Annotated in this window: 104 protein-coding genes and 3 pseudogenes (2 of these 107 running past the window's edge); 55 read left to right on the forward strand and 52 right to left on the reverse strand. The window is 67.4% G+C overall.

Annotation, left to right across the window (positions count from 1 at the left end; all coding sequences use genetic code 11):
- Positions 1–247 carry the 3' portion of a tetracycline resistance transcriptional repressor TetR gene (tetR, locus tag AC0IYU_RS05210; protein ID WP_472113875.1) on the forward strand. The gene continues 467 nt to the left of window position 1, outside the view, so only the last 247 of its 714 coding nucleotides appear in the window; its start codon lies off the left edge, out of view; the stop codon is at positions 245–247.
- Positions 248–254: 7 nt separating this feature from the next.
- Here the strand turns inward: tetR and AC0IYU_RS05215 are convergent, their stop codons facing one another.
- Together AC0IYU_RS05215 and AC0IYU_RS05220 are read right to left on the reverse strand one after the other, a co-directional pair.
- Positions 255–1,892, reverse strand: a complete 1,638-nt coding sequence (locus tag AC0IYU_RS05215; RefSeq protein ID WP_472113877.1) for a GMC family oxidoreductase — start codon at positions 1,890–1,892, stop codon at positions 255–257.
- A 157-nt stretch (positions 1,893–2,049) separates the two neighbouring features.
- Positions 2,050–3,558, reverse strand: a complete 1,509-nt coding sequence (locus AC0IYU_RS05220) for a CoA-acylating methylmalonate-semialdehyde dehydrogenase (RefSeq protein ID WP_472113880.1) — start codon at positions 3,556–3,558, stop codon at positions 2,050–2,052.
- Positions 3,559–3,666: 108 nt separating this feature from the next.
- Here AC0IYU_RS05220 and AC0IYU_RS05225 point away from each other — a divergent pair, with 108 nt between their 5' ends.
- From AC0IYU_RS05225 to AC0IYU_RS05250, 6 genes are all read left to right on the forward strand, one after another.
- Complete coding sequence (locus AC0IYU_RS05225; RefSeq protein WP_472113882.1) at positions 3,667–4,614, forward strand: LysR family transcriptional regulator; 948 nt, start codon at positions 3,667–3,669, stop codon at positions 4,612–4,614.
- A 156-nt stretch (positions 4,615–4,770) separates the two neighbouring features.
- The gene (locus AC0IYU_RS05230) at positions 4,771–5,937 is read left to right on the forward strand and encodes an MlaE family ABC transporter permease (RefSeq protein WP_472113885.1); all 1,167 of its coding nucleotides are present in this window, start codon (positions 4,771–4,773) and stop codon (positions 5,935–5,937) included.
- A gap of 4 nt (positions 5,938–5,941) precedes the next feature.
- Entirely contained in the window at positions 5,942–6,784 is an 843-nt protein-coding gene (locus AC0IYU_RS05235) for an ABC transporter ATP-binding protein (RefSeq protein ID WP_472113888.1), read from the forward strand.
- Positions 6,785–6,800: 16 nt separating this feature from the next.
- Positions 6,801–7,760 (forward strand): MlaD family protein, encoded by a 960-nt coding sequence (locus AC0IYU_RS05240; protein WP_472113891.1) that lies wholly within the window; start codon positions 6,801–6,803, stop codon positions 7,758–7,760.
- A 53-nt stretch (positions 7,761–7,813) separates the two neighbouring features.
- On the forward strand, positions 7,814–8,476 hold the full coding sequence (locus AC0IYU_RS05245) for an ABC-type transport auxiliary lipoprotein family protein (protein ID WP_472113893.1): 663 nt from the start codon (positions 7,814–7,816) through the stop codon (positions 8,474–8,476).
- A gap of 36 nt (positions 8,477–8,512) precedes the next feature.
- Entirely contained in the window at positions 8,513–8,734 is a 222-nt protein-coding gene (locus AC0IYU_RS05250) for a hypothetical protein (RefSeq protein WP_435487216.1), read from the forward strand.
- A gap of 4 nt (positions 8,735–8,738) precedes the next feature.
- Here the strand turns inward: AC0IYU_RS05250 and AC0IYU_RS05255 are convergent, their stop codons facing one another.
- Positions 8,739–9,479: an SIR2 family NAD-dependent protein deacylase gene (locus tag AC0IYU_RS05255; RefSeq protein WP_472113896.1), complete on the reverse strand. Its 741-nt coding sequence runs from the start codon at positions 9,477–9,479 to the stop codon at positions 8,739–8,741.
- Entirely contained in the window at positions 9,476–10,339 is an 864-nt protein-coding gene (locus tag AC0IYU_RS05260; protein WP_472113899.1) for an IclR family transcriptional regulator, read from the reverse strand. Before AC0IYU_RS05260 ends, AC0IYU_RS05255 begins: the two co-directional genes overlap by 4 nt.
- A 137-nt stretch (positions 10,340–10,476) precedes the next feature.
- Between AC0IYU_RS05260 and AC0IYU_RS05265 the strand changes: the two genes are divergently transcribed.
- From AC0IYU_RS05265 to fahA, 6 genes are all read left to right on the forward strand, one after another.
- The gene (locus tag AC0IYU_RS05265; protein WP_435438827.1) at positions 10,477–11,445 is read left to right on the forward strand and encodes an MBL fold metallo-hydrolase; all 969 of its coding nucleotides are present in this window, start codon (positions 10,477–10,479) and stop codon (positions 11,443–11,445) included.
- Between the two features lie 145 nt (positions 11,446–11,590).
- A complete protein-coding gene (locus AC0IYU_RS05270) occupies positions 11,591–13,234 on the forward strand; it encodes an FAD-dependent oxidoreductase (RefSeq protein ID WP_472113902.1) in 1,644 nt (547 codons plus the stop codon).
- 5 nt (positions 13,235–13,239) lie between these two features.
- Positions 13,240–13,428, forward strand: coding sequence for a DUF2783 domain-containing protein (locus tag AC0IYU_RS05275; RefSeq protein ID WP_435438825.1), 189 nt, complete (start codon positions 13,240–13,242; stop codon positions 13,426–13,428).
- Between the two features lie 58 nt (positions 13,429–13,486).
- Positions 13,487–14,797 (forward strand): homogentisate 1,2-dioxygenase, encoded by a 1,311-nt coding sequence (gene hmgA / locus AC0IYU_RS05280; RefSeq protein ID WP_472113905.1) that lies wholly within the window; start codon positions 13,487–13,489, stop codon positions 14,795–14,797.
- Positions 14,794–15,774: a Bug family tripartite tricarboxylate transporter substrate binding protein gene (locus AC0IYU_RS05285; protein ID WP_472113907.1), complete on the forward strand. Its 981-nt coding sequence runs from the start codon at positions 14,794–14,796 to the stop codon at positions 15,772–15,774. The genes hmgA and AC0IYU_RS05285 overlap by 4 nt, the downstream gene beginning before the upstream one ends.
- 22 nt (positions 15,775–15,796) lie before the next feature.
- A complete protein-coding gene (gene fahA, locus AC0IYU_RS05290; RefSeq protein ID WP_472113909.1) occupies positions 15,797–17,062 on the forward strand; it encodes a fumarylacetoacetase in 1,266 nt (421 codons plus the stop codon).
- A gap of 216 nt (positions 17,063–17,278) precedes the next feature.
- Here the strand turns inward: fahA and mrdA are convergent, their stop codons facing one another.
- The 4 genes from mrdA to AC0IYU_RS05310 form a co-directional block, all read right to left on the reverse strand.
- Positions 17,279–19,249 (reverse strand): penicillin-binding protein 2, encoded by a 1,971-nt coding sequence (gene mrdA, locus AC0IYU_RS05295; RefSeq protein WP_472113912.1) that lies wholly within the window; start codon positions 19,247–19,249, stop codon positions 17,279–17,281.
- A gap of 149 nt (positions 19,250–19,398) precedes the next feature.
- Entirely contained in the window at positions 19,399–19,920 is a 522-nt protein-coding gene (gene mreD, locus AC0IYU_RS05300; RefSeq protein WP_435487224.1) for a rod shape-determining protein MreD, read from the reverse strand.
- Positions 19,917–20,876 carry a rod shape-determining protein MreC gene (gene mreC / locus AC0IYU_RS05305; protein WP_472113915.1) on the reverse strand — a complete coding sequence of 320 codons (960 nt, stop codon included), beginning with the start codon at positions 20,874–20,876 and terminating at the stop codon, positions 19,917–19,919. The genes mreD and mreC overlap by 4 nt, the downstream gene beginning before the upstream one ends.
- Before the next feature lie 90 nt (positions 20,877–20,966).
- Positions 20,967–22,010 (reverse strand): rod shape-determining protein, encoded by a 1,044-nt coding sequence (locus AC0IYU_RS05310; RefSeq protein WP_013538761.1) that lies wholly within the window; start codon positions 22,008–22,010, stop codon positions 20,967–20,969.
- Between the two features lie 213 nt (positions 22,011–22,223).
- On the opposite strand from AC0IYU_RS05310, the gene gatC reads away from it, so the two are divergent.
- The 3 genes from gatC to gatB are packed head-to-tail and all read left to right on the forward strand — an operon-like array spanning position 22,224 to position 25,505.
- Positions 22,224–22,523 carry an Asp-tRNA(Asn)/Glu-tRNA(Gln) amidotransferase subunit GatC gene (gatC, locus tag AC0IYU_RS05315; protein WP_337296593.1) on the forward strand — a complete coding sequence of 100 codons (300 nt, stop codon included), beginning with the start codon at positions 22,224–22,226 and terminating at the stop codon, positions 22,521–22,523.
- The gene (gene gatA, locus AC0IYU_RS05320) at positions 22,523–24,013 is read left to right on the forward strand and encodes an Asp-tRNA(Asn)/Glu-tRNA(Gln) amidotransferase subunit GatA (RefSeq protein WP_472113918.1); all 1,491 of its coding nucleotides are present in this window, start codon (positions 22,523–22,525) and stop codon (positions 24,011–24,013) included. The genes gatC and gatA overlap by 1 nt, the downstream gene beginning before the upstream one ends.
- Position 24,014: 1 nt before the next feature.
- Positions 24,015–25,505, forward strand: coding sequence for an Asp-tRNA(Asn)/Glu-tRNA(Gln) amidotransferase subunit GatB (gene gatB / locus AC0IYU_RS05325; protein WP_472113921.1), 1,491 nt, complete (start codon positions 24,015–24,017; stop codon positions 25,503–25,505).
- Between the two features lie 108 nt (positions 25,506–25,613).
- Here gatB and AC0IYU_RS05330 read toward each other — a convergent pair whose 3' ends face one another.
- Together AC0IYU_RS05330 and pyrE are read right to left on the reverse strand one after the other, a co-directional pair.
- Entirely contained in the window at positions 25,614–26,303 is a 690-nt protein-coding gene (locus AC0IYU_RS05330; protein ID WP_472113924.1) for a DUF4124 domain-containing protein, read from the reverse strand.
- Positions 26,304–26,315: 12 nt separating this feature from the next.
- A complete protein-coding gene (gene pyrE / locus AC0IYU_RS05335) occupies positions 26,316–26,999 on the reverse strand; it encodes an orotate phosphoribosyltransferase (protein ID WP_472113926.1) in 684 nt (227 codons plus the stop codon).
- Positions 27,000–27,011: 12 nt separating this feature from the next.
- Between pyrE and AC0IYU_RS05340 the strand changes: the two genes are divergently transcribed.
- Positions 27,012–27,815 (forward strand): exodeoxyribonuclease III, encoded by an 804-nt coding sequence (locus AC0IYU_RS05340; RefSeq protein ID WP_472113929.1) that lies wholly within the window; start codon positions 27,012–27,014, stop codon positions 27,813–27,815.
- Positions 27,816–27,827: 12 nt separating this feature from the next.
- Here the strand turns inward: AC0IYU_RS05340 and AC0IYU_RS05345 are convergent, their stop codons facing one another.
- The gene (locus tag AC0IYU_RS05345) at positions 27,828–28,733 is read right to left on the reverse strand and encodes a LysR family transcriptional regulator (RefSeq protein WP_472113932.1); all 906 of its coding nucleotides are present in this window, start codon (positions 28,731–28,733) and stop codon (positions 27,828–27,830) included.
- 111 nt (positions 28,734–28,844) lie between these two features.
- Here AC0IYU_RS05345 and AC0IYU_RS05350 point away from each other — a divergent pair, with 111 nt between their 5' ends.
- Both AC0IYU_RS05350 and AC0IYU_RS05355 read left to right on the forward strand, forming a co-directional pair.
- Positions 28,845–30,083 carry a flavin-dependent oxidoreductase gene (locus AC0IYU_RS05350; protein ID WP_472113935.1) on the forward strand — a complete coding sequence of 413 codons (1,239 nt, stop codon included), beginning with the start codon at positions 28,845–28,847 and terminating at the stop codon, positions 30,081–30,083.
- A gap of 51 nt (positions 30,084–30,134) precedes the next feature.
- A complete protein-coding gene (locus AC0IYU_RS05355; RefSeq protein ID WP_472113938.1) occupies positions 30,135–31,100 on the forward strand; it encodes a Bug family tripartite tricarboxylate transporter substrate binding protein in 966 nt (321 codons plus the stop codon).
- 138 nt (positions 31,101–31,238) lie between these two features.
- Here AC0IYU_RS05355 and AC0IYU_RS05360 read toward each other — a convergent pair whose 3' ends face one another.
- The 16 genes from AC0IYU_RS05360 to AC0IYU_RS05435 all read right to left on the reverse strand — a co-directional run bounded on the left by AC0IYU_RS05360 (position 31,239) and on the right by AC0IYU_RS05435 (position 47,389).
- Entirely contained in the window at positions 31,239–31,985 is a 747-nt protein-coding gene (locus AC0IYU_RS05360) for a GntR family transcriptional regulator (RefSeq protein WP_472113941.1), read from the reverse strand.
- Positions 31,986–32,014: 29 nt separating this feature from the next.
- Positions 32,015–32,686 carry a cysteine hydrolase family protein gene (locus AC0IYU_RS05365; protein WP_472113944.1) on the reverse strand — a complete coding sequence of 224 codons (672 nt, stop codon included), beginning with the start codon at positions 32,684–32,686 and terminating at the stop codon, positions 32,015–32,017.
- A gap of 58 nt (positions 32,687–32,744) precedes the next feature.
- Positions 32,745–34,331 (reverse strand): ABC transporter ATP-binding protein, encoded by a 1,587-nt coding sequence (locus tag AC0IYU_RS05370; RefSeq protein ID WP_472113947.1) that lies wholly within the window; start codon positions 34,329–34,331, stop codon positions 32,745–32,747.
- Positions 34,332–34,724: 393 nt separating this feature from the next.
- Positions 34,725–35,435, reverse strand: coding sequence for a biuret amidohydrolase (gene biuH / locus AC0IYU_RS05375; RefSeq protein ID WP_472113950.1), 711 nt, complete (start codon positions 35,433–35,435; stop codon positions 34,725–34,727).
- 7 nt (positions 35,436–35,442) lie between these two features.
- Positions 35,443–36,435 carry a formamidase gene (locus tag AC0IYU_RS05380; RefSeq protein WP_472113952.1) on the reverse strand — a complete coding sequence of 331 codons (993 nt, stop codon included), beginning with the start codon at positions 36,433–36,435 and terminating at the stop codon, positions 35,443–35,445.
- A 5-nt stretch (positions 36,436–36,440) separates the two neighbouring features.
- Positions 36,441–37,364, reverse strand: a complete 924-nt coding sequence (locus tag AC0IYU_RS05385; RefSeq protein WP_093127795.1) for an ABC transporter permease — start codon at positions 37,362–37,364, stop codon at positions 36,441–36,443.
- Positions 37,365–37,425: 61 nt separating this feature from the next.
- Positions 37,426–38,499, reverse strand: coding sequence for an ABC transporter permease (locus AC0IYU_RS05390; protein ID WP_472113955.1), 1,074 nt, complete (start codon positions 38,497–38,499; stop codon positions 37,426–37,428).
- 18 nt (positions 38,500–38,517) lie between these two features.
- Positions 38,518–39,636 (reverse strand): BMP family ABC transporter substrate-binding protein, encoded by a 1,119-nt coding sequence (locus AC0IYU_RS05395; protein ID WP_472113958.1) that lies wholly within the window; start codon positions 39,634–39,636, stop codon positions 38,518–38,520.
- A gap of 66 nt (positions 39,637–39,702) precedes the next feature.
- Positions 39,703–40,086, reverse strand: coding sequence for an oxalurate catabolism protein HpxZ (gene hpxZ / locus AC0IYU_RS05400; protein WP_435438803.1), 384 nt, complete (start codon positions 40,084–40,086; stop codon positions 39,703–39,705).
- Positions 40,083–41,540 (reverse strand): AtzE family amidohydrolase, encoded by a 1,458-nt coding sequence (locus AC0IYU_RS05405; RefSeq protein ID WP_472113961.1) that lies wholly within the window; start codon positions 41,538–41,540, stop codon positions 40,083–40,085. Before AC0IYU_RS05405 ends, hpxZ begins: the two co-directional genes overlap by 4 nt.
- The gene (locus tag AC0IYU_RS05410; RefSeq protein ID WP_472113964.1) at positions 41,537–41,743 is read right to left on the reverse strand and encodes an AtzG-like protein; all 207 of its coding nucleotides are present in this window, start codon (positions 41,741–41,743) and stop codon (positions 41,537–41,539) included. Before AC0IYU_RS05410 ends, AC0IYU_RS05405 begins: the two co-directional genes overlap by 4 nt.
- Before the next feature lie 13 nt (positions 41,744–41,756).
- Positions 41,757–42,590, reverse strand: coding sequence for an ABC transporter ATP-binding protein (locus tag AC0IYU_RS05415; RefSeq protein ID WP_472113967.1), 834 nt, complete (start codon positions 42,588–42,590; stop codon positions 41,757–41,759).
- A complete protein-coding gene (locus AC0IYU_RS05420) occupies positions 42,587–43,414 on the reverse strand; it encodes an ABC transporter permease (protein ID WP_472113970.1) in 828 nt (275 codons plus the stop codon). The genes AC0IYU_RS05415 and AC0IYU_RS05420 overlap by 4 nt, the downstream gene beginning before the upstream one ends.
- Positions 43,415–43,416: 2 nt before the next feature.
- The gene (locus AC0IYU_RS05425) at positions 43,417–44,421 is read right to left on the reverse strand and encodes an ABC transporter substrate-binding protein (RefSeq protein ID WP_472113973.1); all 1,005 of its coding nucleotides are present in this window, start codon (positions 44,419–44,421) and stop codon (positions 43,417–43,419) included.
- A gap of 19 nt (positions 44,422–44,440) precedes the next feature.
- Positions 44,441–46,177 (reverse strand): allophanate hydrolase, encoded by a 1,737-nt coding sequence (gene atzF, locus AC0IYU_RS05430; protein WP_472113975.1) that lies wholly within the window; start codon positions 46,175–46,177, stop codon positions 44,441–44,443.
- Positions 46,178–46,531: 354 nt separating this feature from the next.
- Positions 46,532–47,389, reverse strand: a complete 858-nt coding sequence (locus AC0IYU_RS05435; RefSeq protein ID WP_472113978.1) for a M48 family metallopeptidase — start codon at positions 47,387–47,389, stop codon at positions 46,532–46,534.
- A 60-nt stretch (positions 47,390–47,449) separates the two neighbouring features.
- Here AC0IYU_RS05435 and AC0IYU_RS05440 point away from each other — a divergent pair, with 60 nt between their 5' ends.
- The 8 genes from AC0IYU_RS05440 to AC0IYU_RS05475 all read left to right on the forward strand — a co-directional run bounded on the left by AC0IYU_RS05440 (position 47,450) and on the right by AC0IYU_RS05475 (position 57,244).
- A complete protein-coding gene (locus AC0IYU_RS05440) occupies positions 47,450–48,835 on the forward strand; it encodes an AmpG family muropeptide MFS transporter (RefSeq protein ID WP_472113981.1) in 1,386 nt (461 codons plus the stop codon).
- A gap of 205 nt (positions 48,836–49,040) precedes the next feature.
- The gene (locus tag AC0IYU_RS05445; RefSeq protein WP_472113985.1) at positions 49,041–50,246 is read left to right on the forward strand and encodes a beta-ketoacyl-[acyl-carrier-protein] synthase family protein; all 1,206 of its coding nucleotides are present in this window, start codon (positions 49,041–49,043) and stop codon (positions 50,244–50,246) included.
- Positions 50,243–51,091 (forward strand): beta-ketoacyl synthase chain length factor, encoded by an 849-nt coding sequence (locus tag AC0IYU_RS05450; protein ID WP_472113988.1) that lies wholly within the window; start codon positions 50,243–50,245, stop codon positions 51,089–51,091. The genes AC0IYU_RS05445 and AC0IYU_RS05450 overlap by 4 nt, the downstream gene beginning before the upstream one ends.
- A 42-nt stretch (positions 51,092–51,133) precedes the next feature.
- The gene (locus AC0IYU_RS05455) at positions 51,134–52,786 is read left to right on the forward strand and encodes an NAD(P)/FAD-dependent oxidoreductase (protein ID WP_472113991.1); all 1,653 of its coding nucleotides are present in this window, start codon (positions 51,134–51,136) and stop codon (positions 52,784–52,786) included.
- A 53-nt stretch (positions 52,787–52,839) separates the two neighbouring features.
- Positions 52,840–53,562 (forward strand): response regulator, encoded by a 723-nt coding sequence (locus AC0IYU_RS05460; RefSeq protein ID WP_435438791.1) that lies wholly within the window; start codon positions 52,840–52,842, stop codon positions 53,560–53,562.
- 113 nt (positions 53,563–53,675) lie between these two features.
- Positions 53,676–54,875, forward strand: a complete 1,200-nt coding sequence (locus AC0IYU_RS05465) for an ATP-binding protein (protein WP_472113994.1) — start codon at positions 53,676–53,678, stop codon at positions 54,873–54,875.
- 69 nt (positions 54,876–54,944) lie between these two features.
- Complete coding sequence (locus AC0IYU_RS05470) at positions 54,945–56,189, forward strand: O-antigen ligase family protein (protein WP_472113997.1); 1,245 nt, start codon at positions 54,945–54,947, stop codon at positions 56,187–56,189.
- Positions 56,186–57,244, forward strand: a complete 1,059-nt coding sequence (locus tag AC0IYU_RS05475; RefSeq protein WP_472114000.1) for a hypothetical protein — start codon at positions 56,186–56,188, stop codon at positions 57,242–57,244. The genes AC0IYU_RS05470 and AC0IYU_RS05475 overlap by 4 nt, the downstream gene beginning before the upstream one ends.
- A 60-nt stretch (positions 57,245–57,304) precedes the next feature.
- Here the strand turns inward: AC0IYU_RS05475 and AC0IYU_RS05480 are convergent, their stop codons facing one another.
- Both AC0IYU_RS05480 and AC0IYU_RS05485 read right to left on the reverse strand, forming a co-directional pair.
- The gene (locus AC0IYU_RS05480) at positions 57,305–57,514 is read right to left on the reverse strand and encodes a zinc-finger domain-containing protein (RefSeq protein ID WP_093127844.1); all 210 of its coding nucleotides are present in this window, start codon (positions 57,512–57,514) and stop codon (positions 57,305–57,307) included.
- Positions 57,515–57,519: 5 nt separating this feature from the next.
- Complete coding sequence (locus AC0IYU_RS05485) at positions 57,520–58,470, reverse strand: branched-chain amino acid transaminase (RefSeq protein WP_472114003.1); 951 nt, start codon at positions 58,468–58,470, stop codon at positions 57,520–57,522.
- A 132-nt stretch (positions 58,471–58,602) separates the two neighbouring features.
- Here AC0IYU_RS05485 and AC0IYU_RS05490 point away from each other — a divergent pair, with 132 nt between their 5' ends.
- Positions 58,603–59,610, forward strand: coding sequence for a recombination-associated protein RdgC (locus tag AC0IYU_RS05490; RefSeq protein WP_472114006.1), 1,008 nt, complete (start codon positions 58,603–58,605; stop codon positions 59,608–59,610).
- A gap of 10 nt (positions 59,611–59,620) precedes the next feature.
- On the opposite strand, the gene AC0IYU_RS05495 is transcribed toward AC0IYU_RS05490, so the two are convergent.
- Both AC0IYU_RS05495 and AC0IYU_RS05500 read right to left on the reverse strand, forming a co-directional pair.
- Positions 59,621–60,832, reverse strand: coding sequence for a M20 aminoacylase family protein (locus AC0IYU_RS05495; RefSeq protein WP_472114009.1), 1,212 nt, complete (start codon positions 60,830–60,832; stop codon positions 59,621–59,623).
- A 25-nt stretch (positions 60,833–60,857) separates the two neighbouring features.
- Positions 60,858–62,186: an MFS transporter gene (locus tag AC0IYU_RS05500; RefSeq protein ID WP_472114011.1), complete on the reverse strand. Its 1,329-nt coding sequence runs from the start codon at positions 62,184–62,186 to the stop codon at positions 60,858–60,860.
- Positions 62,187–62,388: 202 nt separating this feature from the next.
- Here AC0IYU_RS05500 and AC0IYU_RS05505 point away from each other — a divergent pair, with 202 nt between their 5' ends.
- Entirely contained in the window at positions 62,389–63,333 is a 945-nt protein-coding gene (locus AC0IYU_RS05505) for a LysR family transcriptional regulator (protein ID WP_435438784.1), read from the forward strand.
- Here AC0IYU_RS05505 and AC0IYU_RS05510 read toward each other — a convergent pair whose 3' ends face one another.
- A complete protein-coding gene (locus AC0IYU_RS05510) occupies positions 63,334–63,768 on the reverse strand; it encodes a glycerate kinase (RefSeq protein ID WP_472114013.1) in 435 nt (144 codons plus the stop codon).
- A gap of 159 nt (positions 63,769–63,927) precedes the next feature.
- Here AC0IYU_RS05510 and AC0IYU_RS05515 point away from each other — a divergent pair, with 159 nt between their 5' ends.
- Positions 63,928–64,383, forward strand: a complete 456-nt coding sequence (locus tag AC0IYU_RS05515; RefSeq protein ID WP_435438782.1) for a hypothetical protein — start codon at positions 63,928–63,930, stop codon at positions 64,381–64,383.
- A gap of 54 nt (positions 64,384–64,437) precedes the next feature.
- Here AC0IYU_RS05515 and radA read toward each other — a convergent pair whose 3' ends face one another.
- Positions 64,438–65,835, reverse strand: coding sequence for a DNA repair protein RadA (gene radA / locus AC0IYU_RS05520; RefSeq protein ID WP_472114015.1), 1,398 nt, complete (start codon positions 65,833–65,835; stop codon positions 64,438–64,440).
- A 111-nt stretch (positions 65,836–65,946) separates the two neighbouring features.
- On the opposite strand from radA, the gene hpaR reads away from it, so the two are divergent.
- The 15 genes from hpaR to AC0IYU_RS05595 all read left to right on the forward strand — a co-directional run bounded on the left by hpaR (position 65,947) and on the right by AC0IYU_RS05595 (position 78,693).
- Positions 65,947–66,381, forward strand: a complete 435-nt coding sequence (hpaR, locus tag AC0IYU_RS05525) for a homoprotocatechuate degradation operon regulator HpaR (RefSeq protein ID WP_435438780.1) — start codon at positions 65,947–65,949, stop codon at positions 66,379–66,381.
- Entirely contained in the window at positions 66,378–67,022 is a 645-nt protein-coding gene (locus tag AC0IYU_RS05530) for a fumarylacetoacetate hydrolase family protein (protein WP_472114017.1), read from the forward strand. Before hpaR ends, AC0IYU_RS05530 begins: the two co-directional genes overlap by 4 nt.
- Positions 67,019–67,801: a fumarylacetoacetate hydrolase family protein gene (locus AC0IYU_RS05535; RefSeq protein ID WP_472114019.1), complete on the forward strand. Its 783-nt coding sequence runs from the start codon at positions 67,019–67,021 to the stop codon at positions 67,799–67,801. The genes AC0IYU_RS05530 and AC0IYU_RS05535 overlap by 4 nt, the downstream gene beginning before the upstream one ends.
- Positions 67,798–69,261: a 5-carboxymethyl-2-hydroxymuconate semialdehyde dehydrogenase gene (hpaE, locus tag AC0IYU_RS05540; protein WP_472114021.1), complete on the forward strand. Its 1,464-nt coding sequence runs from the start codon at positions 67,798–67,800 to the stop codon at positions 69,259–69,261. The genes AC0IYU_RS05535 and hpaE overlap by 4 nt, the downstream gene beginning before the upstream one ends.
- A complete protein-coding gene (locus AC0IYU_RS05545; RefSeq protein ID WP_472114023.1) occupies positions 69,258–70,232 on the forward strand; it encodes a tripartite tricarboxylate transporter substrate binding protein in 975 nt (324 codons plus the stop codon). Before hpaE ends, AC0IYU_RS05545 begins: the two co-directional genes overlap by 4 nt.
- 3 nt (positions 70,233–70,235) lie before the next feature.
- Positions 70,236–70,571 (forward strand): aromatic ring-opening dioxygenase subunit LigA, encoded by a 336-nt coding sequence (locus AC0IYU_RS05550; RefSeq protein ID WP_472114025.1) that lies wholly within the window; start codon positions 70,236–70,238, stop codon positions 70,569–70,571.
- Complete coding sequence (locus AC0IYU_RS05555) at positions 70,568–71,395, forward strand: DODA-type extradiol aromatic ring-opening family dioxygenase (RefSeq protein WP_435487268.1); 828 nt, start codon at positions 70,568–70,570, stop codon at positions 71,393–71,395. The genes AC0IYU_RS05550 and AC0IYU_RS05555 overlap by 4 nt, the downstream gene beginning before the upstream one ends.
- Before the next feature lie 13 nt (positions 71,396–71,408).
- Positions 71,409–71,816, forward strand: a complete 408-nt coding sequence (locus AC0IYU_RS05560; protein WP_435487269.1) for a 5-carboxymethyl-2-hydroxymuconate Delta-isomerase — start codon at positions 71,409–71,411, stop codon at positions 71,814–71,816.
- 12 nt (positions 71,817–71,828) lie between these two features.
- A complete protein-coding gene (gene hpaH / locus AC0IYU_RS05565; protein ID WP_472114027.1) occupies positions 71,829–72,632 on the forward strand; it encodes a 2-oxo-hept-4-ene-1,7-dioate hydratase in 804 nt (267 codons plus the stop codon).
- Positions 72,633–72,767: 135 nt separating this feature from the next.
- Positions 72,768–73,589: a 4-hydroxy-2-oxoheptanedioate aldolase gene (gene hpaI / locus AC0IYU_RS05570; protein ID WP_472114029.1), complete on the forward strand. Its 822-nt coding sequence runs from the start codon at positions 72,768–72,770 to the stop codon at positions 73,587–73,589.
- A 26-nt stretch (positions 73,590–73,615) separates the two neighbouring features.
- The gene (locus tag AC0IYU_RS05575; RefSeq protein WP_472114031.1) at positions 73,616–74,089 is read left to right on the forward strand and encodes a nuclear transport factor 2 family protein; all 474 of its coding nucleotides are present in this window, start codon (positions 73,616–73,618) and stop codon (positions 74,087–74,089) included.
- 42 nt (positions 74,090–74,131) lie between these two features.
- Complete coding sequence (gene ilvD / locus AC0IYU_RS05580) at positions 74,132–75,865, forward strand: dihydroxy-acid dehydratase (protein ID WP_472114033.1); 1,734 nt, start codon at positions 74,132–74,134, stop codon at positions 75,863–75,865.
- A 34-nt stretch (positions 75,866–75,899) separates the two neighbouring features.
- Positions 75,900–76,892: a Bug family tripartite tricarboxylate transporter substrate binding protein gene (locus AC0IYU_RS05585; protein WP_435438768.1), complete on the forward strand. Its 993-nt coding sequence runs from the start codon at positions 75,900–75,902 to the stop codon at positions 76,890–76,892.
- An 18-nt stretch (positions 76,893–76,910) separates the two neighbouring features.
- On the forward strand, positions 76,911–77,702 hold the full coding sequence (locus tag AC0IYU_RS05590; RefSeq protein ID WP_435494443.1) for a class II aldolase/adducin family protein: 792 nt from the start codon (positions 76,911–76,913) through the stop codon (positions 77,700–77,702).
- 13 nt (positions 77,703–77,715) lie between these two features.
- Entirely contained in the window at positions 77,716–78,693 is a 978-nt protein-coding gene (locus AC0IYU_RS05595) for a 2-dehydropantoate 2-reductase (protein ID WP_472114035.1), read from the forward strand.
- 24 nt (positions 78,694–78,717) lie between these two features.
- Here AC0IYU_RS05595 and AC0IYU_RS05600 read toward each other — a convergent pair whose 3' ends face one another.
- The 5 genes from AC0IYU_RS05600 to alr all read right to left on the reverse strand — a co-directional run bounded on the left by AC0IYU_RS05600 (position 78,718) and on the right by alr (position 83,397).
- A complete protein-coding gene (locus AC0IYU_RS05600; protein ID WP_472114037.1) occupies positions 78,718–79,566 on the reverse strand; it encodes a hypothetical protein in 849 nt (282 codons plus the stop codon).
- Positions 79,567–79,671: 105 nt separating this feature from the next.
- Positions 79,672–80,835: a serine hydrolase domain-containing protein gene (locus AC0IYU_RS05605; RefSeq protein ID WP_472114040.1), complete on the reverse strand. Its 1,164-nt coding sequence runs from the start codon at positions 80,833–80,835 to the stop codon at positions 79,672–79,674.
- A 9-nt stretch (positions 80,836–80,844) separates the two neighbouring features.
- Positions 80,845–81,513, reverse strand: a complete 669-nt coding sequence (locus AC0IYU_RS05610) for a hypothetical protein (protein WP_472114043.1) — start codon at positions 81,511–81,513, stop codon at positions 80,845–80,847.
- Between the two features lie 16 nt (positions 81,514–81,529).
- Complete coding sequence (locus AC0IYU_RS05615) at positions 81,530–82,291, reverse strand: hypothetical protein (RefSeq protein WP_472114046.1); 762 nt, start codon at positions 82,289–82,291, stop codon at positions 81,530–81,532.
- Positions 82,288–83,397 (reverse strand): alanine racemase, encoded by a 1,110-nt coding sequence (gene alr / locus AC0IYU_RS05620; protein ID WP_472114048.1) that lies wholly within the window; start codon positions 83,395–83,397, stop codon positions 82,288–82,290. Before alr ends, AC0IYU_RS05615 begins: the two co-directional genes overlap by 4 nt.
- A 180-nt stretch (positions 83,398–83,577) precedes the next feature.
- On the opposite strand from alr, the gene lplT reads away from it, so the two are divergent.
- The 3 genes from lplT to AC0IYU_RS05635 all read left to right on the forward strand — a co-directional run bounded on the left by lplT (position 83,578) and on the right by AC0IYU_RS05635 (position 86,345).
- Positions 83,578–84,882: a lysophospholipid transporter LplT gene (gene lplT / locus AC0IYU_RS05625; protein WP_472114051.1), complete on the forward strand. Its 1,305-nt coding sequence runs from the start codon at positions 83,578–83,580 to the stop codon at positions 84,880–84,882.
- Between the two features lie 62 nt (positions 84,883–84,944).
- On the forward strand, positions 84,945–85,844 hold the full coding sequence (locus AC0IYU_RS05630; RefSeq protein WP_472114054.1) for a DMT family transporter: 900 nt from the start codon (positions 84,945–84,947) through the stop codon (positions 85,842–85,844).
- Between the two features lie 9 nt (positions 85,845–85,853).
- Positions 85,854–86,345: a glutathione peroxidase gene (locus tag AC0IYU_RS05635; protein ID WP_472114057.1), complete on the forward strand. Its 492-nt coding sequence runs from the start codon at positions 85,854–85,856 to the stop codon at positions 86,343–86,345.
- 13 nt (positions 86,346–86,358) lie between these two features.
- On the opposite strand, the gene AC0IYU_RS05640 is transcribed toward AC0IYU_RS05635, so the two are convergent.
- The 9 genes from AC0IYU_RS05640 to AC0IYU_RS05680 all read right to left on the reverse strand — a co-directional run bounded on the left by AC0IYU_RS05640 (position 86,359) and on the right by AC0IYU_RS05680 (position 95,828).
- The gene (locus AC0IYU_RS05640) at positions 86,359–86,796 is read right to left on the reverse strand and encodes a carboxypeptidase regulatory-like domain-containing protein (protein ID WP_472114059.1); all 438 of its coding nucleotides are present in this window, start codon (positions 86,794–86,796) and stop codon (positions 86,359–86,361) included.
- 113 nt (positions 86,797–86,909) lie between these two features.
- Positions 86,910–88,139: a glycolate oxidase subunit GlcF gene (gene glcF / locus AC0IYU_RS05645; protein ID WP_472114061.1), complete on the reverse strand. Its 1,230-nt coding sequence runs from the start codon at positions 88,137–88,139 to the stop codon at positions 86,910–86,912.
- 13 nt (positions 88,140–88,152) lie between these two features.
- Positions 88,153–89,283: a glycolate oxidase subunit GlcE gene (gene glcE / locus AC0IYU_RS05650; RefSeq protein WP_472114063.1), complete on the reverse strand. Its 1,131-nt coding sequence runs from the start codon at positions 89,281–89,283 to the stop codon at positions 88,153–88,155.
- Positions 89,284–89,291: 8 nt separating this feature from the next.
- Positions 89,292–90,794, reverse strand: coding sequence for an FAD-linked oxidase C-terminal domain-containing protein (locus tag AC0IYU_RS05655; protein ID WP_472114066.1), 1,503 nt, complete (start codon positions 90,792–90,794; stop codon positions 89,292–89,294).
- 178 nt (positions 90,795–90,972) lie between these two features.
- A complete protein-coding gene (locus AC0IYU_RS05660) occupies positions 90,973–91,857 on the reverse strand; it encodes a LysR substrate-binding domain-containing protein (RefSeq protein WP_472114069.1) in 885 nt (294 codons plus the stop codon).
- 83 nt (positions 91,858–91,940) lie between these two features.
- Positions 91,941–92,873, reverse strand: coding sequence for an SMP-30/gluconolactonase/LRE family protein (locus AC0IYU_RS05665; RefSeq protein WP_472114071.1), 933 nt, complete (start codon positions 92,871–92,873; stop codon positions 91,941–91,943).
- 213 nt (positions 92,874–93,086) lie between these two features.
- Positions 93,087–94,520, reverse strand: a complete 1,434-nt coding sequence (locus AC0IYU_RS05670) for an ammonium transporter (RefSeq protein ID WP_472114074.1) — start codon at positions 94,518–94,520, stop codon at positions 93,087–93,089.
- A 29-nt stretch (positions 94,521–94,549) separates the two neighbouring features.
- Entirely contained in the window at positions 94,550–94,888 is a 339-nt protein-coding gene (gene glnK / locus AC0IYU_RS05675) for a P-II family nitrogen regulator (RefSeq protein WP_007833403.1), read from the reverse strand.
- A 67-nt stretch (positions 94,889–94,955) separates the two neighbouring features.
- Entirely contained in the window at positions 94,956–95,828 is an 873-nt protein-coding gene (locus AC0IYU_RS05680) for a TorF family putative porin (protein ID WP_472114078.1), read from the reverse strand.
- Positions 95,829–96,042: 214 nt separating this feature from the next.
- Between AC0IYU_RS05680 and AC0IYU_RS05685 the strand changes: the two are divergent.
- The 5 genes and pseudogenes from AC0IYU_RS05685 to AC0IYU_RS05705 all read left to right on the forward strand — a co-directional run.
- Positions 96,043–96,996 (forward strand): annotated as a pseudogene (locus AC0IYU_RS05685) (YifB family Mg chelatase-like AAA ATPase); the annotation flags it as partial.
- Positions 96,997–97,063: 67 nt separating this feature from the next.
- A complete protein-coding gene (locus AC0IYU_RS05690; protein WP_472114081.1) occupies positions 97,064–99,439 on the forward strand; it encodes a hypothetical protein in 2,376 nt (791 codons plus the stop codon).
- Entirely contained in the window at positions 99,429–101,546 is a 2,118-nt protein-coding gene (locus AC0IYU_RS05695; RefSeq protein WP_155742514.1) for a hypothetical protein, read from the forward strand. The genes AC0IYU_RS05690 and AC0IYU_RS05695 overlap by 11 nt, the downstream gene beginning before the upstream one ends.
- Positions 101,530–102,078, forward strand: a complete 549-nt coding sequence (locus tag AC0IYU_RS05700) for a hypothetical protein (protein WP_155742513.1) — start codon at positions 101,530–101,532, stop codon at positions 102,076–102,078. Before AC0IYU_RS05695 ends, AC0IYU_RS05700 begins: the two co-directional genes overlap by 17 nt.
- Positions 102,078–103,475 (forward strand): tyrosine-type recombinase/integrase, encoded by a 1,398-nt coding sequence (locus tag AC0IYU_RS05705; RefSeq protein ID WP_081268196.1) that lies wholly within the window; start codon positions 102,078–102,080, stop codon positions 103,473–103,475. Before AC0IYU_RS05700 ends, AC0IYU_RS05705 begins: the two co-directional genes overlap by 1 nt.
- 565 nt (positions 103,476–104,040) lie before the next feature.
- Here the strand turns inward: AC0IYU_RS05705 and AC0IYU_RS05710 are convergent.
- From AC0IYU_RS05710 to AC0IYU_RS05720, 3 genes and pseudogenes are all read right to left on the reverse strand, one after another.
- The gene (locus AC0IYU_RS05710; protein WP_155742512.1) at positions 104,041–104,457 is read right to left on the reverse strand and encodes a hypothetical protein; all 417 of its coding nucleotides are present in this window, start codon (positions 104,455–104,457) and stop codon (positions 104,041–104,043) included.
- Positions 104,458–104,691: 234 nt separating this feature from the next.
- Positions 104,692–106,226, reverse strand: a pseudogene (locus tag AC0IYU_RS05715) (alkaline phosphatase).
- Positions 106,227–106,258: 32 nt separating this feature from the next.
- Positions 106,259–107,735: pseudogene (locus AC0IYU_RS05720) on the reverse strand (alkaline phosphatase).
- Positions 107,736–108,104: 369 nt separating this feature from the next.
- On the opposite strand from AC0IYU_RS05720, the gene AC0IYU_RS05725 reads away from it, so the two are divergent.
- On the forward strand, positions 108,105–109,346 hold the full coding sequence (locus AC0IYU_RS05725; protein WP_081268194.1) for a porin: 1,242 nt from the start codon (positions 108,105–108,107) through the stop codon (positions 109,344–109,346).
- 132 nt (positions 109,347–109,478) lie between these two features.
- Here AC0IYU_RS05725 and AC0IYU_RS05730 read toward each other — a convergent pair whose 3' ends face one another.
- Together AC0IYU_RS05730 and cadR are read right to left on the reverse strand one after the other, a co-directional pair.
- The gene (locus AC0IYU_RS05730) at positions 109,479–111,053 is read right to left on the reverse strand and encodes a phospholipase D family protein (protein WP_081268218.1); all 1,575 of its coding nucleotides are present in this window, start codon (positions 111,051–111,053) and stop codon (positions 109,479–109,481) included.
- A 13-nt stretch (positions 111,054–111,066) separates the two neighbouring features.
- Entirely contained in the window at positions 111,067–111,507 is a 441-nt protein-coding gene (cadR, locus tag AC0IYU_RS05735) for a Cd(II)/Pb(II)-responsive transcriptional regulator (RefSeq protein ID WP_081268217.1), read from the reverse strand.
- 55 nt (positions 111,508–111,562) lie between these two features.
- Here cadR and AC0IYU_RS05740 point away from each other — a divergent pair, with 55 nt between their 5' ends.
- On the forward strand, positions 111,563–112,056 hold the beginning of the coding sequence (locus AC0IYU_RS05740; RefSeq protein ID WP_253819864.1) for a heavy metal translocating P-type ATPase. It continues 2,089 nt past the right edge of the window; the window shows 494 of its 2,583 coding nt (coding positions 1–494); its start codon is at positions 111,563–111,565; its stop codon lies off the right edge, out of view.

Genomic DNA, 112,056 nt, shown 5'->3' on the forward strand with positions numbered 1-112,056 from the left:
GCAGCAGCAGGCGCTGGACGCCGCCGCGGCTTCGCGCCCGCTGCTGGCCGAGGCCTTCGCGAGCTACAGAAAGGCCGGGCCGGACGCGCTGTTCGAGATCGGCGTGGACCTGATGCTCGAAGGCGCGAAGGCACGCCTGGCCGACAGCGCCCGTGCGGAAGTTGTGAAGGTCCCTGCGCCCAAACCTAGACCCAAAGCCAAACCCAAAGCCAAACCCGTGCGCCGCGCCCCCGCCGGGCGCGGCTGAAGCCGCCTCAGCGCGCGGCGTCTTCCAGGATCCAGCCCGCCGCCTTCTCGGCCATCATCAACGTGGGGCTGTTGGTGTTGCCGCTGGTGATGGTGGGCATCGCGCCCGCGTCGACCACGCGCAGGCCCTGCACGCCGCGCACGCGCAGGCGCGCATCGAGCACGGCCATCGGGTCGCCGTCGGCGCCCATCTTCGTGGTGCCCACCGGGTGGAAGATGGTGGTGGCGATGTCGCCGGCCAGCCGCGCCAGGTCTTCGTCGGTTTGGTACTGCACGCCGGGCTTCCACTCCTGCGGCTTGTACTTGGCCAGCGCGGGCTGCTGGGCGATGCGGCGCGTCACGCGCAGCGACTCGGCCGCCACCTGGCGGTCTTCGTCGGTGCTCAGGTAGTTGGGCGCAATGGCCGGCGCGTCCTCGAAGCGCTTGCTCTTGATGCGCACCGAGCCCCGGCTCGTCGGGTTGAGGTTGCACACGCTCGCGGTGAAGGCCGGAAAGCTGTGCAGCGGATCGCCGAAGGCGTCCAGCGACAGCGGCTGCACGTGGTACTGCAGGTTGGGCCATTCGCGCTCGGGCGAACTGCGCGTGAAGGCGCCGAGCTGCGAGGGCGCCATGCTCATCGGGCCGCTGCGCTTCATCAGGTATTCGAGGCCGATCCTGGCCTTGCCGACCATCGAGGATGCCATCACGTTGAGCGTGGGCGCACCGTCGATCTTGTAGACCGCGCGAATCTGCAGGTGGTCCTGCAGGTTGGCGCCGACGCCGGGCGCGTCGAGCACCACGTCGATGCCGTGCTGGCGCAGCAGGTCGGCCGGGCCGATGCCCGAGAGCTGCAGGATCTGCGGCGAGCCGATGGCGCCCGCGCTCAGCACCACCTCGCGCTCGGCGTACGCGGTGGTCATCTCGGTGCCGTTCCACACCTCGGCGCCGGTGCAGCGGCGCGTGCCGTCGGGCTGCGTCTCGAACAGCAGGCGCGAGACCTGCGCGCCGGTCCACAGCTCGAAGTTGGGCCGGCCGTAGCAGGTGGGGCGCAGGAAGGCCTTGGCGGTGTTCCAGCGCCAGCCGTTCTTCTGGTTGACCTGGAAGTAGCCCACGCCTTCGTTGCTGCCGCGGTTGAAGTCGGTGGAGTGCGGCACGCCGGCCTGCTCGGCGGCGGCCGCGAAGGCGTCCAGGATGTCCCAGCGCAGGCGCTGCTTTTCCACGCGCCATTCGCCGCCCGCGCCGTGCATTTCGTCGGCGCCCAGGTAGTGGTCTTCGTGCTTCTTGAAGGCCGGCAGCACGTTCTGCCAGCGCCAGCCGTCGTCGCCGGTGAGGTCGGCCCAGTGCTCGTAGTCGCGCGACTGGCCGCGCATGTAGATCATGCCGTTGATGCTGGAGCTGCCGCCCAGCGTCTTGCCGCGCGGGTAGCGCAGGACGCGGCCGTTGAGGCCGGCGTCGGGCTCGGTGCTGTAGAGCCAGTCGGTGCGCGGGTTGCCGATGCAGTACAGGTAGCCCACCGGAATGTGGATCCAGTGGTAGTCGTCCTTGCGGCCGGCCTCGATGAGCAGCACGCGCTTGCGCTTGTCGGCGCTCAGCCGGTTGGCCATGAGCGAGCCCGCGGTGCCCGCGCCGATGATGATGTAGTCGAAGGTGTGGTCGTTGTCTCTCATGGTCTTTTTGTTCCGTCTTCTTGCCGGGTGGCGTGCTGCGAGCGCAGGGTTGCGGCCCCTGCGTTCGCGCGCGCCGCTGGACGCATTTAACGCGAGCTTTGCCTTCGATGCCCTCGGTGCCCGGCCGCGCTCCCTCTCGCGGCCGGCCCGGCGCGGCTTACTTGGCCGTGGGCATCACGAACTCGGCGCCCTTGCCGATGCTTTCCGGCCAGCGCTGCATGACCGACTTCTGCTTGGTGTAGAAGCGCACGCCCTCTTCGCCGTAGGCATGCATGTCGCCGAACAGCGAGCGCTTCCAGCCGCCGAAGCCGTGCCAGGCCATGGGCACGGGAATGGGCACGTTGATGCCGACCATGCCCACCTGGATGCGGCGGCTGAATTCGCGCGCCACGTTGCCGTCGCGGGTGAAGCAGCTCACGCCGTTGCCGAATTCGTGCGCGTTGACGAGGTCGACCGCGTCCTTGAAGCTGGCCACGCGCACGCAGCTGAGCACCGGGCCGAAGATCTCTTCCTTGTAGATGCGCATCTCGGGCGTGACGTGGTCGAACAGCGTGCCGCCCATCCAGAAACCGTCGCCGCAACCCTCGCCGGCCTTGCTGCCGTCGAAGCCGCGGCCGTCGACCAGCAGCTTGGCGCCTTCCTTCTCGCCCAGGTCGATGTAGCCGGTGATGCGCTCGTGCGCAGCACGCGTGACGATCGGGCCCATTTCGGCGGCGAGGTTGGTGCCGTTGAGCACCTGCAGGGTCTTGGTGCGCTCGATGAGCTTGGGAATGATCTTGTCGGCCACGTCGCCCACCAGCACCGCCACGCTGATGGCCATGCAGCGTTCGCCGGCCGAGCCGTAGCCCGCGCCGATCAGCGCATCCACCGTCTGGTCGATGTCGGCATCGGGCATGACCACCATGTGGTTCTTGGCGCCGCCCAGCGCTTGCACGCGCTTGCCGTGGTGCGCGCCGGTTTCGTAGATGTAGTTGGCGATGGGCGTGGAGCCCACGAAGCTGATGGCCTTGACGTCGGGGTGCTCGAGCAGCGCGTCGACGGCGACCTTGTCGCCCTGCACCACGTTGAACACGCCGTCGGGCAGGCCGGCTTCCTTCAGCAGCTCGGCCATGCGCAGCGAGGCGCTCGGGTCGGTCGGGCTGGGCTTGAGCACGAAGGTGTTGCCCGCGGCGATGGCCACCGGGAACATCCACATCGGCACCATCACCGGGAAGTTGAAGGGCGTGATGCCCGCGACCACGCCCAGGGGCTGGCGCAGGGTCCAGTTGTCGATGCCGGTGCTCACCTGGTCGGTGAAGTCGCCCTTGAGCAGTTGCGGAATGCCGCAGGCGAACTCGACGATGTCGATGCCGCGGCTGACTTCGCCCTGCGCGTCGGTGAAGACCTTGCCGTGCTCGGCGGTGATGAGATGGGCCAGCTCGTCCTTGTGCTCGTTGAGCAGCTGCAGGAACTTGAACATGACGCGCGCGCGGCGAATGGGCGGGGTGTCGGCCCAGGCCGGAAAGGCGGCCTGCGCGGCGGCCACGGCCGCCGCGACCTGGGCCGTGTCGGCCAGGCCGACCTTGCCGGTGACGGCGCCGGTGGCGGGGTTGGTCACGTCCTGCGTGCGGCCGGAGGTGTTGGCGGCGGGCTTGCCGGCGATGTAGTGGTCGAGGGAGGTGGTCATGGAAAAGGCTTTGCTGTCGGGGAGGATGCGGGCAGTTTAGGCAGCGTCGTGTTCCGCGCCTAGCCATGAGGCTTGAACTTATTGTTCACTCTGCTGAACAATGCAAGCATGAAACCCCAAAATATCGAGGCGCTCTGGACGCACCTGCACTGGCTCACGGTGCTGGCGCAACAGGGCAGCTTCACGGCCGCGGCACTGCGCCTGGGCGTGAGCAAGGCGGCCATGAGCCAGCGCATCGCGGAGCTGGAGCGCGCGGCCGGCGCCCCCCTGGTGCAGCGCACCACGCGCAGCGTGCGGCTCACGGAGGCGGGCCAGCGGCTGGTGGAGGACATGCGCGGGCCTTTCGAGCAGATCGCGCACAGCTTCGCGGGCGTGCGCGACCTGGCCGGCGTGCCGCGCGGGCTGGTGCGCGTGACGGCGCCGGTGGCCTTTGCGCGCCAGCAGCTGGTGCCGCGGCTGGCCGAGTTCCTGCGCGCGCAGCCGGAGGTGCGCATCGAGCTGGACCTGTCGGACCGGCTCAGTTCGCTGGCGATGGAGGGCTTCGACCTGGCCATTCGCCACACGGCCGCGCCGCCCGACACGCACGTGGCCTGGACGCTTTGCGACACCCGCTCGCTGCTGGTGGCCAGCCGCGCCTACCTGCGCCGCCGCGGCACGCCGCGCGAACCACAGGCGCTGGCCGGCCACGACTGCCTGCACTACCCGCGCGCGCAGGACACGCCGACCTGGCATTTCGAGGCCCGAAAGCAGATCAAGGGCAAGGCCGCGGCGCCGCGCATCACGGTGCCGGTCTCGGGGCCGCTGGTCGCGAACAACAGCGAGGCCTTGCGCGACGCGGCGCTGACGGGGCTGGGCATTGCGCTGGTGCCGGACTTCAGCGCGCAGTCGGCGCTGCAGGCGGGCAAGCTGGTGGAGGTGCTGCCGCAGTGGCGCTCGGTGGGGGCCTTCGGCGAGCGGCTGTATGCGATACGGCCGTACGCCACGCATGTGCCGCAGGCGGTGACGGCGTTCGTGGGGTGGCTGCGGGCGGCATTGGCGGAAGGGTTTTCGGCGTGAACACGCGCCGAACGGCGTACCGAACCTGAAGAAAACCTGAACAAACGGCGTCCTGCCCTACGCAAACGAAGGGTCTGTGACATACGGCACACGGATGCACGCGGTTACGATGCGCCCTTTCCCCGCTTTTTGTCTACTTTCCCCCTCATTCGCCCTATGTCACCAGCCACTTCGCCTGCCGACGCTTCAGCCGCCGACAGCGCGTGGCCCCGCGTAGCGCAGCAGGCGCAGGACGGAAGGCAGTGGACGGTGGCCAGCGGCCGCTGGACCGCGCTGGGCATGTCGTCCAAGCCGGCCTGGCTGGGCCTGTCCAGGAGCCTGGAGGCCGCCCCGCCCGCCGACGATCGCGCCTGGGACCTGCGCCCGGTCCAGCAGCTGGACCACATCGGCGCGCAACTGCTGTGGGACCACTGGCGCCACGAATGGCCCGCCACGCTCGAAATGGCGCCGCAGCACAAGGCGGTGCTCGACCAGGTGGCGCAGTACACCGTCGCCACGCCCGAGGAGCCCCCGCCCACGCTGACCGACCGCATCCGCGCGTTCGCGCACAACGGGCCGCGCGCCATGGTCGTGATGCGCGACTTCACCGGGCTGATCGGCCAGCTCGCGATCGACGTGGGGCGCCTGATTCGCGCGCCGCACCGCGGGCCGTGGCGCGACTTCTCGGGGCACCTGTACCAGTTCGGCGCCACGGCGCTGCACATCACGGCGCTGGTCGGGCTGCTGATCGGCGTGGTGCTGGCCTACCTCATTTCTCAGCAGCTGCGCCAGTACGGCGCCGAGAGCTTCGTGGTCAACATCCTCGGGCTGTCGCTGGTGCGCGAGCTGGGGCCGGTGCTGGCGGCGGTGCTCATCGCCGGCCGCTCGGGCTCGGCCATCACGGCGCAGATCGGCGTGATGCGCGTCACGGAAGAACTCGACGCGATGCGCGTGATGGGCATTGCGCACGGCTTCCGGCTGGTGATGCCGCGGGTGCTGGCGCTGGCCATCGCGATGCCGCTGATCAGCCTGTGGACCTCGATGGCGGCGCTGGCCGGCGGCATGCTGGCGGCCGACGCGGCGCTCGACATTTCGCCGGCGTACTTCCTGTCGGCGCTGCCGCGCGCGGTGCCGATTTCGAACCTGTGGCTGGCCATGGCCAAGTCGGCGGTGTTCGGCGTGCTGATTGCGCTGATCGGCTGCTACTTCGGCATGAAGGTCAAGCCCAACACCGAGAGCCTGGGGCGCGGCACCACCTCGTCGGTGGTGACATCCATCACCGCGGTGATTCTGGTGGACGCACTGTTCGCCGTGCTCTTCAAGGGCATCGGGTTCCGGGGATGACGCGATGAGCATGCCCGTGCGCCCCGACACCGACACCGCCGTGGTGGACATCCGCAACCTGTGGACGGTGCTCGAGAACACCGACGGCGACCAGGTGGTGCACCGCGACCTGCAGCTGCACATCGACCGCGGCGAGGTGCTCTCCCTGGTCGGCGGCTCGGGCACCGGCAAGACGGTGCTGCTGCGCCAGATCCTGGGGCTGGAGAAGCCCACGCGCGGCACGGTCGAGGTGCTGGGGCAGGAGCCCGGCGAGCTCAGCGCCTCGGGCGCGGCCAACGTGGGCATGCTGTTCCAGCACGGCGCGCTGTTCTCGGCCTTCAGCGTGCTGGAGAACATCGCCTTTCCGCTGCGCGAGCTGAAGCTGCTGCCCGACGAGCTGATCCGCCACGCGGCGCTGGTGAAGCTGCAGATGGTGGGGCTGGAGCCGCAGCACGCCAACAAGAGCCCGTCGGACCTGTCGGGCGGCATGATCAAGCGCGTGGCGCTGGCGCGCGCGCTCATCATGGACCCGCCGCTGCTGCTGCTGGACGAACCCACGGCCGGCCTGGACCCCGAGGCGTCGGACAGCTTCTGCAACCTGCTGCGCGGCCTGCACCGCGAGCTGGGCCTCACGGTGGTGATGGTCACGCACGACCTGGACACGCTGTTCGACCTGAGCACCCGCATCGCGGTGCTGGCCGACCAGAAGGTGATCGTCACCGGCGCGGCGCGCGACGTCATTGCGTACCCGCATCCCTTCATCCACGAATACTTTCTCGGCGGGCGCGGCCAGCGTGCCCTGGAAGCCCTGCATGACAAACCCGCCGAAGCATCCCCATCGCAGCCCGCCGCGCAGGCGGGCCGCTGAAAGGTAGGTAGCCCCCATGGAAAACAAGGCCCATGCCCTCGCCGCCGGCGCCTTCGTGCTCGGCCTCATTGCCGCGCTCGTCGCGCTGGTGATCTGGTTCACGCGCGACAACACCGTGCGCAACGTCTACGAACTGTCCACGCGCGAGGCCGTCAGCGGGCTGCAGCCGCAGGCCATGGTGCGCTACCGCGGCATCGCGGTGGGCAAGGTGACGTCGATCGACTTCGACCCCAAGGTGAAGGGCAACGTGCGCGTGCGCATCACGGTCGACGAGCGCGTGCCGCTCACCACCTCGAGCTATGCCACGCTGAGCTACCAGGGCGTGACCGGCCTGGCCTTCATTGCGCTGGACGACAAGGTCGGCTCCAACGTGATGCTCAAGCCCAACGACGACGACCCGCCGCGCATTCCGCTCAAGCCGTCGATGCTGGCGCAGCTGCAGGACCGCGGCGAAGCCATCATCAACCAGGTCGAAGAGGTGACCCAGCGCGCCAACAAGCTGCTGAGCGACCCCAACCAGAAACGCGCGGCCGATGCGCTGGAGAACATCGCCGCGGCCTCGGCGAGCGCCAACACGCTGCTCAAGACGCTGGACAACACGGTCAAGACCGGCCTGAACCCGGCCCTCACCAAGCTGCCCGACACCATGGCCTCGGTGAAGAAGGCGGCCGGCGACGTCTCGCGCGTGGCCAACAACTTCAACACCACCGTGAGCCGGCTGAACGCGCCCGACGGTCCGGTCGAACGCCTGAGCGACGGTACCAAGGCGCTGGCGCAGGCGGTCGATTCGTTCAACGCGGCCACGCTGCCGCGCGTGAACCGCGTGGCCGACGACACCTCGCACGCCGTGCGCCGGCTGGGCCGCGCGGCGGACAGCATCAACGACAACCCGCAATCGCTGCTGTTCGGCAACGGCGGCGCGGTCGCGGGCCCGGGCGAGCCGGGCTTCAGCGCGCCGGCCGCGGCGCGGCCCTGATGACACGGGCCGCAAGAACAGGTCGCGCGAACAGGCGCACAGGAGCACCGACCATGAACACCATCCGATCCCTGACCACCCCGCTGGCCCTCGGCCTCGTGCTGCTGGCCGCCGGCTGCGGTGCGCTGCCCGACAAGCCGGCGCGCGCCACGCTCTACGACTTCGGCCCGGGCATGACGGCCCCGGCCGCCGCGCCTGCAGTGGCCAGCCTGCCCACGCTGGCGCTGGCCGAGTTCGAGAGCAACTCGCGGCTCGACGGCACGCAGATCCTGTACCGCCTGGGCTATGCGGACGCCAACGAGCTGCGCCCCTACGGCCAGTCGCGCTGGAGCCAGCCGCCCGCGCAACTGCTGCGCCAGCGCCTGCGCGACGCGCTGGCCGCGCGCCGCATGGTGCTCGGCCCGGAAGAAAGCGCGACCATCGCGCGCGGCAAGGGCGAAGTGCCCGACACGCTGCGCATCTCGCTGGACGAGTTCAGCCACTACTTCGATTCGGCCAGCGCCAGCGTGGGCCTGGTGCGCCTGCGCGCCACGCTGATCCGCGGCACCGCCGGCGGCGACCGCGTGCTGGGCCAGCGCACCTTCACCGTGCGCAGCCCCGCGGCCAGCGCCGACGCGCCCGGCGGCGTGAAGGCGCTGGTCGCGGCCAGCGACAAGGCTTCGGCCGAGCTGGTGCAGTGGGTGGGCGAGCTGCAGCAGCAGACGCCGCGGCAGTAAGCTGGCGCTCCCTGCCGCGCACGAAGGACCGCTCCCATGAACGCGACACGCATCGTCGGCATCCTGTTGATCGTGGCCGGCATCGCGGCCATCGGCCTGGGCAGCTTCAGCTTCACCAAGGAAACCCACCAGGCCAAGCTGGGCCCGCTGGAGTTCTCGGTGAAGGAGCAGCAGACCGTCAACATCCCCGCCTGGGCCGGCGTGGCCGCGATCGTGGTGGGCGGGGCCCTGCTCCTGCTGGGCGGCAGGAAGGGCTGAGCCTTCAGCCCAGGCCGGCCAGCAGCTGCGGCAACAACGCTTCGGCCGGGCCGCGCAGCACCACCGTGGCCGCCTCGTCCAGGTGCGGCAGCGGCTCCAGGTTGAGCGTGACCAGCCGCGCACCGTGCGCCAGCGCGGTCTGCGGCAGCTCGGCGGCCGGGTAGACGATGGTGGTGCTTCCGACCACCATGAACAGATCGCACTCCTGCGCCGCCACCTGGGCGTCGAGCAGCACGCCCGCATTCAGCATCTCGCCGAACATCACGACGTCGGGCCGCGCGTGGGAGCCGCAGCGCAGGCAGCGGTGGAAGGGCCACGGCCCGCTGCGGTTGCCGCAATGGTCGCAGCGCCAGCGGCGCAGCGAGCCGTGCAGTTCGAGCACGTCCTGCCCGCCCGCCAGCGTGAGCAGGCCGTCGACGTTCTGCGTGACCAGGCGCGTGGCCGGGCGCAGCCGCTGCAGTTGCGCCAGCGCGGCATGGCCCGGGTTGGGCTCCGCCGACTCGATCACCGACAGGCGCTGTGCCCAGAACCTGGTGAAGCCGGACGGGTCGCGCGCCAGGTCTTCGGCATGGGAAAACTGCAGCGCGCTCTGGCTCTTCCACAGGCCGTCGGCATCGCGGTAGGTCGGAATGCCCGAGGCGCGGGACAGGCCGGCGCCGGAGAAGACGACGATGCGCCGGGCGTTGGCCAGCAGTTCGGCGGCGGCGTGGACAGACGAAGAGATATCGGGTGCGGCAGGCGTCATCGCTCGGGTCTGGGGGAATTCGCTGCGGGCGGCGCGACGGTGGCGCCCAGGCGTTGCGACACGGTGTCCGCGCAGGCCTTGAGCGCGCGGGCAATCTCGCCGTCCCACGCGGTGTTGAAGATGCCGGCCGGGCCGATGGCGGTCACGGCCAGCACGATGGCGCCGGTGTGGTCGAACACGGGCGCGGCCATGGCGCTCACGCCCTCGATGACCTCGCCGTCGGAGCGGCTGATGCCGTGGTCGCGCACCTCTTGCAGCTGGCGCTCGAAGTCGCTCCACGAGGGCAGCGGCTGCACCTGCGGCATGCCGGCCGGCGGCGGCGGCTCGGCGCCCTTGCGCTGCTTCTGGCGCTGGCGCTCGTCGTCGAGCAGCTGGCGCACCACCCCAGCGTCGAGGTAGGTGGCGAACACGCGGCCCGAGGCGGTGTGGGTCAGCGAGAACACCGTGCCGTGGCGCATGTTCACATGCACCGGAGAAGGCGACTCGGCCGTGCGCACGATGGTCGCGCCGCGCGCGCCCCACACGGCCAGCGCCACGGTGTGGCCGAGCTGCTGGGCCAGCTGGGCGATCAGCGGGGTGGCGATGTGCACCGGGTCGGCCTGCTGCAGGCTGATGAGCCCCAGTTGCAAGGCGAGCGGGCCGAGCAGATAGTGGCCGCTGGCGCGGTCCTGCTCGATCAGGCCCAGCCGCCCGAAGCTGACCATGTACGGATGCGCCTTGGCGGGCGTCATGTCGGCCTCGCGCGCCAGGTCTTTCAGCGCCATCGGCCGGCCGTGGTGCACCAGCGCGCGCAGCAGCTGTCCGCCGACTTCGATGCTCTGGATGCCGCGCTGGGCGCGGTCGGTGTCATTGGCTGCCATGGCCCGCCGATCGTTCGTTCATGAAGAAGGGATTAGACATTAACTGATCCGACGCTTACACTGCCAAAATTCGTTCACCGCAAATTCGTTCGCCTTAGACGAATTTCAAGATCCACCCCACCGACGGAGACAACACGATGAGCCAAGCCAAGAAGTTCGCCAGCCAGGCCGACATGGAAGAGAAGAAGATCACCTTCAGCCAGATCTCGGAGCACGCCTGGGCCTACACCGCCGAGGGCGACCCCAACACCGGCATCGTCATCGGCGACGACTGCGTGCTGGTGGCCGACACCCAGGCCACGCCCGCCATGGCCGCCGACGTGGTGCGCCGCATCCGCGAAGTGACCGACAAGCCCATCAAGTACGTGGTGCTCACGCACTACCACGCGGTGCGCGTGCTGGGCGCGGCCGGCTACTTCGAGAAGGGCGCCGGCCACATCCTGGCCAGCCAGGACACGCGCGACCTGATCGTGGAGCGTGGCGAGGAAGACAAGGCCAGCGAAATCGGCCGCTTCCCGCGCCTGTTCCAGAACGTCGAAACGGTGCCCCCGGGCCTGACCTGGCCGACCATGACCTTCACCGGCAAGATGACGCTGTGGCTGGGCAAGCTCGAGGTGCAGCTCATCCAGCTGGGCCGCGGCCACACCAAGGGTGACACGGTGGTCTGGCTGCCGCAGGAGCGCACGCTGCTGTCGGGCGACCTGGTCGAGTTCGGTGCCACGCCGTACGCCGGCGACGCCTACTTCAAGGACTGGCCGCAGACGCTGGACAACATCGCCGCGCTGAAGCCCGCCGCGCTGGTGCCGGGCCGCGGCGCCGCGCTCACCACGCCCGAAGCCGTGGCCGAGGGCCTGACGGGCACGCGCAACTTCATCTCCGACGTGTATGCCAGCGTGCAAGAGGGCGTGAAGGCCGGGCGCGACCTGAACGCGGTCTACAAGGACACCTACGAGAAACTCAAGCCCAAGTACAGCCAGTGGGTGATCTTCGACCACTGCATGCCCTTCGACGTGAGCCGCGCGTACGACGAGGCCTCGGGCCATGCGGACCCGCGCGTGTGGACGGCGCAGCGCGACATCGACATGTGGAAGGCCCTCGAGGGCTGATCCCGCATGGCTCCCTCCCCCGCTGGGGGAGGGCTGGGGTGGGGGCAGGCAGAGCGCCGGTTTCGAGCGCCGTCGAGCCCCCATCCCGACCTTCCCCCAAACGGGGAAGGAGCAGGACAAAGACAAAGGACACGGAGACAAGTACGTGATCGACTACCAGAGCCTGCGCTTCGACTACAAGCGCCACGCCGACCAGGACGCCCCCGCCTCCACGCCTGCCCGCCACCCCGTCGTGATCGTCGGCGCCGGCCCCGTGGGCCTCACGCTGGCCATCGACCTCGCGCTGCGCCAGGTCCCGGTCGTGCTGCTGGACAACGACAACACGCTGTCCAGCGGCTCGCGCGCCATCTGCTTCGCCAAGCGCACGCTGGAGGTGTTCGACCGCCTCGGCTGCGGCGACCGCATGGTCGACAAGGGCGTGTCGTGGAACGTGGGCAAGGTGTTCTTCCACGACGAACAGGTCTACCGCTTCGACCTGCTGCCCGAGCCCGGCCACGAGCGCCCGGCCTTCATCAACCTGCAGCAGTACTACGTCGAGGGCTATCTCGTGGAACGCGCCGCGGCGCTGCCGCTGATCGACCTGCGCTGGAACCACAAGGTGACGGGCATCGAACAGGACGACGACGGCGCGGTGCTGACCGTGGAGACGCCCGACGGCAGCCACCGGTTGCAGGCCGGCTACGTCGCCGCCTGCGACGGCTCGCGCTCCAACCTGCGCCAGCTGCTGGGCCAGGAAGCCAAGGGCCGCACCTTTCGCGACCGCTTCCTGATCGCCGACATCACCATGGACGCGCAGTTGCCGACCGAGCGCCGCTTCTGGTTCGACCCCTCGTTCCACCCCGGCCAGAGCGTGCTGCTGCACAAGCAGGCCGACGGCATGTGGCGCATCGACTTCCAGCTCGGCTGGGACGCCGACCCGGTGGAAGAGCGCAAGCCCGAGAACATCACGCCGCGCGTGCGCGCGCTGCTCGACAGCATCGGCTTTGCCGACGTGCAGTTCCAGATCGGCTGGGCCAGCGTCTACACCTTCGCCTGCCAGCGCATGGAGCGCTTTCGCCACGGCCGCGTGCTGTTCGCGGGCGACTCGGCGCACGGCGTGTCGCCCTTCGGCGCGCGCGGCGCGAACTCGGGCGTGCAGGACGCGGACAACCTCGCCTGGAAGCTCGCGGCGGTGGTGCAGGGCCAGGCGCCCGACGCCCTGCTCGACAGTTACGCCAGCGAGCGCGAATTCGCGGCCGACGAGAACATCCGCAACTCCACCCGCGCAACCGACTTCATCACGCCCAAGAGCGACGTGAGCCGCCTGTTCCGCGACGCGGTGCTGGAGTTGACCAAGCGCCACGCCTTTGCGCGCACGCTGGTCAACAGCGGGCGGCTGTCGGTGGCCACGGTGCTGCGCGACTCGCCGCTGAACACGGCCGATGCCGACAGCTTCGCGGGTGCGATGGTGCCGGGCGCCGCGGCGGCCGACGCGCCGGTGGTGCGTGCCGACGGCGGCACCGGCTGGCTGCTGCGCGAGTGCCATGTCGAACGCTTCACCGCGCTCGTCTTCGGCCAGGGCGAAGCCGCCGAGCGAAGCCTGCAGGCACTGAAGGCCGCCGACTTGCCGCTGCACGTCGTGCGCGTGGAAGCCGACGGCACCGGCGCGGAACTCGCCACGCAGCGCTACGACGCGCAACCCGGTACCGTCTACCTGCTGCGGCCCGACCAGCACGTGTGCGCGCGCTGGCGTCAACCCGCGGCAGCGGACATCCGCGCGGCGCTGGCCCGCGCACTGGCCAAGGCATGAACACGATGCAATTGATCACCACGCCCCACCTCGACGCGCCCGACGATTTCTACGAGGCGCTCATCGAAGCCCACCAGGGCCTTTCCACCGACGAGAGCCACGCTTTCAACGCGCGCCTCGTGCTGGTGCTGGCCAACCATGTCGGCTCGCTGGCCGTGCTGCGCGAGGCCTTCGACGCGGCACGCGCCGGCTGAGCGCCCCCGCAGATTCTTCAGATCCCAACCTCATCGCGATTTTCGAAAGAGAAAGCACATGACCCAAGCACCCCCCGCCTCCGAGCGGCGCTACCAGAGCGGCTTCGGCAACGAGTACGCCTCGGAGGCCGTGCCCGGCGCCCTGCCCCAGGGCCGCAACAACCCGCAGCGCGGGCCGCTCGACCTGTACACCGAGCTGATCTCGGGCACCGCCTTCACCGCGCCGCGCCACGAGAACCGCCGCACCTGGCTGTACCGCCGCCAGCCCTCGGTGGTGTCGGGCCGCTACCAGCCCTATGCGCAGGCGCACTGGACCACCGGCGCCGACCGCGAGATCGCGCTGCCACCCGAGCCTCTGCGCTGGCACCCGCAGCCGCTGGACGGCGCGGGCGAGGTCGACTTCATCGACGGCATGCACACCATCGCGGCCAACGGCGATGCCGAGTCGCAGGTCGGCATCGGCTCGCTGATGTACCTGGCCGGCCGCTCGATGGAACGCCGCGCCTTCGTGAACGCCGACGGCGAGATGCTGGTGGTGCCGCAGCAGGGCCGCCTGGTCATCACCACCGAGCTCGGCGTGCTCGACGTGAAGCCCGGCGAAATCGCGCTGCTGCCGCGCGGCATGGCCTTCAAGGTGGCATTGCCCGACGGTCTTTCGCGCGGCTACGTCTGCGAGAACTACGGCGCGCATTTCCGCCTGCCCGAGCTGGGCCCGATCGGCTCGAACGGCCTGGCCAATGCGCGCGACTTCCAGGCGCCGGTGGCGGCCTTCGAATCGGAAGAAGGCGCCTACGAGATCGTCAAGAAATTCGGCGGCCGCTTCTGGAAGGCGCCTGCCAAGCAGTCGCCCTTCAACGTGGTCGCCTGGCACGGCAACCTGGCCCCCGTGAAGTACGACACGGCGCACTTCATGGTGATCGGCTCGATCAGCTTCGACCACCCCGACCCGTCGATCTTCACCGTGCTGACCGCGCCCAGCGACACGCCCGGCACCGCCAACTGCGACTTCGTGATCTTCCCGCCGCGCTGGATGGTGATGGAAAACACCTTCCGCCCGCCATGGTTCCACCGCAACCTGATGAGCGAGTTCATGGGCCTGGTGCTGGGCGAGTACGACGCCAAGCCGGGCGGCTTCAAGCCCGGTGGCGCGAGCCTGCACAACTGCATGGTGCCGCACGGGCCGGACGAGGAAGCCTTCGACAAGGCGACGAACGCCGACCTGAAGCCGCACAAGCTGGACAACACGCTGGCCTTCATGTTCGAGAGCCGCTACCGCTTCATTCCCACCAATTTCGCGCTGCAGAGCAGCGCACTCGACACCGACTACGCCGACTGCTGGGCCGGCCTGAAAGACCAATTCAAAGCATGAACAAGACAACCGCCTTCGTCATCACCCGCCGCGCCGCGGCCGTCGCCCTGCTGGCCGCGCCCTTCCTCACGCACGCGGCCGACTTTCCGACCAAGCCCATCCGCTTCGTCGTGCCCTACTCGCCCGGCGGCACCACCGACCTGGTGGCGCGCACGGTGGGCCAGAAGGTGTCGGAGAAGCTGGGCCAGCCGGTGCTGATCGACAACCGCGGCGGCGCGGGCGGCAACATCGGCATGGACGCCGTGGCCAAGGCCGCGCCCGACGGCTACACCATCGGCTTCGGCGCCATCTCGACCAATGCGCTGAACCCGCACATCTACAAGTCGATGGCCTTCGATCCGCGCAAGGACTTCACCGCCATCAGCCTGCTGGGCACCTCGACCATCGTGCTGGAAGTGCCTGCGGTCTCGCCGATCAAGTCGGTGCCCGAGCTGATCGCCGCCGCAAAGAAGAACCCCGGCATGCCCTACGCCACCGCGGGCGCCGGCACCTCGATGAACCTGGCCGGCGTGATGTTCGCGCAGATGACCGGCACCGAGCTCGTGCACGTGGCCTACAAGGGCAGCGGCCCGGCGATCACCGACATGCTGGGCAACAACATCGGCGTGATGTTCGACAACCTGCCGGCGTCCCTGCCGCACATCCAGGCCGGCAAGCTGCGCGCGCTGGCCGTGGCGGGCCCCACGCGCTCGCCCTCGCTGCCCGACGTGCCGACGATGGCCGAGGCCGGCCTGAAGGGCTATGCGCTGGACCCTTGGTTCGGCGTGTACGGCCCGGCGAAGCTGCCGGCGCCGATCGTGAAGGCGCTGAACGAAGCCTTTGTCGAAGCGCTGGCCATGCCGGACGTGAAGGCCAAGCTGCAGCAAGCCGGCTTCTCGCCGCGCGGCTCGACCGCGCAGGAGCTGACCACGCTGACCGACACCGAATACAAGCGCCTGGGCGATGTGGCTCGCAAAGCCGGCATGACCGCAGACTGATCAGACACACAGAAAGACATCCATGACCGCACTCAACGCCACCCATGACCCGAAGCTGCGCAGCTGGGTCGCCTCGGCCAACGAAGCCGGCACCGACTTCCCGGTGCAGAACCTGCCCTTCGGCCGCTTTCGCACCGCGGGCAGCGCAGAGGCCTTCCGCATCGGCGTGGCCATCGGCGACCAGGTGCTCGACTTGAAGGCCGCCGGCCTGGTCGACACCGACGACATGAACGCGCTGATGAGCGCGCCCGTGAAAGACCGCCAGGCCCTGCGCGCCGCGATCTCCGCGGGCCTGGCCGAAGGCAGCGACAAGCAGGCCGCCTGGGCCAAGGCGCTGCTGCCGCAAGCCAAGGCCGAGATGACCGTGCCCTGCCGCATCGGCGACTACACCGACTTCTACACCGGCATCCATCACGCGACGACCATCGGCAAGCTGTTCCGCCCCGACCAGCCGCTGATGCCCAACTACAAGTGGGTGCCCATCGGCTACCACGGCCGTGCCTCGTCCATCGGCGTGAGCGGCCAGGTCTTCAAGCGCCCGCAGGGCCAGACAAAGGCGCCCGACGCGACCGCGCCGAGCTTCGGCCCGTCGAAGCGGCTCGACTACGAGCTGGAGCTGGGCTTTTTGGTGGGCCAGGGCAATGCGCTGGGCGAACCCATTGCCATCGGCGAGGCGGAAGACCATCTGTTCGGCGTGACGCTGCTCAACGACTGGTCGGCGCGCGACCTGCAGGCCTGGGAATACCAGCCGCTCGGCCCGTTCCTGGCGAAGAACTTCGCCAGCACGCTGTCGCCGTGGATCGTGACGATGGAAGCGCTGGCGCCGTTCCGCGCGAAGTTCGAGCGGCCCGCCGAAGATCCGCAGCCGCTGCCCTACCTCGACTCGGCCGCGAACCGCGAGAGCGGCGCGCTCGACATCACGCTCGAAGTGCTGCTGCAGACCGCGAAGATGCGCGACGAAGGCGTTGCGCCCGTGCGCCTCACGCGCGGCAACACGACCGAAGCCGCGTACTGGACGGCCGCGCAGCTCGTCACGCACCACACGGTGAACGGCTGCAACCTGCAGCCGGGCGACCTGCTGGGCTCGGGCACGCTGTCGGGGCCCAAGCCCGACGAGGCGGGTTCGCTGATGGAACTGACGCTGGGCGGCAAGCAGCCGATCACGCTGCCGAACGGCGAGAAGCGCACCTTCCTGGAAGACGGCGACACGCTGGTGATCCGCGGCTACTGCGAGCGCGCGGGTGCGGTGCGTATCGGGTTGGGCGAGGTCAGCGGCACGGTGGTCTGAGGCATCGCGCGGACTTGATTGCCGCGAGCCCCCACCCCAACCCTCCCCCGGAAGGGGAGGGAGAAAGACCTCGGAGCATTCGCAGTCGGTGCGTTGTCTTGCTCCTTCCCCTCCCGGGGGAAGGCTGGGATGGGGGCACGCGGCCTGCGAAAAGCCGTCGGTCTGCGATACGCCGCTTGCCCCCAACCCTCCCCCAGCGGGAGAGGGAGCAAGGCATCAGGGCGCCGTTGCAGGCGTTGCCACGGGCGCTGGCCACGCCACTTCGCTCGCCACGCGCGGCTTGCCCACCGGCGCGGTCGCCTTGCCGATCTTCACGGCGGCCAGGTCGGCCTCGCTCGGGTACTGGTTCGCGAGCCAGTAGTCGAACACGCGGCGCGCAATGGGCGCCGCAGCGCCCGCGCCCCAGCCGGCGTTTTCCACGATCACCGCGATGGCGATCTTCGGGTCGCTCACCGGCGCGAAGCCCATGAACAGGGCGTGGTCGCGCTGGTGCTCCTCGAGCGCGCGGGCGTTGTACTTGGTGTTCTGCGCCTGCGTCACGGCCTGCGCGGTGCCGGTCTTGCCGGCCGCCTGGTAGAGCGCCCCCGCGAACACGCCGCGCGCCGTGCCGCTGGTGACCACGCTGGTCAGGCCTTCGCGAATCACCGAAATCGCCGCCGGCGTGTAGCCGAGGTTTTCCGCCGGCATCTGCGGCAGCGGCACCACCTGCCCGCTCACCGTGTTGCGCGTGGCCAGCACGAGGTGCGGCTTGTGCTTGATGCCGCCGTCGGCCACGATGGACGTGGCCTGCGCCAGCTGCAGCATGGTGAAGGCGTTGTAGCCCTGGCCGATGCCCAGCGAAATGGTCTCGCCCGCGTACCACTTCTTCTGCTCGGGACGCTTGTAGGTGTTGCGCTTCCACTCGGTGCTCGGCAGCACGCCGCGCACCTCGCCGCCCAGGTCGATGCCGGTGATCTGGCCGAAGCCCAGGGGCTTCATGGCGTCGTGGATCATGTCCACGCCCATCTCGTTGGCCAGCGAATAGAAGTAGATGTTGCTCGACAGCTGGATCGCGCGGCGCATGTCCACGCCGCCCAGGTTGCCTTCGGGGCTGCCGAAGCGGTGGCCGCCGAAGTTGAAGTAGCCGGGGTCGTTCACCACCACGCTGGGGCCGCGCTTGCCGGTCTGCAGCGCCGCCAGCGCCATGAAGGGCTTGTAGGTGGAGCCGGGCGGGTAGGTGCCGCGCAGGGCCCGGTTGAGCAAGGGCTTGTCGAGCGACTCGGTCAGCGCCGCCCAGCTTTCGTTGTCGATGCCCTCGACGAACAGGTTGGGGTCGAAGGTGGGCTTGCTCACGAAGGCCAGCACCTCGCCGGTCTTGGGATCGATGGCCACCACTGCGCCGCGGCGCTCGCCGAACATGTCTTCCACCAGCTTCTGCAGCTTGATGTCCAGCGACAGCATCACGGTGTTGCCGGGCGTGGCCGGGTGGCTGGCCAGGCGTCGCACGGCGCGCCCGCCGGCCGAGGTTTCCATCTGCTCGACGCCGGTCTGGCCGTGCAGCGTCTTCTCGTAGCTCTGCTCGATGCCCAGCTTGCCGATGTAGTCGGTGCCCTTGTAGTTGGCCTGGTCTTCCTCGGCCCAGTCTTCCATCGCGACCTTCTCGCGCTGGTTGATGCGCCCGATGTAGCCGAGCACGTGCGCGGCCAGCTCGCCCTGGGGGTAGTTGCGGAACAGGCGCGCCTTGATCTCCACGCCCGGAAAGCGGTAGCGCTGCGCCGCGAAGCGCGCCACCTCTTCGTCGCTCAGGCGGGTGCGGATCGGAATGGAGTCGAAGCTGCGCGAGTCCTCGCGCAGGCGCTTGAAGCGGCGGCGGTCGCGCGGCGAGACCTCGAGCACCTGCGTGAGGCTGTCGATGGTTTCGTCGACGTCGCCCACCTTCGAGGGCGTGATCTCCAGCGTGTAGGCCGAGTAGTTCGAGGCCAGCACGATGCCGTTGCGGTCGAGGATGAGACCCCGGTTGGGCACCACCGGCACCACCGCCGTGCGGTTGCTCTCGGCCTGCTCGGCCAGGTCTTCGTGCCGCGTGACCTGCAGGTAGATCAGCCGCGCGCACAGCAGGCCGAACGCGAACAGCACAGCCATGCCGATGACGATCACACGGCGCTTGAAGCGCGCGAGGTCGACGGCAACGTTGCGGATTTCGGTCATGGCGGTGCGAGCTTAGGCGCGTGCAGCTGCGATGGCAAATGCGGGGGCGCGGGTACGCCGCCGGGCCGCCCCGAGGTGGGCCGCGCCTCCCCCTCGGGGGGTGGAGCTGCACGCAGCGAAGCGAAGTGAAAAGCCGGGGGGCGCCATGACTAGAGCGGGCGGTTCTCGTCCCGGTCGGGGGTGCGGCGCTGGGGCGCGAGCAGCAGGGCCGAGGCCAGCGGCCACAGCGCGGCCTCGATGCCGGGCGAGATCAGCACCGTCCAGCCCGGGAACACGCCGCCGCCGATCAGGCGCGTGACCACCTCGATCAGCTGCGACAGCGCAAACAGCGGCAGCACCTGCAGCGCCTGCGACAGCACCGGGTACCACAGCAGGCGCCGGTGGATGGTGATCGCGAAGAAGCCCAGCGTGGTGTAGGACAGCGCATGCTGGCCCAGCATCGACGACTGGTGCACGTCCATGAACAGCCCGAACACGAAGGCCGCGCCGATGCCCACGCGCATGGGCTGATGCACGCCCCAGAACACGATCACCAGCGCCAGCAGGTCGGGCATCCAGACGGCGCGACCGATCGGGATCATGTTGACCAGCGCCGCCACGATGAGGCTGGTCCACATGAACACCGGGCTGACGGGCAGCAGCAGCTGCTGTTGGCCGGGACGCTTGATCATCGGCGTTCCCCCTGCTTCTTCTCGTTCTTGCCCGCGCCGGGCTTGCCGTCGGGGCGCTTGCGCTGCGTGGCCGCGGGCGCGGCCGCGGGCGGCGCGGACGGCGTGCCGGTGGGCGCCAGCACCAGCACATAGCGCGCGGCCGTCACGTGGGACAGCGGCACGCAGTAGATGCGGGCGAAGGCCGAGTCGGCGCGCCGCTCGATGCGCTCGATCTTCGCCACCGGCAGGCCGGCGGGGTAGATGCCGTCGACACCGCTGGTGGACAGCAGGTCGCCTTCCTGCAGGTCGGCATTGGCGGCCATGAAGCGCAGCTCCAGCCCGCCGCCGTGCGCCGAGGCGTCGCCGAAGGCCACGCTGCGCACGCCGGTGCGGGTGTTCTGCACGGGAATGGCCAGGTCGCGGTCGATCACCAGCGTGACCTCGCTCGTGAAGGGCAGCACCTGCGTGACCTGGCCCAGCACGCCGCGCGAATCGATCACCGGCGAGCCGGGCGCCACGCCCTGGGCCATGCCCTGGTCGATGACGATCTTGCGCGTGTAGGGGTCGGCCGCGTCGTAGAGCACCTCGGCCGCGCGGCCCGGGGTCTGCGTGGTCTGGCGCAGTTCGAGCAGTTCGCGCAGGCGGACGTTGTCCTGCGCCAGCGTGTCGGCCTGGGCGGCGCGCTCGGCCTGCATCATGAGCGCCTTGCGCGCTTCGTCCTCGTTGCGCTGCGCGGTCTGCAGGTCTTCGAGGTAGCGCCCGCCGCCCATCACGGCCTGCACCGGCTTCAGCGCCACCCATTGCACCGGATAGAGCACCGCGCCGATGGCCGCGCGAACCGGCTGCACGATGTGAAAGCGTGCATCGGCCACCATGAGGAACAGGGAGAGTGCGCCGAAGAAGATCAGCTTGCTGAGCGCCGACTGCCCCTGGTTGAACAGGGGGGGCGCTGTGCGATCGAGCGTGCCCAGAGGCATGGGTTCAGACCTGGCGGTAGTGCTGCTGCATCAAATAACAAAAGGCCGGCCTGCGCAAGCAGAGGCCGGCCGATGAGGGCTGGTGCGCCTTCACTCGCTCGTGAAGATGCTTCCGAGCCGGTCCATGCGCTCCAGCGCAATGCCGCAACCGCGCACCACGCAGGTCAGCGGGTCCTCGGCCACCAGCACCGGCAGGCCGGTTTCCTCGGCCAGCAGGCGGTCGAGGTCGCGCAGCAGGGCACCGCCGCCGGTGAGCATCATGCCGCGGTCGGCAATGTCGGCGCCCAGTTCGGGCGGTGTCTGTTCCAGCGCGTTCTTCACCGCCGAGACGATGTTGTTGAGCGGATCGGTCAGGGCTTCCAGCACTTCGTTGCTGCTGATGGTGAAGCTGCGCGGCACGCCTTCGGAGAGGTTGCGGCCCTTGACTTCCATTTCCTTGACTTCGGAGCCCGGGAAGGCCGAGCCGATGGTCTTCTTGATGACTTCGGCCGTCGGCTCGCCGATCAGCATGCCGTAGTTGCGGCGGATGTAGTTGATGATGGCTTCGTCGAAGCGGTCGCCGCCCACGCGGACCGAGCCCTTGTAGACCATGCCGCCCAGGCTGATGACGCCCACTTCGGTGGTGCCGCCGCCGATGTCCACCACCATCGAGCCCGAGGCTTCGCTGACGGGCAGGCCGGCGCCGATGGCCGCGGCCATGGGTTCCTCGATGAGGTAGACCGACGTGGCGCCGGCGGCTTCGGCCGCGTCCTTGATGGCGCGGCGCTCGACCTGGGTCGAGCCGCAGGGCACGCAGATGATGATGCGCGGGCTCGGCGTGAGCAGCGTGCGCGGGTGCACCATCTTGATGAACTGCTTGATCATCTGCTCGGTGATCACGAAGTCGGCGATGACGCCGTCCTTCATCGGGCGGATCGCCTCGATGTTGCCGGGCACCTTGCCCAGCATGGCCTTGGCCTCGCGGCCGACGGCCTGGATCACCTTCTTGCCGTGGGGACCGCCTTCATGGCGGATGGCCACCACGGAAGGCTCGTCCAGCACGATGCCCTTGTTGCGGGCAAATATCAGGGTGTTGGCGGTGCCGAGGTCGATCGCAAGGTCGGTGGAAAAGTACCGACGGAAAGCTCCAAACATGTGCGGAATCCTCTGAGCACGGCCTGCGCATCGACAGGTCGTCGCTCTATTTTTTGGGTCGTTTGACGGGGTGAATTGATCGTTTTTGGCGCAAAAGCCGGCGCGTTCGCGGGGGTTGCGGCAAAGGCGGGATAATACCCGAATCCCCTCTGATTCCTGTATTAGCACCGGCCTCGCGGTGCGATTACCTTCGCTTTTTGGCGTCTAGCCCCTATGTCACTTTCCGCTTCCGATATCGCGCGCATTGCCTCACTGGCAAGGCTGCAGCTGGCCTCCGACGAAAGCGAGCGCATGCTCAGCCAGATCAATGGCTTTTTCGACCTGGTCGAGCGCATGCGTTCCGTGGACACCACCGGCGTCGAGCCGCTGGCCCATCCCGTGGCCGCCATCGAAGACATCACGCTGCGCCTGCGCGACGACGTGGTGAGCGAGCCGAACAACCGCGAAGCCAACCAGAAGAGCGCCCCGGCCGTCGAAGCCGGCCTGTTCCTCGTGCCCAAGGTGATCGAATGATGAGCAGCGGTGAATTGCACCAGATGAGCGTGGTCGCGCTGGCAAAAGCGCTGGCCGACCGCAAGGTTTCGGCCGTCGAGGCCTCGCAGGTTTTCCTGGGCCGCATGAAGACCCACGAATCGCTCGGCACCTTCGTCGCCGTGAATGAGGAAGTCACGCTGGCCCAGGCCCGCGCGGCCGACGCCCTGATCGCCAAGTGCAACGCCCCGGCGCTGGCCGGCGTGCCGATCGCGCACAAGGACATCTTCGTCACCACCGATTTCGCCACCACCGCCGGCTCGAAGATGCTCGCGGGCTACCGCTCGCCCTTCGACGCCACCGTGGTGCGCCGCCTGGCCGAGGCCGGCGCGGTCACGCTGGGCAAGCTGAGCTGCGACGAGTTCGCGATGGGCTCGGCCAACGAGAACGTCGCCGTGCCCGCCGTGGGCCACGACCAGCCCGTGCCCGTGCGCAACCCCTGGAACCGCGCGCACATTCCGGGCGGCTCGTCCGGCGCCAGCGCGGCGGCCGTGGCGGCCCGCCTGGCCCCCGCGGCCACCGGCACCGACACCGGCGGCTCCATCCGCCAGCCCGCCTCGTTCTGCGGCGTGACCGGCATCAAGCCGACCTACGGCCGCGCCTCGCGCTACGGCATGGTGGCCTTCGCCTCCAGCCTCGACCAGGCCGGCCCGATGGCCCGCTCGGCCGAAGACTGCGCGCTGCTGCTGTCGGCCTTCTGCGGCCCCGACCTCGACCGCGACTCCACCTCGCTCGACAAGCCCGCCGAAGACTTCGGCCGCTCGCTGAACGACTCGCTCGAAGGCCTGCGCATCGGCGTGCCCAAGGAGTTCTTCGGCGAAGGCGTGGCACCCGGCGTGCGCGCCGCCATTGACGCCGCACTGCGCGAATACGAGAAGCTGGGCGCCAGGCGCGTCGAGGTCTCGCTGCCGCGCACAGAGCTGTCGATTCCCGTGTACTACATCCTGGCCGCGGCCGAGGCCTCGAGCAACCTGAGCCGCTTCGACGGCGTGAAGTTCGGCCACCGCGCCAGGCAGTACAAGGACCTGGCCGAGATGTACGAGCGCACGCGCGCCGAAGGCTTCGGCGACGAGGTGAAGCGCCGCATCATGATCGGCACCTACGTGCTCTCGCACGGCTACTACGACGCGTACTACCTGCAGGCGCAGAAGGTGCGCCGCATGATCGCCGACGACTTCCAGCAGGCCTTCGAACAGTGCGACGTGATCGCCGGCCCCGCCGCGCCGACCACCGCATGGAAGCTCGGCGAGCACGGCGACGACCCCGTGGCCGACTACCTCGCCGACATCTTCACCCTGCCCGCCTCGCTGGCCGGCCTCCCAGGCATGAGCGTGCCGGCGGGCTTCGACGCCGGCCTGCCCGTGGGCCTGCAGCTCATCGGCAACTACTTCGGCGAAGCCAGGCTGCTCAACGCGGGCCATCGCTTCCAGCAAGCCACCGACTGGCACGCACGCACGCCGGAGGGCTTCTGAAATGAGCGAAACCGTGAACACATTCGAAGCACAGCAACAAGGCCGCCCGACCGGCCCGCTGGTGCGCGGCTATGAAGTCATCATCGGCTTCGAGACGCACGCCCAGCTGTCGACCGCCAGCAAGATCTTCAGCCGCGCCTCCACCGCCTTCGGCGCCGAGCCCAACACGCAGGCCTGCGCGGTCGACCTGGCGCTGCCCGGCACGCTGCCCGTGATGAACAAGGGCGCGGTCGAACGCGCCATCAAGCTCGGCCTGGCGCTGGGCTCGCACATCGCGCCGCGCAGCGTGTTCGCGCGCAAGAACTACTTCTACCCCGACCTGCCCAAGGGCTACCAGATCAGCCAGTTCGAGATCCCGGTGGTGCAAGGCGGCGCGGTGTCGTTCTTTCTCGGCGAAGAAAAGAAGACCGTGCGCCTGGTGCGCGCCCACCTCGAGGAAGACGCGGGCAAGTCGCTGCACGAGGACTTCATCGGCCAGAGCGGCATCGACCTGAACCGCGCCGGCACGCCGCTGCTCGAGATCGTGACCGAGCCCGACATGCGCTCCACCGCCGAGGCCGTGGCCTATGCGCGCGAGCTGCACAAGATCGTCACCTGGATCGGCATCTGCGACGGCAACATGCAGGAAGGGAGCTTCCGCTGCGACGCCAACGTGTCGGTGCGCAAGCCCGGCGACAAGCTCGGCACGCGCCGCGAGATCAAGAACCTGAACAGCTTCAAGTTCATGCAGCAGGCGATCGACTACGAGATCAACTCGCAGATCGACGAGCTCGAAGACGGCCGCGCGATCGAGCAGGCCACCGTGCTGTTCGACCCCGCCACCGGCGAGACGCGCACCATGCGCACCAAGGAAGACGCGGCCGACTACCGCTACTTTCCAGACCCCGACCTGCCGCCGCTGAGCATCGCGCCCGAGTGGATCGAGCGCGTGAGGGCCACCATGCCCGAGCTGCCGCGCGCCACCGCCGAGCGCTACGTCCGCGACCACGGCCTGTCGGAATACGACGCCGCGCAGCTCACGCAGAGCGCGGCGCTGGCCGGCTACTTCGACGATGCCGTGAACGCGGGCGCCACGCCCAAGCTGGCGAGCAACTGGATCACCGGCGAGATGGCACGCCGCCTGAACGCCGCGGAAATCGGCATCGAGGCCGCGCCCGTGAAGGCGCAACAACTGGCACAGCTGGTCAAGCGCATCGCCGAAGGCACGCTGCCCAACAACGCGGCGCGCCAGGTGTTCGATGCGCTGTGGACCGGCGAAGGCAGCGATGTGGACGCGATCATCGAGGCGAAAGACCTCAAGCCCATGGCCGACACCGGCGCGCTCGACAAGATCCTCGACGAGGTGATCGCGAAGAACGCGAAGAACGTCGAGGAGTACCGCGGCGGCAAGGAGAAGGCGCTCAACGCCCTCGTGGGTCAGGTCATGAAGGCCAGCGGGGGCAAGGCGAACCCCGCGCAGGTGACCGAGCTGCTCAAGGCCAAGCTGGGCTGACCGCCCCTGCCGCTTCCAGAAACACCGAGGAACCGGCTTTGCCGGGCCTCAGGTGTTGCCCCCGGCAGGGGGTGGGAGCAGCGACACGCAGTGCCGCAGCTTGGAAGGTTACTTGTTCGTTCCGCCGTTTTGAGGCGACCAGAGCGCCTTCAGGCGCACGCGCTCCTCGTCGAAGCGCGCATTCACCCGCTTCTTCTCGTCTTCCTGCTCCGCGATGAAGCGGTTCTGCACCGCCACGCTCTGCGTGTTGTCCTCGATCTTGCGGCGCACCGAGCCGGGCGCCTTGCTCGGGTCCAGCTTGTAGAACTCCATCTCCTCGTCGATCTTCTTGCGGTCTTCGGCCAGCTCGGCAATGCGCTTGCGCGCCGCCTGGGTCACCGCATCGACCTGCGCCAGCGCCTCGTTGCGCTCGCGGTCGTGCGTGGCGGCGTTCGGATAGCGCACCAGCAACGCACGCTCGCGGCGGCGCTCGTCGGTGATGCGCGCGGCCTGGATGGCGGCTTCGCGGGCGCGGTCTTCGCGCTCCTGCAGTTCGCGCGCCGTGTAGGTCGGCTCGACCTTGCGGCGCACCGAGCCGCTCGGGTTCAGCTCGCGCTGCTCGCGGTCGCTGCACTCGGCAATCGGCCGGTCGGCCGTGAGCGTGCGGCCGCGGGCGTCGGTGCAGGTGAAGATGCCGGGCCCGGCGCCTTCAAGCTTCTGCGGCTGCGCATGCAACGCGCCGCAGAACGATGAAGCCAGGACGAAGAAAAACGCCGCTGCCCGCAGGCGAGTCGGCTGGCCGTGATCGCGGGCGTGCATGCGGGCCTTGCCTCAGCTGGCGCCGTAGCGCGTGCGGTAGGCCAGCACGCGTTCGCGGTGCGCGCCCAGGTCGGCCGCGGCATTGCCGGAGAGGTAGCTCAGCAGGTCGTCCAGCGTGGCGATGGCGATCACCGACAGGCCCAGCTGGTTGCGCACGTACTGCACGGCGCTGTGGTCCACGTCGACGCCGTTCTCGGTGGCTTTTTCCTGCCGGTCGAGCGCGATGGCCACGGCATGCGGCGTGGCGCCCGCGGCCTGGATCGCGGCAATCGACTCGCGCACCGCCGTGCCGGCCGACATGACGTCGTCCACGATCAGCACGCGGCCCTGGAGCGGCGCGCCCACCAGGTTGCCGCCCTCGCCGTGCGCCTTGGCTTCCTTGCGGTTGTAGGCAAAGGGGTAGTTGCGACCGCGCCGCGCGAGCTCCGCGGCCACCGTGGCGCCCAGCGGAATGCCCTTGTACGCGGGGCCGAAGATCATGTCGAATTCGAGCCCGCTTTCGATCAGCCGGTCTGCATAGAATCCGGCGAGACGGGCGATCTTGCCGCCGTCGTCGAAGAGCCCCGAATTGAAGAAATAAGGACTCATTCGGCCGGCTTTGGTCTTGAATTCGCCGAAGCGCAGCACACCGGCATCCAACGCGAACTGGACGAAGTCCTGTGCGACCGCGCTGCTTTTCTCACCATCTACAGCCATCGGAAATTCCTTGTGTTCAAACTGACCAGTCTCAATCTCAATGGCCTGCGTTCGGCCGCTACCAAAGGCGTGGCCGACTGGGTGGCCGAACTTGCGCCGGATTGTATTTGCATGCAGGAGATCCGGGTCCAGGCCAGCGACATCGAAGGCCGCTTCGAGGAGATGGCCGGCCTGAAGGGCCACTTTCACTTTGCCGAGAAGAAAGGCTACGCCGGCACCGCCATCTACACCAAGCACGCACCGAGCCAGGTGGTGGTGGGCTGGGGCGACGCCGAGTTCGACGCCGAGGGCCGCTACCTCGAACTGCGCTTCGACACGCCCAGCCGCAAGTTCTCCGTCATCAGCTGCTACTTTCCGAGCGGCAGCTCGGGCGAGGAACGGCAGGAGGCCAAGTTCCGCTTTCTGAAGGGCTTCTTTCCGTACCTGATCGCGCTGAAGAAGGAGCGCGACTTCGTGCTCTGCGGCGACATCAACATCGCGCACAAGGAGATCGACCTGAAGAACTGGCGCGGCAACCGCAAGAACAGCGGCTTCCTGCCCGAGGAGCGCGCCTGGATGACGAAGCTGCTGGACGCCGGCGCCGACGGCGCGGGCCTGGTGGACGTGTACCGCATGCTCAAGCCCGACACCACCGACGAGGCCTACACCTGGTGGAGCAACCGCGGCCAGGCCTATGCCAACAACGTGGGGTGGCGGCTGGACTACCACCTGGCCACGCCGGCCATCGGCGCGCTGGCACGCACCGAGCAGATCTACAAGACCGTCAAGTTCAGCGACCACGCGCCGATCACGGTGGAGTACGACTTCACGCTCTGACCGGCAGGCTGCTCAGCGCGACAACGCCGGCAGCGCCTTCACCAGCGTCGCCACGAAGGCCTGCATCGCCTCGGTCTCGTGCGCGCCGCGCTTGGTGATGCGGTAGAAGTCCATGCCCACCTTGGGCTTGACCAGCACGTCGGTGCGCACGCGGTGGCGCCGGCAGGCCGCGAGCGCGAAGGTCGGCATCACGGCAGTGCCGAAGCCGGCCTCCACCATCGAGATCAGCGTGCCGAAGAAATTGAACGCGGGCCGCTGCGCGTCGGCGCAGGCGATGGCGCTCAGTTGCTGGTCGATCACCTTCTGGATCGGGTTGCCCGGCGGCAGGCCGACCAGTTCGGCGCTGCGCAGGGCCGACCAGGGCGCGGTGCCGATGGGCGGTGCTTCTTCGTCATCGGCGCAGGGCGCCACCCGCATCAGGTGAAAACGCCCGACCGGCGTGCGCTCCAGCCCGGCCGCGGCCTTGAAGAAGAAGCCCAGGCCCATGTCGGCGTCGCCGGCCGCCACCATCGCCTCCACGTCGCGCAGGTCGGCGTCGAACAGGCGCAGGCTCACCTGCGGGTGCGCCGTGCGGAAGGTGGTGAACACCTGCGGCAACAGGTGCGAGGACACCAGCGGCGTGGCCGCGATGCGCAGCGTGCGGCGCGCCGCGTCGCCCGCCGCGCCGAGCTCGGCCGCCACGTCGTCCAGGTCGGTCAACAGCCGCTCCACCACCGGCAGCAGCCGCCGGCCTTCGGGCGTGAGGCTCACCACGCGCGTGGTGCGCTCGAACAGGCGGCAGCCCAGCTGCTTTTCCATCTCGCGCACGAGGATGCTCAGGCCCGCCTGCGTGATGTGCGCCTGCTCGGCCGCGCGCGTGAAATTGCCGATGCGCGCCACCTGCAGGAAGGCGCGCATCTGGCGGGTGGAGAGGTTCATAAGGATTCATGATAAATCCATAGCACATCTAAATTTCCCAAATGGTTGATGTGCGTTCCTAATGCGGCCGGAGACAACGAACCGGGCGCGCAAAGCGAAAAGCCAATCACCATGAGCAACGAAGTCATCATCCTGGGCGCCGGCATCGGCGGCCTGACCCTGGCGCTGAGCCTGCACCAGGCCGGCATCCCCTGCCGCGTGTACGAGGCCGTGCCCGAGCTGAAGCCGCTGGGCGTCGGCATCAACCTGCTGCCGCATGCGGTGCGCGAACTGACCGAACTGGGCCTGCTGCCGGCCCTCGACAAGGTGGGCGTGCGCACGCAGGAGGCCGTGTTCTTCACCGAGCACGGCCAGCTGATCTTCCGCGAGGCGGCCGGCCAGCACGCGGGCTACGACTGGCCGCAGTTCTCCATTCACCGCGGCGACCTGCAGACCTTGCTGTACGAGGAGACGCTGAAACGCCTGGGCTCCGACAGCGTGGTGTGCGGCCATCGCTGCACCGGCGCCACGCAGGACGTGCAGGGCGTGACCGTGCACTTCGCCGACGCGCCCTCGGTGCGCGGCGCGGTGGCGGTGGGCTGCGACGGCATCCACTCGGCGCTGCGCAAGCAGTTCTATCCCGACGAAGGCGCGCCGCGCTACTCGGGCGTCAACATGTGGCGCGGCACCACGCGCTGGAAGCCGTTTCTTTCGGGCGGCAGCATGGTGCGCGCGGGCTGGCTCGCGGTCGGCAAGATGGTGATCTACCCGATCCGCAACGACATCGACGCCGAAGGCCACCAACTCGTCAACTGGGTCGCCGAGATCCACGCGCCGCAGCCCGCGCTGCGCGACTGGAGCCGCGCGGGCCGGCTCGAAGACTTCCTGCCGGCCTTTGCCGACTGGCACTTCGACTGGCTCGACGTGCCGGCGCTGATCCGCGCGTCGGACACCATCCTGGAGTACCCGATGGTCGACCAGGACCCGCTGCCGCGCTGGACGCATGGGCGCCTCACGCTGCTGGGCGACGCCGCGCACCCGATGGTGCCGCGCGGCTCCAACGGCGCGGGCCAGGCGATCATCGACGCGCGCTTCCTGGCCGGCGCACTGAAAGACCTGGGCGTGGGCACCGCCGCGCTGGAGGACTACGACCGCGTGCGCGTGAAGGCCACCACCGAGGTGGTGCTGACCAACCGCAGCAACCCGCCCGACGCCATCCTGCGCGAGGTGTTCGAGCGCTCGGGCGGCAAGCGCTTCGACAAGATCGACGACGTGGTGCCCACCGCCGAGCTGCAGGCCATCTCGGACAACTACAAGCGCGTGGCCGGTTACGACCCGGTCGCGTTGAAGGCCCGGCCTTCGTTCCTCTGACACCGCTTTGAACCTGCGCATCCCACACAAGAACTACGGAGACACGACACCATGCGTTCACTGACAAAGACCTTCGCCGCCCTGTTCGCCGCGCTCGGCGTGGCCACCGCCGCCCATGCCTGGCCCGACCAGCCCATCACGCTGGTGGTGCCCTACACGCCCGGCACCGGCATCGACCTGGTGGCGCGCCAGCTCTCGGCCCGCCTGCCGGCCCTGCTGGGCCAGCCGGTGGTCGTGGAGAACATTGCCGGCGCCAGCGGCAACATCGGCAGCGAGCGGGTGGCGCGCGCCAAGCCCGACGGCTACACGCTGATGGTGCAGGTCAACACGCTGGTGATGAACCGCAGCCTGTACAAGTCGCTGAGCTACGACCCGGTGGCCGACTTCGCGCCCGTGTCGCTCACATCGTGGGGCACGCTGCTGCTGGTGACCAACCCGAACGTGCAGAAGGCGGCCTCGGTGCAGCAGATGGTGAGCGCCGCCAAGGCCGCGCCGGGCAAGCTGACCTACGCCACGCCCGGCGTGGGCACGCCGCACCACCTGTCGATGGCCCTGCTGATGCAGGGCACCGGCACCGAGATGCTGCACGTGCCCTACAAGGGCACGGCCGGCGCGGTGACCGACCTGCTGGGCGGGCGCATCGACTACATGTTCCTGCCGGTGCACGTGGCGCTGCAGCACATCCAGGTCGGCAAGCTCAAGGCCATCGCCACCGGCAGCAGCAAGCGCCTGGCGCAACTGCCCGACGTGCCCACGCTGGCCGAGGCCGGCGTGACCGCCGACAACGTGGACATGTGGTACGGCGTGCTCGCGCCGAAGGGCACGCCGCCGGAGGTGGTGGCGCGGCTGAACACGGAGATCGCGAAGGTGCTGAAGCAGCCCGAGGTGGCGAAGTCGTTCGAGTCGCAGGGCATGGTGCCGGCGAGCTCGACGCCGGCGGAGTTCGGCGCGCTGATGAAGAAGGATGCGGACCGCTGGGCGTCCGTGGTCAAGCGCGGGAACATCACGGCGGACTGAGTTGTGTTTTTTCTCCCTCCCCCTCTGGGGGAGGGTCGGGGTGGGGGCAAGCGGCCTTTGAACGGGTCGCTGCTCTTGCGAAGGCTGCGTGCCCCCATCCCAGCCTTCCCCCAGAGGGGGAAGGCGCAACACCGCAATTCAGCGCGGCGTCTTTCCCGCATGCCGCGCCAGGTGCACCTGGTGCAGCGTGATCTTGCGCACCTCCGCCTGGCTGGTCTCGATGTGCGCCCGCAGCAGCATCGCCGCCTGGTCGCCGCGGTTCGCGCGCACGGCCTTCAGGATCTTGGCGTGCTCCTCGTAGGTGGCGTCGATGCGCGGCTGCTTGGTGAAGTCGAGCCGGCGAATGATGCGGATGCGGTCGGTCACGTCGCCGTGCACGCGCGCCATCTCCGCATTGCCGGCCGCCGCCACCAAGGCACAGTGAAAGCCTTCGTCCCACTGCGCCACCTGGGCCATGTCGCTGCTGCGCTGCGCCGCCGGCGCCAGCCAGATGTCGGCCAGCGTGTCGAGCAGGGCGCGGTCGATGTGGCGGTCGGTTTCGCACAGCCGGTGCACGGCCGTGGTCTCCAGCACCATGCGCAGGTCGTAGAGCTGCTCGAACTGCTCGAAGTCGAAGGGCAGCACGCGCCAGCCGCTGCGAAACAGCACCTCCACGAAGCCTTCCTGCTGCAGACGGAACAGGGCCTGCCGCACGGGCGTGCGCGACACGCCGAGCCGGTCGCTGATCTCGTTCTCGGTGAAGCGGTCGCCGGGCACGAGGATGAACTCGGCCACGTCGCGCTTGAGCTGCGCATACACCTCGTCGGCTCGCGTACGGAACGCGGCCGCCTGGACGGGCGGGGCGGCGGGGATTGAAGCTTCGGGGCGGGGACGGACGGTGGACACGGGGGGAATGTTAGTCGCTGGCGCAGGCGTCACGAGGGGCGGATCAGTGCGGCCAGCAAAGCGGCGCTCGGCGCGGTCCAACCGACGATACCGCCCTGCGCGCGCACCATGTCGAGCGTCGCGGCCTTGAAGGCAGGGAAGTAGCTTTCGGTGCAGTCTTCGAGCAGCAGGCTGTCGTAGCCGCGGTCGTTGGCTTCGCGCATGCTGGTCTGCACGCACACCTCGGTCGTCACGCCGCCGAACAGCAGGTGCGTGATGCCGCGTCGCTGCAGCAGTTCGTGCAGGCCGGTCGCGTAGAACGCGCCCTTGCCGGGCTTGTCGATGACGAGCTCGCCGTCGACGGGCGCCAGCGCGTCGATGATCTGGTTGCCGGGCTCGCCCGCCACGAGGATGCGGCCCATGGGGCCTGGGTCGCCGATGCGCAGCGTCGGGTTGCCGCGGTTGCGCTTGGCGGGCGGGCAGTCGGAGAGATCGGCCATGTGCGCCTCTCTGGTGTGCACGACCAGGCCACCGGCCTCTCTCCAGGCCGCCAACGTCTTTCTGGTGGCAGGAACGATGGCCTCCAGCAGCGACACGTCGTTGCCCAGCGTCTCGCCGAAGCCGCCGGGTTCGATGAAGTCGCGCTGCATGTCGATGAGGACAAGCGCTGTGTTTGCGACTTCGAACTCGTAGGCGAATGGGTTGGCTTGTTCTATGCGCATGTTTTTTCTCGCTGATTCCGGGTACGGGGGGCCGGCCTCCCAAAGAAAAGCAGGGGCCTCATGCCACCGCCTTCAAAGGCTCGTGATGCCCGCCACCCATGTGCGCCCCGATCACATGCCGCTCGGCCCCTGCAGCAGGCGTCTCGAACACGATCTGTCCTTCGCTCATCACGACGATGCGGTCCGCGAGCTCCAGCAGCTCGTCGAGGTCTTCGCTGATCAGCAGGACCGCCCCGCCCTTCTCGCGCACCTGCACGATGCGCGAGTGGATCTCGGCGACCGCGGCGAAGTCGAGGCCGAACACGGGGTTCGCGGCGATCAGCACGTTGATGTCGCCGGCCAGCTCGCGCGCCAGCACGGCGCGCTGCACATTGCCACCGGAGAGACTGCGAATCGGCGCGCCTTCGCCTTGTGTCTTCACGCCGTATTCCGCAATCCATTCACGCGCGCGGCTGCGCCAGTACGGAAAGCTCAGCACGCCACCGCGAGACAAAGGCGGCTGGTCGAAATCGCGCAGCGCCATGTTCTCCGCGACGCTCAGGTCGCCCACGCAGGCATTGCGCAACGGCTCCTCCGGCAGGCTGCGCACCTTGAGGTTGCGGTTCTCCGCGCGGTGCGCGCCGTAGGGCTGGCCCATCACCGTGACCTTGCCCGCAAGGCGCGGGCGCTGGCCCACGAGCGCCTCGACGAGTTCGCGCTGCCCGTTGCCCGACACACCGGCCACGCCGAGGATTTCTCCGGCACGCACCGACAGGCTCAGGTCATGCAACGCCAGCGTGCCGCGATCGCCCTGAGCCTTCAGCCCTTCGACCTTCAGTGCAATCGGCGCATGGGCGGGCATGGGCTTGCGGGTGAAGGGCGCCTGTGCCGCCGCCTGCTCGCCCCCCATCATGGCCTGCGCCAGTTGCGCCGGGCTGGTGTCCGCCACGCGGCAGTGGTGCACCGCCTTGCCGCGGCGCAGCACCGTCACGCTGTCGGCATACGCCATCACCTCGCGGAACTTGTGCGTGATGATGAGCACCGTGCACATGCCGCTGCGCGCGAACTCGCGCACATGGCCCAGCACCTCGTCGGCCTCCTGCGGCGTGAGCACCGAGGTCGGCTCGTCGAGGATCAGCAGGCGCGGCTTCAGGTACAACTGCTTCAACAGTTCGAGCTTCTGCTTCTCGCCGGCCGCGAGCTCCGAAGGTCGCACATCGAGGTCGAGGCTGAACGGCGTGGTCGCCAGGAATGCCTCCAGCTCCGCGCGCTTCGTCTTCCAGTCGATCAACGCTGGCGTCTTGCCTCCGGCGAGCAACAGGTTCTCCGCCACCGTCATGCCCGGTGCCAGCGTGAAGTGCTGGTAGACCATGCCGATGCCCAGCGCGCGCGCCACGATCGGGTTGGCGATGTCCTGCTCGCGCCCGTCGATCAGGATGCTGCCTTCTTCCGCGCGCTGGAAGCCCGCCACGCACTTCACCAGCGTGCTCTTGCCCGCGCCGTTCTCGCCGAGCAGCGCATGCACCGTGCCGGGTTCGACGCGCATGGTCACGCTGTCCATCGCGGTGAAGGCGCCGAAGCGCTTGGTCAGTTGGTAGGTGTCGAGCGCGAGCGCGCCGCTGCCCGCAGGCAGGCCACCGATGGCGCGGGGTGATGCGGCACTCATGTCAGTTCTCCACCTTTTGGGTATGGTCCTGCTTCTGCCCGCTTTGCTTGCGGCGCTGTTGTTCAGGGCGCGTGCACAGGCCGCCGGGCACTCCCCTCCGCGAATGTCCCCCGCTTCGCTCCTCCTTTATTTCGCTGCGGGGAGCACCCCACGCCCTGTGCACTGGACACTCTGCTGGTGTGCCCCGATCACTACCGCTCTTGACAATGCTCACGCTCCTGGCGTGCGGCCGATCAACCACCGCTTTGAACAAGCTCACGCCGATGGGGTGCCTTGCGCAGCGAAATAAAGGAGGAGGGGCGCAGCCCCGGGGGACATTCGCGGAGCAAGGTACCCCGTCGGCGTGAGCGCGCCCCGAATGCCCCAGACAGCGACGAACAGGACAACCGCTCCTCATAGCACCGCCAAAAGAGCCGACGAGCTGGCATGCGCCCCGAACACGCCGCCCTGCATCGTGACCATCTTCAGCGCAGCCAAGTGGTTGCCGTAGTCCGTTGCAGCCGTGCAGTCCGACAACAGCAGGCACTCGAACCCCAGGTCGTTCGCGTCGCGCATCGTCGTGTGCACGCACACGTCCGTCGTGATGCCCGCGAGGATCAGGTTCTCGATGCCGCGCGTGCGCAGGATCAATTCGAGGTCCGTGGCATAGAACGAGCCCTTGCCCGGCTTGTCGATCACCACCTCGCCCGGCAACGGCGCCAGCTCCGGAATGATGTCCCAGCCCGGCTCGCCGCGCACCAGGATGCGCCCGCACGGCCCGTCGTCGCCGATGCCCACGCCGTTCGCACCGATCTGCCGCGAGCGCCAGCGCTTGTTGGCAGGCAGGTCCGCCAGGTCCGGCCGATGGCCCTCTCGCGTGTGGATGATGTGAAAGCCCAGCGGGCGCAACGCCGCGAGCGTGCGCGCGATCGGCTGGATCGGCGCCTGCACCAGCGACAGGTCGTAGCCCATCACGTCAACGTACCCGCCCTTGCCGCAGAAGTCGGTCTGCATGTCGATCACGATCAGCGCCGTGTTGTCGGGCCGCAGTGCGCCGTTGTAGGGCCAGGCGTAGGGCTCGGCGGCGACGTGGCGCTCGGTGGTGTTGGCAATGGTCGTGGTCATGGGTGCGTCATTCCCCGTAGTTGCGTTCGGGCGGCGCGAAGCCGCAGCTCGTGCCGTCGGTCACCTTCACGTCGGCGCTCCATGGCAGCTTGTAGGTGCCGGCGGCCATGTCGTGCATGTAGGTGTAGGGACAGTCCTGTGCGCCGCCCTTCACCGCCACGTAGCCGCGGTGGTACAGCTGGTAGATGTTGTTCTCCACGCCCCAGCCGGTGCGCGCCTCGCGCACCAGGTCGGGCCGCAGCTCGGCGGTGATGATCTCGTCGACGCGGCCGCCGCCCTCGACCATCACCGTGCCGTCGAAATTGCAGAACATGCCCTCGCCCATCGAGTCGAAGCTGCCGTCGCTGCCGCACAGGCACACGCTCGCGGTGTAGGCCAGGTTGCAGAAGGCGTTGGCCTGGTTGGTGATCTTCCAGGCGTGGCGGATCGGCGCGGTGTAGCCCGCCGTGCGCAGGATGATGTCCGCGCCCTTGTACGCGGCCTCGCGCGCCATCTCGGGGAACATGCCGTCGTGGCAGATGATGAGCGAGAGCTTGCTGCCGTTGGGCCCGTCGCACACCGGAATGCCGAGGTTGCCCGGCTCCCAGGGCTCCACCGGCACCCACGGGTGCAGCTTGCGGTAGTAGAGCTTGATGTCGCCGTGGTCGTCAATGATCAGCCCGCTGTTGTACGGGTTGCCGCCGGGGTTGGCCTCCATGATGGAGAAGCAGCCCCAGATCCTGTGCTCGACGCAGGCCTGCTTGAAGGCCGCGACCTCGGGCCCGTCGAGCGTGCACATGATCTCGGGGTTGGTGTCCATCGACAGGCCGTGCAGCGCGTACTCCGGGAACACCACCAGGTCCATGGTGCCCTGGTTGCGACGGGCCTTGCCCACCATCTCGCAGATGCGCCGCGTCTGCGCGGCCAGGTCGGCCGGCGTCTTCACGCTGGGCAGTTGCAGCTGCACCAGCCCGACCACCACGCCGTGCGCCGATTTGTTGAGGCCTCCGAAACCGCTCATGAAATTCAGCTCCTTGTCGATGAAAGTTCGCCGGGGCTGCCGACGGCCGCGCTGCCCGGCTTGCAGGTGAACACCAATATCACCAGCGTGAGCACGTAGGGCACCGTGTTGAACAGGTGGTAGCCCCAGCCGATGCCGATGGACTGCAGCGCCGGGCCGATGGCGCCCGCGCCGCCGAACAGCAGCGCCGCGCCCACGCAGCGCAGCGGGCTCCAGCGCGCGAAGATCACCAGCGCCACGGCGATCAGTCCCTGCCCGCTGGAAATGCCTTCGTTCCAGCTGCCCGGGTAGAACAGCGTGAGCGACGCACCGCCGAGGCCGGCGATGAAGCCGCCCGCCGTGGTCGCCGCGATGCGCAGGCCCGACACCGAGTAGCCGAGCGCGCGCGTGGCCTGCGCCGAGTCGCCCGCCATGCGCACCAGCAGGCCGGCGCGCGTGCGCGCGAAGCCCCACCACAGCAGCACCGCGAGCGCCACGCCGATGGGCACCAGCGCATTGAGCTGCAGGGCCGAGCGCACCACTGTGTTGTCGCTCCAGAAGCCCAGCGGAATGGCGGGGATCTGCGGCGCCTGTGGCTGGATGAGCGGCTTGCCGAGATAGAAGGCCAGGCCGGTGCCCAGCAGCATCAACGCGATGCCGGTGGCCACGTCGTTCACGCGGTCGAGCGAGCACAGCAGGCCGTGCAGCAGCGCCAGCAGTGCACCGGCCACCGCGCCGATCAGCACGCCCAGCCACGCCGAATCGGTGAGGTAGGCGCCGCCGAAGGCCGCCATGGCCGACAGCACCAGCACGCCTTCGAGCCCGAGGTTGATGCGGCCCGACTTCTCGGTGAGGCACTCGCCCAGGCTCACGAAGAGAAACGGCGCACCCACGCGCAACGCACCGCCGACGATGCCGGCCACGAGCGCGATCCATTGGTCGGCGGTCATTGGCATACCTCCGTGCTTCGCACTGCGGTGCGACCTTGCTTGGGGCGGCCCGGCGCGGCGGTCATGCATTGCTCCTTTCGTAGGTCTTGGCCTCGGGCAGCATGCGGTCGCCGAACTTCTTCCAGTTCACGGTGCGCAAGCCCTCGCTCGCCAGGATCAGCACGAAGGCGATGCCCTGCAGCACCAGCACCGACGCATCGGGCAGGCCGAGCCGCCGCTGCAGCAGGCTGCCCGCCGCGCCGAAGCCGCCGAACAGGATGGCCACCGGCACGATGGCCACCGGGTTGTGCCGCGCGATGAACGACACCAGGATGCCCGCGTAGCCGTAGCCCGCGATCAGCGAGGCGTTGGCATTGGTGTGCACCGCCGCCACCTCGACCGCGCCCGCCAGCCCCGCGCAGGCACCGCCCAGCCCGCAGGCCGAGAGAATGAGCCGCGTGGCCGGCAGCCCCACCAGCTGCGCGGTGCGCGGATTGCCGCCCACCACGCGCACCGAGAAGCCCGACACCGTGGCGCGCAACCACCAGCCGAGCCCCAGGCACGCCACCACGCCGATCGCCAGGCCCCAGTGGATGTCGGAGCCGCCGATGCCGCCGATGAGCAGCCCGTCGTTCAGCGCATAGCTCGAGGGCTTGTTCAGGCTCGCCGGGTCGCGCAGCGGACCTTCGACCAGGTGCTTGAAGATGCCGATGGCGATGTAGGCCAGCAGCAGGCTGCTGATGGTTTCGTTGATGCCGCGAAACTGCCGCAGCCAGCCCGCCAGCATGATCCACAGCCCGCCGGCAATGGCGCCCGCGATGCAGACGAGGACCGTGCCGACGACGTTGCCGGGCAGCGGCACCGCATAGGCGAGCGCCGCGCAGGCCAGCCCGCCCAGCACCAGCGCGCCCTCGCCGCCGATGATGATCAGCCCGGCGCGCGCGGGCAATGCCACGCACAGCGCGGTGAGCATCAGCGGCGCGGCGCGCTGCAGCGTGTTCTGCCAGGAGAACCAGTCGCCGAACGCGCCCTTGAACAGCGTGGTCCACACCTCCAACGGGTCGACCCCGGCGAAGGCCACCACCAGGCCGAACAACAGCAGCGCCGCCGCGATGGCGAACACCGGCAAAGAGAATTCCTTGAGCGCGTGGCGCATGACGGCGGTGCGCTGGGGTCAGACGGAGCCGACCACACCCTCGACCAGGTAGTTCATCTTTTCCAGCTCCAGGTCGTTCTGCTTCAGCACCTTGCCCGCCGGGACCACCACCGCGCCCTTGTTGTCCTTGATGCCGTCCTTGAAGATGTCGAAGCTGCCCGCGATCATCTTCGCCTTGATGTCGTCGGCCTGCTTCTTCGCGGCGTCCGGCACCATGGGGCCGTAGGCGGACATCTTCACGTAGCCCTCCTTCAGGCCGCCGCGCAGGAAGTTGGGGTGCGGCTTGCCGGCCTGCGCGGCGTCGATGATGGTCTTGTACGCGGTGAGCCAGTTCCACTCGGCACCGGTGAGGTAAGCGTTGGGCGCCAGCTTGGCCTGGCTCGCGTGGTAGCCGCAGACCATCTTGCCGCGCTTGGCCGCCGTTTCCACCACCACCTTGGGGCCGTCCACGTGCATGGTGAACACGTCGCAGCCCTGGTCGGCCAGGCTGTTGGTGGCCTCGGCCTCCTTCACTGCCATCGACCAGTCGCCCGTGAAGATCACGCTGCAGGTGATGTTCGGCTTGACCGAGCGCGCACCCAGCGTGAAGGCGTTGATGTTGCGCAGCACCTGCGGGATGGGCTTGGCCGCGACGAAGGCGATCTTGTTGCTCTTGGTCATGTGCGCGGCGATCACGCCGTTCAGGAACTGGCACTCGTCGATGTAGCCGAAGAAGCTGCCCACGTTCTTCGGGTGCTTGCCTTCGGTCCACAGGCCGCCGCAATGCGAGAAGCGCACGTCGGGGTTCTTGGGCGCCACCGCGAGGATGTGAGGGTCGAAGTAACCGAACGACGTGGGGAACAGCAGCTTGGCGCCGTCCTGCGAGATCATGCCGGCCATGGTCTTCTGCACGGCGGCGGTCTCGGGCACGTTCTCTTCCTCGACCACCTTGATGCCGGGCATCTTCTTGACCTCGGCGGCGGCCTGCGCGTGGGCCTGGTTGTAGCCGTAGTCGTCGCGCGCGCCGACGTAGATCACGCCGACCGTGAGCGGCTTGGCCTGCGCGCTGGCGAGGGCGCTCCAGCCCCCGAGGGAGCCGGCGGCGCCCAGCGCGGCCAGGGTCTTGAGGGAATCGCGGCGATTGAGGGGGCTGGTCATGACGTACTCCGTTGCTGGATACAAGTTGAAGGACTGGAAGAAGAAACTGTTGTGCGGCGAGGTGCCTCAGCCAAGCAGGCTGACGTGCGCCGAGACCACGCGCCAGCCCTCGGGCGTGCGCATCCAGGTCTGGCTCTGGCGGCCGGTGCGCTCGGCGCCTTCGCGGCGGAACTCGCAGTTGGCGGTGGCGAAGTCGCGCCCGTAGGTGGTGATGACGGTGATCAGCAGTTCGCGCGCCAGCCCCTGCGAGGGGCGCGATGCGCGAAAGGCCCGGATCTCGTCGTAGCCGTAGAGGTTCTCGGTGGCGCCGTAGCGCAGCGTGGTCGGGCTGTTCCAGAACAGCTCGTCGAGCACCTCGACCTTGTTGTGGACCAGCGCGTCTTCGTAGCGGGCGAAGGCGGCCTGCACTTCGGCCAGCACGTCGGGCAGGTTGATGTCGGTGGCATTCATGCGGGGGTTTTCTCCGAATTCAGTGCAGCGACGGGCGCATGCGCCACGCCCGCGGCTTCGAGTGCGGCGGCCACGCGCAGCACGAGGTCTTCGCGCCAGGGCGCGGCGATCACCTGGACGCCGATCGGCAAGCTGGCGTGCGCGCCCCACACTGGCACCGCGCACACCGGCAGGCCGATGCACGAGAAAGGCTGGGTCAGCAGGCCCATGTTGGGCCGCACCGGCAGCTTGTGGCCGTTGACCTCGAAGGTCTCCGCGCCCACGGGCGTGGCCGCGGTCGGCGTGGCCGGGGCCAGCAGGATGTCGTAGCGGCCGAACAGGCGCGCCACGGCTTCGGCATAGAGCCGGCGCACCCGCTGCGCACGCGACACCCAGGCGGCGGGCAACAGCGCGCCGGCCAGGAAGCGGTCGCGCGAGAGCGGCTCGAAGTCGTGCGCGCGGCGGCGCAGGTCTTCCAGGTGCAGCGCGGCGCCTTCCGCGTTGGTGATGAGGAAGGCCGCGGCGCGCCCCGCCTCGACCATCGGCAGCTCAACGCTGGCCTGCGCGACGCCCGCGCCCAGCGCATCGGCCACGAGATCGACGGCAGCCAGCGCCTCGGCGCCGGCGCGCTGGTGAAAGTAGCCGCCGAGCACGCCGATGCGCAGGCCGCGCGTGCCGTGCGCCAGCACGCCCGACACGGGCTCGACCGCGCGCTGCGCGCAGCCGGGGTCGTGCGCATGACCGGCTTCTTCCGGCCCCTGCATCGCGTCGTAGACCAGCGCCAGGTCGCGCGCCGAACGGGCGAAGGGGCCGAGATGGTCCAGGCTGGACACGAACGGAAAGCTCCCGGTGCGCGGCAGCCGCCCGAAGGTGGGCTTCAGGCCGAACACGCCGCACAGCGAAGCGGGCACGCGGATCGACCCGTTGGTGTCGGAGCCCAGCGTGAGCGGCACCTGCCCCGCGGCCACCGCGGCGCCCGAGCCGCCCGACGAACCGCCCGCGATGCGGGTGAGGTCGTGCGGGTTGCGCGTGGGGCCTTCGTGGCTGTTCTCGGTGGTGAAGCCGTAGGCGTACTCGTCCATGTTGAGCGCGCCCACCAGCACCGCGCCGGCGCGCTCCAGGCGGCGCACCAGCGCGGCGTCGGCGCGCGCGGGCGCGGTCTGGCGCTCGATCTTCGAGCCCGCGAGCGTGGGCAGGCCGGCAATGTCGAACAGGTTCTTCACCGCGAAGGGCACGCCGAGCAGCGGCAGCTCGCGGGTGCGCGCACCGTGCGCCGAGGCCAGCGAGGCATCGACCTGCGCGGCGCGGCGCAGCGCGCGTTCGCTCAGCACGCAGGTGAATGCGTTGACCTTGCCGTCGGTGGCGTCGACGCGGTCGAGGCTGGCCTGCACCAGCGCGGTGGCGGTCGACGCACCGGTCCGCACGGCTTCGGCCATGGCGGACGCATCGCGGGCCAGCAACTCGGCGGGGGTCATACGGCCTTCTCCTCGGGCTCGACCGGCGAGAAATGCACCGCCGGTTCGGCCGACATCGCGAGCGGCACGGCCTCGACCACCGCGGCGAACTCGGCCGCGAGCGCGAAGTAGCGCAGCACGCCGGGCCGGTGATCGGGCGACAGGCGCAGGTCGAGCACCGCGGCGGCGGCGTCGACGTAGCTTTCGATCTGTGCGGGTGTCATGGCAACGCTCCTTCTATCGGCGCACTTCGCGCTGGAAGATGTCGAGGCTGAGCTTCTTCATGGCCACGAAGCTCTCGGTGCTCAGCGTCTCCACGGTGCGCGGACGCGCATCGCCGTAACGCAAGATCTCGGCCACCTTGGTGGGCCGCTTGGTGAGCAGCAGCACCTCGTCGGCGAGGTACACCGCTTCTTCGAGGTCGTGCGACACCAGCAGCATGGTGGTGCCGGTCTGCATGAACACCTCCTGCAGCTTCTCGCGAATGAAGAGCGTCATCTCGAAGTCGAGCGCGGAGAAGGGCTCGTCGAGAAACAGCACCTCGGGATTGGGCGCCAGCGCGCGCATGATCGACGCCGTCTGCTGCTGGCCGCCCGAGAGCTCGTAGGGAAAGCGCTTGAGGTCGAACTTGACGTCGAAGGACGCCACCAGCTCTTCCATGCGCCGGTCGACCTCGGCCTTGCTGCGGCCTTCAAGCTTCAGCGGATAGGCGATGTTGTCGATGGTGCGCATCCACGGGAACATCGCCTCGCGGTAGTTCTGGAACACGTAGCCGATCTTGGTGTCCTTGCGCTGCTTGCCGTCGAACAGGATCTCGCCCGCGTCGATGGGAACCAGCCCCGCGATCATGTTGATGAGCGTGGACTTGCCGCAGCCGTTGGGCCCGAACACCGAGACGATGGCGCGCTTGGGAATGTCGAGGTCGAAGTTCTCGTACAGCGGCCAGCCGGCGAAGTACTTGGTGAGCCCGCGGATGGTGATGTGCGTGCCGGCGGGGCCGGGCTTGAACGCGGGCTTGGGCACGTCGGCGTACACCGGGCCGTTCAGGACGATGTCGGAGGTCACTTTCATCTTCCACTCCAGTGCACGATGCGGCGCTCGGCAATGAGGAAGAGGATGTTCAGGGCGTAGCCCAGCGCACCGGCCGAAAGAATCGCCGCGTACATGCTCTTCACGTTGAGCACCTGCTGCGCGTCGATGATGCGGTGGCCCAGCCCCGTGTCGGAGCCGATGAACATCTCGGCCACGATGACGATCACCAGCGCCATCGACACGGCCGAGCGCAGGCCGACGAAGGTGGGCTGCAGGCTTTCCCAGATCAGCACGTCCTTGAAGACCTGCCAGCGCGACGCGCCCATGACCTTGGCGGCCATCACGCGCTGCTTGCGCGCATTCATCACGCCGTAGGCGCTGTTGAACACCACGATGAGCAGCGCGCCGAAGGCCGCGATGGCCACCTTGTTGACGTCGCTCACGCCGAAGATCAGCAGGAACAGCGGAATCAGCGCGGACGAGGGCGTGGAGCGGAAGAAGTCGATCAGGAACTCCACGCTGCGGTAGGCGCGCTCGTTGCTGCCGAGCAGCACGCCCAATGGCACGCCGATGGCCGCCGCGATGACGAAGGCCTGCAGCGTGCGCCACACGGTCATTGCGAAGTCGGTGAGCAGCGGTCCGCCCGCCAGCCCGGTGACGAGCGCGGCGATGGTGTCGGCCGGCGTGGGCAGCAGGATGGGCTTGATGAAGCCCAGGCGCACCACCAGGTCCCACGCGATGAACAGCACCACGGGGCCGATGAAGGGCAGCAGGCGGTCGCGCAGCGGCGTCTTCGGTGCGGCGGCGTTGAGGCTGGCCGGCGGGGTCCACGGCGCGGCCGTGGTCGTGCTTGCGTCTGCCATGGTCAGGCCTTGTAGAGCAGCGTGTCCACGAGCACCTTCTTCTCGAAGATGCCTTTCTCGGTGAACAGGTCGTAGAACTTCTGGAAGTACGCGACATCGCTGGGCTTGAACTCGTTGTAGAGCATGTACGACGCGAGCGGCACTTCGGCCGTGAGCTTGCCTTCGATGGCGGTGTAGCCCTTCATGAACTGGCGCGCCTCGTCGGGCTGGGTGCGCACCAGCGCCACGCCGCGCGCATAGGCGGCGATGTACTTCTTCGCCACCTCGGGGTTCTTCTTGATGAACTCGGTGGTCAGGCTGGCCGCGCCGCCATGCCACGGCGCCATCGGGTCGCCCAGGATGTACTTCGCCACCACGCCGGCTTCGATGACGCGCGTGGTGCCGTTCATGCGGCCGACGGTGCCGGTGGGCTCCAGCGTGTAGCAGGCATCGACCTGGCCCGCGACCAGCGCGGCCACGTGCTGGCCGATGGGCAGCTCGCTCACCGTTGCGCCCTTGGCGCCGGCGCGCTCCAGCATGGTCTTGCACAGCGTGACGTTCTGGATGCCGGGGCCCGAGGCCACCTTCTTGCCGGCCAGCTCGGCCATGGTCTTGATGGGGCTGTCCTTGCCGACGATGAACTCGTCGAGCACGAACCTGGCGTTGCTCGGGTTGGTGCAGAAGATCTTGAAGAGGCCGGGCTGCGCGATCTCGCCGATGGCGAGGTTGGCCGAGCCGGTGCCGTTGGCGCTGCCGTCGCAGCGGCCTGCGAGCATGCCTTCCATGACCTGCTGCGCGCCGGCGAACTTGAGCGCCTCGACGTCGAGGCCGGCTTCCTTGAAGTAGCCCTTGTCGACCGCCGCGAAGAACGGCAGGCCCGCGGCCACGGGCCAGAAGCCGATGCGCAGCTTGGGTGCGGCCTGCGCGCGCACGAGGGCGGGCGCGGCCAGCACGGCCAGGCCCGTGGCGCCGGCCTGCAGCAGCTGTCGGCGGTGGCGCGAAGCGGAGGGTTTGTTGGGGGTGCTCATCGGGACTCCTGGATCAAAGTCAAAGGGAAGAAGGTGCGGTGCCGGTGCCGGTGCGGTTGGCGACGTAGGCACGCCAGCCGCCGTGGGAGCTCACGTCCTGCGCAGCGGCCAGCGCATGGCCCTCGCAGATGAAGCCCTTGACCCAGCTGCCGTCGGCCAGCTCGACGCTGCCGAGGCCCAGGGGCGGCGGAATCAGCGCCAGGAAGCTGCCGACCTGCGCGAGCGGCACCGACCACACCTCCAGCGCGATGGCCGCACCCGACTCGCCTTCGGCCACGCGCTGCAGGCCGGGCTTGGGCGGCACCGTGCCCGGCAGCGCGTACAGGCGGTAGGCCGGCGACGTGGTGGTGGCGCGCAGCAGCGTGGCACCGCGCTCGGTGAGCTGTCCGTTGAGCGGCATGCCCGACAGGTGGGCACCGACCACGGCGATGGACAGCATGTCGGCATCGGCCGCGGCAAGGCCCGGAATGGCGCGCGGCGCGGGCAGCGGTTTGCCGGTGGCGCCCTGCGCGAGTCCCGTGGCGTGGTGGTAGCGCTGGCCCAGGTCGGCCAATGCCAGGTCGCTGCCGCAGGGCCCGATCAGCGTGATGCCGAACGGCAGGCCGTCGTCGCGCAGGCTGCTGGGCACCGAGAGCGCGGCGTAGTCGAGCAGGTTGACGAAGTTGGTGTACGCGCCCAGGTTGCGGTTGAGCGCCACGGGGTCGGCGCGCATCTGTTCGCGTGTGTAGTGGGTGGGCGCGCTGGGCACCACCAGCAGGTCGATGCCGCGCCACATCGGCTCGACCTTCTGCGCGATGGCGCGCAGGCGCGTCTGCGCGTCGAACACGTCGGCGGCGTTGTAGCCGCGGCCGGCGGCGAGGATGCCGCGCACGGGCTCGATGACTTCTTCGCCGTGCGCGTCGAAGAATTCGCGCACCGCGGCGTAGCGCTCGGCGACCAGCGCGCTTTCGTACAGCAGCGCGGCGGCCTCGGCGAGCGGCGCGTAGGCAATGGTGACGGGCGAGCCGCCCATGGCCAGCAGCCGCGCGGTGGCGTCGTTGAAGGCCTGCTCGGCGGCGGTGTCGCCAAAGAAGTTCAGCGTGTCGGGCACGCCGAAGGAGAAGCGCGCGGGCAGCGGCTTGCGGCCCAGGCGCAGGTTGCGCGAGTACGGGTCGCGCGCGTCGTGGCCGGCGGCGGCCAGCAGCACGTCGACGGCGGTGGCGACGGTGGTCGCGAAGATGGAGACGCAGTCCGCGCTCTGCGCGGCCGGCACCACGCCGAAGGTGCTCAGCAGGCCGCGCGAGGGCTTCAGGCCGACGATGTTGTTGAGCCCGGCCGGCACGCGGCCCGAGCCTGCGGTGTCGGTGCCGAGCGCGAAGTCGACCTCGCCGGCGGCCACCAGGTAGGCCGAGCCCGAGCTGGAGCCGCCCGACACGTAGCGCGCGTCGAAGGCGTTGGGCACCTCGCCATAGGGCGAGCGCGTGCCGTTCAGCCCGCAGGCGAACTGGTCGAGGTTGGTCTTGCCGGCCAGCGATGCACCGGCTTCGAGCAGGCGCTGCACCACGGCTGCATGGACCGTGGGGTGGCGGTCGAAGGCCGGGCAGGCGGCGGTGGTGGGCACGCCGGCCACGTCGATGTTGTCCTTGACCGCGAAGCGCAGGCCGGCGAGCGGCAGGGCGAGCCCGAGGGTGTCGCCGGCCCGTGCGTCCACGACGGGGAAGGCAAATTTCGCAATCCAGGCGGCGGCGGGAGATCCGTTTTCTTCATGCACCATCATCAGGCATCCAAACATGTGTACAAGTTGAGATGCAAGCGGCGTGCCAGCGGGAACGTGCCGCGGCGTGGATCAGATCAGGCGGGGATTTGCTCCTTCCCCTTCCGGGGGAAGGCCGGGATGGGGGCAGGCCTTCGATCAGGCGCCGCTCTTTTTCAGAGGCCGTCGTGCCCCCACCCCAACCCTCCCCCGGGAGGGGAGGGAGCAAGGCGGGAATGCAGGTTCGGATTTGCTCCTTCCCCTTCCGGGGGAAGGCTGGGATGGGGGCAGGCCTTCGATCAGGCGCCGCGCTTTTTCGGAGGCCGTCGTGCCCCCACCCCTGCCCTCCCCCAGCTGGGGAGGGAGAAAGACAGAGGGTCAGCTCTTCTTCGCGTCCCGGTAGAGCTTCTCCACCTTCGGCAGGTTCGCTTCCAGCTTCGCGATGCGGTCCGGCCCGCTCGGGTGCGTCGACAGGAAGCTCAGCCCGCCCTGGTTCTTCGACGCCGTGGCCATCTTCTGCCACAGCGACACCGACGCCTTCGGGTCATAGCCCGCGCGGGCGGCGAGCTCGAGCCCCACCAGGTCGGCCTCGGTTTCGTCGCCGCGGCTGAACTTGAGCGTGATGAGCTGCGTGCCCGCGCGCGCCGCCAGGTCGCCCACCTGCCCCAGCCCGAGCAGCTGCGCACCGATGGAGAGCGCCGCCCCGGTGCCCGCGCTCTTGGCCATGCGGGCGCGCGCATGCTCGCGCAGTGCGTGGGCCATCTCGTGGCCCATGACCATGGCGACCTCGTCGTCGCTCAGCTTGAGCTGGTCGAGGATGCCGGTGAAGAAGGCGATCTTGCCGCCGGGCATGCAGAAGGCGTTGATCTGCTTGCTGCCGATCAGGTTGACCTCCCACTTCCATTCGCGGGCACGCGAGTTCCACGGCATGGCGAAGGGAATCAGGCGGTTGGCGATGGTGCGCAGGCGCTGCAGCTGCGGGTTGCCGTCGCCCGCGAGTGCGCCCTTGGCGCGCGCCTGTTCGAGCAGTTGGCCGTACTGCTGCACGCCCGCCGCCTCGATCTTGTCGGCGGGCACGAGGTTGCGCGCCATCGAGGCGTTGCCGACGTTGACCTGCGCCAGGGCAGGGCCGCTCAGGGCCGCGCCGGCGGCAGCCAGCAAAAAAGCCCGCCGGGGGTTCCAGGGCGACGCCATGGCGGGCGCGGCAAATTCGGAGCGGTCGCATCGTGTGCACATAGGGGCGGGATCATAGGAACAAATGAAGACAAACGCGCTCCGCGATGACCCCGGGCGCTCATGGACAATCCGAAGCTCATGTCCGCCACGCCCGCCGAAACCCCCACCGCCCCCCAACCACCCTGGCGCGACGCGCTGAAGGTCTACCTCGAGCCCGCCACGCTGCGCATGCTGGCGCTGGGTTTCTCCGCCGGGCTGCCGCTGCTGCTGGTGCTGGGTACGCTGAGCTTTCGCCTGCGCGAGGCGGGCATCGACCGCACCACCATCGGCTACCTGAGCTGGGTCGGGCTGGCCTACGGCTTCAAGTGGGTCTGGGCGCCGCTGGTCGACCGCCTGCCGCTGCCGCCGCTGACCACGCTGCTCGGGCGCCGGCGCGGCTGGCTGCTGCTGGCGCAGGGCGTGGTGATCGTGGGGCTGGTCGGCATGGCCATGAACGACCCGCGCCTGGGGCTCAAGCCGCTGATCTGGTGCGCGCTGCTGGTGGCCTTCGGCTCGGCCACGCAGGACATCGCGCTGGACGCCTTTCGCATCGAATCGGCCGAGACGCGCAAGCAGGCCGCACTGGCCGCCGCCTATCAAACGGGCTACCGGCTCGCGATGATCTGGGCCGGCGCGGGCGTGCTGTGGGTCGCGGCCTGGGCCGAGGTGGCACCGGCCGTGGTAGCCACAGGTGCAGCGGCTTACCAGAACGGCGCCTGGAAGACGGCCTACCTGGTCATGGCGGCCTCCATGTCGGTCGGCGTCGTCACCGTGCTGCTGTCGCCCGAGCCGGTGCGCCGCGTGCTGGCCCCGGCGAAGAACGCGGCGCAGTGGCTGCGCAACGTGCTGGTCGAGCCTTTTGCCGACTTCATCCGCCGCTACAAGTGGCAGGCGGTGCTGATCCTCTCGCTCATTGCCATCTACCGCATCAGCGACGTGGTGATGGGCATCATGGCCAACCCGTTCTACGTGGACATGGGCTTCACCAAGGACGAGGTGGCCACGGTCAGCAAGATCTACGGCGTGGTCATGACACTGGCGGGCGCCTTCGTGGGCGGCGTGCTGTCGATGCGCCTGGGCGTGATGCGCGTGCTGATGCTGGGCGCGGTGCTCAGCGCGGCCAGCAACCTGCTGTTCGCCTGGCTGGCCTCGCGCGGGCACGACCTGACGGCGCTGATCGCGGTGGTCTCGGCCGACAACCTGGCCGGGGGCATCGCCTCGGCGGCCTTCATCGCCTACCTGTCGAGCCTGACGAACATCAGCTACTCGGCCACGCAGTACGCGCTGTTCAGCTCGCTGATGCTGCTGCTGCCCAAGTTCATTGCCGGCTACTCGGGCGTCTTCGTCGACGCCTACGGCTACAGCACCTTCTTCACCGCCACCGCGCTGCTGGGCGTGCCGGTGCTGGTGCTGGTGGCGCTGGCCTCGCGGCTCACCGCCGTCGCCGGGCCTGCGGACCGACCTTGAGACGGCTTTGAAGCCCCGCTGAAGCCGCGTTCAACCGCCCGCCGGACGGCCTCCAGGCGCCCGGCCGTATAGGACACGACCGACGTCCCGCGCAGCCCGCAACTGGTAGGCTGTTCGCGTATACATTCGCTTTTGCTCCTTTTTGTTTCCTTTTCTTGCGCTCCCTTCTGGAGCCCCCGTTGTCAGCAAGCCCACCTACAAGATCGTGCCGTCCCGAATTCCCCCCCTCCAAATCAGCGCCTTCACGGCGACCTCCGCGGTCGGCGTCGGCAAGGAAGCGCTGGCCGACGCGCTGGCGCAGTCGCGCAGCGGCCTGCGCGCCAATGACTTCGGCGACGCACCGCTGCCGACCTGGATCGGCCGCGTCGACGGCATCGAAGAGGTGCGCCTGCCCGAGCCGCTCGCGCAGTGGGACTGCCGCAACAACCGGCTGGCGTTCATGGGCCTGCAGGCCGACGGTTTCATCGAGGCGGTGGCCGCCGCACGCGAGAAGTACGGCGCTTCGCGCATCGCGCTGATCCTGGGCACCTCCACCGCGAGCATCGGCGAGACCGAGCTGGCGTACACGCAGCTGGACGCCGAAGGCAGCTTTCCCCCGAACCAGCGCCGCCCCGCGGTGCACACGCCCCATTCGCTGGCCATGTTCACGCAGGAACTGCTGGGCATCAGCGGCCCGAGCGAAACCATTTCGACCGCCTGCTCGTCCAGCGCCAAGGTGTTCGCCTCGGCCGAGCGGCTGATCCGCCTGGGCCTGGCCGACGCGGCCGTGGTGGGCGGTGCCGACACGCTGTGCGGCAGCGTGCTGTTCGGCTTCAACTCGCTCGAGCTGGTGTCGACCGAGCCCTGCCGCCCCTTCGATGCCGAGCGCAACGGCATCAGCCTGGGCGAGGCGGCCGGCTTTGCACTGGTGGAGCGCGTGCAGACCGGCGCCGCGGCCTCCCCGCTGCTGCTGCTGGGCTATGGCGAGGCGAGCGACGCGCACCACATGTCCACGCCGCACCCCGAGGGCCTGGGCGCCGAACGTGCCCTCGACGAGGCACTGGCGCGCGCCGGCCTCGCCCCTGGCGACATCGACTACATCAACATGCACGGCACCTCGAGCCAGAAGAACGACGAAGTCGAAGGTGCGCTGGTGGCACGCCGCTTCCCCGCAGGCACGCACGCCAGTTCGACCAAGGGCTTCATGGGCCACACGCTGGGCGCGGCGGGCATCGTCGAGGCGGTCATCAGCCTGCTGGCGATCGAGCGCGGCCTGAAGCCGGGCACCGTGAACACCCGCACGCTGGACGAAGGCTTCGGCCCGCAGATCCAGCTGGCGCCGGTGCACGGCGAGGTGCGCTACGTGCTGAGCAATTCCTTCGGCTTCGGCGGCAGCAACTGCTCGCTGGTGTTCGGCAAGGCCCCCGCATGAGCACGAACGACGCCAAGCCCGTGATGCCCCCGACCCTCTACATCGAAGGCCCCGCCTTCTGGACCCCCACCCTGCCCGGCTGGGAGGCCGCGCGCGCCGCCTTCCGCGGCGAAGGCCCGCTCAGCGATCCGCCCGCCAAGCGCCCCGCGCCGCAGGTGCTGGCCCCTGCCGAGCGACGCCGCGCGCCCGACACCGTGGCGCTGGCGCTCGAAGTGGCCGCGGCCGCCATGGCCGCCTCGGGCCGCAACGCCGCCGAGGTGCCCTGCGTGTTCACGTCCGCGCACGGCGACCTGTCGATCAACGACTACATGTGCGGCACGCTCGCCTCCGACCCGAAGATGCTGTCGCCCACCAAGTTCCACAACTCGGTGCACAACGCGGCCGTGGGCTACTGGACCATCGGCACCGGCTGCATGGCGGCCAGCAATGCCGTGTCGGCCTTTGACCACAGCTTTGCCTCGGGCCTGCTCGAAGCGGCGGTGCAGTGCGCGGCCGACCAGGAGCCGGTGCTGCTGGTCGGCTACGACACGCCCACGGTGGGCGCGCTGACCTCGGTCACCGACAGCCGCGGCCTGCTCGCGGTGGCATTCGTGCTGGCCCCCGCGCCCACCGAGCGCACCGTGGCGGCGCTGCAATGGTCGCTGGCCCGCGATGCCGAAGCGGCCACCACCGCCACGGCACCGCGCTCGGACGCTGCGAAGTCGCTCGCCGGCCTGAACCCGATGTCGGACGCGCTGGGGCTGTTCGAGGCGCTCGCGCACCTCGATGCCGACACAGCGGCGCCGGTCGATCTGCCGCTGTCGCCTTCGCTGTCCCTGCGGCTGCAACTCCAGCGCCTGTCCTAGCCCGTCCACCTGTTTCCCGAACCACCACCCGGAGCCGACCCCATGAAAGACACTGCGACAGACTCCTTCGACGCGGTGATCATGGGGGGCGGCCTGGCCGGCCTCACGCTGGCGCTGCAATTGCGCCGGCGCTTCGCCGACCTGCGCGTGCTGGTGCTGGAGCGCCGCGCCCACCCGGTGCCGCACGCGGCGCACAAGGTGGGCGAGTCGTCGGTGGAAATCGGCGCGCACTACTTCGACACCGTGCTCGGCCTGAAGGCCCACATGGACGAGAAGCAGCTGCGCAAGTTCGGCTTTCGCTTCTTCTTCAGCGAAGGCCGCAGCGACATCGAAGGCGTGACCGAGATCGGGGCGAGCCGCTACCTGTCGGTGCCCAGCTACCAGATCGACCGCGGCATCTTCGAGAACTTCCTGGCCGAAGAGGCCGCGCGGCTGGGCGTGCACTTCGTCGACAGCGCGCTGGTGCGCCGCATCGACCTGTCCGAGGACGCCGCCACGCCGCACCACATCGAATGGACGCGCGGCGAGCAAATCCACCGCACGCAGGCCCGCTGGCTCATCGATGCGTGCGGGCGCGCCGGCATGCTCAAGCGCAAGCTGGGCCTGGCCGAGCCGAACGCGCACGACGTGAACGCGGTGTGGTTCCGCATCGGCGAGCGCATCGCCATCGACGAGTGGAGCGACAGCACCGAATGGCGCGAGCGCTGCAACCCGCAGGCGCGCTGGCTGTCGACCAACCACCTGGTGGGCGCGGGCTACTGGGCCTGGCTGATTCCGCTGGCCTCGGGCTCGCATTCGGTGGGCATCGTGGCCGACCCCAAGCTGCATCCGCTGGACACCATCGACACCTTCGACAAGGCGATGGCGTGGTTCGCCACCTACCAGCCGCGCCTGTACGAGGCACTGGACGGCAAGCGCCACCTGCTGCAGGACTTCGCGTTCCTCAAGCACTTCTCGCACGGCTGCAAGCAGGTGTTCTCGGGGCGCCAGCGCTGGGCCATGACGGGCGAGGCGGGGCTCTTTCTCGACCCCTTCTACTCGCCGGGCAGCGACTTCATCGCCATCGGCAACACCTACATCACCGACCTCATCGCGCAAGACCGCGCCGGCCGCCCGCTGGAGGCGCGCGCACAGCTGTACGACCAGCTCTACCACTCGTTCTACGAAAGCACGCTGGCGCTCTACCAGGACCAGTACCCGCTGTTCGGCGACCCCGAGGTGCTGCCGGTGAAGGTGATCTGGGACTACGCCTACTACTGGGGCGTGCTGTCGCAGATCTTCTTCCACCAGCGACTGACCGACCTGCATGCGCTGGGCAGCCTGAAGGGCGAGCTGCAGCACTGCCAGCGCCTGAACATCGCGGTGCAGGCGCTGCTGCGCCACTGGTCGGCCGCGACCGACCGGGCCAACCCGGCCGTCATGCTCGACCAGGCGGCAATGCCGTGGTTCGCGGAGCTCAACCGCAGCCTGAAGGACACGCTGGACGACGCCGCCTTCCGCGCGCGCATCCGCGCCTCGACCGTGCAGCTGCGGCAGCTGGCCGGCGAAATCCTCGCGCGGGCACGCGCCGCCGACGCGAACGTGGACGCGGGCGACCTGCCTGCGCTGCTTGCGGCGAATCTCGACCTCCCTCCGGTGGCTGTTGGACAGGACGCTATGCTTTTCGCAGCGAACCCGGTTGACATGGCCAGCTGAGGTTTACCCAACTTTACGGAGCGTTCAAGCCTGCTTGCTCCCTGTGGACGACCATGAAGCGCATGAGCACCCCCCAACTCCTGATGATCGAAGACGACGCCCGCCTGGCGCAGATGGTGGGCGAGTACCTGACGCAGTCGGGCTTCGCCTTCAACCACGCCGGTGACGGCGCCAGCGGCCTCGAACAGCTGCAACAGCACGCGCCCGACCTGGTGATCCTCGACCTGATGCTGCCCGACACCGACGGCCTCGAAGTCTGCCGCCGCATCCGCGCGCTGCCGGGTCCGATGTCGAAGGTCTCGGTGCTGATGCTGACGGCCAAGGGCGACCCGATGGACCGCATCATCGGCCTGGAGATCGGCGCCGACGACTACCTGCCCAAGCCTTTCGAGCCGCGCGAGCTGCTGGCGCGCATTCGCGCCGTGCTGCGCCGGCGCAGCGAGAACGCCACCGAGAGCGAGGCCTCCACCGTGATGCGCTTCGGCACGCTGGAGATCGACCGCAACGCACGCACCGTGTCGGTGGCCGGTGCGCTGGCCGACCTCACCTCCTACCAGTTCGACCTGCTGGTGGCCATGGCCGAACGCGCGGGCCGCGTGCTCACGCGCGACCAGATCATGGAAGCCGTGCGCGGGCGCGAGCTCGAGGCCTTCGACCGCTCCATCGACGTTCACATGGGCCGCATCCGCGCGGCCATCGAGGTCGACGCGAAGAACCCCAAGCGCATCCTCACGGTGCGCGGCGTGGGCTACGTCTTCGCCAAGCAACAAGACTAGAAAATGTCGACCCCCCGGCTTTTCACTCGCTGCGCTCCGTGCAATTCGCCACCCCCCGAGGGGGAGGCGCGGCTCGCCTTGGGGCGGCCCGGCGGCGGCCGCCTCTTCCGGTGATGCTGCGCAGTCTCTACTCCCGGCACCTCTACGTGCGCATCTGGCTCGCGGTGGTGGGCGGCGTCGTCATCCTCACGCTGATGGCCAACTGGATCGTGCGCGAAGCGGCGGAGGCCGAGCGCGAGCGCCTGGCGCCGGTGCCGCGCGAGGTGGTCGTGCTCGACGCACAGGACAAGAAGATCGGCGCGGGCACCGCGCTGCGCGTGCCGGGCCAGGGCCTGGAGTTCGACGTGACGCTCAGCGACGGCAAGGCCATCACGCTGCGCGTGGCGCCGCGCGAGCGGCCCACGGGCTCGGGCGGCTTCGCGCCATGGCGCACGCCCTTCGGGCTGGGCTGGATGATCGCCCTGGTGGGCGTGGCGGTGGCGCTGGGCGTCTACCCGATCGTGCGGCGCATCACACAGCGGCTGGAGTCGCTGCAGCGCGGCGTGCAACGCTGGGGCGAAGGCGATCTCTCGGTGCGCGTCGCCGAAGAAGGGCAGGACGAAGTGACCGATCTCTCCAAACGATTCAACGCGTCGGCCGAACGCATCGAGAAGCTGGTGCGTTCGCACAAGTCGCTGCTGGCCAACGCCTCGCACGAACTGCGCTCGCCGCTCACGCGCATCCGCATGGGCCTGGAGCTGATGGGCGAGCGCCCGAGCCAGTCGGCGCGCGAAGAAATCTCGCGCAACATCGGCGAGCTCGACCAGCTCATCGACGAGATCCTGCTGGCCAGCCGGCTGGACGCCAGCGAGGCCGACATGGGCACCATCGAGGCGGTCGACCTGACCGGCCTGGCGGCCGAGGAATGCGCGCAGGTGAATGCGGAGCTCGACCTGGCCGAAGGCACCGACAACGCCAACCTCACCGTACCGGGCGTGTCGCGCCTGCTGCGCCGGGCCATTCGCAACCTGCTGGAGAACGCGCGCCGCTACGGCGCCGGCGAAATCGCGGTGGAGCTGGGCAGCGCCGACGGCTTTGCCACGGTGCGCGTGAACGACCGCGGCCCGGGCGTGCCGCCCGCCTTGCGCGAGCGCATCTTCGAGCCCTTCTACCGGCTGCCCGGCGCCAGCGAACGCAACGGCGGCGTCGGCCTGGGGCTGGCACTGGTGAAGTCGATTGCCGAGCGGCACGGCGGCACGGTGCGCTGCGAAGACCGGCCGGGCGGCGGCGCGAGCTTCGTCATTCGCCTTCCGGCCGCCGCGCGCGGGCACTGAGCGCACCACCCTCGCCACCGCGGGGCTGGTCAGGTTGGTGCCTCGGGGCGCACCTAAAATCCCGCCCCTATGCAGAGATCGCACATCGTTCGGCCCGCGGCCATGTTCTGGGGGCTGGTGGTGTTCATGCCGGTCGGCGTCACCTACCTTTCAGCCATCCTGCTGATGCTCACCCTGCTGGCGGCCGGCGACGGCCGCGAGCGCATCGCGCGGCTGCGTGCCAACCCGCTGTGGTGGCCGGTGATGGCCTACCTGGCCTGGACCCTCGTGGTGCTGGCCGTTAGTCCGCACTACCCCGAAACCCCCTCCAACCTGTTCCACGGGTTGCGCATCGGCCTCACGGTATTGATGGCGATGGCGCTCACGCGCGAGGAGGCGATCTGGGCGCTGCGCGGCTTCCTGCTGGCGGCGGCGCTGGGCGTGCTGCTGATCGTGGCCTATTACGTCATCGGCTTTCCGCTCTGGTCGCCGCTGCGCGCGGTGGTCATGGAGGTGGGCAACAAGTCGATCAGCAATGCGTTGCTGTTCAGCGTGGTGGCGTCCACGGCCGCCGTGTGGGGCATTGCGCAGATCGCCGCGCACAGGCCGCTGCGGGCCGTGCCGGCCTTCGTGCTGATGCTCGGGCTGGGCCTGGTGGTGGCGCTGCCCCTGACCTCGCGCACCTCGGTGCTCGCGCTGCTGCTGGTGGTGCCGATGGTGTGCATCCACCAGTGGCGCAATCACCTGAAGATGCTGGTGGGCGCGCTGGTGCTGGGCACCGTGGTGCTGGGGGCCGGGCTCTACCAGTTGCCGCAGCTCCAGCACAAGGTCGAGACCGGCGTGCAGGAACTCGAGGAAGCGCAGGCCGGTGCCGTCTTCAAGGGCAGTTGGGTCATCCGCTACTACATGTACCGCGACACCGGCCGCATGATCGCCGACCGGCCGCTCACCGGCTGGGGCATCGGCGGCTGGACCGAGCAGTGGCACAAGCGCGGGCCGGCGATGTTCGCCGACTCGAACATGCCGCACAACGACTTCCTGTGGGTCGGCTCGCAGGGCGGGCTGCCGGCCGTGCTGAGCCTGCTGTTCATCATGGTCGGCGCCGTCTGGCAGGCATGGAAACGGCCCGACATCGCGGGGCGCTACGCTCTCGCAGCCACGCTGATCGCGCTGATCGCGTCGAGCGTGAACTCGGCGCTGCGCGACGCGCAGATCGGCCTGGCGCTGCTGTGGATCGCAATGATCTACCTGCGGCTCGCGCAGGAAAGGCAAGACCCGGATCCGTGGCGCGACCTGTGGCCGCGCCGGCGGCTCCAAACGAACAAGACTCCATGAACAACAAACGTCACATCCTCGCCGCCCTGCTGGTGGCCTGCGCTCTCAGCGTGCACGCGGCCCCGGCCGTCGTGCAGGGTCTGGTCCACGGCACAGGGCAGGAAGCGCAGCGCTTTCCATGGGTGCGCGCCGACGATGCCAAGGCGGCCGATCGCATCAACCAGTTTCTTTTCATCGAGACTTTCGAGGCGATGGCGCCGGCACGTGCCGCGGACGGTCTGCGCGGCGTGGAGGCGCAGCAGTGGAAGACCCTGCCGAACCTCGGCTACGAGGTGCTGCGCAACGACGCCCGCCTGCTGTCGCTGCGCATCGAAGGCGAAAGCTGCGGCGCGTATTGCGAAAGCTTCGCCGTCGGGCATGCGTTCGACGCGGCGACCGGACGCCATCTCGCGCCGGCCGACCTGTTCACGGCCGCCGGCCTCGCCGAAATGGCGCGCAAGGTGCAGGCCGACAACGTCGCCCGGCTGCGCAAGGAAATCGCCGCGCTGGGCGGCAAGGCGCGCGCCAAGGAAGAGGACCGCGAGGACAAGGCGGCGCTCTACACCGAATGCCTGCAGTCGCGCCAGGACCCGTCCTGGCTGAAGATGGACCCGTTGCGCAGCATGGAGATCGATGCGAAGGGCGTGCTGTTCACGCAGGGGCGATGCAGCAACCATGCGATGCGCGCGCTCGACGACCTCGGTGACTTCAGCAGCCGCTTCACGCCGGCACAACTGGCGCCGTCGCTCACGGCCTACGGCCGCGCGTTGCTGCTGGGAGAAGGCACGGCGAGCGCGCCGGCTTCGGCGTTCGACCAGGTGCTGCGCGGCAGCATCGATGCACGATTGCCTGTCACCTTGCGGCTGCAGCCGCTGGCCAGCGACGGCTCGGTCGGCGCCACCTATTTCTACGACCGCTATCGCAAGCCGATTTCGGTGTTCGGCACGTACCGCGACGGGGTGCTGGCGCTGGAAGAATCCAAGGACACGCGCCTGCGCCTGGTGCCCGAAGGGACGGGGTTGCGCGGCGAGTGGATCAGCGGGCAGAAGGCGCTGCCGCTGGTGCTGGCGCCCTGACCCAGGCGCCACGGGCGCCAGGCCGGCCGCGGCGAAGCGGCAGACCGGCGCGCGGCGGCGTCAGTGCCGCGACGACACCGTTTCGCCGGCCTTCAGCCGGTACACCGTGCCGCAGTACGGGCACTTGGCTTCACCGGTGCGCGCCACGTCGAGGTAGACCTTCGGGTGGTTGTTCCAGAGCTTCATGTCGGCCTTGGGGCTGGGGCAGAACACGCCGCCTTGATGATTGAGCTCCTTGGCCAGGAGTTCGACGACTGCATTGGTAGACATGGGATTCAGACTTTCGTGAGCCAGTGGGCGTACTTGGGGTTCTTGCCGTTCACGATGTCGAAGAAGGCAGACTGGATTTTTTCGGTGATGGGGCCGCGCGAACCGCCGTCGCCCCGGTTGCCTATCTCGATGCGGTCGAGCTCGCGGATGGGCGTCACTTCGGCGGCGGTGCCGGTGAAGAAGGCCTCGTCGGCGATGTAGACCTCGTCTCGCGTGATGCGCTTTTGCACCAGCTCCAGGCCCAGGTCCTTGCAGATGTGCAGGATGGTGTTGCGCGTGATGCCGTTGAGCGCGCCGGCCGACAGGTCGGGCGTGTAGACCACGCCGCCCTTGACCACGAAGATGTTCTCGCCCGCGCCTTCGGACACGAAGCCGCTCGCGTCGAGCAGCAGCGCCTCGTCGTAGCCGTCGTCCAGCGCTTCCATGTTGGCCAGGATCGAGTTGGTGTAGTTGCTCACTGCCTTGGCCTGCGTCATCGTGATGTTGACGTGGTGGCGGGTGTAGCTCGACGTCTTCACGCGGATGCCGCGGCGCATGCCTTCTTCGCCGAGGTAGGCGCCCCAGGACCAGGCCGCGACCATGGCGTGGATCTTGTTGCCGCGGGGGCTCACGCCGAGCTTTTCGGAGCCGATCCAGATCAGCGGGCGCAGGTAGCAGCTTTCGAGCTTGTTCTCGCGCACCACCTGCTTTTGCGCTTCGTTGAGCTGCTCCTGCGAGAACGGAATCGTCATGCGCAGGATCTTGGCGCTGTTGAACAGCCGCTCGGTGTGCTCGGCCAGGCGGAAGATGGCGGTGCCCTGCGCCGTCTTGTAGGCGCGCACGCCCTCGAAGGCGCCGCACCCGTAGTGCAGCGTGTGGCTCAGCACATGGATCTTGGCGTCGCGCCAGTCCACGAGTTCGCCGTCCATCCAGATCTTGCCGTCACGGTCGTCCAGCGAGGGGGGGATCGAGCTCATTTCCTGATTCCTTTGGAAGCGGTATGGGGTGCGACCGGGGGGAAGTCGCAAAAGCTTTCGATTTTACGGCGGCGCCCGGAACCGGGTGCCCGACAATGGCCGGTTGTGCAAACCAGTGGAAAAAGGGTTTCCGTGTCCGTATTCAAGAACGTCATCGTCTATCGCATCGAACCTGCCTGGTCCCAGACACTGACCGAGGCGGAAGAAGGGCTCGGCAAGCAGCGCTTCGTGCCTTGCGGCCCCTCGCAGGAAAAATCCGCCGGCTGGGTCGAGCCCCGCGGCGAGGCCGGCGGCCCGCTGGTCGAATCCATCGACGGCCAGTGGCTGGTCGAGTACATGATCGAAAGCAAGGCCGTGCCCGGCTCCGTGGTGCGCCGCAAGCTCGACGAGCGCTGCGCGAACATCGAGGCCACCACCGGCCGCAAGCCCGGCAAGAAGGAAAAGAAAGACCTCAAGGAGGACATCACGCTGGAGCTGCTGCCCATGGCCTTCACGCGCAGCGCGCGCGTGACGGTGTGGATCGACAAGGCCGAGAACCGTCTCGTGATCAACAGCGGCAACGCCTCGCGCGCCGACGAAGTGGTCACCAGCCTGGTGAAGTCGCTCGACGGTTTTGCGGTGGCCCTGGTGAACACGCAGATCGAGCCCGCCGCCGCCATGGCCAACTGGCTGCTGACGCAGGAGCCGCCGGCCGGCTTCACCATCGACCGCGAATGCGAGCTCAAGGCCTCGGACGACTCCAAGGCCGTGGTGCGCTACGCCAAGCACCCGCTGGACATCGAGGAAGTGCAAAAGCACATCACCGACGGCAAGCGCCCCACGCGCCTGGCGCTCACCTGGGACGACCGCGTGTCCTTCGAGCTCACGCACGGCATGCTGATCCGCAAGATCACCTTCCTCGAAGGCACGGGCGACGGCGCCTCGGGCGGCAAGAAGGAAGACAACTTCGATGCCGACGTGGCCATTGCCACGGGCGAACTGGGCCAACTGGTGCCCGCACTGCTCGACGCGCTGGGCGGCGAGGCCGCGTTCTCGGCAGCGCCGGCGGACGAAGCACCGAAGCCTGCAGCGAAAGCATCGGCACCCACCACCACGACCCCGGCCGATGCCGCCGAGGAAGAGGAAGACGCGCCGTTCTGATCGAAGGCGTTCAGGCGACCAGATAGGTCTGCGCGAGGCGCACCCAGCATGCCGCGCCCAGCGGCAGCACCCGGTCGTTGAAGTCATACCCGGGGTTGTGCACCATGCAGCCCCCGAACTCGCCCTCCCCGTTGCCGAGCAACAGGTAGCAGCCCGGCAGCGCGGCGAGCATCCAGGCGAAGTCCTCGCTGCCCGCGAAGCCCTTGGGCACCTGCGTGACGACGTTCTCCTCGCCCACCAGCTCGGCGCAGACCTGCGCGGCCAGCTGCGTCTCGGCCGCGGTGTTGACCACCGGCGGCACCAATTGGCGGTAGTCGATCTCGGCCTCCACGCCGTGCGCCTGCGCGGTGAAGCTCACGATCTCGCGGATGCGCTGCTCGACCAGCGCGCGCGTCTCGGGCCGCGCCGCGCGCACGTTCAGTCCCAGCGTCACCGACTGCGGAATCACGTTGTGCGTGGCGCCGCCGCGGATGAAGCCGACGGACACCACCGCCGTGTCGTCGGGCGCCACGTTGCGCGCCACCACGGTCTGCAGCGCCGTCACGATGGCGGCCGCCGCCGCGACAGGATCGCGGGCACGGTGCGGCATGGCACCGTGCCCGCCCACCCCCTTGATCGTGACGTCGGCCACGTCGGACGACAGCGTCACCGGCCCGGCCACGGCCAGCATGGTGCCTACCGGCACGCCGGGCGCGTTGTGCAGCGCGTACACCGCATCGCAGGGAAAGCGCTCGAACAGGCCGTCGGCGATCATCGCGCGCGCGCCGCAGAGGTTCTCTTCATCGGGCTGGAAGATCAGGTTCAGCGTGCCGTCGAAATCGCGCGCCTTCGCCAGTGCCTTGGCCGCCGCCAGCAGGATGGCCGTGTGGCCGTCGTGCCCGCAGGCGTGCATGCGCCCGGGGGTGCGGCTCGCGTACGGCAGGCCGGTGGCCTCGACGATGGGCAGCGCGTCCATGTCGGCGCGGATGCCCAGGCGGCGCGTGCCGTGGCCCACCTTCAGCTGCGCCACGATGCCGGTCTTGCCGATGCCCGTGTGCACCTCGTAGCCCCAGCTGCGCAGCAGGTTGGCGACCAGCTCGCTGGTGGCGCTCACCTCGAAGCCGAGTTCGGGGTTGGCGTGGATCTGTTGGCGGATGTCGACGAAGGCCTGCGTGTCGACGTCGGCCTGGGGCAGCAGGCGGGACAGGAGCTTGGTGGTCTGGGGGCTGAGTTCGCGGGTCATGAAAAAGGTCCGTTTCGAAGGGATGTCAGGCCGCCTTGCGCTCGCGCAGGCTCAGCAGCGCGGCCAGGCTCAACGCGCCGCAAACCACCATGTAGAAAGCCGGCGAGAGCGGGTTGCCGGTCTTGGCGAGCAGCCAGGTCACGATGAATTGCGAGGAGCCGCCGAAGATCGTCACGCCTACGCTGTAGATCACCGAGATGCCGCTGGCGCGCACGCCGGCCGGCAGCATTTCCAGCAGCATCAGGAACATCGGCGTGGTGCCGATGTTCACGCTGGCGGTCAGCAGCGCCGACAGCGCGAGCACCAGGGGCACGCTCGGGTAGTGGCTGATGAGCCAGAACACCGGCACCACCGCGACCACGCTGAACAGCAGCGAGCCAATCACCAGCGGGCGGCGGTTGGGCAGCCGGTCGGCCAGGCGCCCCGCCACCAGCGACACCACGAACAGCGTGACGCCCGTGACGCAGCCCGACAGCAGCGACAGCGACGGCGGCATGTGCAGCACGCGGATCATGTAGGTGGGCATGAAGAACACCACCAGGTACATCGTCGCGGTGCCGGCCGTGGTCGCGAGGATGCCCTTGAGCACCGTGCCGCCGTGCGCGCGCAGCAGGCGGCCGACCGGGCTGGATTCATGGCTGTCCGCGACGTGCGTCTCGTCGAGGTTTGCGCGGATGTAGAGGCCCACCGGCGCGATCAGGAGGCCGAGCAGGAAGGGCAGGCGCCAGCCCCAGCTCTCCAGCGAGGCCTGCGGCAGCGCGGCATACAGCGCGGCGCCCGTGAGCGCGCCCAGCAGCGCCGACACGCCCTGGCTCGCCAGCTGCCAGCTCACGCGAAAGCCCCGGCCCTTCACACCGCCGGCCTCCATCAGCATCGAGGTGGCCGCGCCCACTTCGCCGCCGAGCGAGAAGCCCTGCAGCAGCCGGCCCGCCACGATCATCAGCGAGCCGAACACGCCGGCCGATGCGTAAGTCGGCGCGAAGGCGATGCACAGCGTGCCGAGCACCATGAGTCCGATGGTCAGCGTCATGGCGGCCTTGCGGCCCTTGCGGTCGGCGTAGTTGCCGATGATCACGCCGCCCAGCGGGCGCATCACGAAGCCGATGCCGAAGGTGGCCACGGCCAGCAGCAGCGAGCCGTAGGCGCTGTCGGAGGGGAAGAACAGCTTGCCGATCAGCAGCGCGAAGAAGCTGTAGACGGTGAAGTCGTACATCTCCAGCGCATTGCCGAGCGAGCAGGCCGCGATCAGGCGGAACTGGCTCTGCGGTGCCTTCGCCTTGGCGGCACCGGCAGCGTGGGAGGCGCTGGAAGAAGAACCCAGGATCGGGCTTGCAGGCAATGTGGCTTCGCTCATCTAATGTCTCCACGAACAGGTTTGCGGGGGACCGGCAGGGCCCTTTGCGGCGGAGTATTCAGGCAAAGCACAGCAGCGAAGAATCACAAATTTTCATGCCGATAACCAAACGGAATCCCCGACAGAAAGAGGCCCGCGGCGCCATCGGGAGAACCACCAAGGCGGCGTTTTTGCGCCCCTTTTTCGAGAAAACGGCACCACGATGAAGCTGCAACAGTTGCGCGTTCTGCTGGCCGTGGCACAGCACGGCAGCATCCACGAGGCCTCGCGCAGCCTGCACACCACGCAGCCGGCGCTGTCCAAGACCATCTCGGAGCTGGAGCGCGAACTCGGCGTGACACTGATGTCGCGCTCCACGCGCGGCGTGAGCCTCACGGCCTACGGCGTGGCGCTGGTCAAGCGCGCGAGCCTGGTCGAGCAGGAGCTGCGGCATGCCCTGGAAGACATCGAGGCGATCCGCGGACACGACGAGGCGCAGCTCAACATCGGCTTCACCGCGGTCGCCTCGAGCGGCCCGCTGCCCGACGCGATGGCGTCGTTTCGCCAGCGCTTTCCCAACGTGGCGATGCGCGGCTTCGAACTGCGGCCGCAGCAGATCTTCGAAGGCCTGCGCGAAGGGCGGCTCGACCTGGGCCTGATCTCCACCTGCAACGGGCCGGGCACCAACGCCTTTCAATGGGAGCCGCTGTTCTCGGTGGCCATGCACCTGTCGGTGCGCGCGGGCCATCCGCTGCGGCGCGTGCGCAAGCTGCAGCCGCTGCTGGACGCCGACTGGCTGGTGCTCGACCCGATCGACGACGCGGGCAGCCCGCTGGTCAGCACCATGCAGATGCACGGGCTCGAGATGCCGCGGCGCATGGTGCAGAGCGCATCGAACCTGCTGGGCCTTCAGCTGGCCACGCAGACCGACATGATCAGCATGTGGTCGGACTTCGTGTTCCACGGCGCGGGGCCGCTGCGGCTGCAGCCCGGCCTGCTGGAGAAATTGCCGATCACCGACGCATTGCCGGACTTCGACGTGTTCCTGGTCTACCGCTCGGCCGACCTGATGACGCACGCATGCGCCGAATTCGCGAAAGAGGCGCGGCACCACGCCAAGGCGAACCCGCCCTGGCGGCAGCCCGGGCGCAAGGCGGGTGCGGGCTGATCAGGCCGTGGGGGTTTGGGTTTCGTCTTCGGGCGCGGTTTCGGGCCGCGTCATGGTCCAGCTCTGCAGCTTGCCGCCGCTGAACACGGTGTCGACGTACGAATTGCCGCCGTCGGTCCAGCGGTACAGCTCGGGCTGTTCGTCCTTGGGCGAACGCAGCTCGCCCAGGGCGCGCGTCATCGCGACCACGTGCATGAGCGTGACACCGGGCTTGAGCTTGGCATTGAGCATCACGGCGCTGCCCACGTAGCCCACCGGCCGCTCCGCCGCCCGCTTGAGCACCTGCATCGCGCGGTTGAAGTGCAGCAGCAGGAACATCACGATCGCGCCGGCGGCCAGGGCTACGCCGCCCCATCCGCCGCTGCGCCACGCCAGCCCCAGGAGAAGGATGGCGCCCACGGGCACCAGAAATTTCTTGAAATTCATGGCGCGCATTGTCGCCGCCCGACCGCAGGGCGAACCGGCACCCCGAAGTAGCGGCGCTGACTACCGCCGGGGGCGCCGGGCGGTACCCGGGCCGAAAAGCGCAGGGCCAGGGAGCGCCAGCGGGCACATTTCGCTTCACGGGCATCAGCCCGGGCCACTGAAAAGCGTATGACCATTCCGCGTTCCGTCACCTTCGTTCGCCTCACCCTCGTCGCCGCGCTCGCGGGCACCGCACTCAGCGGCTGCTACGTGGTGCCGCTCGGACAACCCGCTCCCGCGGCACCGCCTTCGCAGGCCTACGCCGTCGCACCGGGCCCGATCGCGCAGACCTTCAACGCGCGGCTGTATCCGTCGAACGCCGAGGCCGCGCGCTACGGCGCCGTCGCCGGCACGGTGACCAACGACATGAACGGCCGCGGCCACTTCAACGCACAGATCGGCGGCGAACAGTTTCAGGGAGAGGCAACCCGGGTCGCAGGCTCGCGGGGCACCGGCGTGGCGAATGCCACCGGCAGCCGCGGCGGCAACCTGAGTTGCCAGTACACGATGAACTCGGCCACGTTGGGCAGCGGCCAATGCGTGCTCAACAGCGGACCGGCGTTCACGATGCACATCGGGGGGTAGGGAGGGTAGGCCCGGCGCGTCACAGGCGCGCCGGGCCGTTTTTTCCCGTCACGATCAATCGAGGCGGCGGACCACGTCCATCGCCTCTTCGATGCGCTCGACGGCATGGATCGTCAGGCCTTCGATTTCCTTCGCGCCCTTTCGGGGCGCGTTGGCCTTGGGAACCACCGCCACGCTGAAGCCCAGCTTGGCGGCCTCGCGCAGGCGCTCCTGGCCGCGCGGCGCCGGGCGCACCTCGCCGGCCAGGCCGACTTCACCGAACGCGATGAAGCCCTTGGGCAGCGGCTTGCCGCGCAGGCTCGAGGTGATGGCCAGCATCACGGCCAGGTCAGCCGCCGGTTCGCTGATGCGCACGCCGCCCACCGCGTTGACGAACACGTCCTGGTCCATGCAGGCCACGCCCGCATGCCGGTGCAGCACGGCCAGCAGCATCGCCAGGCGGTCACGGTCCAGGCCCACCGACAGGCGGCGCGGGCTGGGGCCGCCGTTGTCGACCAGGGCCTGGATTTCCACCAGCATCGGCCGCGTGCCTTCGAGCGTGACCAGCACCACGCTGCCGGGCACCGGCTCGGCGTGCTGGCTCAGGAAGATGGCGCTCGGGTTGGCCACGCCCTTCAGGCCGCGCTCGGTCATGGCGAACACGCCGATCTCGTTGACCGCGCCGAAGCGGTTCTTGATGGCGCGCACCAGGCGGAAGGTCGAATGCGTTTCGCCCTCGAAGTACAGCACCGTGTCGACCATGTGCTCGAGCACGCGCGGGCCGGCCAGCGCGCCTTCTTTCGTGACGTGGCCCACCAGCACCACGGCCGTGCCGCTGGTCTTGGCGAAGCGCGTGAGGTGCGCCGCGCATTCGCGCACCTGCGCCACCGAACCCGGCGCCGAGGTGAGCTGGTCGGAGTACACCGTCTGGATGGAGTCGATCACCGCGATGGCCGGGCGCGTGGCGTCGAGCGTGGCGATGATCTTCTCGAGCTGGATCTCCGCCAGAACCTGCACCTGCGAGTGATCGAGGCCCAGCCGCTTGGACCGCAGCGCCACCTGCGCGCCGCTTTCCTCGCCCGTGACGTACAGCGCGTTCTGCCCCGCGCGCTGCAGCGCGTCGACCGCCTGCAGCAGCAGCGTCGACTTGCCGATGCCCGGGTCGCCGCCGATCAGCGTCACGCCGCCCGACACGATGCCGCCGCCCAGCACGCGGTCGAGTTCGTCGAGCCCCGTGGGCGTGCGCGCGACGTCGGTCGCCTCGATTTCGGAAAGGGTCGACAGCTCCGACGCGCCCGCGAGCGACGCGAACTGCGTGCCGAAGCGGTTGTTGGCCGCGCCGCCGCCGGCGCCTGCGCCCGCCACCTGTTCGACGAGGGTGTTCCAGGCGCCGCAACTCGGGCATTTGCCGAGCCATTTGGGGCTGGTGCCGCCGCATTCACTGCAGACGAAAAGTGTTTTGTCCTTGGCCATGCGACGAGTTTAGGTGTCCGCACAAACCCTGATGCCCGGCGCCTTGGAAAGAAAGGGCCAATCATTTAACATGTTAAGTAATTTCGAGAGAACGCGGAACGAGACAAGCCCTTGAGCACCACATTCACGCACCGCAATTTGCCGCGCCTGCTGCTGCAGGCCCGCGAAGCCGTGATGGCCCACACCCGGCCCAGCCTGCGCGAGCACGCGCTGTCCGACCAGCAATGGCGCGTGCTGCGCGTGCTGGGCGAGCACGGCGCGGTCGACACCGGCCGGGTGGCGCGCGAGGCCTTCATCCTCGGCCCCAGCCTCACCGGGGTGCTCGCGCGCATGGAGCGCGACAACCTCATCACCCGCGGGCGCGATCCGGCCGACCAGCGCCGCACCGTGGTCGCGGCCACGCCGCACGGCATGAAGCTGGTCAAGCGCCTGGGCAGCAGCATCGAGGCGCACTACGACTGGATGGAACAGTCGATGGGCAAGGCCAAGCTCACGCAGCTCTACGGGCTGCTCGACGAACTCATCGCACTGGAGCAACCTTCATGAGCCACAGTCCGCACCCTGCGCATTACCTTCCGGCCGGCACCGTGTACGGCACGCTGCTGAACTTTCGCGCCGAGGTGGAAGCGCTCGCGCCGCAGATGACGCAGCCGCCCTACAAGGCGCCGCCCCAGGCGCCCGTGCTCTACGTGAAGACGGCGAACACCTGGAGCCCGCACGGCAGCGCCATCACCGTGCCCGCGGCCGTGCCCGAGGTGGAAGTCGGCGCGAGCATCGGCATGGTGGTCGGCGCCGAGGGCGACGTCGAAGGCTTCGTGCTGCTGAACGACCTGTCGATTCCCCACGCGAGCTTCTTCCGTCCGCCGGTGAAGTTCAAGTGCGTCGACGGCTTCCTGGGCGTGGGGCCGGCGCTGCGCGACGCACAGGACGTCGCGGACCCGGCGGCCTTCCGCCTCGAGGTGCGCATCAACGGCGAACTGAAGCAGTCCATCGACTTCTCGCAGCTCGTGCGGCCCGCGCGGCAACTGCTGGCCGACGTCGGCGAGTTCATGACGCTCGCGCACGGCGACGTGCTGATGCTGGGCTGCGGCCCCGGCCGCCCGCTGGCCCGTGCCGGCGACCGCATCGACATCTCCGCGCCGGGGTTCGAGACCTTGAGCCACACGCTGGTGAAGGAAGCCGCATGAAGCACGCACGCGTCATCTACGAAGGCCGCGAACACACCGGCACCGCCCACGAATTCGACGGCCAGGCCGATGCGGCCGTGCGCCTGGACGACGGCCGCGTCGTCCCGCAGGCGCAGCTCACCTGGCTGCCGCCGCTCGTGCCCACGGCGCGCCCGCGCACCATCCTCGCGCTGGGCCTGAACTACGCCGACCATGCCAAGGAACTCGAATTCAAGGCACCCGAGGAACCGCTGGTGTTCGTCAAGGGCCAGAGCGCGCTCATCGGCCACCGCCAGCGCACGCACCGCCCGGCCGGCGTGAAGTTCATGCACTACGAATGCGAGCTTGCCATCGTGGTCGGCAAGACCGCGAAAAATGTGAAGCGCGACGACGCCTGCGACTTCATCGGCGGCTACACGGTGGCCAACGACTACGCCATTCGCGACTACCTGGAGAACTGGTACCGCCCCAACCTGCGCGTGAAGAACCGCGACACGTGCACGCCGCTGGGCCCGTGGTTCGTCGATGCGGCCGATGTGCCCGACCCTATGGCGCTCGCGCTCAGCACCACCGTCAACGGCACCGTCACGCAGCAGGGCAACACGCGCGACATGATCTTCGACGCGCCCTTCCTCATCGAATACTTCAGCCGCTTCATGACGCTGTCGCCGGGCGACCTGATCCTCACCGGCACGCCCGACGGCGTGGTCGATTGCCAGCCGGGCGACGTGGTCGTCACCGAGATCGAGCGCATCGGCGCGCTCATCAACACCATCGAGACCCTTCAAGGACAAGCATGAGAGTCGATCACCTGATCAACGGCAAGCGCGTTGCCGGCACCGATTACTTCGAAACGGTGAACCCCGCCACGCAGGAGGTGCTGGCCGAGGTCGCCTCGGGCGGCGAAGCCGAAGTCAACGCCGCCGTGGCCGCAGCGAAGGAAGCCTTCCCCAAGTGGGCCGGCATGCCCGCGCCCGAACGCGCCAAGCTGATCCGCAAGCTCGGCGACCTGATCGCAGCGCACGTGCCCGAGATCGCGCAGACCGAGACCAACGACTGCGGCCAGGTCATCGCGCAGACCGGCAAGCAGCTGATTCCGCGCGCGGCCGACAACTTCTACTACTTCGCCGAGATGTGCACGCGGGTGGACGGCCACACCTACCCCACGCCCACGCACCTGAACTACACGCTGTTCCACCCAGTGGGCGTGTGCGCGCTCATCAGCCCGTGGAACGTGCCCTTCATGACGGCCACCTGGAAGGTCGCGCCCTGCCTGGCCTTCGGCAACACCGCGGTGCTGAAGATGAGCGAGCTGTCGCCGCTCACGGCCGCGCGCCTGGGCGAGCTGGCGCTCGAAGCGGGCATTCCGCCCGGCGTGCTGAACCTGGTGCACGGCTACGGCAAGGAAGCCGGCGAGCCGCTGGTCGGCCACCCCGACGTGCGCGCGATTTCGTTCACCGGCTCCACCGCCACGGGCAACCGCATCGTGAAGAGCGCGGGCCTGAAGAAGTTCAGCATGGAGCTGGGCGGCAAGAGCCCGTTCGTGATCTTCGACGACGCCGACCTCGACCGCGCGCTCGACGCGGCCGTGTTCATGATCTTCAGCAACAACGGCGAGCGCTGCACGGCGGGCTCGCGCATCCTGGTGCAGCAGTCGATCTACGCGGACTTCGCGGCCAGGTTCGCGGAACGCGCCCAACGCATCACCGTGGGCGACCCGCTCGACGAGAAGACCATCGTCGGCCCGATGATCTCGCAGGCGCACCTGGCCAAGGTGCGCAGCTACATCGAGCTGGGCCCGAAGGAAGGCGCAACGATCCTGTGCGGCGGGCTCGAAGGCCCGAGCAACCTCCCCGACCGCGTTCAGCGCGGCAACTACGTGATGCCCACCGTCTTCGCCGACGTCGACAACCGCATGAAGATCGCGCAGGACGAGATCTTCGGTCCGGTCGCCTGCCTGATTCCGTTCAAGGACGAGGCCGACGCCATCCGCCTGGCCAACGACATCCCCTACGGCCTGAGCAGCTACGTGTGGACCGAGAACATCGGCAAGGCGCACCGCGTGGCCGCGGCCGTGGAGGCCGGCATGTGCTTCGTCAACAGCCAGAACGTGCGTGACCTGCGCCAGCCTTTCGGCGGCACCAAGGCCTCGGGCACGGGCCGCGAAGGCGGCACCTGGAGCTACGAGGTGTTCTGCGAACCGAAGAACATCGCGGTGTCCATGGGCTCGCACCACATCCCTCACTGGGGCGTGGCGTGAGCACCCGACGCCGCACGTTGTTGCAAGGCGCGGCCGCATTCGCTGCACTGCCTGCGCTCGCGCGTGCACAGGGCACCTGGCCCGCCAGGCCGATCCGCGTGATCGTGCCCTTCACGCCTGGCGGCACCACCGACTTCGTGGCACGCCTCGTGGGCGTCGAACTGTCGAAGGCGCTGGGCCAGCCGGTGATCGTCGACAACAAGCCAGGCGCCGGCACGGTGATCGGCGTCGATGCCGCCGCCAAGGCCACGCCCGATGGCTACACCTTCGTCTGCGTGGCCAACAGCTTCACGGCCAACCAGACATTGATCCGCAAGCTGCCCTACGACACGCAGAAAGACCTGCGCCCCGTCGCGCTCATGGGCATGTCGGAGCACGTGCTCGCCACGCACCCGGGCAGCGGCCTGAAGACGCTGGCCGACCTGCGCAACCAGGCCAAGGCGAAGCCGGGCACGCTGAGCTTCGCCTCCTTCGGCAACGGCACCTCGGCCCACCTGTCGGGCGAGATGCTCAAGCTGCAGATGGGCCTGGACATCGTGCACGTGCCCTACAAGGGCCAGGGCCCGGCGCTCACCGACCTGCTCGGCGGGCAGGTGACGATGATGTTCGGCAACTGGCCCGAGTTCCGCAGCCACATCGACAACGGCAAACTGATTGCGCTGGGCATGGCGACCGCGCAGCGCTCGCTGTACGCACCGAACATTCCCACACTGGCCGAACAGGGCGTGCCCATCGAGTCCAATTCGTGGAACGGCCTGCTGGCGCCCGCCGGCACGCCCGATGCCGTCGTGCAGCGCATGAACGCCGAGGTGAACCGCGCGCTCGCGGGGCCCGTGGTGACCGAGGCCTTCCACAAGGGCGGCATCGCGTCGCTGTCGGGCACGCCCGAGCGCTTCGCGGCCTTCATCCAGAGCGAGATCGCGAAGTACGGCGACGTCATTCGCAAAGCCAACATCCAGGTGGAGGGCTGACCGGTGAGCCTCTATGCGATGCAGAAGTTCTTGTTCGCGCTCAACCGCGAGCCCGAGGTGCAACGCCGCTATGCCGAAGGCGGCGATGCACGCGCGGCTTTGCTGGGCGCCTATGACCTGAACGACGAAGAGCGCGAAGCCATCAGCACCGGTGACATCGGCAAGCTCTACGTTCTCGGATGCAACGGCCAGTTGCTGATGCACTTCGCGCCGCTGCTGGGCATTGCATGGGCTGACTACCTGGAAGCCATGCGCGAAGGCGTGCGCAAGTACGGCCCCGTGCGTGCCGGCATCTACGCCATGACAACCGGCACAGACGAAAGGGTGGCAGGCGTATGAGCCTTGTATTCGCAGGCGTGTGCAGCCACGCCCCCGGCATCACCGGCCGCGCGCATCTGGCCGACCCGGCGGTGAAGGACGAGTTCCACGCGCAGTTCCACCGCTTCGGCGAAGCGATGCGCGCGACGAAGCCCGACGCGGTGATCGTCATCGCGGCCGAGCACTTCGCGAACTTCTTCATGAACAACATGCCGGCCTACGCCATCGGCATGGCCGACAGCTACGAAGGTCCAATCGAAGACCCGAAGTGGCTCGGCATCGCGAAGACCACCGTGCCCGGCGACGCCGCGCTGTCGCAGCGCCTGATCCGCGAGGTAATGCAGACGGTGGACGTGGCCTACGCGGAAGAATGGAGGTTCGACCACGGCATCATGGTGCCGCTGAACTTCTTGACGCCGAAGTTCGACACCAAGGTCATCCCCGTCAACATCAATTGCCAGGGCCCGCCGCTCACGCCGCTGCACCGCGCCTGGGCCTTCGGCGAGGCGCTGCGGCGCGCCTGCGACAAGGCGCCCGAGCGCATCGCGCTGGTGGGCACCGGCGGCATCTCGCACTGGCCGGCCACGCCGGATTCAGGCAAGGTCAACGCCGCGTGGGACGCCGAGTTCATGCGCCGCTGGTGCGCCAACGACCGTGAGGCGCTGCTCTCGCAGGACGACTACAACGACGAGGCCACCTACCGCGAGGCGGGCCAGGGCGGCTTCGAGATCCGCACCTTCCTCAGCGTGGCCGCGGCCGCGCGCGGCAAGGGCGAGATCCTGCACATGAAGGCCATTCCGATCTTCGCGGTGACCTGCACCGCGGCGACGATGGCCATCGAATGAACCGGAGATACGCATGCCCCACCTGGTGATCCTCTACACGCCGAACATCGAGGCCGAGACCGACATGTCGGCGCTGTGCCGCACGCTGGCCGACACCATGCTCGCGCAGCGCGACGAGGCCGGCAAGCCGGTGTTTCCCATCGGCGGCACGCGCGTGCTGGCCTACCCGGCCGCGCACCACGCGGTGGCCGACGGCAAGGCCGACTACGCCTTCGTGTACCTCAACATCCGCATGGCCGCGGGCCGCTCCGAGGCGGTGAAGAAGAAGGCCGGCGACGAGTTGCTGGCCGACGTGCGCGCGCATTTCGCGCCCATCTTCGAGCAGCGCCCCATCGGCATCACGCTGCAGATCGACGAAAGCCCGGGGCAGGTGTACGACGGCAAGCACAGCAACCTGCATCCCCTGTTCAACAAGACCTGAGCGAAGGCCTCCATGCTCTCTTCCGACACCATTGCCAAGCTGGCCGCCGAGCTGCACGACAGCGAGAAGTCGCGCGTGCAGGTCGAGCATTTCTCCAAGCGCTTTCCCGAGATGACCGTCGAGGACGGCTACGCTATCTCGCGCGAATGGGTGAAGACCAAGATCGCCGAAGGCCGGGTCGTCAAGGGCCACAAGATCGGCCTCACTTCGCGCGCCATGCAGCAGGCCAGCCAGATCACCGAGCCCGACTACGGCACGCTGCTGGACGACATGTTCTTCGAGCAGGGCGGCGACATTCCGTTCAAGCGCTTCATCGCACCGCGCATCGAGGTGGAGCTGGCCTTCGTGCTCGGCAAGAAGCTGCAGGGCCCGAACGTGACCATCTTCGACGTGCTCGCCGCCACCGACTACGTGGTGCCCGCCATCGAGATCATCGACGCGCGCATCGAGCAGTTCGACCGCCACACCAAGGCCATGCGCAAGGTATTCGACACCATCGCCGACAACGCGGCCAACGCCGGCATCGTGATGGGCGGGCGGCCCGTGAAGCCCGATGCGGTCGACCTGCGCTGGGTGAGCGCGCTGCTCTACAAGAACGGCGTGATCGAAGAATCGGGCGTGGCCGCGGCCGTGCTCAACCATCCGGCCACCGGCGTGGCGTGGCTTGCGAACAAACTCGCGCCGTGGGACGAATGCCTGGAAGCCGGCGAGGTGGTGCTGGGCGGCTCGTTCACGCGCCCCACCACCGCGGTGCCGGGCGACACTTTCCATGCCGACTACGGCCCGCTGGGCGCCATCTCGTTCCGCTTGGCATGAAGCTCGCCCCCAGGCTCCGCGCACTTCGTGTCGCTTCTCCTTCCCCCTACCGGGGACAACACCTGAGGCCCGGCGAAGCCGGTTCCTCGGTGTTCCACGAATGAAGACATCACCCTTCTATTTCCCGGACTGAACATGCAAACACCGCTCAACACCTTCAAGCAGGCCCTTCAATCGGGCAAGCCCCAGATCGGCCTGTGGGTCGGCCTGGCCGACGGCTACGCGGCCGAGATCCTGGCCGGTATCGGCTACGACTGGCTGCTGGTCGACGGCGAGCACGCGCCCAACGACGTGCGCTCGGTGCTCGCGCAGCTGCAGGCCATTTCCAGTGCATGGTCGGCGCAGCCCGAAGCCGAGCGCTCGCACCCCGTGGTGCGCATTCCGGTCGGCGACACCACGCTGATCAAGCAGTACCTGGACATCGGCGCGCAGACGCTGCTGGTGCCCATGGTCGACACGGCCGAGCAGGCCGCGCGGCTGGTGCAGGGCATGCGCTACCCGCCCGAGGGCATCCGCGGCATGGGCAGCGCGCTGGCGCGTGCGTCACGCTGGCAGGCCTACCCGAACTACCTGCACGAGGCCAATGCGCAAACCTGCCTGCTGGTGCAGGCCGAGACGGTGGAAGCCATGAAGAACATCGACGCCATCGCGGCCACGCCCGGCGTGGACGGCGTGTTCATCGGCCCGGCCGACCTGTCGGCATCGATGGGCTTCGTGGGCCAGCCCAACCACCCCGAGGTGCAGGCGGTGATTGCGGACGCCATCGCGCGCATCCTCAAGGCCGGCAAGGCGCCGGGCATCCTGTCGACCACCGAGGAACAGGCGCGCAAGTGGCTCGCGGCCGGCGCGCTGTTCGTGGCGGTGGGGGTGGACACCATCGTGCTGGCGGCGGCGGCGAAGCAGCTGCTGGCCAAGTACAAGGCCGCGCCGGGCGCGGCCGCGCCCAGCGGCTACTGAATTCACTTCACACCGGAGCAGCCCTCATGCAACGCACGACCTTCACGGCCATCGCCGCCGCAGCCACCCTGTGCCTCGCCGCCTGCGCCCCCATGGGCACCGGCAAGCCGCAAGGCGCCACCGCCCAGCAGGAAGCCAATCGCCAGACGGTGCTCGCCTTCTACGAAAAAGGCCTGAACCAGAAGGACGCCGACGCGGCCCTGCAGTACGTGGGCAACCGCTACGTGCAGCACAACCCCACGGCGGCCGACGGCCCCGAGGGCTTTCGCAAGTTCGTGGGCTTCCTGCGCGAGAAGTTTCCGAAGTCGCGCGGCGACATCAAGCGCAGCTTCGTCGACGGCGACTACGTGATCCTGCATGTCAATGCGGTGCGCGAGCCGGGCACCCGCGGCAGCGCGATCGTCGACATCTTCAAGCTGGAGAACGGCAAGATCGTCGAACACTGGGACGTGGTGCAGCCCGTGCCCGAAACGGCCGCGAACAACAACACGATGTTCTGACCCTCCCGCACCGACGCATTCCCGCCAGCCGACGCCAGCCCGATGACCACACCCACCGACCCCTCCAAGCGCTTTCGCTCCGCCACCATCCGCGAGGGCACGATCCGCGCGACCACGCGCAGCTTCCTGCATGCGCTGGGCCAGGACGACGAGGACATCGCACGCCCGCACATCGGCGTGTTCCACACCGGCGGCGAGATGAGCCCGTGCAACCTCAACCTGCGCGAGCAGGCGCAGCACGCCAAGACCGGCATCTACGCCGGTGGCGGCACGCCGCACGAATGCCCGGTGGTGTCGGTGAGCGACGGGCTCACCATGGCGCACTCGGGCATGCGCTTCTCGCTGATTTCGCGCGAGCTGATCGCCGACAGCGTGGAGGCCTCCACGCGCGGCCACCAGTGGGACGGCATCTTCGCCATCGGCGCGTGCGACAAGAACCTGCCCGGGCTGATGATGGGCATGGTGCGCTGCAACGTGCCCAGCGTGTTCGTGCACGGCGGCTCCGCGCTGCCGGGCCAGATGCCCGGGCCGGACGGGCGCGACCTGAACGTGGTCGACACCTACGAGACCATCGGCAAGGTGCTGGCCGGCACGGCCACGCACGACGAGCTCGACGCCATGAGCCGCGCCTGCCTGCCCACGGCCGGCGCGTGCGCGGGACAGTTCACCGCCAACACCATGGGCATGGTGTCCGAGGCGCTGGGCCTGGCGCCCATCGGCTCGAGCATGGTGCCCGCGGTGTTCAGCGAGCGCGCACCGCTGATGCGCCGCGCCGCGAAGACGCTGATGAAGGCGGTGATGGGCGACAGCCCGCTGCCGCGCGACATCGTCACGCGCAAGGCGCTGGAGAACGCCTGCGCCGTGGTGTCGGCCACGGGCGGCTCGACCAACGCCGCGCTGCACCTGCCGGCCATCGCGCACGAGGCGGGCATCCGGTTCCACCTGGACGACGTGGCAGAGATCTTCGCGCGCACCCCGCTCATCGCCGACCTGCGCCCGGGCGGCCAGTACCTGGCGCGCGACGTGTTCTACATCGGCGGGGCGGGGGTCATCCTGCGCACGCTGCTGGAGCAGGGCTTCCTGCACGGCGACGCGCTCACCTTCACCGGCCGCACCATGGCCGAGGAACTGGCCGGCGCGCTGGCGCCCGACGGCCGCGTGGTGCGCGAGGCCGGCAACCCGATCTCGCGCGACGGCGGGCTGGCCGTGCTCAAGGGCAATCTGTGCCCCGACGGTGCTTTGCTGAAGACGGCGGGCCTCAAGGGCCTGGTATTCCGCGGCCCGGCGCGCGTCTTCGACTCGGAAGAGCAGGCACAGGCCGCCGTGCAGAACCGCCGCTACGAGCCGGGCGACGTGATCGTGATCCGCAACGAGGGCCCCAAGGGCAGCCCCGGCATGCGCGAGATGCTGGGCATCACCGCCCTGCTCTACGGCCAGGGCATGGGCGACAAGGTGGCGTTGCTGACGGACGGGCGCTTCTCCGGCGCCACGCGCGGCCTGTGCATCGGCTACGCGGGGCCGGAGGCGGCCGACGGCGGGCCGATTGCCGCCTTGCGCGACGGCGACGTGATCGCCATCGACGCGCGCGCGGAAGCACGCACCATTTCGGTGGAATTGACGGCAGAAGAAATCGCGTCGCGCCTGGCCGAACGTGAGGTAAACGCGGGGGCGCCAAAGGGCGGTTTGTTGGAAAAATACGCGCTCACCGTGCGCCCTGCCCATCAGGGCGCCGTGACCCACTCGGGCGCGGTCACCTGGCTGCGCGACGAGTCGTGACCTTTCACAACAACGTCCCGGAGCGAGACCCATCATGACTTTCACCCGCCGCCAGATCCTGCAGACCACCAGTGCCTCGGCCTTGATGGCCAGCCTTGGCCAGAACGTCTTCGCGCAAGCGATGAACATCGAGACCGCCACCATCGTCACCGGCTTCGCGGCCGGCGGCACGTCGGACACCACCTGCCGGCGCCTGGCGCTGAAACTCAGCGGCGAGTACGCCAAGACCGCCGTGGTCGAGAACCGCACCGGCGCGGGCGGCCAGATCGCCGTGAGCTACGTGAAGGGCCGCCCCGCCGACGGCAGCACCATCCTGCAGACGCCGACCTCGATCCTCACGATCTACCCGCACATCTACAAGAAGCTGCCTTACGACCCGATGGTCGACATCACGCCCGTCAGCCTGGCCTGCATCTTCGACTTCGGCTTTGCCGTGGGCCCGGCCGTGCCGGCCAGCGTGAAGACGGTGCCCGAGTTCCTGGCCTGGGCCAAGGCCAACCCGGCCGGCGCCAACTTCGGCTCGCCGGCCGCAGGCTCCACGCCGCATTTCATCGGCGCGCTGCTGGGCAAGAAGGGCGACGTCGAACTCAAGCACGCCGCCTACCGCGGCACGCAGCCGGCCATGCTCGACCTGCTGGGCAGCAACGTCTCGGCGGTGTCGGGACCCATCGGCGACATCACGCAGCACCTGCAGTCGGGCAAGGTGCGCATCCTGGGCGTGTCCGGTGCCAAGCGCAGCCGCTTCGCGCCCGACGTGCCCACCTTCGGCGAACAGGGCCTGAAGGACATGGCGCACAGCGAATGGTTCGCCTTCTTCCTGCCGGCCAAGGCTTCGCCCGAACTGGTGGCCAAGCTGAACACGGCCATGAAGAACGCGCTGGCGCAGAAGGACGTGATCGACGGCCTGGGCACCTTCGGCCTGGAGGCGATGTCTTCCACGCCCGCCGAGCTGACCGCGCTGCTGAAGAAAGACACCGCCAAGTGGGCGCCGATCGTCAAAGAGGTCGGCTTCACCGCGGAAGGTTAACCCCATGAAGGAACTGCCATGAACACACTCGCCACGCCAGCGCCGTCCGCGCTGGTCCACCCTTCGATCCATCCCGACGAGCGCGCCGCGCGCGAGGAGCTCGCGGCCTGCTACCGCGTGTTCGCGATGCTGGGCTGGGTCGAGATGATCTACAACCACATCACGGTGCGGTTGCCCGACAGCGTGACGGGTGGCGAGAAGCAGTTCCTCATCAACCCCTTCGGCCTGCACTACAGCGAGGTGACGGCCAGCAACCTGGTGAAGATCGACCTGCAGGGCAAGGTGCTCGACGGTTCGACGCACAAGGTGAACCCGGCCGGCTTCGTGGTGCACGCGGCCATTCACGACGGGCTGCCCGGCGCGCATTGCGTGATGCACACGCACACCACCGCCGGCGTGGCCGTGGCCTGCCTGCAGGGCGGCCTGCAGCAGACCAACTTCTATACCGCGCAGCTGCACGGCATGGTGGCGTACCACGACTTCGAGGGCATCACCATCCACGCCGACGAGGGCCCACGGCTGCTCAAGAGCATCGGCGAGCGCAACGCCGTCATCCTGCGCAACCACGGCCTGCTGGCCTGGGGCCAGACGCTGCCGCAGACCTTCGCCATCCTGTGGACGCTGCAGCGCGCCTGCGAAATTCAAATGGCCACCTTCTCGATGGGTCCCGCCATTCCGGTGAGCGAAGAGATCGCGCAGCGCTGCACGCGCGACGCGCTGCAGTTCAGCCCCGAGCACGGCGCGGGGCAGGACGTGTTCAATGCGCTGGTCCGCCAGGTGGACCGCATCGACCCTTCCTACCGCAACTGAACCCGGAAACCTCATGAAGATTTGCATTTACGGCGCCGGCGCCATCGGCGGATGGATCGGCGCCGGCCTCGCGCAGGCGGGCCAACGGCTCAACGTGGTGGCGCGCGGCGCCACGCTGGAAGCGCTGCAGCGCGACGGCCTCTCCCTGATGCGCGGCGACGTGCGCACGCGCGTGCCCATCAACGCGGTGGCCGACCCGGCGGAACTCGGGGTGCAGGACCTGGTGGTCATCGCCGTGAAGGCGCCCGCGCTGGCCGGCGTGGCCGAGCGCATCGGACCGCTGATCGGTGCCGACACGATCGTGCTGGTGGCCATGAACGGCGTGCCGTGGTGGTTCCTCGAAGGCGGCTTCGGCGGCGCGATCACCGGGCACCGCCTCGCCGCGGTGGACCCCGAAGGCGCCATTGCCAAGGCCATTCCGTCGCGCAACGTGATCGGCTGCGTGGTGCACGCGAGCTGCTCGCTCGACGGGCCGGGTGTGGTGCGGCACCACTTCGGCAACGGACTGATCGTGGGCGAGCCATCGGGCGAGGCCACGCCGCGCGTGCAGAAGCTTGTCGAGCTGCTCAAGAGCACCGGCATCGACACCACGCTGTCGCCGCAGATCCAGAAGGACGTCTGGTTCAAGCTGTGGGGCAACATGACGGTGAACCCGATCAGCGCACTCACCGGCTGCACCACCGACCTGATCATGGGCGACGACTACGTGCGCGGCTTCATCTCGGCGGTGATGCTGGAGGCCAAGGAAATCGGCCGGCGCATCGGCATCGAGATCACGCAGAGCCCCGAAGACCGGCACGCCATCACGATGAAGCTCGGGGCGTTCAAGACCTCGATGCTGCAGGACGTGGAGGCGGGGCGCTCGGTGGAGCTCGATGCGCTGGTGACGGTGGTGCGCGAGCTGGGCGAGCTGACCGGCGTGGCCACGCCGTTCACCGATGCGCTGCTGGGGCTGGCCCGGCTGCGCACGCGGCAGCTCGGGCTGTACTGATCCGCCGGGCGCCCCGGCGCCCGCTTACCAGCGCTTTTCAGGCGTGGCGGCCAGCGTCTCGGTGCAGGCGGCGACGGCCTTCGTGCGTTCCTCGCGCAGCCGCTGCCAGTTGTCGGCCTGCCATTGCGCCCACGCGACGGGTTCCGACTGGTAGAAGCAGGTGGCCGGCGGGCGCATGAAGCCCGGGCGGCCCAGCTCGGCGCCGAACTTCAGGCGGAACAGCTCGTCCGACCCCGTCAGGTTTTCATAGACCAGGTGCCACGCGCCCGGCAGCAGCGGCGTGTCGGCTTCCGCCTGGACCTTGCCCGCTTCCGCGATCTCCTCGGGTGTGGAGCCGTCCGTCAGGGCGGTGGCGTGCGCGGCTTCGGCGCGCTTGCGGTAGATGTCGGTGGCGACCTTGCCGAGCGCCTCGTTCAGCTCGGCCATGGCCGGGTTGACGCCCAGCGGGTCGTCCTTGAGGGCGTCGAGCGTGTCACCGCCCAGGTCGTCCTTCGAGAAGCTTTGCACGGCCGCGCCACGCGTCAGCACCGCGAACGCGACATTCAGTGCAATCTGCCCTGCCACATTGTTGACGGTGTTCTCGCGGCGGACCACGCGAAGCATTTCGATGCCGGGCTTGTATTGGCCACGGTTGAAACGCAGCCGGGTCTGCGGCGCGGCGGGCGCCTCCGGGGGCGCCGCAGTTGCTGCGGCAGGTGCGGCCGCAGCGGGTGCTGCGGCGGGGTCCGTGGCCGGAGCAGCGGTACTTGCCGGCAACGGTTCCGATGCCGCGCCTCCCTCTGTCTGCGCCCGCGCCTGCGCCGAGAAGCCGGCGACAGCCAGCGCGATGCCGCATGCATGCCATGCGGCGTTTGTATGTTTTTTCGGTTTCATGTGAGCAGTTATTTCCTCCGGCGCGGATTGTCTCCGCCCGGAAGCCACCGCCCGACACCCCGCGCGCCTACAAATTCACGGAGCGCGCGTTTCGCCGACTGTCGTTCAGGCCAGCGCGCGCCGGATGGCCCCTACGGCCCGCAAGGTGCGCGCCGTCGCGATGGCATCGATCGGCTGGTTCTGCGACGACAGCTTGGCAACGACCAGTTCGCTGCGCGGGTCGACGAACAGGTGCTGCCCGTGGATGCCCATGGCGAACAGCATGCCGGGCGCGTCGTCGACCACGTACCAGCCGCTGCGGTAGCGCATCTTCATGCCCGCGAAGCCGGCCGCGAACTCGCCCTGGTTCCAGGCCTCGGCGTCGCCGCCATGCCACATGTCGTCGATCCAGCCGGCGGGCACCACGGCGCGGCCGTCGGCGGCGCGGCCCTGCTGCAACACGAGCCAGCCCACGCGCGCAAGGTCGAGCGCGGTGGCGCACAGGCCGCCGGTGCAGCGGGCGGCGCCCTTGGCGTCGACGGTGATGTACGCCGGGTCTTCGGCGCCCATGGGGGCCCACAGGCGCTCGCTGGCCAGCGTGGCGAAGGGCTGCCCGGCCACGCGCTCCATGACGAGCCCCAGCAGGTCGGTGTTGGCCGAGGTGTACTTGAACGGACCGCCGTGCGGCGCGTGGGTGGCGGTGGTCGTCTCGAAGAAGGTGCGCAGGTCCGACGGCGCCTCCCCCTGGGGCACCGGGTCCCAGCCGGTGGCGGCGCGGTAGGCCTCGGCGGCCTGCGCGTCCATGACGACGCCGGTGCGCATGTCGAGCAGCTGCCGCACGGTGGCGCCCAGGAAGGCCGTGCGCGCCAGCGCGGGAACGATGGCCGACACGGGTGCATCGACGTCGAGCAGGCCCGCACCATGCAGCACGCCGGCCACGAGGCCGACCACCGACTTGGTCGCCGACATGAGGATGTGCGGCGTGTGCGCCGCCATGCCGGCGTCGTAGGACTCATGCACCACGCGGCCCTTGTGCATCACCACGAGGGCGTCGGTGCGGGTGAGCTGCTGGAACTCCGCGAGGTCGAGCGCGGCGATGTCGGTCGGAAAAGGCGCGGCGCGGGCCGGGTCGTTGGCGATGTCGGCCACGGGGATGAGGTCGCGCACATGCTGGAAGGCCCAGGTGCTGTGGGGCCGGGTGCGCCAGTTGGTGTGGTCCGCGTGGTCCGCGTGGTCCGCGTGGCCTGCGCGGTCCGCGGCGGCGGGGTTTGCTTCGGGGGATTGATCCATGCCCCAAGTCTAGGGAGACCGGACAGGCGGGTCCATGCGCGAGGCCACCGAATTCCTTGCCGATCGTTCGGCTTCGGCGCGCCGCAGCAGGTCCGACGCCTCCTGGGCGTTGAGCCTGTCGAGCCTGGCGGCCCAGGCCTCGAAGTGGTCCAGCTCGCCGAGTGCGGCGTCCAGCACCAGCACGTTGCGCCACTGCGCGGTGCCGCCGAGGCACCAGGCGTCGTTGGCGGCCACGGCGTTTCTCGCGGCCGCCATGTCCGCGAAGCGCTCGAAGAACGGCAGCGCCATGCCGCGGATCGCGGCGACCATCTCCGGCACCAGCGTGGCGTCGGGCGTCTTGCCGGTGTGAACGTTCCACGAGACCCGGCCCGGGCCGGACGCCGGCAAGCCCTTCATGGACGCGCGGTTCAGCGAGTACTGCGAGATGTGAGGCCCGACGGCCTGCAGCCCGAGCTGCTTCGCCACGGCCCTGGCCGCCGTGAAGCTGCGGCCGAAGTGAAAGGCGATGGCGATGAAGGGCGCGCCGCGCATCGCGCCGCCCAGCGTGATGACGTTGTCGCCGGTGCCGGTGGGCGCGCGGAGTTCGAGCGCGGACTTGTAGAAGCGGTAGTCGGGCCCGAGCGCCGTGGCCAGTTCGGCCCCCAACGCCTGCAGGTATTTCTTCGCGTCGCTCGACATGCGGTGCCGTGCGCGCTCAGTGCGTCTTCAGCAGCACCCGCACCGCCTCGGGCAGCGAGTCGACCTGCGGCATGAAGTGGTCGAGCAGCGCGCCCAGGGCCACCGCGCAGACCACCGCGCCCAGCAGCGGCTTCCAGGTGAGCCGCACGGCCGCCATGAGCCAGCCCTCGCGCGCCACGCGCACCGCAGCGCGCGCCGACACGTACGAGAAGGCGACCTCGACGGCCACGGCCAGCAGCGCGTCCCAGCTGAAGTACAGCAGCACCAGCGAGCCCGCGCCGAGCACCACGGCCGTGCAGATCAGGAAGATGGCGACCACCGGTACCACGATGACGGCGCCCTCGTCGGACGCGCCGGCCACGTCGAGCGCGCCGCTGGCCACGTCGGACAGGCCGCTGCCGCCGCCGCCACTGCCGCCGCCTTCGCCGACGCTCGCGTGGCTGTGCGAGCCCCCGCCTGCGCTGCGCCCGCCGCCGAAATCCAGGTCGGGCGCGTCGATGTCGGGATTGAACTCGCGCCCCTCGACCAGCCGCTTCGCCCACCAGCGCAGCACCAGCAGGTAGCCCAGGTACCCCACGCCCAGCGTGAGGAAGTAGCGCACTGCCAGCGAGTCGACGTGCAGCAGGTGCATCTGCAGCGCCGACACGCACCACATCAGCAGCAGCGTGAAGCTGCCAATCAGGATGCCGTGCGTGCGCAGGCTGTGGTCGCGGTGCAGGTCGCGTTCGACCTGCGTCTCCCAAAGGCGCACGGAGCGCCAGTTGGACAGGACCTTCATTCGCCCTGGGCGCGGCCGGGTTCCGCGAACGGCACGCGCTGCGCCACTGCACACATGAGCTCGTAGCCGACGGTGCCCGCAGCGCGCGCCACGTCGTCGATCGGCAGCACCGTGCCGGTCTTCGCGGATTGGCCCCACAGGATGACCTCGCTGCCGAACTTCGCGCCGGGCACGTCGGTGAGGTCGACGGTGATCATGTCCATGCTCACGCGCCCGACCATGCGGGTGCGCACGCCGTTCACCAGCACCGGCGTGCCGGTGCCGCAGTGGCGCGGGTAGCCATCGGCATAGCCGACCGCGGCAACGCCGATGGTGAGCGGGCCCTCGGCCGTGAAGTTGGAGCCGTAGCCGATGGTGTCGCCGGCCTTCAGCGTCTGCACCGAGATCAGCTGGGTCGCCAGCGTCATGGTCGGCTGCAGCTGCCAGTGCGCCGCGTCGTGCTCGGGGAAGTCGGGCGCGCTGCCGTACAGCACGATGCCGGGGCGTACCCAGTCGCCGCGCGTCAGCTCGGGGTGACGCAGGGTGGCGGCGCTGTTGGCGATGGAGCGTTCGCCCGGCAGGTCGCGCGTGACGCGCTCGAAGGCCTCGAGCTGGTGGGCGATGCCGCGGGCGCCGTCGGCGTCGCTGAAATGGGTCATCAGCGAAATCTCGTCGACCTGCGTCAGCGCATTCAGGCGGGTCCAGGCGGAGCCGAAGCGCTCGGGCGTGAAGCCCAGGCGGTTCATGCCGGAGTTCATCTTCAGGAACACACGCTGCGGCTTCAAGGTCTTGTGGGCGGCGAGCATGTCGATCTGCTCGTCGCAGTGCACGGTGTGCCACAGGTCCAGCCGCGAGCACAGCTCCAGGTCGCGCGCGTCGAACACGCCTTCCAGCAGCAGCACCGGGCCGCGCCAGCCGAGGGCGCGCACGCGTTCGGCCTCGGCCAGGTCGAGCAGCGCGAAGCCGTCGGCACCGCGCAAGCCCTCATAGACCCGCTCGATGCCATGGCCATAGGCGTTGGCTTTGACCACCGCCCAGACCCGGGCGTCGAGGGCCGAGCGGCGTGCCCGCTCGAGGTTGTGACGCAGCGCGTCGGTGTTGACGGTGGCAAGAATGGGGCGCGGCATAGGGGCTCTGCGGGGGCTGGAGGAAAATGCAGACCACGTTTTAGCACCTTCGGGAATGGGGTCGAACACCGTGGGGATGCCTAATTTGGCGCCGCACCCCCATGCTATAACCGCCCATTCGCCCACAACGCGACACTTTTTCACTACCGCCAGCAGACCCTCTGGCCAGCCAGCCCATCGATGAAGCGCGGTTTCTTTACGATCATGTCGGCCCAGTTCTTTTCGTCACTGGCCGACCAAGCGCTTTTCGTTGTTGCCGTCGATCTCATGCGGAGTTCGGGCGCGCCCGAATGGCAACGCGCGGCACTGGTGCCCATCTTCGCCGTCTTCTATGTGGTGCTGGCCCCGCTGGTGGGCGCCTTCGCGGACGCCTTGCCCAAGGGCAAGGTGATGTTCATCAGCAATGCCATCAAGGTGGCCGGCTGCCTGATGATGCTGTTCGGCTCGCACCCGCTGCTGTCGTATTCCATCGTGGGGCTGGGCGCGGCGGCGTATTCGCCGGCCAAGTACGGCATCCTGACCGAGCTGCTGCCGTCGTCGCAGCTGGTCAAGGCCAACGGCTGGATCGAAGGCCTGACGATCGCGTCCATCCTGCTGGGCATCGTGCTCGGCGGCACGCTGGTGGGGCATGCGGTGTCCAGCAAGCTGCTGGCCTTCGACTTCCCGCTGATCGACACCGGCATCGACTCGCCGGCCGAAGCCGCCATTGCGGTGCTGATCTTCGTCTACGCGCTGGCGGCCTGGTTCAACACCCGCATTCCGCACACCGGCGTGGAAATGCGCCCGCTGCGCTCCAACCCCGAGCAAGGCCTGGCGCGCAACATCGTGGCGCTGCTGCCCGACTTCTGGCATTGCAACTCCCGCCTGTGGCGCGACCGGCTCGGCCAGATCTCGCTGGCCACCACCACGCTGTTCTGGGGCGCGGGCGGCAACCTCAAGTACATCGTGCTGGCCTGGGCCTCGCTGGCGCTGGGCTACAACACCACCCAGGCCTCCGCGCTGACCGGCGTGGTGACCATCGGCACGGCGGTGGGCGCCATCGTCGCTTCGATGCGCATGCGCCTGGACATGGCCACCCGCGTGATCCCGATGGGCATCGCCATGGGGCTGATGGTGATCGCCATGAACTTCATCGGCAACGTGTGGCTGGCGGTGCCGTTCCTGATCATCCTGGGCGGGCTGGGCGGCTTTTTGGTGGTGCCGATGAATGCGCTGCTGCAGCACCGTGGCCACAACCTGATGGGCGCGGGCCGCTCCATTGCCGTGCAGAACTTCAACGAGCAGGCCTGCATTCTTCTGCTGGGCGGCTTCTACAGCGTGTGCACCGGCCTGGGCCTGTCGGCCTACGGCGCCATCAGCGCTTTCGGCCTGGTGGTGGCGGGTTGCATGTGGCTCATCAAGCGCTGGCACGAGAACAACCTGAAGAAGTACCCCGAAGAGGTCGAGCACCTCCTGGCCATCGCGCGCAGCGACAAGCACCACTGACATTGCGCGACCGCGTTGGTGAACTGGCCGGCGCGCCCTGCGCCCCTTCTACCAACGCCCCCATGCCCGCGCTCGCCCTCGTCTTCAACGCCTTCGTCTGGGGCGTGTCCTGGTTTCCGTTCCGCCAGATGGCCAGCCACGGGCTGCATCCGCTGTGGACCACCTGCCTGATCTACCTGGCCATTGCCGTGGCGATGGGCCTCGTGCGCCGGCAGGCCTGGAAGGGCTTCGCGGCAGTCCCGATGCTGGCGGTGCTGGGCATGGCGGCGGGCTTCACCAACGTGGGCTTCAACTGGGCCGTGACCCAGGGCGACGTGGTGCGCGTGGTGCTGTTGTTCTACCTGATGCCGCTGTGGAGCGTGCTGTTGGCCTGGCTTGTGCTGGGCGAGCGGCCGACCGGCGGCGCGCTGGTGCGGGTGGCATTGGCACTGGCCGGGGTGGTCGTGGTGCTGAAGGCGCCGGGCACCGACTGGCCGGTGCCGTCGAGCCTGCCCGACTGGCTGGGCGTGGCGGCGGGCTTCGGCTTCGCGGTGACCAACATCACGCTGCGCCATCTGCGCCAGGCCCCGGGCGAATCGCGCGCGCTGGCGATGTTCTGCGGTTGCACCGTCGTGGCCGGCGTTGCGGCGCTGGCGGGCACCGCGCTCGGCGCCATCGATTCGCCGATGCGCGCGTCCCCGGGCTGGCTGGGCTGGGCCGCGCTGCTGGGCACGGGCTTCGTGATCGCCAACGTGTGCCTGCAATACGGCGCGTCGCGGCTGGCCGCGAGCGCCGCCTCGGTGATCATGCTGTCGGAGGTGCTGTTCGCCAGCGTCTCGTCGGTGGCGCTGGGCGCGGCCACCATGGACGCGCGCATTCTCGTGGGCGGTGCGCTGATCGTGGCGGGCGCGGTGTGGTCGGCGTTTGCGCGAACGCCCGTGCGGGGCGATGATCGCGCCTCCAGCGCTTCTGCCGCTCACTGAGGACATTCCATGACCAGCGTCTACGACTTCGAAGCCAACCAGATCGACGGCAAGCCGGTGCAGCTTTCCGCCTTCAAGGGCAAGGTACTGCTGATCGTGAACACCGCCAGCAAGTGCGGCTTCACGCCGCAGTTCGCGGGGCTGGAAGCGCTGCACGAGAAGTACGCCGACCAGGGGCTCACGGTGCTGGGCTTTCCCTCGAACCAGTTCGGCTCCCAGGACCCGGGCACCAACGAGGAGATCGGCGCCTTCTGTACCAGGAATTACGGCGTGAGCTTTCCGATGATGGAGAAGATCGACGTCAACGGCAGCAACGCGGCGCCGCTGTACCAGTGGCTCACCAAGGAAAAGCCGGGCCTGCTGGGCCTCACGGCCATCAAGTGGAACTTCACCAAGTTCCTGATCGGGCGCGACGGCACGGTGCTCAAGCGCTATGCGCCGCTGGACACGCCCGCTTCGCTCACGCGGGATGTGGAAGCGGCACTGGCCGCCGCAGGCTGAAGCGCCCGCCCGCTCAGAACCTGAAGTCGGCCGTCTTCGAGCCGCCGCCGACCGTCACGGTCTGGCTCTTGGGGCTGCCGCCGGGCACGGCCGCATCGATCACGTAGCGCCCGTTCGGCAGGTCGACCAGGCAGACCGGCCCGTTCGCGCGGAACGCCAGCGCGGCGGCGTTGTTGGCGTCGCCGCCCTTGATGGTCACGTCCACGTTGGCCATGTAGGCGCCATCGGCGCGCGCGAACAGCAGCGCCAGCGGGTGCTCCTTCATGGCGGAGCGCATGGCCGTCGATTCGTCGGAGCCGATGCCGCCGCACACGTAACGCGCAGCGCCCGCGCCCTGCCAGGGCGGCATGGCGCCTTGCGCCTGCGCGGCCACCGCACCGGCTGCGCACACGCAGGCCAGCAGCGAGCGCCGCAGCGCGGGAGAAACGAGGCATGCGAGAACGGGGGACATGGCATGGACTCCTTGCAGATTCGGTGCAGCCATGATGCGCCGCCCCGCACGCTCGCGCGAGTCGGACCAACCCCCTCCCCGCTGTGCGACCAGGCCCCGGGGCACGCGCCCGGTCAGGCCTTCAGCGCCGCGTCCAGCAGCTCGACCCAGTGCCGCACCGGCGTGTCTGCGCTGCCGCTTTGCAGGTGCGTGATGCAGCCGATGTTGGCCGACGCGATGGTGGTGGGCTGCAGCTGCTTCAGGTGGCCCAGCTTGCGGTCGCGCAGCGGATAGGCCAGCTCCGGCTGCAGCACCGAGTAGGTGCCGGCCGAGCCGCAGCACAGGTGCGATTCGTTCATGGCCACGCGCACGTCGAAACCCAGGGCGCGCAGGTGCGTCTCGACGCCGCCGCGCAGCTTCTGGCCGTGCTGCAAGGTGCAAGGCGGGTGGTAGGCCACCACGCCCGCCGGCGCCTGCACACGGGCCTTCAGCGCGGGCACCAGGTCGGGCAGCAGTTCGCTCAGGTCGCGCGTGAGTTCGCTGATGCGCGCCGCCTTCAGCGCGTAGGCGGCGTCGTGCTGCAGCAGGTGGCCGTACTCGCGCACGGTGACGCCGCAGCCCGAGGCGTTCATGACGATGGCCTCGACGTGGTTGCGCTCCACCAGCGGCCACCACGCGTCGATGTTCGCGCGCATCTGCGCCTTGCCGCCTTCCTGGTCGTTCAAGTGGAACTTCACGGCGCCGCAGCAGCCCGCTTCCTTCGCGATCACGGCCTGGATGCCGGCCGCGTCGAGCACGCGCGCGGTGGCGCTGTTGATGTTGGGCATCATCGACGGCTGCACGCAGCCCGCGAGCATCAGCACCCTGCGCGCATGCGTGGCGGTGGGCCAGGCGGCGGCCTCCTGCTTCGCGGGCACCTTGGCCTTCAGCGCCTCGGGCAGCAGCCCGCGCACGGCCTGGCCGAGCTTCATGGCGGGGCCGAACAGCGGCGAAGGCAGGCCCTCCTTCAGCAGCCAGCGCTGCGCCTGTTCCATGGCGGGGCGCGGCACCTTCTCGTCGACGATCTTGCGGCCGATGTCGACCAGGTGGCCGTACTGAACGCCGCTCGGGCAGGTGCTTTCACAGTTGCGGCAGGTCAGGCAGCGGTCCAGGTGCAGCTGCGTGCTGCGCGTGGGTGTCTTGCCTTCGAGCACCTGCTTGATGAGGTAGATGCGCCCACGCGGACCGTCGAGCTCGTCGCCGAGCAGCTGGTACGTGGGGCAGGTGGCGGTGCAGAAGCCGCAGTGCACGCACTTGCGCAGGATGGCCTCGGCCTCGCGGCCTGCGTCGGTGCCTTGGAATTCGGGGGCGAGCTCGGTTTGCATGGCGGTTCTTGTTTCAGGTGGGGGCGAGCAGGCGGCCGCGGTTGAACAGGCCGTGGGGATCGAACTCGCGCATCAGCGCGCGGTGGATGCGTTCGATGGGCGCGCTCAGGGCGTCGAAGCGCGGCACGTGGGCGCCGGTGTGCTCGCCCGGGTGCTCACCCGGCAGGCGGAACAGCGTGGCATGGCCGCCCGCCGCGCGCGCGATCTCGCGGATGCGCGCGGCCTGGGCCGCGCCTGGCGGCGCCTTGTACCAGCGCTGGCCGCCGTGCCATTCGACCAGCGGGGCGGCGCCGTCGAGCGCGAGCACCGGCGCGGTCTGCGGCACCGACAGGCGCCACAGCGCATTCGCCCCCTCATCCATGGCGAACCACGGCAGTTGCTGGTTGCGCAGCGATTGCCAAAAGGCGGCCGCACGCGCGTTGTCTGTGCGCTCGCCGCCCAGGTGCGCGCAAGCGGATTCCACGGCCGCGACCGCACCGCGCAGGCGCAGGTACAGCGCGCCCGCGCCTTCCTGTTCGAGCCAGCAGCTGGCATTCAGCGGCAGCGGCCGGCCACCCCACTCGTTGAGCAGGCGCAGCGCATCGGCCTGGCTGCAGGCGAAGGCCAGCGTGGCCTCGGCGGGCGGCACCGGCAGCACCTTGAGGCTCACCTCGGCGATCGCGCCCAGCGTGCCGAGCGAGCCGGCCAGCACACGCGACACGTCGTAGCCCGCGACGTTCTTCATCACCTGGCCGCCGAAGCTCAGCACCTCGGCGCGGCCATTGACCAGCGTGGCGCCGAGCACATAGTCGCGCACCGCGCCGACGCTGGCGCGCGCCGGGCCGCTGAGGCCGGCGGCGACCATGCCGCCCACCGTGCCATCACTGCCGAAGCACGGCGGCTCGAACGGCAGGCACTGGCCCTTCTCTGCGAGGGCCGCCTCGAGCTCGGCCAGCGGCGTGCCGGCGCGCACGGTGACGACCAGTTCGCTCGGCTCGTAGCTCGTGATGCCGGCAAGCGCGCGCATGTCGAGCTCCTCGCCTTCCTTGCCTTGCGGCGGCTCGCCGTAGAAATCTTTGGTGCCGCCGCCGCGAATGCACAGCGGCATGGCGTCGGCCGCGGCGGCGCGCACGCGCTCGACGACCTGTTGAAGTGCGGTGTCCATGCTGCTCATCAGAACCTCGGCAGGTCGGGGTGTTGCAGCTTGCCGCCGCGCACCACCTGCTTGCCGTACTCGGCGCAGCGCTGCAGCGTGGGAATCACCTTGCCAGGGTTCAGCATGCCCTCGGGGTCGAAGGCGCGCTTCACGCCGAACATCTGCTCGTTCTCGCTGGCGGTGAACTGCACGCACATGCTGTTGAGCTTTTCCACGCCCACGCCGTGCTCGCCCGACACGGTGCCGCCCATGGCGACGCTGGTCTCCAGGATGTCGGCGCCGAACAGCTCGCAGCGGTGCAGCTCGTCGGGGTCGTTGGCGTCGAACAGCACCAGCGGATGCAGGTTGCCGTCGCCCGCGTGGAACACGTTGCAGCAGCGCAGGTTGTACTTCTTCTCCATCTCCTGGATGGCCAGAAGAATATCGGCCAGCCGCTTGCGCGGAATGGTTGAGTCCAGGCACATGTAGTCGGGGCTGATGCGGCCCGAGGCGGGGAATGCGTTCTTGCGCCCGCTCCAGAATTTCATGCGCTCGTCTTCGCTGTTGCTCACCGCGATGGCGGTGGCGCCGCAGCCGCGCAGCACGGCGGTCATGCGGCCGATTTCTTCTTCCACCTCTTCGGGCGTCCCGTCGGACTCGCACAGCAGGATGGCCGCGGCGTCCAGGTCGTAGCCCGCGCGCACGAAGTCTTCGACCGCCGCGGTCATGGGCTTGTCCATCATCTCCAGCCCGGCCGGAATGATGCCGGCCGCAATCACCGCGGCCACCGCGTCGCCGGCTTTGCGCACATCGTCGAAGCTGGCCATGATGCAGCGCGCCAGCTGCGGCTTGGGCACCAGCTTGACGGTGACCTCGGTGGTCACGGCCAGCATGCCTTCGCTGCCGATGACCAGCGCGAGCAGGTCGAGCCCCGGCGCGTCGAGCGCGTCGCCGCCGAACTCGATGGCCTCGCCCTCGGCCGTGAAGCCGCGCACGCGCAGCACGTTGTGCAGGGTCAGGCCGTACTTCAGGCAGTGCACACCGCCGGAGTTCTCGGCCACGTTGCCGCCGATGGTGCAGGCGATCTGGCTCGAGGGGTCGGGCGCGTAGTAGAGGTTGAAGGGCGCGGCCGCCTCGCTGATGGCGAGGTTGCGCACGCCGCACTGCACGACGGCCGTGCGGCTCACCGGGTCGATCTTCAGGATGCGGTTGAACTTGGCGAGCGACATCGTCACGCCCATGGTGTGCGGCATGGCGCCGCCCGACAGCCCCGTGCCCGCACCGCGCGCGACCACGGGCACGCCGAGGCGGTGGCAGGTCTGGAGCACGGCGGCCACCTGCGCCTCGGTCTCGGGCAGGGCCACCACCAGCGGGCGGGCGCGGTAGGCGGTGAGGCCGTCGCACTCGTAGGGCGTGGTGTCCTCGGCGTGCCAGATGAGCGCATGCGCAGGCAAATGTGCCTGCAGCGCACGCACGACCTGCGACTGGCGCTCTGTTTTCTGTAGCGAATCCTGCTGCGTGGGGGTGAGCGGCGCATTCATGCGGCGGCCTCTTTTCTTCTGTTCGCGCCTGCGCGCGGAATGTCTCGGGGTGGACCGCACTCTACGCACATCGCCCCGGGTGCGGGTTGACGGATTTTTGCGGCCGGCTTGAGAGAACTTTGCCGGCACGGTGCACGGCGCTGCACGGCCCGGTCCGGTCCTTCGCTTCGCTTGCCGTTCAGCGCAGGCTCTGTTCCAGCCAGTCGGCAAAGGCCGCGCACTCCCAGCGCTCCAGCGTGCCGGGTTGCCAGCAGATGTAGTGCCGGTGCGGCGAGGGCACGGCCTGCTCGGACAGCGCCACCAGCCGCCCCGACTCGAACCAGGCGGCGCCCATCTTCTGCCGCACCAGCGCCACGCCGAAGCCGCTGGCCGCGGCGTCGTACACGAGCCCCAGGTCGTTGAACTGCGAGCCGATGTTGGGCTCGGGCTGGTCGAGCCCGCAGCTGGCGAACCAGGTGCCCCAGGGTTCGAGCGGGCTGCGGATGAGCCGCGCGCTGGCGATCTCGGCGGCGCTGCGAAAGCCGGTGAACGGCCCGAACTCGTTCAGATAGCTCGGGCTGCAGGCCGGCACCACCTGTTCTTCGAGCACGAGGCGGTGTTCGCAGTCGGCATAGCCGCCGGGGCCGTAGCGCACCTCGAGGTCGGCCTGCTCGGCGGTGACGTCGAGCAGCGGAATCGACACCTGCAGCACCAGTTCGATGTCGGGGTAGATGTTGCGGAACAGCTCCAGCCGGGGCATGAGGAATTGCCGGCTGAAGGTGGGCGTGACGGCGATGCGCAGCCGCGTGGCGCGCTGCGCGGCATTGCTGCCCAGAGGCGTGGCCTGCAATGCCGCAAGCCCGGTGCGCACGTTCGCGAGGTAGGCGGCACCGTCGGCCGTGAGGCTGAAGTCGCTGCGCCCGAAGAGCTTGAAGCCGACGTGCGACTCGAGCTGGCGGATGCGATGGCTCACCGCGCTGGGCGTGACGCACAGCTCGTCGGCCGCGCGGCCCGCGTGCCGCAGCCTTGCGACGGCCTCGAAGGTCAGCAGGCATTGGATCGGGGGAATGTGCTGCAGGGCCATGGCTCAGTGGGGGTGTTCGGTCTCCGCATGTCCGGGGCGCCGCTCGATCGACCTCGGCCCTGAACAATGCTCTTCGCGCACCCTCAGTCCTCGAAGAAGCTCACGGGCAGCCCGGGCGTCTCCACGCGCATCGAAATCACGCAGCCCGAAGCCGGCCGCTGTTCGATCTCCGCCGCAGGCCGCCCCTTGCGCGCGCTGGTGACGAACAGCGTCTTCAGATCGTCGCCGCCGAAACACGGCATGGTCGGGCATTGGACGGGTACAGGAACCGAGGCCACGATGTCGCCCGAAGGTGCGAAGCGCAGCAGCTGTGCGCCTTCGAACATCGCCACCCAGTAGTGGCCTTGCGCGTCGATGGTGGCGCCGTCCGGCCGGCCTTGGTAACCCAGCGGCGCGTCCGCAGTCCAGCCTTCGCGCTTGGCTTCGAACTGGTGGAACACGCGAGCACGCGAAAGCGCGTTGGCCTCGGCGTCCCAGTCCCACGCGCACACCACGTGCGCGGCGGTGTCCGCCCAGTACAGGGTGCGGGCGTCGGGCGAGAACGCGAGCCCGTTGGCCGTGGTGGACTCGTTGGCCATCTGCGTGATGGTGGGCGAGATGCCCGTGCCGGTGCGTGCGTCGAGGCAGTAGAGCGCGGCGTTGGGCCGGTCCTTGGCTTCGTTGAGCGAACCGCCCCAGAAGCGGCCGCGGGGGTCGCACTTGCCGTCGTTGAAGCGCATGGTGCGCACGTCGTGCTCCACACGCGCCAGGGCGACCAGCTCGCCGCCCCATTCGCGCGCCCGGTAGAAGCCGTCGCGCAATGCGATCACCAGGCCGCCGCTGCGCGCCGGCGCCATGCAGCCGGGCTCGGTAGGCAACGGCCATCGCTCCACGGCGGCATTCGGCGAAGCGATGTCGCCGCGGGTGCGCAGCACCGCGCGGCCGGGAATGTCGAGCCAGTAGAGCGCGCGTTCTTCAGGGTGCCAGAACGGCGACTCGCCGAGTTCGCAGAGGCTGTCTTCGATGGAGGTCCACATGGTTCGGCCATTGTGCCCCCGGCCATGAAAGCGACAGGCAAAAAAAAGCCCGCTGACGCCGGAGCGCTCGCGGGCTGAACATCCAAAGGAGACCTCGCTTGAAAACTTGTTCTTCAATTCAAGAGCACCGCGGAACCGGCTCTGCCGGGCCGCAGGTGCTGCCCCCTGCAAGGGGGTTGGCGTAGCGACACGAAGTGCGCGCAGCCTGGGGGTTTACCTGTTGTATGCGGTTTCGCCGTGCGAGGAGATGTCGAGGCCTTCGCGCTCTTCTTCTTCCGACACACGCAGGCCGATGGTCAGGTCTGCGATCTTGAAGGCGATGAAGGCCACCACGCCGGACCACACGATCGTGAGCGCCACGCTCTTGATCTGGATCCAGACCTGTGCACCCATCGCGAAGGTGTCGGGCGTTGCGCCGCCGGTGCCGCCCAGGCCCTTGGCTGCGAACACGCCGGTCAGGATGGCACCCAGGATGCCGCCCACACCGTGCACGCCGAACACGTCGAACGCGTCGTCGGCACCGAGCATGCGCTTCAGGCCGCCTACACCCCACAGGCAGACCAGGCCGGCCAGCAGGCCCAGCACGATCGAACCCATCGGGCCGACGAAACCGGCGGCAGGCGTGACGGCCACCAGGCCGGCAACGGCACCGGACGCAGCGCCCAGCATCGAGGCCTTGCCCTTGTGCAGGCTTTCACCCAGGATCCAAGACAGCGCGGCGGCAGCGGTGGCGAGCACCGTGTTGATGAAGGCCAGGCCGGCCAGCGCGTTGGCAGCACCTGCCGAACCCGCGTTGAAGCCGAACCAGCCGACCCACAGCAGCGAAGCGCCGACCATGGTGAGCGTGAGCGAGTGCGGCGTGAACGCTTCCTTGCCGTAGCCCACGCGCTTGCCGACCATGTAGGCACCGACCAGGCCGGCCACACCGGCGTTGATGTGCACCACGGTGCCGCCTGCGAAGTCGAGTGCGCCGTCCTTGCCCAGCAGGCCGCCGCCCCACACGATGTGGGCGATCGGCACGTAGCTGAAGGTGAACCACAGCACGGAGAACAGCAGCACGGCCGAGAACTTGGCACGTTCCGCGAACGCGCCGACGATCAGCGCCACGGTGATGGCCGCGAAGGTGCCCTGGAACGCGACGAACACGTATTCAGGAATGGTGGTCAGCGCGCCGAAGGTTTCCTGCGTGATGCCCTTCATGAAGATCTTGTCGAATCCCCCAAAGAAGTTGCCTTCGCCCGAGAACGCGATGCTGTAGCCATAGACGGCCCACAGGATGCTGATCAGCGAGAAGATCACGAAGACCTGCATCAGCACCGACAGCATGTTCTTCGAACGGCCCAGGCCGCCGTAGAACAGCGCCAGGCCGGGAATGGTCATCAGGATGACGAGCAGCGTGGAGGTCAGCATCCAGGCGGTGTCGCCGGAGTCGATCTTGGGTGCCGGAGCGGCGGCGGGCGCCGCGGCTGCCGCAGCGGCAGGTGCCGCGTCGGCTGCAGCAGGCGCGGCCGGCGCCGCGGGTGCAGCGGCAGCGGGTGCCGAAGCGGCAGGCGCTTCGGCCGGGGCGGCGGGCGTTTGTGCAATGGCGGTGGTGCCGGCAGCCAGCACACTCAAACCGAACGCAAGAGAGACAAGCAGTTTTTTCATAATCGTTGTTCTTTCGGGCCTGGACTCGTTCAGAGGGCTTCGCGACCTGTTTCGCCGGTGCGGATGCGCACGACCTGTTCGAGGTTGTAGACAAAGATCTTGCCGTCGCCGATCTTGCCGGTGCGGGCAGCACCCTCGACGGCTTCGATCACGCGATCGACGAGGTCGTCGGAGACGGCCGCTTCGATCTTGACCTTGGGCAGGAAGTCGACCACGTACTCGGCGCCGCGGTAGAGCTCGGTGTGGCCTTTCTGGCGACCGAACCCCTTGACCTCGGTGACGGTGATCCCCTGCACGCCGATGGCCGACAGTGCTTCGCGCACCTCGTCGAGCTTGAACGGTTTGATGATGGCTGTGACCAGCTTCATGAGTTTTCTCCTGCGGATGGAAATGAAACGGTGCGGCAGCTTGGGCCGCACCTCGTTGTTCTGGTGCTTAGAGCGTCTTCGTCAGCGTGAGGATGAAGCGCGCCTTGTTCGGCGAGTACGTCGTCTGGCCGAAGGTGCCGAAGCCGTAGTCCACGCCCGGGTTGCTCACGGCGAGGTACGAGCTCTTCTTGTTCGCGCCTTGCACCGAGCCGGTCAGCGACAGGCCGTTGCCGAAGTCGTACGACGCACCGACGTTGTAGTCGACATAGCTCTTGTAGCCCAGGCTGCGGATGTCGCTGGACATGTTCGTGTAGCCCACGGCGGCCTTCAGCGTGACCTTGGGCACGATTTCCTTGCTGTACGCGAGGTTCAGGTAGCCGGTGTTGGTGCCCTTCAGGCCCGAGCCCGCCTTGTTGCCGGCGTAGCCGAAGTAGTCCTTCGACACGGTGTGCGAGTACTTGGCGGTGAACGAACCGAGGGTTTCGCTGGCGTAGGTGCCGGCAACGTACAGCTCGGTGGTGTTGCCCGACGAGTTGCCCGGGTAGATGTAGGTGAGCGCACCGACGTCCATGTCCAGCGGGCCGGCCTTGAATTTGTAGCCGCCGTACAGGTCCATCTCGATGCTGTTGCCCTTGAGCCAGTTGACGCTGGAGTTCCAGCTGCCCACGTAGAAGCCGCTGTCGCCGAAGGCGTAGTCCAGGCCGCCCTGGACGGCGGGCTTGAAGCCCTTGGTCTTGGCGTAGTCGTTCTTGCCCAGCATGTCCTGGTCCTGGCCACGGAACTTGTAGTTGGTGGTCAGCGAGATGTTTCCCGTGAGGTTCGGGGCCGGAGCGGCGGCCGGCGCGGCAGCGTCGGTTGCGGCCTGCGCCAGGGCGGCGCCCGAAGCGGTCAGTGCCGTGGCAAGAACGATCAGCGCCTGGGCGGCGGTGCGGTACGTCATCGGGAAACTCCTCGCAAAGTGTGTTGGGGGACCTGAGAGGCTCAAAGCAGGGAGCGTGCCAAACTGCTCAAAAGCCCGCCCGCAGCGCATTCCCCGCGAGCTTGAGCGAGCGCCAAATCGTTACAACAGGTGCTTCGTGTGGCGGCGGTTTCTCCGGGAACTGCACCACGGGCGTGCCCCCGATGGGCGCACCATCTTGGGGAGATCAAGAACAATGAGTCTGTCTTTGGTGCAAAGCCGTGCTTTGCTGGGGCTGGAAGCGGCCAGTGTCACGGTTGAGGTGCATCTGGCGAACGGCCTGCCCAGCTTCACGCTGGTGGGGCTGGTGGAAACCGAGGTCAAGGAGGCGCGCGAGCGGGTGCGCTCGGCCATCCAGAACGCCGGGCTGGAGTTTCCCAACAACAAGCGCATCACCGTGAACCTGGCGCCGGCCGACCTGCCCAAGGACTCCGGCCGCTTCGACCTGCCCATGGCCATGGCCATCCTGGCGGCCAGCGGGCAGATCGACAACGCCCGGCTCGCCGGCCACGAATTCGCCGGGGAGCTGTCGCTTTCCGCGGAACTGCGGCCCGTTCGCGGTGCGCTGGCCATGGCGCTGGCACTGCACACGCGGGGCGTGGCCACCCGTTTGGTGCTGCCCATGGACAGTGCACAGGAAGCAGCGCTGGTGCCCGGCAGCGAGGTGTACGGCGCCCGGCACCTGCTGGACGTGGTGCGGCAGTTCATGCCCGACGCCGACGCGGCCGCGCAACTTCCCGAGCCGGCCTCCGACGATGGCTGGGCCCGGGTCGAGGCCGCGCCCGGCGCGGCCGCACCGCGCTACGCCGACCTGTGCGACGTCAAGGGCCACGCGGGCGCCAAGCGGGCGCTGGAGATCGCGGCGGCCGGCGGCCACAGCCTGTTGATGATGGGCGAGCCCGGCTCGGGCAAGTCGATGCTCGCGCAGCGCTTCGCCGGCCTGCTGCCGGGCATGAGCATCGGCGAGGCGCTGGAAAGCGCTGCCGTGGCCAGCCTGGGCGGGCGCTTCGCGACCGATCGGTGGATGTGCCGGCCTACTTCTGCGCCGCACCATACGTCCAGCGCGGTGGCACTGGTGGGCGGCGGCTCTCCGCCGCGTCCCGGTGAAATTTCCAGAGCGCATCACGGCGTGCTCTTCCTCGACGAATTCGCGATTTGACGCGACAGCTTTTCTTGTCCAAACTGTTAGGAGCCAATCAAATCGGAGGCTGGAAGCGATGAAAGCAGTAGATTTGGACGTGCCAATTGTCAATGACTGGACACCAACTCGCGCAATCGAGTTCGAGGTGAGTGCGCCCGAATTTCGGGAAACTTGGCGTAGCGCATCCGCTAAGTTAAAACCATATCTTGGGCGTTCGTGTGATTTGGTCCTGCGCCTGCTGGAATGCCTTTTACAGGTTACCAAACAAGACCTCGCAGCCAGCATCAATTCATCTTCATTTCCACCATTAGACAGGTTGCTCAAACAACTTTTGGGCGCAATTTATAGCGAACATTTTTTCTACGGGACCATTACTATCCGCCGAAAGCTCGCTTATGCCCTTTTAAGGGCAAGAGCCACAATCGCCACAGATGTGGGTGCCAAGCTTACTTGGAGTATCCAAATAGGGATAAATTCACAGCCTCAACTCGACCAACTTGCTGCGCTGTTTGATCAATTAGAGTTAGATTCTGAGAAAGTTACGGCTTGGCAGGGCTGGCCATGTCGGACAAAGGAAAATGTCGTCTTTCAGGCTCCTCTGCTGCCGATTTATCGACTCTTAGGCCCAACCTTCACCGCCCAATTATATCAAATTTGCCTAATAGAGGCAGCAACCAAACGCAAGCCAACATTATTCGGCGTTGTTGCTTTAAGTAGATTCATAGAGGTCGAAAATCCTACTGCCAGTGTTGATACACTTCACGATCCTGATTTCACCACTCATTTTTTTTCGCGCCTTTACGAATTCTATTTAGAGGACAGTTATCGAAATCGTGGCAATTTTGTATCGGGCATCGTTCTAAGGTGGCGGAGCTTAATCAAGCGTTTTTTTGTCGAGCGAGTTTTCCCTTCTGGTCTCATTGCCGAACCATCGGGGGGGTTTCCCAATCCTCGCTCGCTCTCCAACTCAATGCCCGAAACAAACGTAGCGGTCAATGAAATTGGGGTGGCCTACCACGACAAGTTGCTAACTCCGATCCCCTTGGAGCTCACCGATGACCAAGCCTTGCAGTTTATTTTTTGTCAGATTCGCGCGGATGCCGATCGAATCAAGCAATGGGCTTGGACTGAGGTAGAAAGAATGGCGGCCCTTCTCGAACGTCGGCATGTGCTCGCTGCGCACGGCGGGGTCAGAGTGGTCGGAGCAAGGGCGAAAGAGGGAGTTGGGGCAGACAAGGTCATGTTTTCTACGGAGTGGGACCATCCTGATCATCTGGAAAACGGCGCCGCAACCTTTGAGCACTACGGCTACCCATGCAGCGCTGACGTATCTGTATATGACTTCAACGCACTTTTCCCCTGTCCTCGAGGTCGGTGGGTAGAAGAGCTTGCGGTGCCGCGTTCCGGCGCCCTTACTCCTCACTGCGCGATTCTCGTCTCGGAGCACCCTGCAATTACACCGTCCTTCCTCGAGAACTTCGAACTCTTCGACAAGCAAGGTAAGGTCAAGGGAATTCTTTCCACAGATACAGGACAGATCATCGCCGGAGTGAAGTTGCGCCGAGGCGCCGATCTTGCCGCACAAGAGATTTTCCTGACGGCGCGGAGCGCGTTCGCTTTTGACCAAATCCTTCGACTGACGCAGCCTCTACGGGATCACCTGCGCGCGCGGAACGATGACAACTGGCGCTATCTGCTGCTCGCATCAGGAAGAGCATTCGCCTACCCAACGCGAATCAAGAAACTGTCGGGCCTCACAAGTAATCCATGGCCGGTGGCCAGGTTAGAGGAGTCATTCGTGCGGGCACTTGGATGCTCACCTGACGAGGCAGGTCACTTCGTTCGAAAGTTCTCACTGTCCAGCCTGCGAGCCTCAATGGGCGTCATCGTGTACTTGGACACAAGAAGCGTGGAGCAGATGGCAAAGGCTCTGGGCCAAGTGAAGTACGAGCCCCAACTGTTGGAAAGATACCTCCCGAAAGTCATTCGCGAGTTCTTCTTGGAACGCTGGATACGGATTTTTCAGACCGGCATCATCGTTGAGGCACTCAAGGACAGCGAATATCTTCTCGAAGCAACCGACTTCACGTCTATGGATGAGTTGGACGAGTTTTTAAGAAATCACGCGCTCAAAGTCCCGCCACAATCCCAGAGCCTCGCAGAAGCACAGCCGCAGGATCCGTGGGCAATTGGCGACCTCGACGTTCCTCAAGAAGTTGTCTTCGGATTGAACGAGCGCATCCTCACGTTGCTTCTCAGCTTGGAGAAGGCTGGCTCGAGCTCTGAACGTGCATTGAACCCCAAGGCGAAATATTGGGCAGAGATGACTACAGCGCTTATTCCCTACGTGCGTTCTACTGCAGTGAGGCGTGAAGATATTCGAGCATATCTTGCCAGTGCCGAGACACTTGCGCATCCGGCGCTTGTAGAGCGGTTCGCTTATGCGCAGTGAGACTTCCGAACGGAAATTGTTCGAGGAGGCTTTGGAGGCGGCGTCCTCACAAAAACACGCGCTCTACGCGGCGAAATGGCTGCGCTCCCCATATAAAGCAAGAAGCTGGACCGTCCACTTTGGCGGTTCGACGACTCAGATAAATTGGGATGTTTTACTTGAAGATAAATCTCACCTAACTGATCCGCAACATCAAAGGCTGTTGCATACGTTCAAATCATTCTTACTGGCTCAATCTCATCTGGACGCGACAGCGGGGCTTCCATACGCAAGCTCAACAACGGCCGCAAGAGTATCGACAGCGATTCGCATCTGTGAGTACATGTTGATCAATGCGCATCGGCTGCAGCTTGCCCAATTTGGTCTTGATGCGTTTACAGAGTCCGATGGATATCAAATGCTGCGAGCGTTCAGTACAGAAGCATCCTGCGATGCTATCTATGACTGGACATCGCGGGTGCAAAATTTTCTCAGAGCTGCTGGCAAAGACTTGAGCCCCCGTGTTCGAGAAGATGTTCTGAAGGCTTCTCCCTTCATCGCGATGGGTATTCATGATGGAACCTTGATGCTCTCGTCCGAAGAGGTCGTCAGCGCACGCATCTGGCTTTGGCTAAATGGGTTCTACTGCACGCTGCATCGAGGAGACCAAGGCTGCCGGTACACCGTCAGACAGAACAAATTTCTCGCGCACATCTATCCCTGCGGAACACTCAGGTCGAACTGGCAAAAGCCAACTCTGGCAGAACTGAACATTCTCCCTGGTCCATACCTTGCTCGAGAAATGCCGTCGGCTCCAGTGCGAGCAAGCGAAGGCTCCGGTTGGACCTTGCGGGACTGCATCAATGCGATAGGCAAATTTCGTCTACTTGGTCAGATCGGCCTTTCAGTGCCAAAAGGGCTTCTTCTGGCTACGCAGAATCGTGCCTTCATAGCCGAACTCACCCCTGCTCGACCAGGACGATACGCCACGCTCCCTCACTTGATTGTGCTCACCGCATTCGCTCGAGCGGTCGAGTTCTCGCTTAAGTTCGGCCAAGAAATCCTGGATGCATATGCGGCTATCTCTAACGAAGCTTTGTCTAGCGGAGAGACCGTTGCCCACCACTTGACCAAGGTTTCGATCGCTCGGTATCTCGGTCCCAACTTGCGAGATCTTGGAACGGATTGTTGGAGCTTGCAATCAGAGATTCAAAAATCACTACCACGGTCTCAAGCAACGTTCGATCCGCTTCAGGTGTCCCAACTAGAGGCCGCCTATTTCCGTCGGTTTAGGGAGGGGCGTGGCCTGTATGAACTTCTGCTCGCGCTCGGCGGGGCCATCCAAATCGTCATCGGAACGCTCATGGCAAGGCGGCAAGGAGAACTGGTCGATTTGGTAGCTGGAAACTGTCTCAGCCTTGAGAGCGACTGGCTGATTTTTGAACGAAGAAAATCGGGCTCCATTGACGCCCGCGACCGAGTCGCGCGACCAATCCCATCAGTCGGAGCGAGACTGATACGCATGCTTGAGTCATTTCAGGAGAAGTTGATTGCTGCAGGTTCGATCACGGGAAGAACAAATCTCTTTTCATTTCCGAAAGCTCGTTCCCACGGGCTGGCAGTTGCAAGCAGCACGGCATGCAATGACATGCTCGATGTCTTCTGTGATTTCATACAAATCCCCGTGAACGCGCGCAACCAGCGCCACTACATTCGACATCATCAGCTTCGTCGATTCTTTCCAATGATTTTCTTCTGGGGGAACTCCTTCTCTGGCCTCGACACGCTTCGCTGGTTCTTGGGGCAGACGGATCCAGAGCACCTCTACAACTACATCACAGAATCGACCCCCGGCGCGATTCTTCGCGACGTCAAGATCGACTATGCCGTGGAGTCGACATTGGATGAAGACCCGCAGACACTTCCACTCCTACAACTGATCGAGAGTCGGTATGGCACTCGGAGTGTGAAGGTCCTCGATGCAGAAGAACTGAGCCTCTACGTTGAAGAACTTGTTCTTGAGGGCAAAATCTCGATTGAGCCGGAATTCTTCGACGGCCCGGATGGCCGGTCTTTTCGAATTTTGATCTTGGTGTCCCGAGGTACACAAGATGAACGCACCACCTGATTCCGTTAGAGGTCGGTCGATTATTGCACTTAAAGAACTTCTCATCGAAGTTGTGGCTAGGTCGGGCGCCTACGTCAACGCGCCGATCGCAAATCACCTGAAATCCCAAGGCGCTCTTGCATCGTTCTCAGACTCAGATCATCGGATAGTTGGTGGCTCCCTGAACACGCTGAAGCGATCTTGCCTTCTTGTGGAGGGCGGTTTTCCGGCCTTGGATCGCCTTCGCAAATGTGCACTTGCAGCCATAAAAAATCACACATCGAGTCTGGAGCACCCACCGAAGACTGCCAAAGCGGCCTTGGCAGGGCGCGCTGAGCGGGCCGAGTTGGAACTTCAGACGGCGAGAGAAGATCTTTTACTTCTATCGTTTCTGTTGGAGCGTTCCCTGCACCAAGGAAAGTTATACGCGACCGATAGCAAGAATGCGGCGATTGAAGCCCGTTGCAGCAAAGAGCAGTCCGAACTTCGGGATATGACGACGTTGCGACGCTCCTCCACAGGACAGTTCAAAGTCGTGCGCGGGAGTACGTGATGAGCCAACTTTTTCACCTCACGCGGCCGGATTTCATGCTCCCCGTTTTGACGGATGAGAAACGCCATGTAAGCACAATTCCCGCAGAAAAGATACCGACAATCATGTGGCCGGATGGTCGTTGGTGCTTTCCGGCGAACCTCTACATGCTGAGCCTTTTCAAACGAGGACTATCAAGAAAAGGCCGTGGGGGCACGCTCGCAGCGTATGCCGCCAGCCTCAGCCCTCTGTTGAGATATTGTTTCTCACGAGGGGTCGAACTCCATGAACTATCGGACGGGCAGTTCTCAGATTTTGTAGGGGGTCTTCGCGAGGAGAGGCGCGCAACAGACAACGTTAGGCTACGCGACGACAACTCGGTACTCGCCATAGGGCGGACCTGCTTGGGCTTCTTGAGCTATGTCGCTGAATTCCGAGAGGATCCCACCTTGCTCGGACCCAAAGGCAGAATCAGGGCTTACAAGGTGGCAATCCGTAGGCCAAAACATACTCGCTTCGATAAGGAGGCCGACACGGATTCGGTACGCTGGCATCACGACTCCTTCCCAACTGCTGATCCGAAGCTCCGACGTCTACCAATCTCAGCTGACACAATTAAGCGCCTGCGCACAGCAATTTTTCCTTGCAGCGCTTCGATCTATCAGCGCAAACGCAGGTATGCCATGCTGCGCGTACTTGAGATCACCGGTGGCCGACGTATGGAGGTGGCAGCACTCCAGGTCGAAAGTGTGTATGCCGCACTTAAATCTCCGAAAAATGAACTCAAGCTGTTGACGGTCAAACGCAAAGGTGACAAAGAGCATTTTCGTTACGTACCGGTGGGAAGAGCTGATCTTGTAAGTTTGATGGAGTTTATTGAGGTGAATCGCCAATCCGTCATCCGCCGAACCTGCGGACGTGCCAAAGACCATGGATACGTCTTTGTCAACGAACGAACGGGGATGCCCCTGAACGCGAACACTGTGACGCAAGAAATTCACCTACTTGCCAAACACGCAGGCATAAAGGAGGTTACGTGTCCCCATATGTTTCGCCACAGGTTCATTACCAAGATCTTCCTCTCTCTGATCGAGAGATACGACTTCGAGAACGGCGATGATTTTCGCAAGGCGCTCCTGGAGACAAATGAACTCAAAATTCGACTTCAGCAATGGACTGGCCATTCGAGGCTTCAATCTCTTGATCGTTACATCGATCTTGCATTCGGTGAATTGAACGAAGTCAGCAAACCTGTTGAAAAATTACGTGACTCGATTGAGGTCGACGCAATACGAATGGGTCTGGAACGATTGGCGGAAAATCTAGAGGAAGGAGACTTGAGCGACGGTGCCTCCCGTCTTCGGGTGCTCACGGCAGCTCTTGACCAACTACTTCGCCACCAAACTACAAAGAAGTAGTCCGTAGCCTCGACTGTCGGTACAGCCGGCATCTTGGCTGTAAGCAACGTTGAAAAATACGAGTCTGCCGAGGGGCTATGAGGGCGCTCCGGTTCAAATCCCGCCGTCTTACTCCTGCGCCAGCGCCGCGCCGTCGCGCGGCTAACTCGTTCGCACTTTCAGCCAGACGCCCAGCGCATCAAGACGTGCGATGTGAGTGTGCGACGCGCGCTGCGAAATTTTGCTTAACGTGCTGGCGTCGACTGGACTCTGCTCACCTCGATTACTGAAAATGGCACTCGTGTTCTACCGTGGAACACCAAACCGCCGCGCGAGATGTCGAGATGTAGTCGTACACCCGCCCAAACACATCGCCCACGTTGTATCAGCGCTCTTTGAGTGTCCGCGCCGAAGTAGAAATGAGCGGCTCAGTCTCCGGTCGGCGCCAACAGGCTTGGCGCATCGGCGCGTTCGTGACGGTCCGGCGTAGGCCACCGACGGACCGCCCTTCGGCGCGGCCACGCTCGATTGCGCGCAGTGCTTCAGTCTTTCTCTGCCGTGGCTCTCAGTTGAAGCGCCCCCAGTTTTACTTGGAGCTGGTCGTCGCTACGCCTGGGGCTGCCGGCATGACGAGCGGAGCTCCATACCTCGTCGCTCGATCCCAGTTCGGATGTGCCTGGGCTCGCTCGAGTTCGGCGACGACTTCGGCTCTGGTCTTCGGCGCCCCAGCGTTCTTCACCGGGATAGGAGCGCCCCAGCGCAGTACGCCGGCCCAGTCCGGATTGGCTTGTGCGGCGCGCAGCTCGGTCGCCACTTCCGCATCCGTCTTTTGTTTCCCCGCCATTTCGGGATGCTGCTTGATGCCCGCCTCGGTTGCCGCGAAGTGAGATGGTCCCTCCATGTGCTGTGAACTGAACTGTCCGCTGGCCTGGGCGCTTGCAACCAAGGGCAAAAGAGCCACAGCAGCGGCACCCAAAATTACACCAATCCTTCTGTTCGACATGAGTGAGCTCCTTCAAATTTGCGCCCGAGAACGGGAATCGTCTCGGGCGATATGTGCCTCTCGGCTCTCATGCCTAGACACTAAAAGGCCAACTCGTCGGATTGCGAACAGAACGATTACAAAGTTGAAATCAAATGAGGGTGCAGCCGCTCTGGCTGACACCAGGCGGCTCGCATCTACACATCCCTCTGTGGTGTCATGACACCCGCTCTTGCTTTGAGCTTCAGCTGGCCCTCACAGACCTGCTGCCTCTTTGACCTTGTCGAACACCTTGATGTTCTCCACGGTGCCCTTGAATTTCTTCGAGCCCGCGCCGCCCGCGAACAGCATCACGTCGCCGCCGCCGTGCGTTTCCGCGCCGGGGGAACCCAGGTTGATGCCGACTTCCTGCAGGAAGTTGTCGTCGGTGGTGTCCAGCGCGCTCTGGTCGTCGCGGCTCGCCGCGCGGGCCGGGGCGATCCACTTCTTGTTGCCGTCCTCGGCGTTGACGTCGCTGCCGGCGGTCGCGTTGGGCCGTCCGCCGTTGCCGAACACCAGCGTGGTGTACGGCTTGCCGTCGGCCGCCTTGGTGGGCTTGCCGTCGGCGTAGCCATTGACCAAGCCCAGGATCGGGTTGCCGATCTTGGGGTAGCCGTTGAAGGCCATCGCATGGTCGTGGTCGGCCGTGACCACACCAGCGTGTTCTTCAGGCCCGGGTCCTTCTTGTTCATGTAGTCCAGCGCGGTCTGGATGGCTGTGTCGAAGGCCAGCGTGTCTTCCAGCGCGCGCTTGGCGTTGGTGCCGTGCAACGCGTGGTCGATTCGCCCGCCTTCCACCATCAGGAAGAAGCCTTTGTCGTTCTTGCTGAGCACGCCGAGCGCCTTCTCGGTCATGTCCGACAGGCTGGGTTGGTCGAGGTTCTGCTTCACGCGGTCCAGTTCGTAGGCCATCTCGCTCGAGGAGAACAGGCCCAGCAGCTTGCCCGTGGCGGCGGCGTCCACGGCCTTGAGCCTGGTGCCGTTGTCCACGTAGGTGTATCCCTTGGCCTTCATCGCGGCCACCAGATCCACGCCGTCGGTGCGCTTGGTGCCGGCGCCGGCCAGGTAGTTGCGCTGGCCGCCGCCCATCAGCACGTCGATGCCGTCGAGCAACTTGGGGTTGTAGTTGGCGTGGCCCGGCACGCTCTGCTCGGCAATGGTGTTGTAGCCATTGCGGTTGCAGATGTGCGCGTAGGTGGTGGCCGGGGTGGCGTGGCCCACGCGCGTGGTCGACACCGCGCCCACCGCACGGCCCTTGGCCTTGGCCAGCTCCAGCAGCGTGTCTGCAGCCTTGCCGTTGGTCGGCGGGCAGGTGGTGTTCTCGCCGTTGATGTACTGCTTGCCGGTACTGTCCACGGCGGTGGTGTCGCTGGACATCGAGATGACTTCGTTGCGCATCTTCACGCCCGTCATATAGGCAGCCATCGAGGGCGCGCTGTCGGTGGTCTGGCCGTCGAGCGAGAAGGTCTTCACGCGCGCCGCGTAGGGCAGCGACTGCATGACGAGGGAGGCGCGCTCCGGGCTCGCCATCGAGCCGGGCTTGGCGGCCAGTTGCTTCTCGCCCTTGTAGATGCGCGCGGCAGTGACGGTGACCGGGCCCATGCCGTCGCCGAGGAAGAAGATGACGTTCTTGGCTTCGCCGGCTGCGTGTGCTGTGCCGGCCAATGTGGCCAGCATGCCGGCTGCGGCGCAAGCGAAGGCGGCGGCGGCCAGGCGGGTCGTGCGGATGGTGTGGCTCATGGTCGTGTTCATGGTTGTGTTCGTTCCTGGAAGATCTCTGGCGCTCACAGGCCGACTGCCTTTTTGACCAGCCCGAAGACATCGGTGTTGGTGATTACGCCGGAGAAGCTTTCCGCGCCCAGGCCCTGGGCGCCGAGGAACACGTCGGCGCCGCCGTGGGTTTCGGAATCGCTCGCGGTGTCCATCGGCACCACGGCTTCCTGCTTGTAGTCCTTGCTTTCCAGCGCGATGCTGTCGATGGCGCCGCGCGTGGCCAAACGAGCCGGACCGTTCCCGAAGCCGATGATGGTGTACGGATTGCCGTCGACGTCCTTGGTGGTCTTGCTGGTGTCGACGTAGTCGTTCACCAGGCCGAGCACGCCCGGCTTGCCAGCCTCCGTCTTGCCGGTGCGCGCGGCATAGCCGTTGAGCTGCAGCGTGTGATCGTGGTCGGCCGTGACCACCACCAACGTGTTCTTCAGGCCCGGATCGATGACCTTCATCTTGTCGAGCGCGAGCTTTATGGCGTCATCGAAAGCGCCCGTGTCTTGCAACGCGCGGCGCGCGTTGGTGGCGTGCAGCGCGTGGTCGATGCGCCCACCTTCCACCATCAGGAAGAAGCCGTTCTTGCGCGCAGACAGGGCATCGATGGCCTTGCCGGTCATCTCGGCCAGGCTCGGCTCCTTGGTGGCGTCGCGATCCAGGTCATAGGCCATGTGGCTCTTGGTGAAGAGGCCGGCGACCTTGGTAGTGCCGTCGACAGGAAGTTTGTCGAAGTCGGCCTTGCTGGCGGCGTAGGTGTACTTCGCGGCCTTCAGTTCGACGATCAGGTCTCGCTTGTCGTTGCGCTTGCCCCCGGCTTCCTTGGCCAAGAAATAGTCCGTGCCACCACCGAAGAACACGTCAATGCCATCGCCCAGTTTGCCGTTGTAGCCGGCGCCGCCCGGCACCAGCGCCGCGGCAATCGTGTTTTCTGCGTCACGATGGCAGACGTGCGAATAGGTGGCTGCAGGGGTGGCATGCGTGATGCGCGCGGTGGTGACCACCCCGGTGGCATAGCCCATGGCCTTGCTCTGCTCGAGCAGCGTTTCTACCGGCTGCCCGTTACCGGAAGGGCAGGTGCTGTCGAAGCTGACTTGATAAGGCTTGCCGGTGACATCGGTGGCCTTGGTCGGCACTCATCGAGATGACTTCGTTGCTCATCTTGACGCCGGTCATGTACGCCGACATCGACGGGGCGCTGTCGGTCACCTGGGCGTCGTCCGAGTACGTGTGCACAAAGGCCGTCTCCGGCAGAGCGTCCATCGTCAGGTCACCGTCTTCGCCGACCTTGTAGATGCGCGCAGCCGTCATGGTGGTGATGCCCATGCCGTCGCCCAGGAAGAACAGGATGTTCTTCTGCGATTGGGCTGCCGGTGGGGGGACCGTCGTCCCGGGCGGTGGAGTGAACGGCAACACCGGGCTGCGGTCATCGCTGCCGCCGCACGCGGACAGCAACAAGGAGATACCCAGAAATGCTGGGGCCATGAAGCGTTGAGACATCTGAATTTCCTCGAATGATTAATTGATCGGTACGCCTGCAGCGCGCCGGCCCGAGGGCAATCTAGATATTGCGAATGACTCAATCGTGACGCATTTCCAAATAAGAACTCCATTTCAGAAGATTGCAAAGTTGTAATCAAAATGGACGCCAAACGTAATCAATTGGCGCAAATCTAGGAATTCCTGTCACATTCCAGCACGATCATTCATTGCAGATGCCTGAGGTGGCCTGCGAGTCAAAAACTTGAGCGCCTAAAACGCGTCTGGGTGCAATGGCGCCCGCAAAATATCGCCATAAACACCCAATTGAGTGCTCTATGCAAAAGCATCGAACACGAGAAATCAAAACCTTTAAATCGAGAGTCATTAATGAAAAAATCGTTTGTCGCAATTGCCGCGTTGGCTGGCGCTGGATTTGCAAGTGCGCAATCCACCATCACAATGTTTGGTGTGGTAGACGTCGGTGTCAGTAACTATTCGTCCAAATCACAGGACAACAATAGTGGCGCGTTGCTGAATCCGTTTTATCTGAACCAGGGCACGCGAACCGTGAGCCGGATGGCCCTGAGCAATGGCAACTATTCGTCGAGTCGGCTGGGTTTTCGTGGATCCGAGGACCTGGGCGGCGGCATGGCAGCGAGCTTCTGGCTCGAAGCGTCCATCTCGCCGGATGACGGCGCCAGCGGCGTCGCCAGCTTCCAGCGTCGCTCGACCGTCAGCCTGTCTGGTCCCTTCGGCGAAGTGCGCCTCGGCAGAGACTACGTGCCGACGGCTTGGAACGACATCGTCTTTGACCCGTTTGGCATCGTTGGCGTCGGGCGTAGCTTGATCTACACCGCACAGAACACGAATACAACTGGCGGCACAGGCGCCTTTGGCGGAGATCCGAACTACAACAGGGCCAGCAACTCCGTCGGCTACTTCTTGCCGCCGAATCTCGGCGGCTTTTATGGCCAGGCGATGTACGCCATCAATGAGAACAACAAGTACGACCCCGGCAATACGACGCCCCCCGGCGTGAGCGCCTCAGGTGCGGTCAACCCTGGGACAGTCGCGACTGTCCGTGCGGGGCGCTTTTTCGGAGGTCGGCTCGGCTTCGCCAGCGGTCCTCTTGACGTTGCTGTTTCCATAGGAAACAGCACAGCCGGTGACAGCTACTACGCGGGCACAACCAATTCTGTGAAAACCATGAATCTGGGCGCCTCCTATGACTTCGGTCCGGTCAAACTGTTCGGCGAACTGTCGCGTTCCAAAAGCACACGTGACTACGCCATTGTTCCGCTCCTGGGAGGCGTTTCAGACACGGATCTTTCCGGCTACCTCATCGGCCTCACCGCACCTGTGGGCCCCGGCCTGATTCGGGCGTCCTACTCGCAGGTCAAATACGATCTGAATACTCCCGGGCTGGCGGCAGATCCGAGGGCAAACAAATACGCCCTTGGCTACGTTTACAACCTGTCAAAGCGCACTGCGCTTTACGCAACGATTGCTCGCGTCAGCAACAAGAACGGGGCCGCACTCACGGTAGGCGGACCGTCCTTCTTCAGCAACTCGGCCTTCACCCCCAAAACCTCCACCGGCTACGATTTGGGTATGCGCCACTCGTTCTAGAGCGCCCCGCTTCCCAAAGGCGATATCCGTCTTGAAAATTTAGTTCCTCCAAGGGGTCTTTGAGTTGGGACCTTTGGCCCGCGTTTACGCGGGCCTTTTTTGTATGTCAATGGCCCTTTGAATGGCCATTGGCTATAGGAGTTCTTCTCCGAGCAGCGGGAAAAGAAACCAGTTTTTAAGGCGAAGCCACATGAAATTTCCGGGAACGTCTTCATACACGACATAGCGTCCGTCCTCACCATGTCCGACCCATTGAACTCCATGCCCGTCGGGTGACAGTCGCAATCTGTATCCCAACTCGATGTGTTCTGCGGCGAGCAATTCATCAAACTCCTTGACCATCTCCGGGCTGTCAATGATGAGCCCCAACTCGGTGTTGATGGCCGCAGACCTGTGATCCAAGTTCATCGATCCGATGAATATGCGGTCCGAGTCGATGAGCGCGACCTTCGCGTGAAGGCGACTGATCGATTTCCCGAAATCTCCGAATCGCCTGGTGCGGGCTGTACCTTCTGGTGCGATTTCGTAAACCGACACGCCGATCTTCAACATGGCAGCCCGATACCGTTCGTAGCCAGCGTAGGTCAGAGGCTCGTCTGTAGATCCCAACGAATTGGTGATCACAGTGACCTGCCGGCCTTCATCGACGAGTTGCTTGAGCACTGACATGCCCGCCGGGCCGGGCACGAAATAGGGAGAAAGAATCCTGACCTTCTGCAAGGAACCGGAAATTCCATCGAACGCCCCTTCGGAGACGCTGCCGCGGTAGGCAAGGTCGTGCTGAAGACCCAGCTTGCCTGGATTGTCGGCATAGAAGCGAGCATGAGCCCAGTGGCAATCGATGTGCCCATGCGCGAACTGCTGCCCCACGGGAGGTCTACCGAACACATCATGCGCGTTGAGCGGAACATCGGGTGCAGCCGTTCGAGCGATGTCATCGAAGCGTCGCTGGGCCTCGGCCGTTGACAGAGCAAGCCGGGTCACTTCGCGGACATCCCACACTTGCTCACTGTTCCAGAACAAGTCGAACGAGCGCGACATCTCGCGCACCACGGGTCCGCTCGCAAGCACATCGAGGTCGATGAAATTGGCGGCCATGTCCCTCATGAAGTACTCGTTGGCGAGGTTCCGTCCGCCCGACACGGAAAAGCTGTTGTCCGCCACCAGCAATTTGTTGTGCATGCGGTGGTTGATGCGCAGCAAGTCGAACATCGAAAAAGCCAGGCGCACCGGCAGTGCGGAGGCTCGGGAAGGAAGCGGATTGAAAAGCCGGACTTCCACGTTGGGAAAGGAAGACAGGGCGGTGAAAATCTCGTCTTCGCCGCCAAGATAGAAGTCGTCGACAAGCAGCCTGACCCGCACGCCGCGAGTGGCCGCATCTCGAAGCTCCTTGAGCAGCAGCAACCCGACGTCGTCATTGCGGATCAGGTAGTACTGCACGTCGATCGTGCGCTCGGCATGACGGATGAGCGCGACCCGGGCGTCTAGCGCGAATGCAGCCTCCGGCAGGAGGCGGAAGCCGGACATGCCCGATGCGGCCCCTTCAGCGCTATGCCGCGCAAGCTTGCCCAGAGACGTCGGGCCGGGGTCGTCGATGGCATAGGATGCTGGCCGAGGCTGGGGGTTGGAAAGGGTGGCACATCCACCCACCCACACGGTTGCCAGCGATAGGAGCGCCGCTGCAAGCCGCCTGGAGGTCGTCGACATGGATGAGGCCGCGCTATCGGTGTACGCGACCACGGTTCGCGCGAGATGTACGATTGGCCCCGGTGGTCTGCCTCAACGATTCCAGTGCGCCGCAGTCGCCGATGCAGCCACTGCTGGCACAAGATGAGCGGATCTCGAGGATCTGCTTCCTGAGTTCCTTCAGTTCCGCGATGCGCTCATCGATATGTTGACCGTGTTCGGCCAGCAGCGTATCGACCTCCACACAGGTCTTTCCAGGATCATCTTGCAACTTCAGAAGCGCTCGGATTTCGTCGTGCGCCATGTCCAGCGACCGACAGCGCAGGATGAACGACAACCGCTTGACGTGCTCTTCTCCGTACGTGCGGTAGTTGTTGGCAGCACGCTCTGGCGCCTGCAGAAGGCCTTCTGCTTCGTAGAAGCGGATCGTCTCGACGGTGGCTCCGGTCCGGGTCGCTAGGTCGCCTATCTTCATGGTCAATGGCCTCGCTTCTTGACTCTGCATCCGCTTCAGGGTTTGTAATCTTGCCATGACTGATATGGCAACTCAAAAAACCGGAGATTGCTGCGGATCGTCGGGATGCTCCAGCGAGCCGCCTGTGACTCTTCCCGACGCCTCCAACAAGTCCGGCATCACCTTGCTTCATGTACCGAGCATGTGTCGTGCCGCTGAGTTCGGCGTGGTGGAGAAAGAACTGCGCCGAATCGCCGGCGTCGTGGGCGTCTTGCCTGACTACCTGCGCCGCTCTGTTCGCATTGCGCACAAGGCAGTGCCCGAAGGCGAACTCGTCGCCGCCGCGGCGCGCTCGGGCTTCGAAGTCCGTCTCGCCCATGGCCCAGAGATGGCAATTAGGCCGCCTGGTGTCGAGGCCGCATCAAACACGCGCGCCCTCACGATCCTGCAAGTGCCAAGCATGTGCTGCGCTGCAGAGTTCGGCCTGGTGGAAAAAGAACTTCGCCAGATCGCCGGCGTTGGTGCGGTCCTGCCGGACTACATCCGCCGGTCCGTCCGCGTCGAGCACAA

This window comes from Variovorax sp. AC103 (assembly GCF_979254005.1).

Excerpts from the sequence above, each read along its gene's own strand:
- AC0IYU_RS05370 (WP_472113947.1), bottom strand. The coding sequence starts at position 34,331 with ATGAGTGCCGCATCACCCCGCGCCATCGGTGGCCTGCCTGCGGGCAGC.
- AC0IYU_RS05220 (WP_472113880.1), bottom strand. The coding sequence starts at position 3,558 with ATGACCACCTCCCTCGACCACTACATCGCCGGCAAGCCCGCCGCCAAC.
- AC0IYU_RS05225 (WP_472113882.1), top strand. The coding sequence starts at position 3,667 with ATGAAACCCCAAAATATCGAGGCGCTCTGGACGCACCTGCACTGGCTC.
- AC0IYU_RS05380 (WP_472113952.1), bottom strand. The coding sequence starts at position 36,435 with ATGAGCGGTTTCGGAGGCCTCAACAAATCGGCGCACGGCGTGGTGGTC.
- hpaE (WP_472114021.1), top strand. The coding sequence starts at position 67,798 with ATGAGAGTCGATCACCTGATCAACGGCAAGCGCGTTGCCGGCACCGAT.
- AC0IYU_RS05265 (WP_435438827.1), top strand. The coding sequence starts at position 10,477 with ATGAGCCAAGCCAAGAAGTTCGCCAGCCAGGCCGACATGGAAGAGAAG.
- AC0IYU_RS05255 (WP_472113896.1), bottom strand. The coding sequence starts at position 9,479 with ATGACGCCTGCCGCACCCGATATCTCTTCGTCTGTCCACGCCGCCGCC.
- hpxZ (WP_435438803.1), bottom strand. The coding sequence starts at position 40,086 with ATGAATGCCACCGACATCAACCTGCCCGACGTGCTGGCCGAAGTGCAG.
- AC0IYU_RS05455 (WP_472113991.1), top strand. The coding sequence starts at position 51,134 with ATGAAAGACACTGCGACAGACTCCTTCGACGCGGTGATCATGGGGGGC.
- AC0IYU_RS05635 (WP_472114057.1), top strand. The coding sequence starts at position 85,854 with ATGACCAGCGTCTACGACTTCGAAGCCAACCAGATCGACGGCAAGCCG.
- AC0IYU_RS05660 (WP_472114069.1), bottom strand. The coding sequence starts at position 91,857 with ATGGCCCTGCAGCACATTCCCCCGATCCAATGCCTGCTGACCTTCGAG.
- gatC (WP_337296593.1), top strand. The coding sequence starts at position 22,224 with ATGTCACTTTCCGCTTCCGATATCGCGCGCATTGCCTCACTGGCAAGG.
- mrdA (WP_472113912.1), bottom strand. The coding sequence starts at position 19,249 with ATGACCGAAATCCGCAACGTTGCCGTCGACCTCGCGCGCTTCAAGCGC.
- AC0IYU_RS05610 (WP_472114043.1), bottom strand. The coding sequence starts at position 81,513 with ATGTCGAGCGACGCGAAGAAATACCTGCAGGCGTTGGGGGCCGAACTG.
- AC0IYU_RS05285 (WP_472113907.1), top strand. The coding sequence starts at position 14,794 with ATGAACAAGACAACCGCCTTCGTCATCACCCGCCGCGCCGCGGCCGTC.
- AC0IYU_RS05260 (WP_472113899.1), bottom strand. The coding sequence starts at position 10,339 with ATGGCAGCCAATGACACCGACCGCGCCCAGCGCGGCATCCAGAGCATC.
- AC0IYU_RS05690 (WP_472114081.1), top strand. The coding sequence starts at position 97,064 with ATGAAAGCAGTAGATTTGGACGTGCCAATTGTCAATGACTGGACACCA.
- AC0IYU_RS05705 (WP_081268196.1), top strand. The coding sequence starts at position 102,078 with ATGAGCCAACTTTTTCACCTCACGCGGCCGGATTTCATGCTCCCCGTT.
- AC0IYU_RS05640 (WP_472114059.1), bottom strand. The coding sequence starts at position 86,796 with ATGTCCCCCGTTCTCGCATGCCTCGTTTCTCCCGCGCTGCGGCGCTCG.
- lplT (WP_472114051.1), top strand. The coding sequence starts at position 83,578 with ATGAAGCGCGGTTTCTTTACGATCATGTCGGCCCAGTTCTTTTCGTCA.
- hmgA (WP_472113905.1), top strand. The coding sequence starts at position 13,487 with ATGACCCAAGCACCCCCCGCCTCCGAGCGGCGCTACCAGAGCGGCTTC.
- AC0IYU_RS05355 (WP_472113938.1), top strand. The coding sequence starts at position 30,135 with ATGCGTTCACTGACAAAGACCTTCGCCGCCCTGTTCGCCGCGCTCGGC.
- AC0IYU_RS05420 (WP_472113970.1), bottom strand. The coding sequence starts at position 43,414 with ATGGCAGACGCAAGCACGACCACGGCCGCGCCGTGGACCCCGCCGGCC.
- AC0IYU_RS05250 (WP_435487216.1), top strand. The coding sequence starts at position 8,513 with ATGAACGCGACACGCATCGTCGGCATCCTGTTGATCGTGGCCGGCATC.
- AC0IYU_RS05275 (WP_435438825.1), top strand. The coding sequence starts at position 13,240 with ATGCAATTGATCACCACGCCCCACCTCGACGCGCCCGACGATTTCTAC.
- AC0IYU_RS05465 (WP_472113994.1), top strand. The coding sequence starts at position 53,676 with ATGCTGCGCAGTCTCTACTCCCGGCACCTCTACGTGCGCATCTGGCTC.
- hpaH (WP_472114027.1), top strand. The coding sequence starts at position 71,829 with ATGCTCTCTTCCGACACCATTGCCAAGCTGGCCGCCGAGCTGCACGAC.
- AC0IYU_RS05710 (WP_155742512.1), bottom strand. The coding sequence starts at position 104,457 with ATGTCGAACAGAAGGATTGGTGTAATTTTGGGTGCCGCTGCTGTGGCT.
- AC0IYU_RS05390 (WP_472113955.1), bottom strand. The coding sequence starts at position 38,499 with ATGCGCCACGCGCTCAAGGAATTCTCTTTGCCGGTGTTCGCCATCGCG.
- AC0IYU_RS05215 (WP_472113877.1), bottom strand. The coding sequence starts at position 1,892 with ATGAGAGACAACGACCACACCTTCGACTACATCATCATCGGCGCGGGC.
- AC0IYU_RS05235 (WP_472113888.1), top strand. The coding sequence starts at position 5,942 with ATGAGCATGCCCGTGCGCCCCGACACCGACACCGCCGTGGTGGACATC.
- AC0IYU_RS05440 (WP_472113981.1), top strand. The coding sequence starts at position 47,450 with ATGGACAATCCGAAGCTCATGTCCGCCACGCCCGCCGAAACCCCCACC.
- AC0IYU_RS05725 (WP_081268194.1), top strand. The coding sequence starts at position 108,105 with ATGAAAAAATCGTTTGTCGCAATTGCCGCGTTGGCTGGCGCTGGATTT.
- pyrE (WP_472113926.1), bottom strand. The coding sequence starts at position 26,999 with ATGGCTGTAGATGGTGAGAAAAGCAGCGCGGTCGCACAGGACTTCGTC.
- AC0IYU_RS05415 (WP_472113967.1), bottom strand. The coding sequence starts at position 42,590 with ATGAAAGTGACCTCCGACATCGTCCTGAACGGCCCGGTGTACGCCGAC.
- AC0IYU_RS05460 (WP_435438791.1), top strand. The coding sequence starts at position 52,840 with ATGAAGCGCATGAGCACCCCCCAACTCCTGATGATCGAAGACGACGCC.
- AC0IYU_RS05530 (WP_472114017.1), top strand. The coding sequence starts at position 66,378 with ATGAGCCACAGTCCGCACCCTGCGCATTACCTTCCGGCCGGCACCGTG.
- AC0IYU_RS05470 (WP_472113997.1), top strand. The coding sequence starts at position 54,945 with ATGCAGAGATCGCACATCGTTCGGCCCGCGGCCATGTTCTGGGGGCTG.
- ilvD (WP_472114033.1), top strand. The coding sequence starts at position 74,132 with ATGACCACACCCACCGACCCCTCCAAGCGCTTTCGCTCCGCCACCATC.
- AC0IYU_RS05475 (WP_472114000.1), top strand. The coding sequence starts at position 56,186 with ATGAACAACAAACGTCACATCCTCGCCGCCCTGCTGGTGGCCTGCGCT.
- AC0IYU_RS05615 (WP_472114046.1), bottom strand. The coding sequence starts at position 82,291 with ATGAAGGTCCTGTCCAACTGGCGCTCCGTGCGCCTTTGGGAGACGCAG.
- AC0IYU_RS05680 (WP_472114078.1), bottom strand. The coding sequence starts at position 95,828 with ATGACGTACCGCACCGCCGCCCAGGCGCTGATCGTTCTTGCCACGGCA.
- AC0IYU_RS05405 (WP_472113961.1), bottom strand. The coding sequence starts at position 41,540 with ATGACCCCCGCCGAGTTGCTGGCCCGCGATGCGTCCGCCATGGCCGAA.
- AC0IYU_RS05575 (WP_472114031.1), top strand. The coding sequence starts at position 73,616 with ATGCAACGCACGACCTTCACGGCCATCGCCGCCGCAGCCACCCTGTGC.
- AC0IYU_RS05555 (WP_435487268.1), top strand. The coding sequence starts at position 70,568 with ATGAGCCTTGTATTCGCAGGCGTGTGCAGCCACGCCCCCGGCATCACC.
- glcF (WP_472114061.1), bottom strand. The coding sequence starts at position 88,139 with ATGCAAACCGAGCTCGCCCCCGAATTCCAAGGCACCGACGCAGGCCGC.
- AC0IYU_RS05480 (WP_093127844.1), bottom strand. The coding sequence starts at position 57,514 with ATGTCTACCAATGCAGTCGTCGAACTCCTGGCCAAGGAGCTCAATCAT.
- alr (WP_472114048.1), bottom strand. The coding sequence starts at position 83,397 with ATGCCGCGCCCCATTCTTGCCACCGTCAACACCGACGCGCTGCGTCAC.
- AC0IYU_RS05500 (WP_472114011.1), bottom strand. The coding sequence starts at position 62,186 with ATGAGCGAAGCCACATTGCCTGCAAGCCCGATCCTGGGTTCTTCTTCC.
- AC0IYU_RS05505 (WP_435438784.1), top strand. The coding sequence starts at position 62,389 with ATGAAGCTGCAACAGTTGCGCGTTCTGCTGGCCGTGGCACAGCACGGC.
- AC0IYU_RS05485 (WP_472114003.1), bottom strand. The coding sequence starts at position 58,470 with ATGAGCTCGATCCCCCCCTCGCTGGACGACCGTGACGGCAAGATCTGG.
- AC0IYU_RS05385 (WP_093127795.1), bottom strand. The coding sequence starts at position 37,364 with ATGACCGCCGACCAATGGATCGCGCTCGTGGCCGGCATCGTCGGCGGT.
- AC0IYU_RS05630 (WP_472114054.1), top strand. The coding sequence starts at position 84,945 with ATGCCCGCGCTCGCCCTCGTCTTCAACGCCTTCGTCTGGGGCGTGTCC.
- AC0IYU_RS05350 (WP_472113935.1), top strand. The coding sequence starts at position 28,845 with ATGAGCAACGAAGTCATCATCCTGGGCGCCGGCATCGGCGGCCTGACC.
- AC0IYU_RS05395 (WP_472113958.1), bottom strand. The coding sequence starts at position 39,636 with ATGACCAGCCCCCTCAATCGCCGCGATTCCCTCAAGACCCTGGCCGCG.
- AC0IYU_RS05600 (WP_472114037.1), bottom strand. The coding sequence starts at position 79,566 with ATGAAACCGAAAAAACATACAAACGCCGCATGGCATGCATGCGGCATC.
- AC0IYU_RS05700 (WP_155742513.1), top strand. The coding sequence starts at position 101,530 with ATGAACGCACCACCTGATTCCGTTAGAGGTCGGTCGATTATTGCACTT.
- AC0IYU_RS05535 (WP_472114019.1), top strand. The coding sequence starts at position 67,019 with ATGAAGCACGCACGCGTCATCTACGAAGGCCGCGAACACACCGGCACC.
- hpaI (WP_472114029.1), top strand. The coding sequence starts at position 72,768 with ATGCAAACACCGCTCAACACCTTCAAGCAGGCCCTTCAATCGGGCAAG.
- AC0IYU_RS05450 (WP_472113988.1), top strand. The coding sequence starts at position 50,243 with ATGAGCACGAACGACGCCAAGCCCGTGATGCCCCCGACCCTCTACATC.
- atzF (WP_472113975.1), bottom strand. The coding sequence starts at position 46,177 with ATGATGGTGCATGAAGAAAACGGATCTCCCGCCGCCGCCTGGATTGCG.
- AC0IYU_RS05730 (WP_081268218.1), bottom strand. The coding sequence starts at position 111,053 with ATGTCGACGACCTCCAGGCGGCTTGCAGCGGCGCTCCTATCGCTGGCA.
- glcE (WP_472114063.1), bottom strand. The coding sequence starts at position 89,283 with ATGGACACCGCACTTCAACAGGTCGTCGAGCGCGTGCGCGCCGCCGCG.
- AC0IYU_RS05495 (WP_472114009.1), bottom strand. The coding sequence starts at position 60,832 with ATGACCCGCGAACTCAGCCCCCAGACCACCAAGCTCCTGTCCCGCCTG.
- mreD (WP_435487224.1), bottom strand. The coding sequence starts at position 19,920 with ATGATCAAGCGTCCCGGCCAACAGCAGCTGCTGCTGCCCGTCAGCCCG.
- AC0IYU_RS05365 (WP_472113944.1), bottom strand. The coding sequence starts at position 32,686 with ATGCGCATAGAACAAGCCAACCCATTCGCCTACGAGTTCGAAGTCGCA.
- AC0IYU_RS05670 (WP_472114074.1), bottom strand. The coding sequence starts at position 94,520 with ATGAAAAAACTGCTTGTCTCTCTTGCGTTCGGTTTGAGTGTGCTGGCT.
- AC0IYU_RS05435 (WP_472113978.1), bottom strand. The coding sequence starts at position 47,389 with ATGTGCACACGATGCGACCGCTCCGAATTTGCCGCGCCCGCCATGGCG.
- AC0IYU_RS05510 (WP_472114013.1), bottom strand. The coding sequence starts at position 63,768 with ATGCGCGCCATGAATTTCAAGAAATTTCTGGTGCCCGTGGGCGCCATC.
- AC0IYU_RS05345 (WP_472113932.1), bottom strand. The coding sequence starts at position 28,733 with ATGAACCTCTCCACCCGCCAGATGCGCGCCTTCCTGCAGGTGGCGCGC.
- AC0IYU_RS05245 (WP_472113893.1), top strand. The coding sequence starts at position 7,814 with ATGAACACCATCCGATCCCTGACCACCCCGCTGGCCCTCGGCCTCGTG.
- cadR (WP_081268217.1), bottom strand. The coding sequence starts at position 111,507 with ATGAAGATAGGCGACCTAGCGACCCGGACCGGAGCCACCGTCGAGACG.
- AC0IYU_RS05590 (WP_435494443.1), top strand. The coding sequence starts at position 76,911 with ATGAACACACTCGCCACGCCAGCGCCGTCCGCGCTGGTCCACCCTTCG.
- AC0IYU_RS05595 (WP_472114035.1), top strand. The coding sequence starts at position 77,716 with ATGAAGATTTGCATTTACGGCGCCGGCGCCATCGGCGGATGGATCGGC.
- AC0IYU_RS05515 (WP_435438782.1), top strand. The coding sequence starts at position 63,928 with ATGACCATTCCGCGTTCCGTCACCTTCGTTCGCCTCACCCTCGTCGCC.
- AC0IYU_RS05585 (WP_435438768.1), top strand. The coding sequence starts at position 75,900 with ATGACTTTCACCCGCCGCCAGATCCTGCAGACCACCAGTGCCTCGGCC.
- gatB (WP_472113921.1), top strand. The coding sequence starts at position 24,015 with ATGAGCGAAACCGTGAACACATTCGAAGCACAGCAACAAGGCCGCCCG.
- AC0IYU_RS05665 (WP_472114071.1), bottom strand. The coding sequence starts at position 92,873 with ATGTGGACCTCCATCGAAGACAGCCTCTGCGAACTCGGCGAGTCGCCG.
- glnK (WP_007833403.1), bottom strand. The coding sequence starts at position 94,888 with ATGAAGCTGGTCACAGCCATCATCAAACCGTTCAAGCTCGACGAGGTG.
- radA (WP_472114015.1), bottom strand. The coding sequence starts at position 65,835 with ATGGCCAAGGACAAAACACTTTTCGTCTGCAGTGAATGCGGCGGCACC.
- AC0IYU_RS05655 (WP_472114066.1), bottom strand. The coding sequence starts at position 90,794 with ATGAATGCGCCGCTCACCCCCACGCAGCAGGATTCGCTACAGAAAACA.
- AC0IYU_RS05605 (WP_472114040.1), bottom strand. The coding sequence starts at position 80,835 with ATGGATCAATCCCCCGAAGCAAACCCCGCCGCCGCGGACCGCGCAGGC.
- AC0IYU_RS05230 (WP_472113885.1), top strand. The coding sequence starts at position 4,771 with ATGTCACCAGCCACTTCGCCTGCCGACGCTTCAGCCGCCGACAGCGCG.
- fahA (WP_472113909.1), top strand. The coding sequence starts at position 15,797 with ATGACCGCACTCAACGCCACCCATGACCCGAAGCTGCGCAGCTGGGTC.
- AC0IYU_RS05240 (WP_472113891.1), top strand. The coding sequence starts at position 6,801 with ATGGAAAACAAGGCCCATGCCCTCGCCGCCGGCGCCTTCGTGCTCGGC.
- AC0IYU_RS05695 (WP_155742514.1), top strand. The coding sequence starts at position 99,429 with ATGCGCAGTGAGACTTCCGAACGGAAATTGTTCGAGGAGGCTTTGGAG.
- AC0IYU_RS05425 (WP_472113973.1), bottom strand. The coding sequence starts at position 44,421 with ATGAGCACCCCCAACAAACCCTCCGCTTCGCGCCACCGCCGACAGCTG.
- AC0IYU_RS05310 (WP_013538761.1), bottom strand. The coding sequence starts at position 22,010 with ATGTTTGGAGCTTTCCGTCGGTACTTTTCCACCGACCTTGCGATCGAC.
- AC0IYU_RS05410 (WP_472113964.1), bottom strand. The coding sequence starts at position 41,743 with ATGACACCCGCACAGATCGAAAGCTACGTCGACGCCGCCGCCGCGGTG.
- gatA (WP_472113918.1), top strand. The coding sequence starts at position 22,523 with ATGAGCAGCGGTGAATTGCACCAGATGAGCGTGGTCGCGCTGGCAAAA.
- AC0IYU_RS05560 (WP_435487269.1), top strand. The coding sequence starts at position 71,409 with ATGCCCCACCTGGTGATCCTCTACACGCCGAACATCGAGGCCGAGACC.
- mreC (WP_472113915.1), bottom strand. The coding sequence starts at position 20,876 with ATGCCTCTGGGCACGCTCGATCGCACAGCGCCCCCCCTGTTCAACCAG.
- biuH (WP_472113950.1), bottom strand. The coding sequence starts at position 35,435 with ATGACCACGACCATTGCCAACACCACCGAGCGCCACGTCGCCGCCGAG.
- AC0IYU_RS05330 (WP_472113924.1), bottom strand. The coding sequence starts at position 26,303 with ATGCACGCCCGCGATCACGGCCAGCCGACTCGCCTGCGGGCAGCGGCG.